This window comes from Massilia sp. TWR1-2-2 (assembly GCF_049897565.1).
In the GTDB taxonomy this organism is placed as follows: Bacteria; Pseudomonadota; Gammaproteobacteria; order Burkholderiales; family Burkholderiaceae_D; genus JAFCUW01.
Map to the genome: position 1 here is coordinate 1 of NZ_JAFCWM010000015.1, position 113305 is coordinate 113305.

Here is a 113305-nt window from a genome sequence, read left to right on the forward strand (position 1 = left end):
CAGAACGGACATGGCGAGCAGTAGAATCAAAAATTCACACTGCAGGCCGCGCTTCTAAATTGATGTCAAGTGTTTTTGTGTCTACGTTGAAAATAAACCATCTAACTGCACATTAAATGATAACTTGGGTGGATTGGGATCCATACCGGCGGCATACCCGGTATGGTCCCGGCGGCCTGCATCCCGCAAACGATGCTGCCGTCTGGTTGCGTGTCGCACGCCGGGGCTGGCGGGACCTGGCCTATTATATGCACCGGTGGAATTTGGCTCGGATCGGAGCAGATGCGGTTACCGTCCGGGTCGATGCATGGATCAGGGTCGCCGTTGTTGTTACCGGATGGGTAGTTGCAGTCACCCGCGCATTGACCAGTAGACTCGTTGGGAGTGGATGCTGTGCCGGGGATGGGATCGTAGTCGTTCTCGTTGCCTCCATAGCCGCCGCCCTCGTTGCCGCCCCCGCCAACGCCACCGCCACCGGAGCAGTCCATCCCGCCTTCGTCGTCGTAGGTGCAACTTCCACCACTCCCGCCCGTATCGTCAATGGAGTTGCTGGTCGGACCGACTTTCAGCGAGGTTTGCCAAGGGACTGGCGCATAGGACACCGCCTTTCGGTTGAAATGTGCTACCTGCTTGTTTGTGCGTGTAAGGAAGTCATTGATGGCGTAGCCGATGCGCTTCGGTGCCTGCTTGGTGCTGAGGGATATCTTGAAGGTAAGCAGCGGTTCGCCTTTGGGGCCGGCCATCGCGCCCACCTCGATGTCCTGCATGACGGAGGTTGCGACAATCGGCGCGCACGCCACCATGCGGCGGTTCGGCACGCACAGGCTATAGTAGTTATTGCCCTTCGCGATCCAGCTCGGGCCTTTTGCAACAAGATTGGTCGTCACCATCTTGCTGACCTTGCCCGCTTGAGTCGGCAGCCGCAGCACGAGTATCGGCTGATTGCTCTTGGCGACACCCTTCGAGAGAAGGGGCAGGACGAGCACCCTGCTGCCTTGTGAGGTCTGGGTGGCAAACGCTGGTGCGCACCAACTGGCGCACAGCACGGTCAACCCGGTTAGCACCGGGATCAGAATTTTCATGGCGGCAAGCCTTTCTGGTGCAAGGGGGAATTGTCAAAATGGAACTGGCAAACAGAACAATTCTGCTGCTTGATTAACAAGCGTTCCTTGCGCCTAAACAGGCTCATGTACGTTGGGCGCTCTTTTGGCGCGACCGTTCAATCCCAATGCGTTCAGCGGTGCAGCATGAGGCCATTGAGTCGCGCAAAACGCGCAGTGATGCCACGAAAATTTTCTATCACTATTAGGCCCGCAAACCATTCAGGTCATGCTTTATTGAGCCATCGACCAAGAGAGCCAGAGGGAACCAGAGGGAGCCATGCTGCGAACGCCGCAGGATTCGTCACCGCGAAATGGCGCCCACAAAAACCAACGTCATACTCGCGAAAGCGGGACCATACTGAGTCTGCCTCAGATGGGTCCCGGCTTCGCGAGGATGACGTTTTCAATTTTCGCAGCTTGAAATCAAGAGCGGGTCTGACCTATGGTCAGACCCCAAAAAACGCTTAAGGTTTCGCGTTTTTGACGTACTTTTCGAGCCAGCTGTTCGTCTCGAACAGCATGTGCATGATCGATTCGCGGGCGCGGTAGGCGTGGCTCTCGTTTGGCAGCATCACCAGGCGCGCGGTGCCGCCCATGCCTTTGATCGCCTGGAACATGCGCTCGCTCTGGATCGGGAAGGTGCCCGAGTTGTTATCCTGCTCGCCGTGGATCATCAGCAGCGCGTCCTTGATCTTGTCGGCGTTATTAAACGGCGACATGGTGTGGTACACCTCCTGCGCCTTCCAGAACGGCCGTTCTTCCGACTGGAAGCCGAATGGCGTCAGCGTGCGGTTGTAGGCGCCGCTGCGGGCAATACCGGCGCGGAACAGGCGCGTGTGGGCCAGCAGGTTGCCGGTCATGAAGGCGCCGTAGGAGTGGCCGCCGATGGCGATGCGGTGGCGTTCGGCCACGCCGCGCCGCACCACTTCATTGACTGCTGCTTCGGCGTTGGCGATCAGCTGCGGCAGGTAGGTGTCGTTCGGTTCTTCCGTGCCGGCGCCGACGATCGGCATCGACGGATTATCGAGCACCGCATAGCCCATCGCCAGGAACGCCGCCGGACCCCAGTAGCTGACGGCGTTGAAGCGGTAAGGCGACCCGGTGGTCTGGCTGGCCGCGCTGGCGCTCTTGAACTCGGCCGGGTAGGCCCACATGATCATCGGCAGCGGGCCGTCGCGTTTCGGTTCGTAGTTTGGCGGCAGCAGCAACGTGGCGGTCAGGTCGACGCCGTCGGCGCGCTTGTAGCGGATCTGCTCCTTCTGCACGTCTTTCAGCTGCGGGGTCGGGTGCGCGAAGCGGGTCAACGCGGTCAACTGCGCCGCGGCCGGCTTGGTCAGGTCGCGCACGTAGTAGTTGGCGCGCTCGGTCGGCGACTCGCGGGTGGTCAGCAGGCGCGTGCCGTCGTCGCTCAGGACCGCCGCGACGTTCTCGTAGTACGGCGCGGTGCTCTGGAACAGGCGCTCCTTCTTCTTGGTGACCAGGCTGTAGCGGTCGAGGAACGGGCGATCGCCTTCGTTCGAGGCGCCGGCGCCGTCGAGCAGGATGGTCGAATCGGCGCCGATCAGCAGGCGCGGGTGGCCGGCGGCGTCAGGCTGGGTGACCGGGCGGCCCGGATCGTTGTAGCGGTCTTCGCCGGAATAGGCGAACAGCAGGTCGGGCGCGGTAGCCGGCTGGTCGGGGGCGATGCGCCAGGTCTTGACGGCGCGCGTCTTGTACCAGCGCTCGCTGATCAGCGCCACGTCGCCGCGGCCCCACTGGATGCCGCCGAAGCGCGAGCCAAGCCTGGCCAGCACGGCCGGCTTGTCGGCGAACGGCGCGGCCTGGGTGTAGACGACGTCGCGGATCTCGGCCGTCTTGGCCGGGTCGCCGCCGTCCTGGGCTTCGGCCCACACCAGCGTGGCCGGCGCATCGACGCGCCAGCTGACGGAGCGCACGCCGGACGACACCGCGTCGTTCCCCGGCGGCAGACCTTCTTCGAGTGGCTTGTTGGCCACCAGGTGCACGGCCTTGCCGGTCAGGTCGCGCACATCGACGCGATTGGCGAATGCGGACGCCGGCACGACGTACGAAAACGGACGCTGCATCGCTTGCGACAAAATGTATTTGCCGTTCGGTGAAACGCGCGCGCCGGTGAACAGGTCAGGCGTGCCGACCAGGCGCGTCTTGCCGGCCACGTCGACCAGCGCCAGCTGCACCGTCGCGTAGTGTTCGAACAGTTTGGCGTCTTCTTCGTTTTTCAGCAGGTCCTGGTAGGTGCGCAGCTGGCGCGCGCCGGCGCTTTGGCCGCTGTCCTGCGTGGCCGGGCCAACCGGGATGCCTGTTGCGACCGGCGCCTTGCCCAGCGCCGCAGGCTTGAGCGTGACGAGCATGCCGCTCGAATCGGGCAGCCAGCTAAAGCCCGAGCCGGCGACATACGACAGCGGCTGCGTGGTCAGTCGTTTCGCCACGCGCGTGCTGACATCGACCAGCCACAGTTCGACTTTCGACTCGCCGCCCTTGTCGGCGTAGGCGACATGGGTGAAGGCAAGGTAGCGCTGGTCAGGCGACCAGGCGGTATCGGCCAGTCGCAACGTCTTGGGCAAACCGCTGACCTTCAGTTCGGCCTGGGTGCGGATATCGAGCAGCGACAGGTCGGTGCCGAAGCTGAACCGGCTCGGCGAGTAGGTGCGCGGATTGATGCGCAGGCCTGCCAGCTTCAGTTCCGGCTGCGCCACTTCGACGATCGACGGCAGTGCCGGGGTGCCGATCATGGTCGCCAGGTTACGTTTCGGCGACAGGGTGAGGGTCGGCGAGCGCGGTGCATCGACGATCGCCTGCAGCGGCGCCGGCGGCAGTTGGTACTGGGCGTAGGCCGGCACTGCGGCCATCAGCGACAGGGCGAGCGGAACGAGGGGGAGGCTTTTGCGCATGGGTCTCTCAGTGTGTTTACGCCGTCGATTCGGCGAGTTCATGGATGGTGCATGTTGCGCATTCAGGCGCTGAAAGTCAATCGTCAAAGTGTATGCGTGCCCTCTGGCGCGGCATGCTTGGATTACAATGGCGGCTCGATTGCCGTACCACTCCAAAGCCGCAATCCCTGAATCCACCTGAAGCAGAAGCATGAACCTGACCACCATCGCCCTCCTCGTCCTGACCCCGTTCCTCGTGTGGCGCGTGTACTCCCGGCTGCGCACCATGATGGCGCGCCAGCGCTCGATCCTGTCGCGCCACTGGACCGGCGTCGGCGTGTTCCTGGCAATGGTGCTGGTGCCGGCGTCCGAACTGGTGTCGCGCCCCGAAGGGCTGGCGTGGCTGCTGGCCGGCACCGCCGGCGGCATCGCCTACGGCGTATGGGGATTGCGCCTGACGCGCTTCGAGGACAGCGATGAAGGCTACTACTTCACGCCGAACGCGCGCCTGGGCATCCTGATTGCGATGCTGTTTACCGCGCGGGTGCTGTACATCGGCTTCGAGATCTACGCCAACCAGGGCAGCAACGTGCCGACTGCGCGCTTTACCGACAGCCCGCTGACGATGCTCGTTGTCGGTCTGACCGGCGGCTACTTCGGCACCTACTCGGCCGGCTTGTGGCGCTGGCGCCTGAAGCTGAAAAAAGCCGCCACAAAGTAGTCGTTCGGTGCCAAACTTGTCGCGTGATCGCGACAGATAATCATTCATCCCTGCCCCCTCCCGGCGCGCCGTGCCGCGTGCTGCTGCTCGGCGGTTACGGCTTCTTCGGCAAGCGCCTCGCCGCCCGCCTCGCGCTCGACCCGCTGATCGACCTGACCATCTGCGGGCGCGACCTCGCCGCCGCCGAAGCGCTGTCGGCGTCGCTGAACCGCCAGAGCGGCAGCGCGCGGTTTCATGCACAGCGCATCGACGTACTGGCGCCCGGCCTGGCCGGGCATATCGGCAACAGCGGCGCGGCGGTGGTGGTGCATGCGAGCGGCCCGTTCCAGGGCCAGGGCTATGGCGTGGCCCGCGCATGCATCGAGGCCGGCGCGCACTACATCGACTTGTCCGACGGGCGCGATTTCGTGTGCGGGATCACCACGCTCGACGCCGATGCCCGCGCAGCCGGTGTCTGCGTGATCAGCGGCGCCAGTTCGGTTCCGGCGCTGTCGGGCGCCGTCGCCGACCTGCTGGCGCGCGACTTCACGCAGGTGCACGCGATCGATATCGGCATCAATCCCGGCAACCGCACCGAACGCGGGCTGGCTACAGTAACGGCGATCCTCGGCTACACCGGGGCGGCGATCCCGCACTGGCGCGATGGCCGCTGGCAGCGCGCGTTCGGCTGGCAAGGATTGCGCCGATACGGCTATCCGTCGCCCGTCGGCGTGCGCTGGCTGGCGCAATGCGATGTGCCCGACCTGCAGCTGATGCCGGCACGCTATCCGGGTGTGCGGACCGTCACGTTTCGCGGCGGGACCGAACTGCACTTGCTCCATTTCGGCGCGTGGCTGATGGCCGCCATGCGGCGCGCCGGCCTGGTTCGCGACTGGTCGCGCTACAGCGCGCAATTGAAAGCGGTCAGCGACCTGTTCATCCGCTTTGGCACCGATGCCGGCGCGATGCACGTGGAAGTGACTGGCGTAGCCGACGGCCGGCCGCTGCGGCGCTGCTGGACGCTGGTCGCGCTCGACGGCGACGGCCCGTTTGTTCCGACCTTGGCCAGCGCCGCGCTGGTGGCCAAGCTGGCGCGCGGCGAGCTGGCGTTTCGCGGCGCCACTCCATGCGTGGGACTGCTGACGGTGCACGATTTTCTCGACGCGGCCAAGGGATTGGCCATCACGATGGAGACAACATGATGACGACACCGGCCCAATCGGTCTACCGCCAGGTGCTGGGCGCTGATTTCAATTTGCTGGCGGTGGAACTGCAGCGCTTTCACAGCATGGCCGGCCGGGCCCTGCTGACCGGCAAGTTCAGCGTACAGGGACCGGACAACCATGCCGGCCGCCTGGTGAGCGCGCTGTTCACCCTGCCGAAGGCGGCGTCCGAGGCGCCCTTCAAGTTCGAACTCGATGCGAACGCGCGGCAGGAGACGTGGCGGCGGCACTTTCCGGGCAGGTCGATGGTGTCGCGGATGCACGCCGGACCGGGCATGCTGGTCGAACGCTTCGGACCGATCAGCTTTTACTTCAGGCTGAAGACGAGCGACGGGCAGCTAAGCATGCTGCTGCAGTCGGTCACTGTTTTGGGGGTTCCGTCGCCGCGGTTTCTGATGCCGAAAGTGTCGGCGCGCGAATCCGGCGCCGACGGCAGGCTGCACTTTTCGGTCAGTGCGCACTTGCCGGTGGTGGGGCTGCTGGCCGAATATCGCGGCTATCTGGAGCTGAGTCCGGGGTCTGACCCGATTGGGTCAGACCCCGGTTGCGCTGCCGGCTTGCCAACGCCGTAACATCACGCCGCGGCTGGCGTGACGCGGCGCTGCAGCACGAAGATCGGCTGCGCCCACGGCATGTCCTTTTTCTTCTTGCTGGTGATGAGCGTGAGCTCGGACGGGTCGTAGACGTCGGTGTTGTGCGTCAGCGGCGTCGTCATCAGGTACTGCGCCTCGGTGTTCTTGAGGAACTCGCCGACCAGCTGGATGTTGCGGATGTCGAGGTGGGCGAACGGCTCGTCGATGAAGACGAAGCCGCCGGAGCCGTCTTCGGACTTGAGCAATCCTATCAGCAGCACCAGCGACTTCATGACCTGCTGGCCGCCGGACGCTTCGCCGTCGTTCATCCCGATCTGGTCCTTGCCGTCAAACTTGAAGCGCACGTGCAGGCCAGCCTGCGACAGCTGCACGTCGTCGTTTTCGAGCCGCACTGGATCGGCATGCACGTCGATGCCGGCCAGTTCGCCGAGCTCCTTGATGTTCTTGCTGTACGTCTTGATGGTATAGCGCAGGCGCTCGATGTAGGCGCCGCGCGCATTGCCGGTCGCTTCGATCGCGCGATTGTTCTGGTAGCGCCGTTCGTCGGTCTCGCTCTGGCGGCCTTGCAACTGGTCGTTGAGGCGGTGATGCTGGTCGATGACGGTGGCGTCAAGTTCCCAGTCGTCGCGCGCGAGGCTGTGCTGCAGGGACGACACGCGCAGGTCCACCTGGTGGCTGTTCTGGTGTTCGGCCACCAGCGATGCACGGCGCGCCGGACGGCGCCAGCCTTGCGGCAGGTGGCGCCAGCTGCGGCGCAGTTCCGCCAGGTTCTTCGCGTGCTCGGCGCGCTGCTCGATCTGGCGCTTGTGACCGAGGCGCAGGCCGGCTTCGGCTTCCGACAGGGCCATGCGGGCGTTCTGCCACACGGTGTCGGCGCGGGTGCGCGCGACGGTTGCGGCCTTCGTCAGCCCTTGCAATTCGCCCAGGCGCGAGCCGACTTCGAGGCGCTCGGCCTTGAGCGGCGCGCTGCTGCGCATCGCTTCGTCGAATTCGGCCTGGCGCGCGGTCAGTTCCTTGGCGGCGTCGACGCCGGCGATGCGCGCCTTCAGTGCGCCGACTTCGGCGGCCAGTTTGCTGATCGCCAAGGTCAGCGTGTCTTCCTGCGCTTCCAGCGCCGGCAGCGAGCGTTGCAGCGCTTCGAGGCGGCCGGTGCGGCCGGCCTGGCCGAAGCGGTAGCGCGATGCTTCTACGAACAGCGAGCGACCGCCGCGGCGTTCGCGGTGGTACGCGTCCGGCGTGATCCATTCGTCCGAGGTCAGCTTGGCGCCCGCTTCGACCGAATCGACGCGGTCGATGCGCGCCAGCTGGTCGATCAGCCACGACGGCGCCGGCGCCGAAAAGCGCACCACCGACAACAGGCTGTCGTCCTTGGAGACAGGGGCGGCGACGCACTCGGGCACGATGAAGTGGCGATAGCGCTCCTTCTCGGCCAGCTTGTAGGCGGCGGTGGCGTCCTTGGCGCGCTCGAGCAGCACGACGGAGGCATAGCCACCGAGGACGCCTTCGATCGCGCCCTGCCACTTCGCGTCCGTTACCTCGACGATATCGGACAGCATCGCGTGCGGGATGCCGGCGTCGCGCAGCGCACGGCGCATGCCGCGCACCGCTTCCGGCTCGGGCATCGCGCTCTTGCCCTGCAGCGCCGAGATGGTGGTCTGGTCGCCGGCAATGCGTGCAGACAGCGTGTCGCGCGCCTGCTTCTGCCTGGCCAGTTCGGCTTCCTTGCCTTCGAGCTGCGCGGCCACTTCGGCGATGTCGGCGCCGGAATCGGCGGCCAGTTTTTGCAGGCGTTCCTTTTGTTCGAGCAGGCTGTCGAGGGGTTTGAGCTTGCCGTTGACCTGCGCCAGGCGGGAGGCGAGCACGGTCGCCTCCTGTTCGAGCAGCGTTTCCTGTTCCTGGGCGTCGGTCAGCACGCGCACCTGGTTGGCCAGCGCGTTGCGCTTTTCGATCAGCTGCGAGTCGGCCTGCGCCATCGGTTTGCGGGCGTCGCGCAACTGGCGGCTGACGGCGCCGGCCTTTTCACGCGCTTCATGGTACTCGAGGCTGGGCAGCACTTCCTCGAGCAGGTTGCGGCGTTCCTTGTGCAGGTCTTCCCACTGGTGATAGTTGGCCACGCGCAGGCGCAGTCCTTCGAGGTTGGTGCGCGAGGCCTCCAACTCGGTTTCGAAGCGCTTCAGTTCCGTCTCGGTGTCGCGCTGGTGGCGCTTCGCCTCGTCGTAAGCGTCGAGCACTTCCTTGTCGCCGAATACCTGGAACACCAGGTCGAGCAGCTGGCGCGGCGCGTACTCGCACAGCTTGTCGGTTTCGCCCTGCTCGAGCGCCAGCACTTTCGCCATCGCCGGCGACAGGCCGGCGTTGGCGAGGCGCTTGCGGTAGTTCTCGACGCCGAGCCAGTCGCTCGCCTCGGTCACTTCTTCGATCTGGATGTTCCCGGGGCGCATAAGGTACTGGCGCTTCCAGTCGCCGCCGTTTTTCTGGATCTGGCAAAACAGCGTGACTTCATCGTCGCTGAAAAAGCCGGAGCTGCGAAACGGACGGTTCGACAGCTGGCGACCGACGGTCTTGTTGTCGACGACGGCGCGGATCCACGCGGTCTGCTGGCCGGAGTGGCGCGCGTAGTGCTTGTAGGTGCGGCCCATCGAGCAATCGAGGCCGAACAAGGTGCGCAGCGCGTCGAGCAAGGTGGTCTTGCCCGAACCGTTCTGGCCGGCGATGGTGATGATCTTGGCGTCGAGCGGGATGTTCTTGATGCGCTGCCAGTAATCCCAGTGGACCAGCTCTAGCGATTTGATATGGAACATGGGCTCTCTCAGATTGTGGTGTCGTCGTCGGCGTCGGCTACAGCGTCGGCGAGCGGTTCATCGACCGCGACAGCGTCGACGCTCTTGCGCGGCACGGCGACCGTGATCGGGGCGCGCTTGAAGACGTCGGCCAGGGCGCCGTTGATGATGCGCTCCTTGAGCACGTCGGTGTCCATCATCAGGTCCAGCAGCGGGCCTTCCAGTATCAGATCGCCGCGGCGCTCGATAAATCCGAGCTTCGACAGCGAACCGAGATTCATGTCCATGCGGGTCTTCTTGCCAAGCTTGTCGCCGAAGTCGGACAGCAGCGCGGTGTAGGAGATGCCGATCGAGGTGTCTTCCGCGCGCGGCATCGGCTTGTCCTTGTCGAACATGTCGTCCTGGTCGTCGTCGGCGTTCTGGTGGGTCTCCTGGCGTTCGCGCTTGGGCAGGATGATCTGCGCCCACAGCACCACGAGCAGCGCCACGCCGTCGCGCGTGAGGCCGAAGTTATTGTTCTGCCAGATGTCCTTGGCGCCGAAGACTTTCGGCTCGACGGCGCGGTGCAGCGCCAGCGTGACGTGGTCGGCATAGACGTTATCGAGCATCTTCAGGCCCGACTCGAGCAATCGCTTGTCGACTTCGGCGCGAAACAGTTCATCGGACAGCACGCGCTTGACCATCTTGTCGTCGCGGCGCAAGGTCTGGTGGGTCAGCAGGCGGGCAATCAGGATCTGGGAATCGTCATTCATCGGCCGGGCCGCTTTCGAGGACAAGTGAGAGGGTGGCGACCGACATGGCCGCGACGTGCGGATCGTTCAGCTCGATCATGTCGTCGGTCGGCGCGAAGGTGATCGGCAAGCGCGCCAGCTGCGCGGTGGCGCCCTGCAGGCTCGCTTCGGCGGCGTCGCCGAGCAGCGGCAGCATCGAGGCGCGGTAGGAGGCGATGGCGAAGCTGGCCGGCAGCAGCGAATCCTGGATCGGCACCGACTTCGGGCCGTCGTCGGAAAAGCTGGGGAAGTTACCGAGGTTGGCGAAGTCGGACAGGCGCGCCAGCCAGTCATCGAGTTCGGCCTGCACGGCCGGCGCGTCGTTGACGGTGAGCGGCGCATCCTGGCCGACCGGCAGGCCGGCCAGGCCGACGACGGCGTTGCGTTCGGCCAGCAGCTCGGTTTCGGCGACGTCGATCATCTCGGCGGGGGTGCCGAACAGCGGCACGATCGGGCGGTCGATGGCGCCGCGCGCCAGGCTCGCCAGGTCGTCGTGCGCCAGCAGCCAGCGCTTGACGTCGGTGGTCGACAGGCCGGACTGGCCGAGGTGGACGCGCTGGCGTTCGATCTGGTTGAGGGCGCGCGAGAACATGCCCTGCATGTTCAGCAGCGCGCTCTGGGCGCGGCCGATGGCCTGCGCCGCCTTGTGGGTGGCCGAATCGGCGGCGTCGTCGGCGAGGATGGCGCGCAGGATCTGCGAGCCCTTCTCGACCCAGTCGCAGGCCATGTGCCACTTGGCCTGCGAGGTGCGCAGGCGGAATTCGGAACCGGAGGCGATGGCGTCGCGAAATTCGTCGGTCAGGTCGACCAGGCGCCCGAGCAGGTGCTTGAGCTGGTCGACGGTGACGCCGCCGACCGCCTGGGCGCCGGCCACTTGCGACAGCAGGAAACCCATCTCCGCTTCGTCGTCGGCCTGGCCCATGTTCAGCAGCGTATCGAGCGCCGAGAGCACGTTGCGCGCCATCGGCGTGACGCGGTAGACGGCGGCCTGGGCGTCCCACGCCAGCAGGCCGTGCGAGCGCAGGCGCGTGAGCACGGTTTCCAGGCTTTCGGGGATCAGGTAGGCAAGCTTCTGGTTGATGTCGGCGCGCGAGAACGCCGACGTGGTGGTGTCGGCGGCCAGTTCGCGCAGCACCAGCAGGCGGATCAGCACGCCGTCCTGGCCGCCGTGGAACAGCGCGGTAAACGCCTGCAAGGTCGGCTGGGCGCGCTTGAGGTGGAAGACCTGCTCGATTTCGTCGGCGGAAATGCCGGCATGGAAATGCGACTGCAGCGAACTGGCGTCGTCCTGCCCAAGTGTCAGTGATTCTGCGGCCAGCGCCGCACCTGCGGTTAATTCGATCATTGCGCTCCGGGTACCAGGTTCGACCGCTTGGTGCTGTGCACCAGCTTGCTCGCGGGGCGTCAGTATATCAGCTACGGCAGCGCCGGCTGCCGGAAAAAATGCTGCCAGCAAGCCAAGTCGCACTAACCAGGCCCCGTCATCGTCGCACAGCGACGATGACGTCGACAAGGTTTTGGCAAGTTATTGCTGGAGCGATTGCTGGAGCGTCGGAGCAGGCTACTTCCTTGCGATCTTTTCCAGCGTCTGGTCGACGAATTCGTTTTCGCCGTCGGTAAAGCGCAGGCGCGCCGGATACCACTCGTGCGCCGGCGCCAGCCAGATGTCGAGCGTCTGCTGTTTCGAGTCGGGCGGCGGCAGCTTGACCAGGTGGACCGTTTCGAGCGCGCCGACGCCGGTGCGGATGTTTTCCTTGCCGACTACCTTGAAGGTCCAGGGCTCGGCGTCGCGGCGACCGGCGACGAAAAAGACCCACTGGGAGCCGGGGGTGAATTTCTCCGGCGCGGCGCGCGCCACCGCCACCAGTTGCCAGGTGACGCTGCTGCGGTCCTGCTCGCCACCGATGAGCGGGTAGGTTTCCTTGCCTTCGCTGAACGAGATGCTCTTGCCGGCGCGGTCGAAGGTCGTGGTGGAAGGATCGCGGCGGATGCGTTTTTCGACAAACTTCGCCGGGGCAATGCCGAAACCGTCGATCGCGCCTTCGCTGCGGTTCTCGAGGATGCTGCCGAACAACGCGGCGCGGGTGTCGCCGCTCAGCGTGTATCTGGAGCCGGTCACGCGCCAGCTGATGCTGGCGTCGCCGGAGAGAGAAAACCCCTTCTGGCGCGCCTTGATCGAATAGCTCAGGTCGGCGGATGGCGGCACGTCGACCGGTCGCTTGATGGCGACGTGCTCGGCCGCGCCGGCCAGCGTGACGGCGGCCAGCATGGCGCTTGCGGCGATCAGTTTGAGACTATGCATTTCAGGTTCCTGAATCCGTGAGGACGATCTTGTTGACCGTCTGGGTTGTTACCGCACCGCTCGCTTCAATGTTGCTTATCTGTACAGGCAGCCAGCCGTGCGCGGGCGCCAGCCAGATGTCCAGCCGCGACGCATAGGCGCCGGGCTTGGGCGGGCGCGACAGGCGCCACGCCTGAATCTTGCCGAGCCGCGTGTCGAGCTGCTCCTGGCCGAGCACGACGAAGTGGAACACGCTGGCGTCCTTGTCTTCGGCAACCTGGATGTCGACCCCGGCGGCCAGCTGGCCGCTGTCGGCGCGGGCGATCGCGGCCAGTTGCAGCGGGATGGTCGCCTTGTCCTGGGCGCCGGCGGCCTGGTCGAATGCTTGCTGCGAGGCGGAAAACGTGATGCGGCCGTCGCGGAAATGGGTCGCCGTCCGCGATCGGCCGCGGCGCTTTTCGGTCATCAGCGACGGTGCAAAGCCGGTGTCGCCCAGGCTGCCTTCGCTTTGCAGCGCGACCAGGTTGACGCGCGTGACGACCACGCTGATGCCAGCCTCGACCTTCATGCTGTAGCGGCTGCCCTTGAGCTGCCAGGCCATCTCGGCTTCGCCGCTCCAGCGCGTGCCGTCGGCATCGCGGCGCGCCACATCGAGCAGCATGCGGGCCGACGGCGGCAGGTCGACCCGGTAACGGGGCGGCGGCGGCGGCGCCGGCGTGACCGGCTCGACAGCGGCGGGCTGCTCTACTATTGCCACCACGACAGATGTTACAGCAGATAATATTTGCGCCGCGCCGGCCTGGTCGCCCATCGGCGGCTGGCTGGCCAGCGCGGCGACGTCGACCAGCGCCGCGGGCGCCGGCGCCGGCGATCGCCGGGCGCGCGCCACCGCCTTGGCAGGCGCGGCAGGCGCGGTCGCAGGCGCCGCCTTTGGCGCGGGTGGCGGGCGCGGCGGCGCGGCGATCAGGCGCGCGATAGTTTCCACCGGCGGCGGCTCGTGCGCGCCGGGCGCCAGCATGTACGGCAGGATCCACCACAGCGCCAGCAGGTGCAGCAAGACCGACGCACCGAACAGCGACAGCGCACGCCGATATCGGAAAATAAACGAAGCGAAGGTCATCTGTATAGTTTAACGCGTTCGCAGCGCGTTCCGCTGACAGGCTTGACCGCCGGCCGCGCGCACGACTTTCTTTGAACACGTGTTAGTTATCTGATACGCTAAAGCCTCACTCTAACGGAGACGCACCATGAACCCTCAAATGCCTCAGATGCCCGGTGTCGGCAGCGTGACCGACTCGCTGGACTTCGTCAAGAACCTGTGGGGTAGCATGAGCTTGCCGGGGATGAGCATTCCCGGACTCGGCGCGCCGGCCCTGTCGCTCGATGACCTCGACAAAAAAATTGCCGACCTCAAAGCGGTCGAGTCCTGGCTGAACGTCAATGTGGCCATGCTGCGCGGGACGGTGCAGGCGCTGGAAGTTCAGCGCGGCACGATTGCCGCGCTGAAATCGATGGGCGCTTCGATGGCCGAAGCGATGAAGCAGCCCGGCGCCGACCAGCAATCGGTGATGGCGGCAGCGCCATTCGCATCGGCGTTCTTTGCTCAACCAGCCGCCGCCGCTGCGCCCGAGGTGGCCAAGGCCGCGCCCGCGAGTTCGACGTTCATGCCGGATCCGGCGTTGTGGTGGAATGTGTTGCAGGATCAGTTCAAACAGGCGGTCAACAGCGCGATGCCGGCAGACCCCAACAAGGGAACTTCGGTGGCGCCTCAGCCGGACCCGTCGGCGCCGAACCTGACGCCGGATGAATCCGCGGCGAACGGCGCACAGGGCAAGGCACGCGCGCCGAAGGGCAAGCCGGCGAAGGGCTGACCGGGCGCGCGGTGGCGGGCCGGATCGTCAGGCCAGTCGCAGGATCCGGATCGCGTCGATCAGGCCATCTTCCTGGCGCTTGACGGTGGAAATTGAAATCAGTCCATCATCGGCCATCTGCCGGGCTTGCTCGTGGACGCCCTGGAACGTTTCCACGGTGTCGCCCTTGGCCGCTATCGGACGGATCCATGCAGTGCTGCCAACCTTCATTTTTTCGTAAACTTCCATTGCGATGTCGCGCATGCGTAGTGCCTTTCTGACTGGGCGCGGGGTGAGCCGCAGAGTTTGCAGTTTATCACCAGCGCGCGGTGAGCGAAAATTCGCTTCACGTGGCGAACCGCTGTCGTGTAGAGGAGGTCAACAATAATCGCTGAAATGGCCTCCCCGCGTTCGCGAGGAGTCGGTCCCGCCAATGGCAGGGCCGACGTCTGGCGGTCAAACGCCGGTGTCAGGTCTGACATTAAGACATTCAGGCGTAAATGTCTTAATGTCAGACCTGACACCAGAAATTTGCGCTTACGGTTCGGCGGTAGCGGACGCTTCGTCGGCGATTTCTTCGCCGACGCGCGGCGCCAACCGTGCCAGTTGCTCCATCAGCTGGGCGAAACGCTGCTGGCTTGGCTGGATTTTGTCGACGTGCATCAGCACCTCGGCGGCCTCGGCGCTCAAGGCCTCGTCGTAGCCGAGCTGCTGCATGTGCGACAGCAGGATCTGGGCGGCATTGAACAGGATGCGCAGGTTGTTCGGCAACTGCTCGCGGGCATGGCGCATCCAGCCTACCGCTTCGGGCAACTTGCCGGTCTTCCACAGCAGCACGCCCTGGTTCATCAGGTCGGCGGCATCCTTCTTCGACGAGCGGATCAGCTCGATGCCCTCGGCGCCCATGCGCGCCTTTTCGAAAATCTTCTGCACCTCGTCGAGCAGCAGCGTGTTGTCGTGGTTGTTGCGCGCGACGTAGCACAGCAGCTCGACCGGCGACTCCTTGACGCCGACCGCCAGCAGCAGGGTGGCCATCTCGAGGCAGGTCGGCGTGTCGGGCCGGCCCGCATCGGCGTTGAGCATCTCCTCGAGCTCGTCGCCGGCCTTGCGGGCGCGGCGGAAGTCGCCGCTCTCGTGGTACACCATGCCTTCGGTAATCTTGGCGCGCAACTGAATGTGATCGTCCTCGGCAAACTCGCGCTGCACCGCCAGCAGCAGCTGGAGCGCTTCCTTGACGTCGTTCTTCTGGCCGCACACGCGCGCCAGGCCGAGAAAGGCGTCAGCCGACTTGATGGCCGAATATTCGCCGATGGCGATGCATTTGCGAAACGCCTTCTCGGCCATGCCGACGTTGCCCAGCTTCAGGCACACCTGGCCGAGGCTGCGCTGGCGCGGCACCGAATTGGGCGAGAGGCGGGCGGCGCGCTCGAGGATGCCGCAGGCTTCCTCGGGCTGACCCATCAGCTGGTAGGCGTTCGCCAGCTGGTCGTAGGCGTCGATGTAGTAGCGGTTGTCGGCAATGACGCCCTGGAAGATCTGGCGCGCCTGCTCGTATTCGCCGTTGGCCATGCGGATCTTGGCCAGCCCCGACTTGGCCCACTGGTATTCGCGTTCCTGCATGACCTGCTCGTAGGACTCGCGCGCCTTGTCCGGCTCGCCGCTCTTGAGCATCAGCGACGCCTTCATGCGCAGCAGTTCGATGCGGTGCACCTTGTCGACGGCAATCTGGGCGTCGCACAGCTTGGCTGCGCGCAGGTAGTCCTTCTCGGCATAGGCCAGGTCGATCATCTTGAAGACCTGCTTCTTGTGCCACACGCGGTTCAGGCGGGTCAGCAGCACGCCCTCGGTGATCGGCTTGATCAGGTAGGCGTCAGGCTGGTGCTCGGCGGCGCCCATCACCGACTCGACGCTTTTCTCGGCCGACACCATCATCCACACGCTGCTCGGCATCAGCAGGTTGCGCAGGCGCACCTCTTCCAGCACCTGCTGGCCGTTCTTGCCTTCGCCGAGGTTGTAATCGCACAGCACCACGTCGTAGCGGATGCGCGCCAGCAGCGCCATCGCTTCGCCGCCGCTGGAGGCCTGGTCGATGTTCTTGGCGCCAAGGTTGCGCAGGCTCTCGCGCAGCAGCTGGCGGATGCCGATGAAGTCGTCGACGACCAGGTAGTTCTTTTCGGCCCAGTCGACGTCGGCGATGTCGGACGCCCCGCTGGACTCGAACGGCGAACGCGCGCTCACGGCAAGGTCAGCACAAAGCAGCCGCCGCCGTAGGCGCCGCCGTTTTCGAGCCGCACGGCGCCGCAGCGGTCGCGGTGCTTGTGCATTTTCGCCACTTCGCTCGAGAAATACAGGCCGAGGCCGCTGCTGTTGGTCAGGAAGTTCACGCCCGAGCTGACCCCGCTCATCGCCGACACGCCCGCTTCGAGCATGGCGTCCGGATAGCCGGGACCGTTGTCTTCGACGCGCATTTCGAGGCAGCCGTCGACCACGGCGACCGACAGGCCGATGGTGTCGGTGGTGTAGTTGATGGCGTTGTTGATGGCGTGGCCCAGCACGCCAATGATCAGGTCTTCGTCAAAGTGCCAGATCAGCTCGGGATCGAAGTCGGTGTGCAGGTCGATGCCGCGCGACTTGAGCAGCACGCGTTCGGACGAGACGACCTGTTCGACCAGGTGGCCGATGCCGAGCGGCTGCATGTCGAACGGATACTCTGGTTTGCCCACCTGCTTGTACAGCGCCAGCAGCTGCATCAGGTTGTCGTTGAGGCGCTTGGTCTGGTACAGCATGTGCGCCATCTGCGGATAGGCCGGCCCGATCGCCGGCGTGGCGTCATGCAGCAGCGATTCCAGCGTGCCCGACAGCACGCTGATCGAATTTTTCATATCGTGCGCGGTCGAGGCGAGGAACAGGAACAACTCGTTCGAGCCAGGCGTTTCGTCAATCGTCAAGGAACCTCCAGCGGCGTAAATATTGCCGTACGACAATTATACCCGGGTTCTAGTTGGGGACTTGACGAATAGCCCCGTCAACGGATGGCTGTTGTATTCCGTGTCAGTGCGCACGGCGGCGACCGCGCAGCCGGAAGCGTCCCGGGTCAAGCGCGGCAACCAGGCCAGATTCGACCGGCAGCGGCTCGCCTTCAAGGCTGGCGGCCAGCAGTTCGGCCGCCAGCGGCGCCCAGGTCAGCCCGCGCGAAGCGTAGCCGAGCAACGCGTACAGGCCGGCCTGGCGCGGCAGTTCGCGCAGCCGGTCGGCGCCCAGCACGCACGCCGGATCGGGCAGCGCGCCGACCAGCGGCAGCCGGTCCGGCGCCACCGACCGAAAGCCGACCCGGCCGCGCAGCGGCGCGCCTGCGCCGATCGCCGGGTCGTTCAGCATCGAGCGCAGCCTGGCCAGGTTCTGCTGCTGGCTGCTGGCGCGCAGGTGCGGGTCGAAGTCGTCGTCGTAGGTGGCGCCGACGCTGCGCACGCCGCCGGCAGCGGGCGTGACGTAGGCCTCGCGGCACAGCACCAGGCCAAGTTCGGCCAGCGCCGTCTCCGGGGTCTGACCCCGCGGGGTCTGACCCCGGTTGTCTTCAGCCAGGTGCGTCACCTGGCCGCGCACCCGTGCCAGCGGCAGGAATGCCGACTGCGCCAGCTCGGCGGCGCCGGCGCCGTTGGCGAGGATGACGGTGCTCGCCTGGGCGATGGCGGCGCCGCCGGCGTCGAGCACGCGCCATTCGCCGCCGGCGCGCTCGATGGTGACGCTGCCGGCGCCGAACAGCCGGCGCAGGCGCGGCCCGCAGGCGTCCAGCATGGCCTGGCAGGCGCTGGCCGGCCGGATCCAGCCGCCTTGCGGAAACAGCCAGGCGCCGTGAGGCGCCAGATCGCCGAAGCGCGCGGCGGCGGTGTCCTTGTCGAACCACTGCGCATAGTGCGGCGGCAGGCGGCGCGCGTCGGCAATGGCCTGCTGCAGTTGCGCGTGGGCGGCATCTTTGGCCACATGCAGCACGCCGCGGCCGGCGCCTTCAATGACGCGGTCGACGCCGCCGAGCTTTTGCCAGTAGTCGAGCGCGAACAGGAAAGCTGCGCGCGACAGGCGCGAGGCGATGTTGTCGTCCTTCGACAGCAGCGGCATGGTGATGCCGGCCAGGTTGCCCGACGCTTCCATCGCCGCCTGCGGGTGCCGCTCGACCAGCGTGACGTGCCAGCCGCGCGCGCACAGGCGTTCGCAGGCGGCGGCGCCAGCGAGTCCGGCGCCGATGACGATGGCGCGCCGTTCGGGTGCGGCCGGGCGCGGCGCGATCGGCTTGCGGGTTGCAAAGCGCGCGCCCTGCCCTTCTTCGTCGAATACCCAGCCGGCGGCCGCCAGCGCCGCTTGCTGGCCGGCGGACAAACCGCCTGCATGGAGCATCGCATCGGCTGCCAGCAGCCGCGCCAGCGAGCGCGCGGAGCCGGCGTCTTCGATGCTGTGCAGACGGACCGCGTCGATGCGCGCCGACAGCTGGGCCAGCGCCGCATCGAGCGGGGCGTGCAGCAGGTCGAGCGTGACGGCGGCATCGCTTTGCAGCACGCGTTGAATGCCGGGCAGTTCGCCGCCGCCGATCGCGATCACGTGCAGGCGCGCGGGCCGCTGCGGATCGGCGCGCCATTGCGCGATCCATTGCGCGAAGCTGTCGGGATCCCACCGCGAATCGAAGATGACGAATCGCTCGCGCCCGCGCCAGTGCGGCCCGAAGTCCATCGGGTCAGCGCACCGCGCGCTTGAAGCAGGTCTCGTCGTGGTCGTCGACCATGCCGATGCCCTGCATGTAGGCATACACGATGGTCGAGCCGACGAACTTGAAGCCGCGTTTTAACAAGTCCTTCGAGATGCGGTCGGACAGCTCGGTCTTGGCCGGCCGCGCGCCGCTCGGCCAGTGGTTGACGATCGGCGCGTTATCGACAAACGCCCACAGGTACCGGTCGAGCGTGAGGCCTTCGTCGCGCAGGCGCAGGCAGGCCTGGGCGTTGGTGATCGCCGCCGCCACCTTCAGGCGGTTGCGCACGATGCCAGCATCGGCCAGCAGCGCGGCGACCTTGGCGGCGTCGTAGCGGGCGATGATGCCGGCGTCCCAGCCATCGAAGGCGGCGCGGTAGTTGGCGCGCTTGTTGAGGATCGTCTCCCAGCTCAGGCCAGCCTGCGCGCCTTCCAGGTTCAGCATCTCGAACAGGGTGTTCTCGTCGTGGCACGGCACGCCCCACTCGTGGTCGTGGTAGTCGAGGTAACGGGGATTGGCCATATTGGCCCAGCTGCAGCGGGTCTGGTTCATGCGGTGAAGTATACATCGCGGTAAGATAGTGAGCATCACATCGACGGCACTGACCATGTACTCACCTTCCCATTTCGCAGAAACCCGGACCGACACGCTGCACGCGCTGATCGAGGCGCATCCGCTCGGCACCTTGGTGATGCATGCGGCGGACGGCCTGGTGGCCGACCATATCCCGTTCGAGATCGGCGCGCCGACCGCTGCTGCGCCGCACGGCACGCTGCGCGCCCACGTCGCGCGCGCCAATCCGCTGTGGCGGCAGGCAGGCGCCGGCGCGCTGGTGGTGTTCCAGGGTCCGTCGGCATATGTCTCGCCGTCGCTGTACCAGGAGAAGCCGGCCAGCGGCAAGGTGGTGCCGACTTGGAATTATGCAGTGGTGCAGGCGCACGGCGTGCTGCGCGCGATCGAGGATCGGGCATGGATTCTGGCGCTGCTCGAGCGCCTGACGGCGCGCCACGAAACGCCGCGCGCGGCGCCGTGGGCGGTGGCCGACGCGCCGCCGGACTACATCGACAGCCTGCTCAAAGCGATTGTCGGCATCGAGATCCCGCTCGACCGGCTCGACGGAAAATGGAAGCTGAGCCAGAACCGCCCGCCGGCCGACCGCGTTGCGGTGGCGGCCGACTGCGCCGCGCTGGCGCCGTTGATGGCGCAACTGCCGTAGCCTACGAAGTGACCTTGCCGGCCGCCAGGCCGAGGCGGCGCTTCTTGGGACCGGCCGGCAGCACCGGATGCTGCAAGCTGGTGACGAGCGTGACTTCGCCGTCGGCCAGCGCCTGGTCGAGGTGCTGCATCAGGCGCGCGAACAGGCCCTCGCCGCGCGTGCTGTCGGTGCCGTACACCGCGGCCCACGCATTGCGCCCGGAGCGCTTGGCCAGGTACAGCCCCTGGTCGGCCAGCTCCACCACTTCCGACCAGCTAAGCAGGCGCGGCTCGCTCGGCAGGAAAGGGAAGCAGGCAAAGCCGATCGAACATGTCTTTGACAGGCGGGTGCCGTCGGGCAGCACGAACTCGCGGTCGGCCACGGCCAGGCGGATCCGTTCGGCTACCGCCTTGGCGTCGTCGCGGTTGGTGGCGCGCGCCAGCACGAGGAATTCCTCGCCGCCCCAGCGAATTAAATAGTCGGACTCGCGGAACACTTCGCGCAGCCGCTCCTGCATCTGCACCAGCACCGCGTCGCCGCCGGCGTGGCCGTGGCGGTCGTTGACATCCTTGAAGTGGTCGAGGTCGACCATGAAGAACACCAGGTCCTTGTCCGACACGACATCGCGCTCGGCCTGGCGCAGCGGTTCGTCGTGGCGGCGCAGGCTCATGGCGACGTCGGCATCGACGTGCTGCAGGAAGAAGCGACGGTTGCGCAGGCCGGTCAGCTGGTCGGTCAGGCTCACTTCCTCGAGCGCCTGGTAGGCCTGTTCGAGTTCGAGGTTTTTTTCCAGCAGCTGGTCCTGGGTGGCGCTGAGCGTGCGCAGCGTGGCGGCCACTTGGCGGTAAGCGTTGGCGTTGTCGAGGGCGATGGCGCCGTAGGCGCACAAGGTGCGGAAAATGAGCCGATCGCGCTCGCCGTAGGCGTTGGGCTGGCGCGATTGCACCGTCATCGCACCGAGCACGCGGTCGCCCACCTGCAGTGGCGCGAACAGCTGGGAGAGGGTCGGCTCGGTGCCCGGGATCAGGAACGGCGCGCACGACTGGGGATCGGTGTCGACCATGATTTCGCGCCGTTCGCGCACGCAGCGGGCCGAATTGGCGTTCGGGTCGGACAGCGCCACGCAGATCGGCGGAAGTTGCTTGCCGGCCTCGATGCCGAAAGCGCAGCGCATGGCGACACCGTCGGCGTCGATCAGGAATACCGAAAAATGGATGGCGTCGAGCAGGCCGTGAACGTGGCGGTCGAGCGCGCGGAACACGGCGGCGGCGGCGAGGTGGGTGGTGATCTCCTGGCCGATTGCCGACAGGTGCTCGAGCGTGGCGCTGATCTGCTGCAGCGCCTCGGCGCGGCGCGCTTCGGCGGCGGCCAGCTGCCGATGGTGCTCGCCTTCGGCCTGGGCGCGCTCAATCTGGTAATGCACGCGCATCGCAATGGCGCGGTTGGTCGCATCGGTGCCGTGGGTGGTTTCGCGCGCGGCGCCGGCCCGCATCGCCGCCTCGTAGGCGGCGGCGTAGTCGCCGGCGCCGGCGTATTCGCGGGCGACGGCGTCGAGCAGCGCGGCCGGCACGGTGTAGCCGTCGATGGTGGCGGCGACCGCGAGCGCCTGCTGCAGGTAGTGCAGCGCGGCGCTGGGCGCGTCGAGCGGCGCCGGCGCCGTCGCCGGCAGCGCGTGGCGCGCGTGGATTTCGGCCAGCACGCGCAGCGCGGCGATGTGGTTGTAGGCGTCGCGGTGTTGGCGCGCCAGCGCCAGCGAGGATGCGGCCATGGCCAGCGCTTCCTGCGGGCGGCCCAGGCGCGACAGCGCATCGGCCTGGCCACGCCGCGCGGCGCAGTGGAAGTCGGCCTGGCACAGCGCCTGGCCGCGCACTTCGAGGCGGGCAAAGCTGTCGAGGGCGGCGGCGTAGTCGCCGCAGTCGATGGCCAGGTCGCCCTGGTATTCGAGGGCGACGGCGTAGGCGCGCGAGCTGGCCAGAGGCGCGAGCGCGTCGAGCGCTTCATGCAGCAGCTGCTGGGCGGCGTCGCGCTGGCCGAGCTGGCGCAGCGTTTCGGCAGTCTGCATCAGCGCCAGCCCTTCGCTCATCGGCCAGCCGCCCGGTCGCGCCAGGTCGAGCCCGCGCTGCATCCACTCGAGCGCGGCGTTGTGGGCGTTCAGGCTGGTGAAGCCGTTGCCGATATTGGTGGCGAGGTTGACCGCGCGGCGCACCTGGCCGGTGGCGAGCGCGGTTTCGAAGCTGCCCATCATCAGGCTGATGGCGCGGCCGAAATCGCTGGCCTGGAAGGCGCTGATGCCGAGGTAGTCGTCGATCCAGCCGCGCGCGGCCGGGTGGACGCCGGGCGCGTTGCGGTCGAAGCGCTGGCCCCAGCGTAGTTCGGCGGTGTGGACGTCGCGAAACACGGCGAACAGCGCGGCGGCGGCGTCGCAGATGTCGACCCGCACGGCGCAGCCGGCGCGGCGCGCAGAGTCGGCCGCCAGCGCCATTGCCGTGTCGCTGTCGGCCAGGTTGCCGCCGTCGACGTCGATCCAGGCGCGCAGCCAGTTGCCGTCGGCGCAGCCGGCCCAGTCGGCGCATTGTTCGAACGTGTGCAGGGCGGCGGCGGCGAGCGCGCGCGCGCCGTCAAGGTCGCCGGCGAGCCAGAGCGCTTCGGCGCGCACCAGTGTCAGGCGCGCTTCGAGCGGGGCGCGCTCGGCTTCGGGCAGCGCGCCGGCAAGCAGCGCCGCTTCGTCGGCCAAAAGCTGGGCGCGCGCCGGGGCGCGCTGGCGCAGGTGCCAGGCGACGTTGACCAGCGGCGCCAGGCGCGCCGATCCCTGCAAGGGCGCCAGCTGCGCCTCGCACGTCGCCAGTTCCTCGTCCAGTACCAACATTTGAAGCAATGTAGTCCCCGTTCAAACACCTGTCGCGACCGGAAATAATGATGCCACGATGCATCATTATTTCACAGATTTGCGTATCTGTAAGCAAATCCGTAAGCTTTCGCGCGAGCCAACAACGCCGCTGTGGCGGCGTATAGGACAGCGCCGCGGCGGGTGCGACCGGCATCAGGAAATAGGCTGCCGGGGCGCGGCCTTTCCCTGCCGGATGCGCCGGGAGGCGGCTTACGACGTGCTCGCGCCCGCGGCGGCCGGCGCCTTGCCCTTGGTATCGGCGGCCTTGCCCGGTTTCATTTGCTGGGCCGCCTTCAGGCGCTGCTCGACGGTTGGCTGGATGCGCGTCACCAGCGCCTTGACGTCCGGGTCCTTGGCCTTTTTATGGGCGGTGTTGAGCATGCCGTGCATCTTTTTGTGGTCGTCGACCCCGGCCTGGCGCATGTACGCCTTGTCGAACGCGTCGCCGGACAGCGCGCCGAGCTTGTCGGCCATGGCCTGGTGCTGCTTGTCGAGCGCGCTCGGCAAGGTCACCGCCTTGGTGCTGGCGAGCTGCTGGATCTCGGTCAGCGCCTTGGTGTGGTCGTCGATCATCTGCCTGGCGTACGTCTTGACCTGGTCGTTCTGGCTCTTGCTGTCGGCCAGCTTGGCAATTTCAATTTCCGCCATGTTGCCGGCGGCCATATCCATCAGGATTTTCTGGTCGGCCTTGCCGAGCGCAGCGCCGGTGCTGGCGGCAGCGCCGCCGGTTGCCGCCGGCATCTGGCCGGCGGCGGGCGCGGTCTGGGCGCCGACAGTCGCCGCGCCCAGCATGGCGGAGGCGGCCGCAATGCTCAGCAAGGTTTTCAGTACTGGGTTCATTCGCATGTCGTTCTCCTGGAAAAGGTTGAAATGTCGTCACAAGATCAAGAACGTCCTACTCCACCTCCATTAACGTCCTCCTCGCGAAAGCGGATGACGCTAATTTTTTGCGGTGCTGTTCTATCGCTGCAATTGCTGCATATCGCGGCAGGACGGATCCGCACCTCGGGCCAGTTTAGCGGTCATGAACAAGGCCGAGCGCCCGCTAGCCGCGCGGCAAAACCGGCAACGCGACAGCCCGGCGAATTTGATACACCTCAACGGAAATCCAGGGGCGCGCCGGCACACTGAGTAATGCCCATCCGCGATGCACTGACCAAGGTGAAGCAACATTGGCTGGCCGCGGCGCTGGCCGTGGCAGCGCTGCTGGGCGCCGTGTACGCGGCGCGCGCGCTGCTGTTCGGCGCCGAGCTGAACGTGTATCCGGTGGAGCGGCGCGAGCTGCTGCAAACGGTGGTGGCGAGCGGGCGCGTCGAAACGCCGCTGCGCATCGACATCGGCAGCCAGGTCACCGGCGCCGGCGCCGCGATTCCCGTGGCCGAGGGACAGGCGGTGAAGGCGGGCCAGGTGCTGATCGAACTCGACCATGGCGAGGCGGCCGCGGCGGTCGAACAGGCGCGCGCCGCGGTCGGCCAGGCCAATGCGCGGCTGCAGCAGGTGCGCGACGTCGGCCTGCCGGTGGCGCAGCAGGCGCAGCGCCAGGCGGAAGCGAACCTCGCCGCCTTGCGGCGCCAGTTCGCCCGCAGCAAGGAGCTGTTCGCGCGCGGCTTTGTCGGCCAGGCGGCGCTCGACGAAGCCGAGCGCAACCTGAAGGTGGCCGACAGCGACGCGGCCAGCGCGCGCTTCCAGGCGCGAAGCATGCGCGTGTTCCTGCTGCAAGGCGCGGTGGTCGGGCTGCTCGGTTCGCTGTCGGGCGCGGCGCTGGCGGCGCTGCTGTCGGCCGGCTGGCGCCTGATCGCGCGCAGCCCGGACGGCACGCCGCTGTTTCCGGTCGATATCAGCGCCAAGCTGTACCTGCTGGCGGCGCTGCTGGCGACCTTGACCGGGCTGGTCGCGGCCGTCACGCCGGCCACGCGCGCGGCGCGCATGCTGCCGGTGGAGGCAATCCGTGGCTGACGACGTGCTGCGCCTCGAAGGCATCACCAAGACTTACGGCGCCGGCACGCCGGCCGCGACAGAGGTATTGCACGGCATCGACGTGCGTCTGGCGCGCGGCGAGTTCGTCGCCCTGATCGGGCCGTCCGGCTCGGGCAAGATCACGCTGCTGAACATCATCGGCCTGCTCGAGCGCCCCAGCGGCGGCGTGCTGCGCATCGACGGGCGCGACAGCGCCACCCTCGACGACAACGCGCTGACCCGCCTGCGCGGGCGCAGCATCGGCTTCATGATCCAGTACCACTACCTGATTTCGGCATTCACGGCGCTGGAAAACGTGATGATGCCGGAACTGCTGGCGCGCGGCAGCCCGGACCGGGCGATGCGCGAGCATGCGCTGGCGCTGCTCGGCCAGGTCGGGTTGGCGCAGTGGCGCGACCACATGGCCAGCAACCTGTCGGGCGGGCAGCAGCAGCGCGTGGCGATCGCGCGCACACTGGCGCTCGAGCCGCCGCTGGTGCTGGCGGACGAGCCGACCGGCAACCTCGACACGCAGTCGGCCGACAGCGTGTTCGACCTGATGCGCCACGTCAGCGCCGACAGGCGCACGACGTTCCTGTTCGTCACCCACAACACGGCGCTGGCGCAGCGCTGCGACCGGCTCGTCGAACTGGTCGACGGCCGGATTGTGTCTAACGGCTAGTAGCGCGGCGTCGGCGTCGGCGCCACCGACGACGACGGCCCGCCCGACAGCGCCTGCTTCAGCGTCTGCGAATGCGGGTTGCTGTATTTGCCGGCCAGCACATCGGCGACGGCGACGTCCTGGCGGTAGTAGGCGCCGGTCAGTTTCTCGCTGTAGCGAATGTCGCTGACGCCAACCGACACCAGGCTGCCGTACAGGCCCTTGGTGCCGGACCACACGACGACGTCGCCGTCGCCGAGCGAGCCCTGGGCGATCTTCGACCAGTTGACCAAGGTCAGGCCGGCGCCGGCATTGAGCGAGAACTGGTTCTTTTGCATGAACCGGTTGACCGCTTTCTCGTTGTTGAGAACGAGCGCGATGGCGCCCGCCTCGGCGCCGACCTGGGCGCCGGCGCTGATGCCGCCGATGTTATAGAACGCCGGGTCGCTCCATTGGCCATCGGCGCGCTTCATCAGCAGCACGCCGGTGCCGCCGCTGGCGCCGACGCCGAGCGCCGCGCGGCCATGGCGCGGCACCAGGAACACGCCCTTGGCCTGCTGCAGCAACTCGCGCATGCGCGGCTCCTGCAGCATCTTTTGCACCTCGTCGTTCGCTTCGGCGACGTGGCGGATGGCAGCCGACTCCTGGCGCGTGTCGACGGTGGCAGCGGCCGGTGCATCGCCGGCGCGGCGCTCGGTGGTGGCCTGGGCGCCGGCCAGGCCGCTGGCCGCCAGCAGTACCAGCGCGCAGGCTGTCCTCAGCAAGCGCGCATCATCAGTTCTTGTTTCCATGGTTGTCTCCTTGAAGTAAATGACGCAGCGGTCCGGACGGGCTCGGCGCCTCCTTCGAACCGGCGTCGCGGCCCCAGGCACGCACCCGGATCGACAACGCCAGCAGCAGCACGCCGATGACGATTGCACACAGCCCGACCAGCCAGACCAGCGCGCGCGCGCCGGCGCCGAGCGGATACATGAAGACGACGACGCCGAAGAGGACCCTCCCATACTTTGGACCGCGTGCGGTCAAATAAGGTCAGGTCATTTAGCGTGCCGGCCGCCGGCGGCGATCCGAGCATCTCGAAAGCCGAGTTGGCTCGGGCGGTGAGCATTGATACTGCATTTCTAACTCGGCCGACCAAGATTCCGGTGTCCAAGTTGTCTGCTTCGGATAACTAGCCGACGTTGACAGCAAAGAATCGACGCCGGAACCCGGCGGACGAACGGAAGATAAATCGACAATTGCTGTTGCGGTTAGCCGGCCGCCATCCGTTCAAGTGCGCTCGCTGCGTCGAGAAGGCCTCCGAGGATTTTGTCAGCGACCTTTTCCGAAAATCCAACGGGAAGGCTGGCGCGGACCTTGTCCACGACCACAGGCGTGCGGGCAATGAAGTCCTGCAGCAGCGGCTCGGCGCTGTCGCCGTAGCCGACCTTCTTCGCAGTGCTATTGAAGTGTCGCCGCATGATGCTGCGTGCCAGGTAGTGCCGGTTCTTCCCAAGCAGGGACAACGCCAGCTCGATGTCCTGGTCTGCCCACTGGTTCGGCCCAGCGCCAATCACGGGATAGGCTGACATCACGTCATAGATGGGCGTCAGCTTGAAACGGCCCTCGCCGGCGAGCAGTTGGATGCTGAAGTTTTTGGCGTGGCCATCCGGTGCGCGCAACATCCAAAACAGCAGTTGCGAGGCCATGAGCGTGCGCATGTCGGTGGCAGCTCGCTGCGATTGCTGCAAGAGGGTAAACATCTGCTGCAAGCCTGGGCCCCCTTCATTTTCGTATTTCACCAGCGGTGAGCTTCCGGTTGCCTGGCAGAAGTCCTCTTGGACAAGCCGGAATAGTTGCTTGCCGTTGGCCGACAGAGTACGGTCGAAACGCTCGACGACGAGCACCCGTTGCGAGCCGAAAGTCGCAATCTCTGCATTCGCCGTCGGCAGTCCGTACTCCTTGAACAGCCGCAGGCATAACCACTCGTTATCGACCGACGTCGAGAAATCGGCCTTGCGGCCACCGACCATCCCGATCGGCAGCTTGAAGATGTGCGTGGTCGGCGTAGCACCGCGCGGCTTCATCCATTTACCATCCCACCACAAGAAGGCGTCCTTTTCTTGCGCGCCGGCCAGCGAAATCCGGAAGTCGTCGTCAGGGTCCTTTGGGGCGCCGTACCGATCTGGATTAACCACTTCAAGCAAGTGCCGCTCAATGGCGTCCTCGTCTACAGCTATGCCGTCAACCTCGGCAAGTCCTTCCGGTTCCACGCCTTCGGCCAGCAGCTGCAAAGCGCCCACACAGTCCCGGCCAACGGCCGAAAGAAGGTCAACTGCTTCGATCGAACCAGTCTTGAAGCGCGCTGCCACACGTTTGCGGATGATGTCGCTGTCCGGCAGCAGGCCCTCGAAGTAGTGCGAGACACTGGCTCCCTTAAGCGGCTCATTGCGTATATTGAACGGCAGCGACAGCGAGATCGGCCGCCCAAATTTGGATTCGCGCCAGGCGATGTCGTACTGCAGCTCTGAGTCCCCATTGGCGTTGACCGTCCAGCGACCAACGTAATCGCCATTGGCCCAGAGATGCAATGTTTGGCTGTGCGAGCGGCGACCCATGCTTACCACTCCGCCGAGCTGCTTGCCAACGCAGTATCTCGCTCGCCCAGGCGAAGATCGAGCTCGAGTGCCGAGCACCAGCTGAGCAGCTGCTTGACGCTGATTTCGTCGGGATGTTTCTCCAGGTACGAAATGCGATTCTGGCTCAAGCCGACGCGATTCGCTACCGCCGTCTGCGTAAGCTTATGGCGTTTGCGGGTCGATACAAGCAGCTGGCCGAGTTGCGGCGCGGTGAGGAGAAGGTGGGATGTGGGTGCGAAGGACATAACAATGTATCCGTAATACAGATAAAGCCATATTATCTGAATACCGGATAAAGTCAATATAACCTGATAGCAGCTAAAACCTGTATAGCCGAAAATCGGATAGAAGTCAGCCCTGTCACGCAAGGTGCACTGGCCCAGTTGCGCGACTATTTTTTAACGATGGCCGCGCGTGGGCGCCGCAACGACCTGGCGTGGCGCTCAGCCTGGCCGAGGATCCGCAAGATGTTCCCGCTCCACATTTTGGCGAGGTCTGCGTCCGAATAGCCGGCCGCCTTGAGTGCCGCCGTAACGCGCGGCAAGGCCGACACTTCCTCGAGGCCGGCCATGCCGCCGCCGCCGTCGAAGTCGGCGCCGAAGCAGACGTGGTCCACGCCGGCCACTTCGATGGTGTGCAGCAGGCCGGCCATGTACTGGTCGAAGGTGCTTTTCCACATCGGCGACGTCGCGTTCAGCGCATGCCAGCTGGCACTCAGTGCGGACTGCTCCGCCGCGCTCAGGTCCGACACATGCTCCAGCTTGGCGAACAGCGCCTCGCGCTCGGGCGTCATCTGGATGTCGCTGAGGTAGATGGCCGAATAGCACATCGCGCCACCGGCGGCTGCCAGCTTGCGAATACGCGCATCGTCCAGGTTGCGCGGATGGTTGAACTGCGCGCGCGAGACCGTGTGCGACAGCAGCAGCGGCGTCTTCGACAGTTCGATCATCTGCTCGAGCGCCGTATCGGACGCGTGGCTGCCGTCGATCACCATGCCGAGCCGGTTCATTTCTGCGACCCAGTCGCGACCCAGCGGACTGAGGCCGTTCCAGCGCGGCGTGTCGGTCGACGAGTCGGCGAACTGGTTGTTCTTGGTATGCACCGGGCCGGCCAGGCGCACGCCCAGGCGCTGGAATTCGGCCAGCGGCGCGATGCTCTCACCGAAGGGATAGCTGTTCTCGATGCTCTTGAAGGCGATCAGGCGGCCGCCCTTGTCAATCGCTCTCGCGTCGGCCGCGCGGCGCGCCAGGCGCACCCGGCCGCGCGACTGCGCGACCATCGAATCGATCATCGCCGAGCGCTTCAATGCCCATGCGCGCGCGGCGGAGTAGCCCTCAGGCGTGAGCGGACCTTGCGGCGTGAAGATCGAGAAGAAGCCGCCGTCGAGATTGCCGTCGGCCATGCGCGGGATGTCGACCTGCGCGATTTCGGCGGTCGGATCGTGGCGGTCGCCAAAACTCCAGTCCTCGCGAGCGAAGTGGACCGTGGAGTCGATATGGGTGTCGAGCGTCAGCAAGCGCTTGTGCAACGGATCAACCGGCGTCACTGGGCCAGCCGCGGCATGCGCGCCGCCACCGAGCACGGCGAGCAGCGCCACCGCTGTCAGCCGGCGCTTCATTTCACCGCCTTGACCGGGGTGAACGACAGGTCGTGGTAGTCCCAGCTGAAGTCGGCAACCGGCGAGGCCGCCTTCATCGTGACGTTGGCGACATTGCCGTCCTTGTCCAGCGCGAACGTGACATACGCCGGTTCCAGCGACTTGTCGTCGAAGCGGGTGATGTAGGTGTCGTACTGCCAGTGCTCGAGCCGGCCGCCCATGCGCGGCGCGGATTTGAAGTCGATCGTCAGCCCGGCCGGCGTGGCGCCGACTTCGATGTTGCCGTACCACGGGTCGGCATAGGTGCCGGCCATCTGCGCGGCCGGAACGGAAGGGCCGACCTTGGCCGGATTGGCCTGCGCCGCCTTGACCGCCTTCAGCGCCTGGTTGATCTGGTTACTCTTGAAGGCCATGTATTTCGCCGGCCAGTCTTCCTTCGGCAGGCCGAGGTAGTGGTCGAGCAGCTCGTTCATCAGGCCGCGCACGAGCACGCCGTCTTCGCTGTTGATGGTGATGGCGAAGCCGACCTTCTTTTCGGGCAGCAGCACCACTGCGGTCTGGAAGCCGAACACGGCGCCGCCGTGCCAGATGATGCGCGCGGCGCGGTAGTCGGTGACATCCCAGCCCAGGCCATAGGTGGAGAACTGGGCCTGCGACAGTTTCAGGTCGGCCGGCACGACGGCGACCGGCTTGAGCATCGACGGCTTCCACATTTCCGCATGGGCCTGTGCGCTGAACACCTGCTTGCCGGGCGCCAGGCTGCCGGCGCCGAGCTGGACCTGCAGCCACTTGGCCAGGTCGTTGGCGCTGCTGGCTACGCCGCCGGCCGGCGCAGCATTGCGCCCGAGGTCGTCACGCTCGGCGAGCCGTTCCTGGTCGCCGGCCCCGCGAAAGCCGCCATTCATGCGCGCGTGCGGGTAGGCGCGGTCCTCGACGGCGAAGTTGCGCTCGTTGTCGGTCGTCGACAGCGTCATGCCGGCCGGCTGCAGCAAGTGCTTCTGCATGTAGTCTTCCCAGCGCAGGCCGCTGATCGCTTCGATGATCTGGCCGGCCACGACGTAGCCGTAATTGGAGTAGGCAAACGTGCTGCGGAAGGTGCTCTTCGGCTTCAGGTAGCGCATGCGCCGTACCGTTTCGGCGCGCGTCAGGTTGGTGCGCGGAACGAACAGCAGGTCGCCGGCGCCGTAGCCCAGGCCGCTGCGGTGGGTCAGCAAGTCGCGCACCGTCATCTCGCGCGTAACCCACGGGTCGTACATCTGGAAGCTCGGCAAGTGATCGATGACCTTGTCGTCCCAGCCGAGCTTGCCGGCGTCGACCAGGGTGGCCAGCGCCGCCGCCGTCATCGCCTTCGACGTCGAGCCGATCGAAAACAGTGTGTCGGCGTCGACCAGTGCTGGCGCGCCGAGCTGGCGCACGCCATAGCCGCGCGCCAGCGTCGTCTTGCCGTCTTCGACGATGGCGATTGCCAGGCCGGGCACGCCGATCGATTTGCGCAGCGCCTCGACGCGCGCATCGAAGCCGGCCGGCGGCGCGGCGCACGCGGCGGCGGCGGCCAGCGCCAGGGGAAACAACAGCAGCGACAATTTGTTCATATCCACTCCAAAAGGTTCAAGGCGTACAGGCGTCGAGCAGGCGCTCGAATTGCGCACCGGGTCGCATCGGGTCGGCCACCGGCAAGCCGAGCCGCTGCTGCAGCGCGGCCATCTCGGCCTCGGCCGCGGCGGTCGTCAGTGCCGAGCTGTTGAGTGCGACGCCGACGCAACGGATGTCCGGATTGGTGACCCGTCCCAGCGCCACCGTGTGCGCGATCACCGCCTCGATCGACGGCAACGCGCAGTCGGGATAACCGAGCAGGTGCGTGCGGCTCGGATCGTGGCAGACGACGAAGGTATCGGGCTGGCTGCCGTGCAGCAGGCCGAGCGATACGCCGGCATAGGCAGGATGGAACAGCGAACCCTGCCCTTCGATGACGTCGAGGTGATCGGCCGGCGCCGCCGGGCTGAGCAACTCGGCGGCGCCGGCGACGAAGTCGGACACCACCGCGTCGATCGGCATGCCGCTGCCGGCGATCATGATCCCGGTCTGGCCGGTGGCGCGAAAGTCGGCGTCGATGCCGCGCGCGCGCAGCCCCCTGGCAATTGCCAGCGCCGTGTATTTCTTGCCGAGCGCGCAGTCGGTGCCGACGGTGAGCAATCGCCGCCCCGCCCTGCGCTGGCCGCTGGCGATCGGAATGTTCGGCGGCGGCGTGCGGATGTCGATCAGCCGGCGCCCGTGCCGCTCGGCGACGGCGCGCACGTCGGCCACATCGGCGAGCCTGTCGTGCATGCCGGAGATGATGTCGAGCCCTGCCTCGAGCGCCTCGACCAGGCACGGCACCCAGCTGGGCGGAATCAGGCCGCCCGGCGCGGCGACGCCGATCACCATGGCGCCGGCGCCGTGCTCGCGCGCCTGGCGCGCACTCATGCGCGGCAGCCCGGTCGTCACGGTCGCCGCCGGCAGGGCCAGCTCGCCGACACAACGGTCGCCGGCCCAGTCGCGCAGGCCGAAGGCGGTCTTGGCGTAGCCATGCTCGGTCGTGTCGCCCAGGAACAGCAGGTACTGCACCGGCGCGTTGTCGGAAGTCGATCGATGCACCGCTTAGAACTCCTTGGTCATCGACAGGCCGATCGTGCGCGGTGCGACCAGGCCGGTCATCATCGCGCCGTTCGGATACAGCGGCCCGCCGTTGGCGGTGATGCCGGAGGTCGACGTCTTGGCGTCGCTGTTGCCGACGTTCTTGACGTACGCGTCGACCGACCAGCTGCCCATGTCGAGGCCGGCGTGCAGGTCGACCACGCTGTAGGCCGGCAGTTCGCGCTGGCGGCCGTTGGCGGTGCGGAAGGCGTTGTCGAACGCGCCGGACTGCTCGGACAGGTGGCGCACCGAGCCGCCCACGTAGGCAGCGGCGTTGCCGACCGGCCAGCGGTAATCGGCGTTGATGCCGACGCTGATCTTTGGCGAGAACGGCAGTTTGTCGCCGGCGACGCCGCCGACGATCGGGCTGGTGGTGCCGTCGAGGCGGGCATTGCTGTAGGCGCCGTTGGCCGACAGGCGCAGGCCGCGCACCGGCACTGCGGTGACGGTAAATTCGACGCCGTCGCTGGTGGCGCCGACGCCGTTGATGTTGACGCCGAAGTTGTTGACCACGGCGAACAACTGGATGTTCTTCCACTTGATGTGGAAGGCCGCCGCCTCGAAGCCGAACATGCCGTCCGGCGTCGTCATCTTGTAGCCGAGCTCGGAACTGACAACGGTGTCGGCCTCGTAGGTTGCCGGCGTCGAGGCCGGCGCGTTTGGCGGCAGCACGTTCGGGCCGCCCGGACGGTAGCCCTTGGCCACGCGCGCATACACCGCGCTGTTCTGGTCGAGCTTGAACTTCGGCGCCACCGAATACGTCAGCACGCTTTCGGACGAGCTGGCCTTGTTGTTGGTGGCGCCCACCAGCGCGCCGCTGCCGACCTGGTTGGCCTCCTGCTCGTTCTTGCTGTAACGGGCGCCAAGGTCAATCTCGTAGCGCTCGCCAAAATGAACAGTCGCGTTGCCGAAGCCTGCCAGCTCGCGGTACTTCGAGCTCAGGTCGATCAGGGCCAGGTTCGGAATGGTTGTCAGCAACGTCAGCGTGCCTGGCGTGACCGGCACATATGCCTGGTGGATCAGGCCCTTTTCGTTGGTGTAGAAGGCGCCCACCAGCCAGTCGACCGTGCCGGGCGTGTTCGACGCCAGGCGCACTTCCTGGGTGACTTTGTTCAGGTTGGTGTTCTGGCCGAGGTACAGCTCGTTGGTGGCGCCGAACACCGACTTGATCAGCGCGCTGAGGTTGACGGTGGCGTCGTCGCGCAGGCTTTGATCCTGGCGCGCCATGCTGGTCGACGAGGTCAGGTTGGCCGCGCCCAGGTCCCAGCTGGCGGTGGCGTTGTAGACGCGGTAATCGACATTGCGAAATGCCGGCACGAACTGCGACTGGGTCGGCCGGCCGAACTTGGTTTCCAGCGTGGTCGGATCGCTTTCCACCGCGCTTGGGGCGTCGGTCTCGATATTTTGCGCGATGGCCGACAGGCGCAGCGAGAAGGTGCTGCCCGGCTTGATCATCAGCGAGGCGCGGGCGCTGGTATTTTTCGACTTGTTGATGTCGTTCTGCACGTCCGAACCGGCGGTGCCGATCGAGTCGATGTAGCCAGGGGTCTTGTTGAACGAGCCGGAAGCGCGGAACGCCACCGTGTCGCTGATCGGCGCATTGACCATGAGGTTGGCCTTGTGCCCTTTTTCGCCGCCGTCGACCGACGACACGCCGACGCGCGCGCGGACCTGGAACTTGTCCATGCGCGGCTCGTTGGTGACGAACTTGAGCAGGCCGCCGAGCGAGCTGGCGCCGTACAGCGCGCCTTGCGGGCCGCGCAGCACTTCGATGCGCGACATGTCGAAGGTGTCGAAGTCGCCGGCCAGCACCGCGCCGTTGACCAGGCCGCTGCTCGAGCCGAACGGCGTTTCATCGACGTAGACGGCGACGGTGGAGGCGACGCCGTTGGTGTTAATGCCGCGCAGCACAATGCGGCCCGCGCCCTGGGTGCCCTGCACCAGCTGCATGCCCGGCACCAGCTTGAGGTAATCGGCAAACCCGGTGGCCTGCACTTGCTCGAGCTGCGCGCCGGACACGACCGACATCGACTGCGCCACGTCGACCGTCGACTGGGTGCGTTTTTGCGCGGTGACGATGACCTTCTCGATGGTATCGGGGATGACCTCGTCGGCCGCGTAAGCGGACGATATGGCCAGCGCCAGGGCGGTGAGCAGCAACTTGTTCGACATCTTTTGCATGTTTATTGTCTCCTGAATGGTCTTATTGTTTTGGAAAATCGCCATGGTTGCGCCACGTTTTGGCGCGATCAGGCTAGTCGTTGTCCTGATCAGGACATATTAATCCTATTTGGAAACTTGTCAATCGACTTAGACGGCTGCAGCCGCGCGTGATCGATTTGTTCCGTTTGTCCGTTGAGTAGCCACAACATCGCGCCCGCGACGCCCGCCAGCGCGGCCAGCAGCACGAAGAACACGGAGTGCGACATGTGGCTCCACAGGCTGCCGACCAGGCCGGCGCTCAGGTTGCCGCTGAAGGTCATCAGGAACCACACGCCGACGGTGGTCGCGCCCAGGTGCAGCGGCGCCAGCCGCGCCAGCAGACCGAGCCCGGTCGGCAGGATGAACAGTTCGCCGACCGTGTAGACGACCAGGAAGACGGCCAGCCACATCCAGTTCGTCATGCCGCCGCCGGCAATTGCCGCCAGGCCGGCCAGCAGCAGATACGCGCCGGCCACGATCATGGCGCCGAGCGCCATGCGCCGCGCCGGCGGCTGGTCGTGCCCTGCCCTTGCGCGGCGGCTCCAGTACGCCAGCAGTGCCGGGGTCATCAGCATCACGAACAAGGGATTGAGCGACTGGAACCAGGTCACCGGAATGACGAATCCGCCCGCGCGGCGGTCGACGCTGGTGTCGGCCCACAGGGCGACGGTGTTGCCGATCTGCTCGTACGCGGAGCGGAACACGGTCACGGCCAGGCCGATGCCGATCAGCACCAGGATGGTCTGGCGGTCGAAGCCGCGTTTTTCCGCGCCGGCGGCGGTGGTGGAGCGCAGCGGCCTGGGCGGCTCGGCCGGAATGTGGCGCTGCCCGACCAGGTAGATCACGAGGCCGGCCAGCATGCCGATGCCCGCCAGGCCAAAACCGTAGTGCCAGCCGTACAGTTCGCCGATGGTGCCGCAGATCAAGGGCGCGAGGAAGCCGCCGATGTTGACCCCGACGTAGTAGACGTTGAAGGCCCAGCCGCGGCGCGGGTCGTCGCGGCGATACAGGTCGCCGACCTGGCTTGGCAGCGTCGGCAGGAACAGGCCGTTGCCGAGCGCAATGGTGGCCAGCGCCAGGTAGAACATCGGCTCGAACGCCATCATGAAGTGGCCGGCGGCCATGACGCTGGCGCCGATGATGATCGCGCGCCGCTTGCCAAGGTAGCGGTCGGCAATCATGCCGCCGAGGATAGGGGTGAAATAGGCGCAGGCGGTGTAGATGCCGTAGATGAAGGACGCGTTGCCCTGCGCCAGCATCAGCTGCTTGGTCATGTAGTAGATCAGCATCGCGCGCATGCCGTAGTACGAGAACTGCTCCCACATGTTGGTCAGGAACAGGATCGTCAGGCCGCGCGGATGGCCGAACCAGCCGCGCTCGGCGCTGGTGGTGCCGGCGCCGGTCATGCCGCCGCCATCGCCATGCCGGTGCCCCACACGGCGGGACCGGACCAGACGTTGCCGTCGACGTAGTCGACCGACGGCGTATGGTCGTTGGCGAGGAAGGTCGGGCCGTCCAGGTCGACGATGTCGCATTGCTGGCCGAGCACGAAACCGGGCCCCATCGCCAGGCTCGAGCCGCCCATGTTGCCGACCATGACGGCGAGGCCGAGGCGGCGCGCTTCGGCCGCCATCAGCAAGCCTTCGGTCAGCCCGCCGCACTTGTCGAGCTTGATATTGACGACGTCGAAGCGGCCCACCGCACCGGCCACATCGGCCAGGGTCAGCAGGCTTTCGTCGCCGGCAATCGGAATGGCCGAGCGGTAGCCTTCCAGCGCCGCCTCGTCGCCGCGCTTGAGCGGCTGCTCGAGCAAGGCGACGTTCTGCGCGGTGAGGCCGGCTATCAGCACATCGAGTTCGCCGCTGGCAAAGCCCTGGTTGCCGTCGACGCCGAGCCAGACATCGGTGCGCGCCGCGCGGATCGCGCGCACGCGGGCCAGGTCGAGCGCGAGGTCGCCGGTCAGCTTGATCTTGATGGCGCGCGCCTGCGCGCAGCGGCGCGCCGCCTCGGCCATGACGTCCGGTTCGTCGGCGCCCAGGGTGAAGGTGGTGCGCAAGGGCTTGGGCGGGCGCTGGCCGGCCAGTTGCCACACCGGTACGCCGGCGCGCGCCGCTTCCAGGTCCCACAGCGCGCAATCGACCGCGTTGCGGGCGCCGCCGGCCGGCATCAGAACGCGCAGATCTTCGCGGCCGATTCCAGCCTCGATGGAGGCGCGCGCGGTGTCCAGCGCGGCGAGCATGTGCGGCACGTCGTCGCCCAGGTAGTAGACGCCGCCGGCTTCGCCACGCCCCTGGAACTGGCCGTCGCCGATCGTCACGACCAGCGTGTCGAAATGCTCGAACAGGTAGCCGGAAATGCGGAACGGCTTGGCCAGGCGCAGCTTGGCGTTGGCCACCTCGACAGTGAAGCGTCCCATCAGTAGTTCACCTGCATGGCGAGCAGGCCGAAGCGCGCCGCGGCGTAAAACACCACGATGCTCGACGCCAGCAGCAGCACGCTCCAGATCTTGCGGGCGACGCTGCGCTTTTCGCTCCAGGTCCATTTCATGTTCCAGACGGCGGCCAGGATGGCGGCGGAGAACACGACGATGCCGGCGATCTGCAACAGCCACAGCAGCGGATCGAACATGCTGGTCGCGTTCTTCAGGTCGCCCAACATCAGGGTGACCGCAGTGATCCAGCCGCCCAGCACCAGCAAGGTGAGGCCGGCGCCGATCTGCGACGCCCGATAGGCGCGCTTCGCTTCGCCGTTGAGCGGCATCGCCACCTTGTACTTGCGGCGGGCGAACCAGCCGAACGGCATCGTCAGGAAGGTCAGCGACAGCACGACGAGGCCGCCGATCAGGGCCGGCTTGAGCCAGGCTCCTGAAATGCCGGCTGGAACGCGGTCGAACATCATGAACGGCGACATGAAATCCATGCTCCAGCGCACCGGCTTGCCGTCGACGACCTGGGCGGCGAGGCGGTCGTGGCCGGCCTTGTCGCGCCAGACGAACGGGGCGATCTCCATCCACTCGCGTGGCCGGCCATTCGCGCCCACGAGGGCCGGCACCACGAGCTCGCCGTTGGCGTTGGCCGCGACCTGGGTCTGGCCGAGCAGGCCGAGTGCGGCGAAGAAGCTCGAATCGGAACGGCGGCTGTTGTACCAGTTGCCGCTCATCAAGCGCACGCGCTCGGCGGAGGCCTTGGCGTCGGCCAGCGCGCTTGGCGTACTCGCTTCAGGGAAATAGCGGTCGGAGAAATCCTGGAACATGCGCATGCGCAGCGTATTCGCCGCGCCTGCCTTGCCGCCACTGTTGAAGGAGACATAAAAACCGGCGCCTTCCTTCATGAACAAGTGCAGCGAGGTGTGGAAAGCGACCGTGTCGCCGAGGTGGCCGATCACCTTGCGGCCGTTGATGTTAGTTTCGAAGAAGCCGAGTTCCATCCGGTTCAGCGGGCCGACCACCGACCTCGGGTTGACCGAACTGAGCGGCGTGTCGAACATGGCGTTGGCGGTTGCCTCCGACATGATGCGCTTGCCATCGAGTTCGCCCAGCTGCAAGTTGGCGATCATGTAGCGGCCCATGTCGTTGCCGGTCGACGACATCGAGCCGGCCGGCGCCGGGCCGACGATCTCGAAGCCGCCATCGGGCTTGCCGGCCTTGTAGCCGACCGACATGTGCGGCGCCATCGCCGCGGGCAGCGGCTGGCGGAACGTCGTGTTCTTCATGCCGAGCGGGATGAACACGTGGCGCTCGACGTAGTCATCGAATTTTTCGCCGGAGACGCGCTCGACGATGTAGCCGGCCAGCGCGGTGGCGTAGTTCGAGTAGGCCGGGGTCGTGCCGGCGTCGTAGATGCGGTTCGGCACCCATGCCTTCAGCGAGTCGCCCAGCGACTGCAGCTTGCTGGCGTCGTAGAAGATGATGTTCTTTGCCTGTTCCTCGAAGCCTGCCGTGTGCGTCATGATCTGGCGCAAAGTGACGGGCACGCCGTTACGGGCAGGAATCTTGAAGTCGAGGTAGGTGTTGATGTCGGTGTCGAGGTCGAGCTTTTTCTGCTCGACTTGCTGCATCACCGCGGTCCAGGTCACCAGCTTGGACACCGAGCCTGGGCGGAACAGCGTGCGGTCCGGATCGACCGGCTTGTTGTTGGCGATGTCGGCGTATCCGAAGCCGCGCGAAGTGACGATCTTGCCATCCTTGACGACCGTGACGACGGCGCCGGGGATGTCGGTCGACTGCAGGGCGAAGGGCATGTAGCCGTCGAGCCAGGCGTCGAGGTCGGCCTTGTTGAGCGCCTGTCCGGCCCCGGTAACATGCGCGGCGGCGGCGGCGGCGGGCGCCGCCGTGGCTGGCGCCGCAGCGGCCGCAAGACTTGCGGCGGGTGCGGCCGCGAAGCCGACGTTGCCGGCCAGGCAGAAGGCGCCCACCATCAGTATGGTGCTTATTTTCATTTCTTCCCTCGTCTCTAAGGTGTATTTGCTAGAATGCTCAATGCAAATTCAGAGTATTTTTCTCCAGTCCGGATACTATTGTCCTAATCAGAGAATTTGTCAACAAATAGGAAAATTGATTTTATGGCTACCGATGCCCCCACGCTGGGCGCTTTAATCCGCAGCCTGCGCAGCCGGCATGGCTGGACGCTGAAAGAGATGAGCGAAAAAAGCGGTATCCCTGTCTCGACGCTGTCGAAGGTCGAGCATGACCGCCTGACGCTGACCTACGACAAGCTGTACCAGCTGAGCCGTCGCCTGGGCATGCGCATGTCAGAGCTGTTTGCCGAATTGAGCGATGAAGGCAGCGCCCCCGTCACGGCGCGCCGCAGCCTCGGCCACCGCCAGCAGGCGGTCCATTTCGAAACGCCGAATTATGACTACCAGTTCCTGTGCGCCGAGTTGCGCCGCAAGCGGATGATTCCGGTCATTGCGCGGATTCGCGCGACCACGTTCAAGCAGTTCGGCGAGCTGGTGCATCACTCGGGCGAAGAGTTCACGTATGTGCTGAAGGGGCGCGTTGTCATGCACACCGAGTTCTACGATCCGGTCGTGCTTAATGAAGGCGAGTCGATCTATTTCGATTCGAGCATGGGACACGCTTACCTGACGGCGGAGGGATGCGAGGAAGCGGAAGTGCTGACGTTGATGTCCAGTGCGGACGAAGAGCAGATGGAGTCGCTGATCTCGCTGCACGCCGAGCATATCGGCAGCACGCCGGCGCCGGCTGAAGCCGGGACGGTGGAAGCGAAAGCGCCGGCGCGCAAGCGCGCGAAGTAGATTATTTCCGGGTCAGGTCTTGGCGCGCCGCGCGGCCTGCACGGCCGGCGTATCGCCCAGCGGCAGCAGCGCTACCCCGCGCGCCAGCGTGCGCACCAGGATCGCTTCGCCGAAGCGCAAGCCGCGTCCGCGCAACTGCGGCAGCGAGCGCACCCTCGGAAAACCCGAACACGGCGGTCGCCTGCACCCAGTCCAGCAGGCGCGGATCGTTCGCGTGGTAGGCCACTCCTTCTGGCGTGCTGCCCTCGACGTGGCCGTGCATGCGCACCACGCGCTCGATGAGCTTTTCGGCCGCCGAGCGGCGTCCGTACACAGTCATCATCGCGGCAAATCCGGTTCGCCGCAACCGCAATCCCGGATCGCGTTCGACGTTCCTGTGGTCCCGGACGCCCGAGCGCACCGACGGTTCGGCCAGTGCGAGCAGCACCGCGGCGACGCCGCCGATGAACAGCGCGACCGGGTTGGCGAAGATGCGCCAGGAGACGCCGCCTGGTAGCGCCAGCGACGGCTCGCCGGCCGGCTGGCTGAAGTCGAATGCCATGCCGGGCGGTGGGCGCATCAGTTCTTGTATCGCAGCGAGCATCAGCTTCGGGTCAATTCACGCTGGCGACGACCACGTCATGCGAATTTCGAGAAGTCCGGCTTGCGCTTTTCGAAGAACGCGGTGAACGCTTCCTTCGCTTCGGGCGCCTGCAGCATGGCGCTGAACAGGTCGATCTCGGCGACCAGCGCGGCTTCGATCTGCTCCGCGCGCGGACGCTTCATCAGCGCCTTGGTAGCGCGGATCGAGGCGGCCGGCAGCGCCACCAGCTTGGCGGCCTGGCGCGTGGCGAACGGGATCAGTTCATCGAGCGGCAGCACTTTCGACACCATCCCCATCTGGAACGCTTCCTGCGCCATGAACGCTTCGCCGAGCAGCAGCTTTTCGGCCGCGCGCGGGTAGCCGGCGATCGCCGGGAACAGCAGGCTGGAAGCAAATTCAGGGCACAGGCCGAGCTGCACGAACGGCATGCTCAGCTTGGCGTTGTCGGCCACGTAGACCAGGTCGCAGTGCATCAGCAGCGTGGTGCCGATGCCAATCGCGGCGCCCGACACGGCGGCGATCACCGGCTTGGTGCTGCCCGACAGCGCACGCATGAACTGGTACACGGGGCGCGACGCGTCGGGCTTGCCGCCGGCGGGTGCGTTCTTCAGGAAGTCTTCCAGATCGTTACCGGCGGTGAAAATCTCCGGCTTGCCGGTGATCAGGATCGCGCGCACGGCGGCATCGTGCTCGCCGTCGATCAGGGCGTCGGCCATGGTCTGGTACATCGCGCCGGTGATCGCGTTCTTGCGCTCCGGGCGGTTGAATTCGATCGTCAGGATGCCGTCGGTCTTGCTGGTTAGGATGTCCATTGCCTGCCTTGTGAGTGTTGAAAGAAGCCTGGTTGTGTGGCAGGAACCGTTGCGCCGATTTGCCGCAGCCTTACATGCGCTCGAAGATGCCGGCGGCGCCCATGCCGGTACCGACGCACATCGTCACCATGCCGTACTTGAGGTTATTGCGGCGCAGCGCGTGCACCACGGTGGCGGCGCGGATTGCACCGGTGGCGCCGAGCGGGTGGCCGAGCGCGATCGCGCCGCCCATCGGGTTGACCTTGGACGGATCGAGACCGAGGTCACCGATGACCGCCAGCGCCTGCGCGGCGAACGCTTCGTTCAGCTCGATCCAGTCCAGCTGGTCCTGGGTGATGCCGGCAGCAAGGCAAGCGGCAGGAATCGCCAGCTTCGGGCCGATGCCCATGATCTCGGGCGGCACGCCCTTGACCGCGAAGGACGAGAACTTCGCCAGCGGGGTCAGGTTGTGCTCGCGCAGGATTTTTTCGCTGACGACCAGCAGCGCGCCGGCGCCGTCGGACATCTGCGAGCTGTTGGCGGCGGTGACCGAGCCCTTGGCCGCAAACACCGGCTTGAGTTTGCCGAGCGACTCCATGGTCGAATCGGCGCGCGCGCCTTCATCGGTGTCGACGGTGCGGGTGGCAACGTCAATCTGGCCGCTGGCCAGGTTCGGCGTGCGCGTGATGATCTCGACCGCGGTGGTCTCGTCCTTGAAATAGCCGGCCTGCTGGGCGGCGATGGCGCGGCGGTGCGACTCGACCGAGAACGCATCCTGCTGCTCGCGCGAGACCTTCCACTGCTTGGCCACGTTCTCCGCGGTCAGGCCCATGCCGTATGCCATGCCGACGTTTTCGTCGGTGAACATGTTCATGTTCATCGATGGGTGGTGACCCATCATCGGCACCATCGACATCGACTCGACGCCGCCGGCGATCATGACGTCAGCCTGGCCGACGCGGATGCGGTCGGCCGCCATCGCCAGCGCCGTGATGCCGGACGCGCAGTAGCGGTTGACGGTGACGCCGCCGACGGTCTTCGGCAGGCCGGCCAGCAGCACCGACATGCGGGCGATGTTGAAGCCCTGCTCGGCTTCCGGGAACGAGCAGCCGATGATGGCGTCGTCGATCAGCGCCGGGTCGAGCCCCGGCGCCTGCGCCAGCGCCGACTGGATCACGCGCACCAGCAGGTCGTCCGGACGGGTGGTGCGGAACATGCCGCGCGGCGCCTTGCCGATCGGGGTGCGGGTGGCGGAGACGATGTATGCGTCTTGAAGTTGTTTGCTCATTTTATTCTCTCAATCAAATGCGTCAGTTGCGGACCGGCTTACCGGTTTGCATCATGCCCATGATTCGTTCCTGGGATTTCGGATTGTTCAGCAGTTCGAGGAACGCCTTGCACTCCATGTCGAGGAACCACTGTTCGCTGACCTGGCTGCCCTGGTCGACGTCGCCGCCGGTCACGATCTCGGCGATCATGTCGCCCAGCTTGTAGTCGTGCGCGGAGATGAAGCCGCCATCACGCATGTTGACCAGCTGCGCGCGGATCGTCGCCCAGCCATAGCGGCCGGTGACGGCGACGAGCTTTTGCAGCGGCGGGCGGTAGCCGGCGTCGAACATCGCGCGCGCTTCGATTTTCGCCACGTGCAGCAGCTCGTAGGCGTTGAAGACGATGACGTCGTCTTCCTTGAGGTAGCCCATCGCCTTCGCTTCAAGCGCCGATTTCGACACGTTGGCCATGGCTGCGTTGGTGAAGCCGGTCTTCAGGAAGTGCAGGATGTCGCTGCCCTTCGCTTCGCCCGCAGCGCGCGCCGCCGCTTCCTTCAGGCCGCCGCCGGCGGGAATGAGGCCGACGCCAACTTCGACCAGGCCGATGTACGACTCGATCGAGGCGACGCGCCTGGACGCGTGCAGCGCCATTTCGCAGCCGCCGCCAAGCGCCAGGCCCGCGACCGCGGCCACCACCGGCACGCTCGAATACTTCATCGCCATGAAGGTGTTCTGCAGCAGCTTGATGCCAGGCTCCATCGCCTTGGCGCCGCCCTGCATGAACAGCGGCAGCGCAGCCTGCAGGTCGGCGCCGGCGGAGAAGGCGCCGCCTTCGGCCGCGTCGGCGTTCCAGATGACCAGGCCCTTGAAGTTCTTTTCGGCTTCAGCCTGCGCCATTTTCAGGCCGTTGATGACGCCTTCGCCGATGACGTGCATCTTGGTCTTGAGCGAGATGACCAGCACCTCGTCGTCCATGTGCCAGATGCGCACCGACTCGTCTTCGTGGAAGGTGGTGCCGGCGGTCTTGCCGTCGATAGCGCCACTGCCCACTACCGGGGCGCGGAACGGCTGGCGCTTGTACACGGCCAGTTCGGATTGCGGCACGAAGGCGTTCTTCGATGCGGAATACGAACCTTCAGGCGTATGCACCCCGCCTTTCTCAAGCACGACGCCGCTGGTGACCCACTCCGGCAGCGGCGTGTTGGTCAGCGCCTTGCCTTGGGCGATGTCTTCGCCGATCCAGGTGGCGATCTGCTGCCAGCCGGCCGCCTGCCACGTTTCGAACGGGCCGACGTTCCAGCCGAAGCCCCAGCGCATCGCGAAGTCGATATCGCGCGCGTTGTCGGCGATCGAACCGAGATGCACGGCGATGTAGTGGAAGGCGTCGCGGAAGATCGCCCACAGGAACTGCGCCTGCGGGTTGGTCGATTCGCGCAGCGCCTTGAATTTCTTGACCGGGTCCTTTTCCTTCAGGATGCGGGCGACGATGTCGGCAGCCTTGCCGCCGCCGGCGACGTATTCGCCGGTGGCGAAATCAAGGCGCAAGATATCCTTGCCGACCTTCTTGTAGAAGCCCGCGCCAGTCTTCGATCCCAGCGCGCCGCCGGCGACCAGCTTGGCCAGCACGTCAGGCGTTTTGTACAGCGCGAAGAACGGATCGTCGGACAGCGTGTCCTGCATCGTCTTGATCACATGGCCCATCGTGTCCAGGCCCACCACGTCGGCGGTACGGAAGGTGCCCGACTTGGCGCGGCCAAGCTTGGCGCCGGTCAGGTCGTCGACGACGTCGACCGACAAGCCGAATTTTTCGGCTTCGTGGATGGTGGCCAGCATGCCGAAGATACCGACGCGGTTGGCGATGAAGTTTGGCGTGTCCTTGGCGCGCACGACGCCTTTGCCGAGCGTCGTCGTCAGGAAGCCTTCGAGCTGATCGACGATGGCCGGGCTGGTCGACGCGGTCGGGATGATCTCGACCAGGTGCATGTAGCGCGGCGGGTTGAAGAAGTGGACGCCGCAGAAGCGCGCCTTCAGTTCGGCATCGAAGCCGTCGGCCAGCGTGGTGATCGACAGGCCCGAGGTGTTGGAAGCGAAGATGGCGTTCGGTGCGATGTGCGGCGCGACCTTCTTGTACAGGTCGTGCTTCCAATCCATGCGCTCGGCGATCGCTTCGATGATCAGGTCGCAGCCGGCCAGCAGCTCGAGGTTGTCGTCGTAGTTGGCGACCTGGATCAGCGATGCGTCGTCCTTGTTGCCAAGCGGCGCAGGGCTGAGCTTTTTCAGGTTCTCGATCGCGCGCAGCACGACGCCGTTCTTGCTACCTTCCTTTGCCGGCAGGTCGAACAGCACCACCGGCACTTTCGCGTTGATGCAGTGCGCGGCGATCTGCGCGCCCATCACACCGGCGCCGAGTACGGCGACTTTCTTGACGATGAAATTGGTCATGTTGGGTCTCTCTCTTTGCTTAGAACAAATCGGCGTCGAGCGCCAGCAGGTTGGCCGAGCCGGAACGAGCCTGGCGGATCAGCATCGCGGTTTCCGGGTACAGGCGCGCAAAGTAGAAGCGCGCCGTGGCCAGCTTGGCCTTGTAGAAGGTGTCGCCCGAGTCTTCCTTGGCCAGCGCGATCTTCGCCATCTGGGCGAAGAAGTACGAGTAGACCATGTGGCCGACCACGCGCAGGTAAGGCACCGCGGCGGCGCCGACTTCGTCCGGGTTCTGGAACGCCTTCATGCCGATTTCCATGGTCAGCTTGGTGACCTTGTCGCCCAGGTCGCCCAGCGGCGTGACGAATTCCGACATCGCTTCGTCGGTGCCGTTCTCTTCGACGAACGCCTTGATCTTCTCGCCGAACTTGCGCAGCTTGGCGCCGTTGTCCATCAGGATCTTGCGGCCCAGGAGGTCGAGCGACTGGATCGTGTTGGTGCCTTCGTAGATCATGTTGATGCGGGCGTCGCGCACGTACTGCTCCATGCCCCATTCGGCGATGTAGCCGTGGCCGCCGTAGACCTGCATCGCTTCGGAGGTGGCGATCCAGGCGTTGTCGGTGATGAAGGCCTTGATCACTGGCGTCAGCAGCGCCACTTCGTCGGCGGCGTCCTTGCGTACTTGTTCGTCCGGGTGGTGCAGTTCGCGGTCGATCTGCAGCGCGACGTACGACGAGAAGGCGCGCGCGCCTTCGGCGTAGGCTTTGGCGGTGAGCAGCATGCGGCGCACGTCCGGGTGCACGATGATCGGGTCGGCCGCTTTTTCCGGCGCCTTCACGCCCGACAGGCTGCGCATCTGGATGCGGTCCTTTGCGTACACCAGCGCGTTCTGGTACGCCACTTCGGTCAGGCCGAGCGACTGCATGCCAACGCCGAGGCGGGCCGCGTTCATGAACACGAACATGGCGTTGAGGCCCTTGTTCGGCTCACCGATGATCCAGCCGCGCGCGCCGTCGAGGTTCATCTGGCAGGTCGAGTTACCGTGAATGCCCATCTTTTCTTCGATGGCGCCGCAGGTGATCGGATTGCGCTCGCCGACGCTGCCGTCGGCGTTCGGCAGGAACTTCGGTACCAGGAACAGCGAGATGCCTTTCGAGCCTTCCGGCGCGTCCGGCACGCGGGCCAGCACCAGGTGGATGATGTTGTCGGCCATGTCGTGCTCGCCGGCGGAGATGAAGATCTTCGAGCCGGTGATCAGCCACGAGCCGTCGGCCTGCGGCAGCGCCTTCGAGCGCAGCATGCCAAGGTCGGTGCCGCAGTGCGCTTCGGTCAGGCACATGGTGCCGGTCCATTCGCCCGACACCAGCTTCGGCAGGTAGGCCGCCTTCATCTCAGCGGTGCCGTGTTCCTTCAGGCACTCGTAGGCGCCGTGCGACAGGCCCGGGTACATCGACCAGGCCTGGTTGGACGAATTGAGCATTTCGTAGAACGAGTTATTGAGCACGATCGGCAGGCCCTGGCCGCCGTATTCCGGGTCGCACGCCAGCGCTGCCCAGCCGCCGTCGACGTACTGCTTGTAGGCGTCCTTGAAGCCCTTCGGCGTGGTGACAGATTTGGTGGCGGCGTCGTAATGGCAGCCTTCGCGGTCGCCCGAGTGGTTCAGCGGGAACAGCACCGACTGGGTAAATTTGGCCCCCTCTTCCAGCACCTGGTTGATGATGTCGGCGTCGACGTCTTCAAACTTCGGCATCGCCTTCAACTCTTCGGAGACGTTGAGGAATTCATGCAGCAAAAATTGCATGTCCCGGATTGGCGCGACGTATTGACCCATGGTGGTTCTCCTGACGAGGTATTAGTGTTTTGATTCGGTGGCGTGGCGGGCGAATGCCCGGGTCAGCCGACTTGATTCTTTTGCGGATTCTGGTGATGCTCGATCAGGCGGTCAAACGCGACATGGGCCCGGTCGATGCTGCCTCGCATGCGCAGAAAGCGCGCGTCGTGATGCAAGGCGAGGATCATGCCGTACATCTCGTAGACCAGCTGGTCGGCGTCGGTGTCGCTCTTGAGGTCACCGACCCCGATTGCCTGCTGTACACAGCGCAGCAGCGCCCCCTGCCACGCTTGCACCATCGACACGAGTTCTTCGCGGATCGGGCCGGCGCGGTCGTCGTACTCCACGGCGCCGCTGATATAGATGCAGCCGGAGGCAATTTCAACACTGACGCGCTTGACCCAGCGCGCGTACATCGATTTCAGGCGCGCGATGCCGCGCGGTTCTTGCACGCTCGGGAAAAATACTTCCTGCTCGAAACGCTGATGGTACAGCTTGAGCACTTCGAGCTGCAGGTCTTCGCGCGAACCGAAGTGCGCGAACACGCCTGACTTGCTCATGTTCATCTTGTCAGCGAGCAGGCCGATGGTCAGGCCCTCGAGGCCATCCCGGCTGGCCAGGTCGAGCGCCACGTCGAGGATCGCCGCCCGGGTCAGTTCGCCCTTGCGCATGAATTTGACTGAAGTGTTGATAGGTGTATCCAATGTAGTTGACGGCAGTTCGCCCGCGGCGAAATAAATCCGAACGCTCGTACTATTATCCAGCAGAGGGCAAATGTCAAACAGGAACTTAGAGTTTGGGGTCTATTTGGCCAGACCCCAGAGCCGACCCCGGATTCAAACCTTACTCGCTGGCCTTCGACAGGGCGCGGCGGTCGTGCTTGGTCGGGCGACCCTTGATGGTAGTGCCGGGCTCGCGGTACAGCTTGCGCCCTTCGGCCTCGTTGGCGCGCCTGGTGACGCTGTCCTCGGTCTCGGCGTACAGCAGGCGCGCCACGGGTGCCGCGCCGCGCTTGTCGGAAATGCCGAGCACCGTCACTTCCCAGCTCTCGGCGCCATTGTCGATCGACAACACGTCGTCGAGCTTGACGGCGCGCGCCGGCTTGATGCGTTCGCCACCAAGGCGCACTTTGCCGTTGTCGACGGCGTCGGTCGCCAGCGAGCGGGTCTTGAAGAAGCGCGCCGCCCACAGCCATTTGTCGATTCGTACGTTATCCATCGTGGTGTCAGTCAGGCATAGCCAATGGTGAAAATACGCATGGTAACGCGATACAGGAAATACGCCGTTTCGTAGCCGAAGCGCTTGAGGCGGCCGACGTGCTTGAAATGGTCGCGGTGGATCTCGACGCCGTCGGCGATCCCGCGTTCGATGTGCTGACGCATGCTGCGCGCGAAGGCGGCATCCTTGACGACGACGTTCGCTTCCTGGTTGAGGAACAGCGACAGGCCGTCGCAATTGCTCGAGCCCACAGTCGACCAGTCGTCGTCGACCACCGCCACCTTGGCGTGCAGCTGGGTCTTGCGGTACTCGACGACCTTGATGCCGCAATCGAGCAGTTTTGGATAGAACGAGTGGGCGACCATGTCCTGCAGCTTGAATTCGCCGACGCCGATCAGCAGCGTGACCTGCACGCCGCGCTTGGCCGCCTGCGCCAACGCCTCGCGGAACTTGCGCCCGGGTGCAAAATACGGGTTTGCCAGCAGCACGCTGGTGCGCGCGCGGCCCAGCGCCAGCAGGTAGGCGCGCTGGATCGTGCGGCGGTTGCGCCAGTTGTCGCGCACCACGAAGCCGGCCTGCATCGGCCCATCGCCGCCGGTGCGCGGCGCCGCCTTCAGTTCGCGCAGCAAGTCGATCCGCTTGATCAGGCCGAGATGGCCCACGCGCGCCCACTGGGCCTGCGCCTCGCGGTGAATCTGCGCGACCAGGGGCCCTTCGACCTGCACCGCGAAGTCCCAGCGCGGCGCCGGCAGTTTTTTGCCCGGATCGTAGTCGCACATCCAGTCGTCGTTGACGTTGATGCCGCCGACGAAGGCGACGGCGCGGTCGACGACGGCGATCTTGCGGTGGGTGCGGGTGACGCCGCGCTTGAACCAGGGATTGAAGACGCGATAGCGCACGCCGGCGGCGGCAAAGGCGACGCCCAGGCGCGCGGCCTGCTGATGGCCGGTGCCGAACCAGTCGGTGACCACGCGCACCCGCACGCCGCGCTGGGCGGCACGCATCAGCGCCGTCTCGACTTCGATGCCGGTGTCGTCACGGGCGAAGATGTAGGTCTCGAAGTGGATTTCCTGCTGCGCCGCGTCGATCGCCGCGATCAGGGCCGGGAAGAAGGCGGTGCCGCTTTCGAGCAGGGTGACGTTGTTGTTGCCGATATAGTTGACCGAGCGCATAGGCGGATCGCAGGCGCGCGTCAGGCCAGCTTGAGGCTGGCAACGATGGGCGCGTGATCGGACAGTTTGGCCCATAACGTGCCGTGCAGGACCTGGGCGCTGTCGACCTTGAAGCCGCGCACGTAAATGCGGTCGAGGCGGAACCACGGCAAGGCGGCCGGAAAGGTGCGGGCCGGGCGCACCGGCTGGACGCCGCCGACCAGGTTGCGGACCTTGCTGCCGATGCCGGTGCCGGAACCGAGCTCGTCGAACACTTCGACCACGCCAAGCTTGTCGCGCAGCTTGGCGCTGAGCGTGTTGCGCCAGTCGTTGAAGTCGCCGGCGATGATGACCGGCTCGCCATCGGGCGCCGACGCCATCACCGCGTCGATCAGCGCCTGGGTCTGGCGGCCGCGGCCCGATTCGAACAGGCCGAGGTGGACCACGTAGCAATGCACATTCACGTCGGCCGTTTTGAGCACGCAGTGCAGGATGCCGCGCTGCTCATAGGCGTGGTCGGAGACGTCGTGATTGCGCGTGTCGGCAATCGGAAAGCGGCTCAGCAGGGCGTTGCCGTGGTGGCCGTGGTCGTACACCGCGTTCATGCCGTAGGCCGAATGGTGCGACTCGCCGGCGAAAAACTCGTGCTGGGCCGCTTCCGGCCAGTGGCGGTGGCCGCGGCTTTCCTCGCCGAACTTGGCGAAGTGCTTCTCGTGCTTGCCCTGCACTTCCTGCAGGAACACGACGTCCGCTTCGAACAGGCCGATCGCCTTCTTCAGCGCGAGCACGCGCGGGTTGCTGCCAAAGGACGAGACGCCCTTGTGGATGTTATAGGTGGCTACGCGGATCTTCATGGGAACATTCTAACCGGTCGGGCGATGTTTTTTTTACAAGCAACGTCTATCGTGCGCGGCCGTCGGTCCCATTGGCGACGGCCGGTAAGTCAACATACTACTCTTCCACTGCAAAGCGGTACTCCCCGTCCGGCAACATCAGCTTCGGCGCGGGCTTGCCGGCTTCGACGAGCACGACGTCGGCGGGCACCGCATCGGCCGGTTCGCCGGCGCGGTAGGCCAGCACGGCGCGCCGGCCGGACACCGGCAGCAATTCGGGCGGGAGCGCGCGTGGCCGCCGGCCGGCCAGCGTCGCCAGCCACTCGGGCCGGCCGTTCTGGTCGTGGAAGGCGTAGCGCGGGAACACCACCTGCATGTCGACCCTGCCCTTCTGGTCGAGCAGGACGGCGTAGCTGCCGTCCTTCGCCTTCAGCACGAAGGGCGCGGTGGCGGTCGTCCTGGCCAGCGCGCGCGCATACAAGGGGTTGTCGTCGGCCGGGTCGGGATGGGCGTAAAAGCGGTTCTGGTCGACGTGCAGCATGTCGAGCCCCGTCATGCGGCGCAGGTGCTCGCCCATCATCACCAGGTCGGTGCCCGACGGGAGTGTCGCGCTGCCCTTGTCGAGGTGCCCGTAGCCGACGTGGATCAGCACTTTGGCATTTTTGTCGTTGGCGAAGATGCGCTCGACCAGATTGCTGGCCTGGAGGGTTTCGCGCGCGACGATGCGCTGCTCGGGTGTCAGGGCGGCATCGGAGCCGAGCGACTCGTAGGCAACCAGCTGCCAGCCGTCGGCAATCGCTTCGGCGATCCAGCCGCCGAACACCGGATCGCGCGTGTAATAGCCGCCTTTCTGGCGCGCGTAGCCTTCGGAAAAAGCCTTCGGGTGCAGGGCGTCGAACGTTTCGCAGGCCAGGTAGGTGCAGCCGATCTTTCGCAATTCGCGCGCCAGGCGCTGCGAGAAGGCCCGATGCATCGGCACGTTGTGGCCCTCGTTGATCAGCACCACGCGGCGGGTGCGGGCCTGCTCGACGATCGCCTGCAGCGCGTCTTCGACACTGGCCTCGTCGACAATGGTCGCCTCGGCGGGATTGGCGACGGGACGGGTGGAGCGGGTGCGATCCTTGGCGTCGTAGGCGGCGATCGCACCGGCGGTGTCGCCGGCGAAAGCGCGCTCCATTCCCAGCGTTTCCAGCGCCGGGATGAACGGGCGCAGGGCGGCGTTTTTTTCCGGGCTGCGCGTGGTGTCCCAGGCACTGGCCGGCAGCGCGGCGATGCGCGCTTCGGCATCCTTCAGGCGGCTGATATAGGTCTCGGAGCGCTGCGCTGCCGCCGGCTGTGACGCTACTGCCAGCACCACCGCCGCGGCGCTGAACAAGAATCTGCGTGAATGCATGATGCCTCCTGGAATGAACTCGGGGAAGCTTAGGGCAATATTACAAATTAGGCAATGCGAGAATAATGCTAGCGATCGACGTGGTGCGGCAGCTGCAGGATCGCTTCGGCGTTCGACGACGAGAAGCAGCGGTCCGCGGCGTCGATGTAGGGCAGCCAGATGTGGTGCAGGTGCTCGCGCGGACTGAGGGTAATGGCGACGTCGCGCGGCACGCAGACGCTGAAGACATGTTCGGTATTGTGGGTGACGCCGGGGGCGTAGCGGTGGCGCCAGACCGGGTAGATTTCGTAGATGTTCGACAGGTGCCAGTCGCGCAGCACGATGCCGGCGCCGTCGGCGACGATGCCGGTTTCCTCGAACAGCTCGCGCGTGGCGGTGTCGATCAAGGGTTCGTCGGGTGCGTCGAGCGAGCCGGTGACCGATTGCCAGAATCCGGGCCGGTCGGCGCGCTCGATGAGCAGCACCTCCATGGCGGGAGTGTGGATGACGACCAGGACGGATTCGGGGATTTTGTGGGGCACGTTGGAACGGCGGCTAGATTTTCACGGGTTAGCGAGGGCTGGGGTCAGGTCTGACATTCGACCATTTAAAAATCCAAATGTCCGAATATCAGACCTGACCCCAACCGATCGTTGTCTGCGGCCTTCAAAAAAAAGCCAGGCTGATTCTCGCACAGTGTGCGAAAAAAAGCCCGGCCGCCGATTTTCCTACCAGTCGATGTTAAGCGACTTTCGGCTCCGCGTTGCGCAGGCGGATGTGCAGCTCTTTGAGCTGCTTCTCGTCGACTTCGGACGGCGCGTTGGTCAGCAGGCACTGGGCGCGCTGGGTTTTCGGGAACGCGATGACGTCGCGGATCGAGTCCGAGCCGGTCATCATCGTCACGATCCGGTCGAGGCCGAACGCCAGGCCGCCGTGCGGAGGCGCGCCGTACTGCAGCGCGTCGAGCAGGAAGCCGAACTTGAGCTGGGCTTCTTCGGCGTCGATCTTCAGCGCGCGGAACACCTTGCTCTGGACTTCTTCGCGGTGGATACGGATCGAACCGCCGCCCAGTTCCCAGCCGTTCAGCACCATGTCGTAGGCCTTCGAGATGCAGGCGCCCGGATCGGTTTCCAGCATGTCTTCGTGGCCGTCTTTCGGCGCCGTGAACGGGTGGTGCGTGGCGTTCCAGCGGCCCGACTCCTCGTCATGCTCGAACATCGGGAAGTCGATCACCCACAATGGCTTCCAGACGTCGTCGAACAGGCCGGCGTTCTTGCCGAAGTCCGAGTGGCCGATCTTCACGCGCAGCGCGCCGATGGCGTCGTTGACGACCTTGGCCTTGTCGGCGCCGAAGAAAATCAGGTCGCCGTCCTGCGCGCCGGTCTGGGCGATGATCTTGGCGAGCGCTTCGTCGTGCAGGTTCTTGACGATCGGCGACTGCAGGCCGTCACGGCCCTTGGCTGCCTCGTTGACCTTGATGTAGGCCAGGCCCTTGGCGCCGTAGATGCCGACGAACTGGGTGTACGCATCGATTTCGGAACGTGGCATGTTGCCGCCCTGCGGCACGCGCAGGCCGACCACGCGGCCACCGACCGAATTGGCGACGCCGGCGAAGACCTTGAAGTCGACGTCCTTCATCACTTCGGTCAGGTCGGTAAATTCCATCTTCACGCGCATGTCCGGCTTGTCGGAGCCGTACAGGCCCATCGCAGTGTAATAGTCCATCACCGGGAACGGGTTCGGCAGGTCGATGTCGAGCGTGTTCTTGAAGACGACGCGGATCATGTCCTCGAACAGGTCGCGGATCTCCTGCTCGGTCAGGAACGACGTCTCGCAGTCGATCTGGGTGAATTCAGGCTGGCGATCGGCGCGCAGGTCTTCGTCGCGGAAGCACTTGGTGATCTGGTAGTAGCGGTCGAAGTTAGCCACCATCAGCAGCTGCTTGAACAGCTGCGGCGACTGCGGCAGCGCGAAGAACTTGCCGGCGTTGACGCGCGACGGCACCAGGTAGTCGCGCGCGCCTTCGGGTGTGGACTTGGTCAGCATCGGCGTTTCGATGTCGATGAAGCCGAGCGCGTCGAGGTACTTGCGCACTTCCATCGTCACCTTGTAACGCAGGCGCAGGTTGTTCTGCATCTGCGGGCGGCGCAGGTCGAGCACGCGGTGGGTCAGGCGGGTGGTCTCGGACAGGTTGTCGTCATCCAGCTGGAACGGCACCGCGACGGAGGCGTTGAGCACTTCGACGTTCGTTGCGGTGATCTCGATCTTGCCCGACTTGAGGTTGCTGTTGACGGTGCCTTCGAGGCGGTTGGTGACCACGCCGGTGATGCGCAGGCAGTACTCGTTGCGGACCGCTTCGGACGCCTTGAAGACGTCGGCGTTATCCGGATGGCAGACGATCTGCACCAGGCCTTCGCGGTCGCGCAGGTCGATGAAGATGACGCCGCCGTGGTCGCGGCGGCGATGCACCCAGCCGCACAGGCTGACGGATTGGCCCAGCAATTCTTCAGTGACAAGGCCGCAATAGTGAGTACGCATGGTGGACATGTTATTTTCGATCCAGGTTGGTTGATTCAGTGGGCGCCGATGCGGGCGCCGATGGTGTTGTCGGCAAATATTCGGGGGCGACGACGCCCATCGAGACGATGTACTTGAGGGCGGCGTCGACCGTCATGTCGAGTTCGATGACCTGGCTGCGCTCCATCATCAGGAAAAAGCCCGACGTCGGGTTCGGCGTGGTCGGCACGTAGATGCTGACGAAGTCGCCCACCAGGTGGTTCTTGACGTCGCCGCCGGGCGTGCCGGTCAGAAAGCCGATGGTCCAGGAATTGGCGTGCGGATACGGCAGCAGCACGGCCTTGCGAAACGCGTTGCCGGACGACGAGAACAGCGTGTCGGACACTTGCTTGACGCTGCCGTACAGCGAGCTGACGACAGGAATCCGGTGCAGCAGGCGTTCCCACAGCCTGACGACGTAGTTGCCGACCAGGTTGTTGGTCAGCACGCCGGTCAGGAACACGATGGCGATCGTCAGGATGGTGCCAAGGCCGGGAATGTCGAAGCCGACCAAGGTGTGCGGCTGCCAGCGCTCGGGCACGATCAACAGCGACTGGTCCATTGTGCTGATCACCAGGTTCAGGACCCAGGCCGTGATGGCGAACGGGACCAGAATCAGCAATCCGGTAATGAAATATTTACGCATTGAGCTCTCGGGTTAATGTCGGCAGGAACCGGCGGCGCCGGCGTCCTTGCCGCTTCAGGTGGTGCTGCCGCCGGATGGCTTGGCGGGGGCCGCAGCCGGGGTGGCGGCCGGAGCCGCCGCGGCTGGCGCGGACGCCGCCGGCGCCGCAGCGCTGCCATCGGCGGGCGCGCTGGCAACGCCGGTGGACGGCTTGGCGCCTCCGCGGAAATCGGTGGCGTACCAGCCGGTTCCCTTGAGCTGGAAGCCGGCGGCGGTCAGTTGCTTCTTAAAACTTGGCTTGCCGCACGACAGGCAGACTGTCAGAACGGGGTCGGACATCTTCTGCAACACATCCTTGGCAAAACCGCATTCATCGCAGCGGTAGGCGTAAATCGGCATCGAGGGCTCCGCAAAAATCGTCAAAACCCTGAATTATAAAGCTTTTAAGCCTCCGCATTGCCCGTAAATAGAGAAAGGCGGCCGACCGCGGGCCGGCGCGTCCGGCCGGTCTTGTCGGCCAGTGTTGTTTTTAGCGCGACAAATCGGAAATTACCTTGCCTAGGGCCAACAATAATGATTAAATAGCATCTATCAACGCATGCCGTTGAAGGTAGGCGATTCGATGGCCACCTCAAGAAACAGAAACCTGCGCGTTCATTCGCCGCACGGCATACAAGAAGATGCAATTTAAGGAGCCCGCGCAAGCGGGCTTTTTTTCGCGCTGCGCTTTCTGACAGTCGAACGGTGCGGGAACTTTGCGTATATTGGGCTTAGGCAATGCCAATCTATTAACGGGATCAACCATGTTCAAGCTATCGCCTTGTCTTACCGCGCTGCTGCTCAGCCTTGGCGCGAATGCCGCCACCAACCTGGCGCCGGCGTGCGTGACCAAACAGGGCAAAGTGGACGAGAAAGGGTTCGTCGCCATCGGCGGCATCGAGCAGTGGATTACCGTCACGGGCGACAGTTGCGCCAATCCCGTCATCCTGGTCATTCATGGCGGGCCCGGCAATCCACTCAGTCCATTTGCCGACCAGCTGTTCGGCCCGTGAAGCAAGGATTTTACGGTGGTGCAATGGGACCAGCGCGGCGCCGGCATGACGTACGGGCGCAGCACGCCGTCGGCCGATTCGAGGCTCAGCATCGAGCAGATGCGCGACGACGGCGTTGAGGTTGCGCGCTACCTTGCAGCGCGGTTCGGCAAGCAGAAAGTCATCCTGTGGGGCAGCTCGTGGGGTTCGATCCTGGGGGTGCACATGGCCAAGGCGCATCCGGAACTGTTTCATGCCTACCTGGGCACGGCGCAACTGGTGAACGAGCGGGAGAACGGTGCTGCCAGCTACGCCAAACTGATGGGGCTGGCGCGCGCGGCGGACGACAAGGCGTCGCTGGCGGTGCTCGAAGGCGTCGGCGCGCCGCCGTGGACCGACCCGCGTTCCTTCGGCAAGGTGCGCCGGGTCAGCCGCATCTACGAGGCGAAGGTGTCGACGCCCGCGCCGGCAGGCTGGTGGACGATGGCGGCCGAATACACCACGCCGAAAGCGCAGGCCGACTACGAGGCCGGCGAGGATTATTCGTTCATCAATTTCGTCGGCATGAAGGGTGACGGGATGCTGTCGCAGCTGGACTTGCCGAAGCTGGGAACCGACTTTGCGATACCGATGTTCTTTGTCGAGGGCGCACATGACCTGGTGGCGCCGCCCGAGCTGGCGCAACGTTACTACGAGAGCATCAAGGCGCCACAAAAGGGGCTGGTGTTGCTCGAGCGCGTAGGCCACGATCCGAATCAGGACATGATGGACGCGCAGTACAAGTTGCTCAAGGAACGCATCCTGCCGCTAAGCCAGTAAAAAGCCGGGGTCAGGTCTGACATTCGGACATTTCAAAAACGAAATGTCCGAATGTCAGACCTGACCCCGGCGTTGCCAGACCATCCAGCGTTCCTTGCCGGCGAAGACGGCGATGGAATCCGTCACTTCGGCGTCGTCGATGCATTCGAAGGCAGGCAGCAGCAGCGCGTCGAGCGCGGCGCGTTCGATGCCGAACGGCGGGCCTTTCGGCGCGTCGTCGAAAAAGAAGAAGCCGGCCAGGCGCGTGCCAGGGGCCAGCAGCTCGGCCCAGCGCGCCGCCGCGCGCGGCCACATGGCGCGCGGCAAGGCGCACAGGAAGGCGCGCTCGTAGACCAGCTCGAGCGGCGTGGCCGGCTCGTAGGCGAAGAAATCGGCCTCGACCACGCGATCGGCCCACCGGCCCAGCCCGGCTTGCGCCGTCGCCACCGCCGCCGGCGAAAAGTCGATCGCCGTCGCATCCCACCCGTGCTCGGCCAGGTAGGCCAGCTCGTAGGCGGCGCCGCAGCCCGGAATCAAGGTGGCCAGCGCCCTGCCCTCGCCGGCGACGAAGTCGCACAGCGCCTGCGGCACGCCGCCGCGGTCCCACGGCGTGAAGCCGCGCTCGAAGCGCTCGTCCCAGAAGGCCGGCGTGTTCGGGTCGCGGCTGGCAAAGTCGGCCATGTCAGACCACCGGCTGGAAATGCAGGTACAGCTGGATGGCCGCCAGGCCGATCCCCAGCGCGGCCGCAAAGTACACGACGAAGCCGAGCATGCGGTTGGTGCGGCGCTGCTCGAGCACGAGCAACTTGAGCAGCTCGGTGTCGCCGCGGTTCGACCGCGAGTTTTCCAGTGCTCGGTGCACCAGGCGCGGCAGCTGCGGGATGATGTGGGCGTAGCGCGGCGCCTCGTCCTTCATGCGGTCCCACATGCCGCGCACGCCGACCTGGTCGCCCATCCAGCGCTCCAGGTACGGCTTGGCGGTCTTCCACAAGTCGAGGTTCGGGTCGAGCTGGCGCCCCAGGCCTTCGATGTTGAGCAGCGTCTTTTGCAGCAGCACCAGCTGCGGCTGCACTTCGACGTTGAAGCGGCGCGACGTCTGGAACAGGCGCAGCAGGATCTGGCCGAACGAGATGTCCTTTAACGGCCGGTCGAAGATCGGCTCGCAGCACGCGCGCACGGCCGATTCGAGCTCGTCGACGCGGGTGTCGGCCGGCGCCCAGCCCGATTCGATGTGCGCTTCGGCCACGCGCTTGTAGTCGCGGCGGAAGAAGGCGAGGAAGTTTTGCGACAGGTAATCCTTGTCGAAATCGTTGAGCGTGCCGACGATGCCGAAGTCGAGCGCGATGTAGCGGCCGAACGTGGCCGGCGCCACCGACACGAGGATGTTCCCGGGGTGCATGTCGGCGTGGAAGAAACCGTCGCGGAACACCTGGGTGAAGAAGATCTCGACGCCGTCGCTGGAGAGTTTTTTCAGGTCGATGCCCTCGGCGGCGAGGCGCTCGATCTGCGAGACTGGAATGCCGTGCATGCGCTCCATCACGATGACGCTGCTGGAACAGTAGTCCCAGTACATTTCCGGCACCATCAGCAAGGTCGAGTTGGCGAAATTGCGGCGCAGCTGGCTGGCGTTGGCCGCCTCGCGCATCAGGTCGAGCTCGTCGTGCAGGTACTTGTCGAATTCGCCGACCACTTCGCGCGGCTTGAGGCGCTTGCCCTCGGCCCACAGGCGCTCGATCCAGCCGGCGGCAATGTGCATCAGGGCGACGTCTTCGTCGATCGACTTCTTCATGCCGGGACGCAGCACCTTGACGGCAACTTCCTTGCCGTTTTTCAGCACCGCGAAATGGACCTGGGCGATCGAGGCGGACGCCACCGGATCGCGCTCGAAGCTGGCGAACAGCTGGTCGGGGTGGGCGCCGAGCGAGCGGGTGATCTGGGCGATTGCGAGGTCCGAATCGAACGGCGGCACGCGGTCCTGCAGCATGGCGAGGTCGTCGGCCATGTCGGGCGGCATCAGGTCGCGCCGGGTCGACAGCACCTGGCCGAACTTGACGAAGATCGGGCCGAGCTCTTCGAGCGCCAGGCGCAGGCGCACGCCGCGCGGGGCGGAAATGTCGCGCCAGAAAATGACGGTGTCGATCAGCTTGGCGGTACGCGGCACTTTGAGGCCGGAGATGGCAATTTCGTCGAGGCCGTACTTGGTGGCGACCCGAAGGATCTTCAGCAGGCGCAGGAATTTCAATATCATTAAATATCCAGGTTTTGTTGCCCGCTGTTGCGGGTCGTCGTTGTGTCGAGCAGGGCGCTGCGCGGCGCCAGCTTCTGTTCCAGTTTGGCCAGCCGCTTGGCGGCGCGCTCGACGTCGTCGCGCAGGCGCGTGATGTCGGCGGCGTGTTCTTCCAGCATCGCCGGGCGCACCAGCACCGGCTGCTCTTCGGCGAAGTATTCGGCCAGGTTTTCGGTCAGCTTGCGGTGCGTCGACAGCGCGGCGGCGAACAGGCCGCGGGCGCCGCCGACGATGCGCGTGGCGGCGATCGACCCGGTGAAACGTTCCAGGTCGTGCTCGGCTTCCCAGCGCAAACCCTTGCTCAGTTGCGAGATGCTGTTGGCAAACTCGGCGTCGCCTTCGATCTTGACGTAGGAGAAGGCGCGGTCGCGGTTCTGGGCGATCAGCGGCAGGTCGGCCAGCTTCATGCGGATCGTCACGTTGGGCGCCTGGTCGGCGCCGGCCGCCGCCAGCATGCCGTCGCGCGTGACGAGCATGCGCACGGCCAGGCTGCCGGCGTCGATCAGCGCCACCTTGCCGGCGTGCAGGGCGAGCGCATCCCTGGCCCAGGCTTCCTGCGCCAGCAGATGGTTGATCGCCGCGACGGCGGGCGCAGCTAAGCTGCGGGGAAATATCGATGGACGCGCAGGTGACATGGATGGCCGCTTTACAAAAGAAAACCGCCCGGGATGAGGCGGGCGGTCTTGATCTTACCAGTTTGCCGACGGGAATCCCGGCACCTTAGACACTTTGCCGAAAAAATTACGCCAACTGCTGGATCCCCGCCAGCACCCAGCCGGTGCTGCCGTTGACCGGCTTCGACATGTTCCATACCTCGGCCAGCGGCTCCGGCTGGGCGTCCGGCGCCGACTTGATCTGGCCGGTGAACTTGACGCTGGCGACGTATTCGTCGCTGATCGTCTCGATGCCGAGCAGTTCGGCGTCGATCTTGACGACGTCGGTGAAGTCGGCGCTGGGGCCGCGTTCCTGGATCTGCATCTTCAGTTCGGCAAACACTTCCGGCGTGGTGAACTCGCGCAGGTCGTTGACGTCGGCCTTGTCCCAGGCCGCCTGCATGCGGATGAACGACAGCTTGGCCTGGCGCAGGAACGCATCGGCGTCGAAGTCGGACGGCACGCCCCACTGCGCCGCCGGCGCCGGCTGGCCGTAACCGCCGGCTGCCGGCTGCTGGGCCGGCTGGTACGGCGCCTTTTGCAGCAGGCCAGAACCGATTTCCGGCGTGTTGCCGGCCGCCGAAGACTGGAAGCTCGAGGTCGTCGGCGCTGCCGTCTTGCGGCGGAACATGCGATAGATGAAGTACACGGCGCCGGCCAGCAGGGCGATCATCAAGATCGAGCTGATGGCGCTGGCCAGGCCTGCGCCCAGGCCGAGATGCGAGAACAGGGCGCCAAGGCCGAGGCCGAGCAAGGCGCCGCCGAGGATGCCTTTCCATGGCATCGATGGCTTCGGCACGGCGGCCGGCGCGCCCGCGGCGGCCGGAGCCGGCGCCTGGCGCTGGGCCTGGGTCGGCGCAGGGGCGGCCTGCTGGCGCGTCACGTTCTGCGACTGGCGTCCGATCGAGCGTCCGCCGCCGAGCGGCTTGGCAGCCACTTCGGCAACCATCGCCATGGCGGTCACGGCGATCATCATGCTGGCTAAGAATTTTTTCATCGTCATCATCCTAAAATTTGATCCCGGTGTGGAGAGCGGCCACGCCTGCCGTCAGGTTGTAATAGTCGACCCGTTCCAGTCCTGCGTCCTGCATCATCGTCTTCAGCGTTTCCTGGTCCGGATGCATGCGGATCGATTCGGCCAGGTAACGGTAGCTGTCCGCGTCGCCGGCAATCTTCTGGCCCAGCCACGGCAGTACCGAGAACGAATACACATCGTACGGCTTTTGCAGCGCCGTTGCCACTTTGGAGAACTCCAGCACCAGCAACTTGCCGCCCGGCTTGAGCACACGGCGCATTTCCGCCAGCGCCAGGTCCTTGTGGGTCATGTTGCGCAGGCCGAAGGCAACGCTGACGCGGTCAAAGTAATTGTCGGGGAACGGCAATTTTTCCGCATCACACAGTAATGTTGGGGTGACTAGACCGTTATTCAATAGGCGGTCGCGGCCGACGCGCAGCATCGACTCGTTGATGTCGGTGAGCCAGACTTCGCCGCCGGGGCCGGCCTGTTTGGCGAATGCCTTGGACAAATCGCCCGTGCCGCCGGCGATGTCGAGCACCTTGAAGCCGGGGCGCACGCCGGCCTTGGCGATGGTAAACGTCTTCCAGACGCGGTGCAGGCCGGCCGACATGAGGTCGTTCATCACGTCGTACTTCGACGCCACCGAGTGGAAAACCTTGGCGACTTCGTGGACTTTGTCGTCCTCGGAGACGGTCTTGTAGCCGAAATGAGTGGTATTGGTCATTGTATGCAGCCTGATAAGTTGGCTCCATTATACCTTTACCGAAAAAGCGCTCCGGGTGCTGATGCGAAGCGAATTAACGCGACTGTTTCGTGCGGAAGGCGGCCAGGTGGCCAAGCGGAGGCCAACGCTCCGATGCGACGCCGGCTCGGCTCGCAGCGGCCCTGGCCTCCGGGCAGTGATGTATTTAGCTGGACTGTCGCGGGCGATTTCCGCCGGATTGACCTGTCGATCCGCAGTTCCATTCGTCCGCTTGAGTTACTTCAAGCCGCATTGGCCCGCGGCGGCGAAAGATGGAGCGATGCCCGCTCACCGACACGTGGCGGATTTCGACGGTATTGCCTGGAGAACTGGAGCGCGCCATGCTGAAGCGAACGCAATATTTCTGGCCGCTTCTTGCGGCGGTATTTGCCGTGCTGCTGCTCGGGCACGTTGCCTGGAGCTCCGCCTCCTCGCGACCGGCACTACCGGACAAGAACGGCAAGTCGATCATGCATACGGACCTGCACCTTGCCAGGCACGCGCTTAACGCCCTGCAAAATGGCAGAGAAACCTTTCGCTACGATACCTTCGGTGACGAAGCTTTCTGGGGCGACACCATCAAGCTGCATCAAGCGATCCAGGGAGCGCGCTTCGGCGGTGTCGGCCCGGGCGTCAGCCCGAACGCAGCCTTGGCGGTCGGACTGAAAGTCGACGCCGACGCCCTGCCGCCGGCGCTTCGCGACGATTTGAAAAACGGCCGGGTCGATCTGAACGACCCGGCCAACACCCTGGCGCTGCTGAGGGCGAATGCGGTGGTGGGCGTGACGGGCATATTTTCCGGAGCGAGGTTGCGTTCGATCGGCATCCAGTGCGCCCTGTGCCACTCCACCGTCGACAACTCTGTGGCGCGCGGAATCGGCCGGCGGCTCGACGGCTGGGCCAACCGTGATTTGAACATCGGTGCGATCATCAATCTGGCGCCGGACCTGAGCGCTTTCGCCAGGGTGCTGGGCACCAACGAAGCCACGGTGCGCACGGTGCTCGCCGCTTGGGGACCCGGCAAATTCGACGCCGAACTGATATTGGATGGCAAGGGATTTCGGCCGGATGGAAAAACGGCAGCGACGCTGATCCCGCCGGCATTCGGTTTGGCAGGCGTCAACCTGCACACGTGGACGGGCTGGGGTTCGGTCAGCCACTGGAACGCGTTCGTCGCCAACCTCGAAATGCATGGACAGGGAACGTTTTATGATCCGCGCCTGAACGACGCGGCGCAGTTCCCCGTCGCCGCCCGCAATGGGTTTGGCAACGTCCGCAACAGCCCCGACCTGATCAGCGCCAAACTACCCGACCTGCATTTCTATCAACTGGCAATTCCCGCGCCGAAGGCGCCGGACGGCAGCTTCGACCAGACGGCGGCGTTGCGCGGCAAGCAACTGTTCGACAACAAGGCGAAGTGCGCGTCCTGCCATGTGCCGCCGACGTTCACCGAGCCGGGCTGGAACATGCATACTGCGCAGGAAATCGGCATCGACGATTTCCAGGCCAACCGCGCCCCCGACAAGCGATATCGGACGGCGCCGTTGAAAGGACTGTGGACGCATACCACGGGCGGCTTTTATCACGACGGGCGCTTTACGACGCTACGCGATGTCGTCAACCATTACGACGCTCATCTCGACTTGAACCTTACTGAGCAAGAGAGGGTCGACCTTGTCGAATACCTCAAGTCGTTGTAGTGCAGTAATTAGGTCAGTGGCTGTGGCCGCAGCTCGGCGCCCTGGTCGGCGCGCCCGGGATTGACGCGCCCGGTTGGCGGCCGGCGTCGGCCGGGAAGCCGGCATCGGCCAGGCGCTGCAGGTAATCCTGCCACAGCGCCGCCTGCTCGCTGCCGAGCTTGTACAGGTAGTCGAACGTGTACAGCCCGGTGTCGTGGCCATCGGAAAACGTTGGCTTGACGGCGTAGTTGCCGACCGGCTCTAGCGCCTTGATGTTGACGTCGCGCTTGCCAAGCTGCAGCACTTCCTGGCCGACACCGTGCCCGCGCACCTCGGCCGACGGCGAATACACACGCAGGTATTCGAACGGCAGCGAGAACGACACGCCGTCGTCGAACGTCATGTCGAGCACGCGGGACTTCTGGCGTACCGCCAGTTCGGTCGGGATCTTGGTCATTTATTCACTCATCCGGCGGACGATCTCCGCATTTAATTTAGGCAACAGGGCGCGCCGCGCCGCCAGCACGGGCTCGTCCGTCGTGCGCAGCACAGCCTCGCTCCACACAGGATTCGGGAAATGCGCATCGCCGGCGTAGCGGGGAATCACGTGCCAGTGCAAATGGGGCGTCATGTTGCCAAGGCTGGCCAGGTTGATCTTGTCCGGCACCATCACGCTGCGCATTGCCTGCTCGACGTTGCAGACGGCGTCCATCAATGCCATCCGGTCATCCGGCGCCAGGTCGCTCATTTCCTTGACGTGATCGTTCCACACCACCCGGCAGAAACCCGGATAGGCGGCATCGTCGACCGGAATCACCGACAGCTGGTCGGTGCGAAAGATTGGCTCAACTTTCAGGTCGCACAGGTCGCATTGGTGTGCCGCATCAGTCATACCAGTACCCTTTCGATGCCGCCATTGTTGGCGCGCGCCACGTATTCTGGCAGCCAGTTCTCGCCCAGCAAGTGCTTGGCGATCTCGATGACGATGTAGTCGGCCGTGGTGCCGGAGTCGTCGTTGTAGCGCGACAGGCCCTGCAGGCACGACGGGCAGCTGGTGAGGATCTTGACCTCGCCGGTAAAGCCGTCGGCGCGCAGCTTGTCGGCACCCGTCTCCATCTCTTCTTGCTTGCGGAAGCGCACTTGCGTGGCGATGTCGGGGCGCGAAATGCCGAAGGTGCCGGACTCGCCGCAGCAGCGGTCGTTCTTTTCGATCTTGACGTTGTCGACGGTCGATACCAGCGCGTTGATGGTCTTGCCCGAATCCTGCAGCTTCATCGGGTTGTGGCACGGCTCGTGGTACATGTAGCGGGTGCCGTTGACGCCCTCGAGCTTGACGCCCTTCTCCAGCAGGTATTCGTGGATGTCCATGATGCGGCAGCCAGGGAAGATCTTGTCGAACTCGTAGGTGGCGAGCTGGTCGTAGCAGGTGCCGCACGACACCAGCACCGTCTTGATGTCGAGATAATTGAGCGTATTGGCCATGCGGTGGAACAGCACGCGGTTGTCCGTCATCATCTTGTCGGCCTTGTCGTACTGGCCGGCGCCGCGCTGCGGATAGCCGCAGCACAGGTAGCCGGGCGGCAGCACGGTCTGCACGCCGACTTCCCACAGCATCGCCTGGGTCGCCAGGCCCACTTGCGAGAACAGGCGCTCAGAGCCGCAGCCAGGGAAATAGAACACCGCCTCTGTATCGGCGTTGGTCAGCTTCGGGTTGCGGATGATCGGGATCACCTTGTCGTCCTCGATGTCGAGCAGCGCGCGCGCCGTCTTCTTCGGCAGGTTGCCCGGCATCTTCTTGTTGATGAAGTGGATCACCTGCTCGCGCACCGGTGGCTTGCCGGTGGTCGGCGGCGGCGCCTTGGCCTGCTTCTTGGCAAACTTCTTCAGCAAGGTGTTGCCCAGCCGCTGGGCCTTGAAGCCGACCCCGACCATCGCCGCGCGGGTGGCGTTGATCGTCGTCGGATCGGTGGCGTTGAGGAAGAACATCGCCGCCGCGTTGGCCGGCTTGAAGCTCTTCTTGTCCATCTTGCGCAGCAGGTTGCGCATGTTCATCGAGACGTCGCCGAAGTCGATGTTGACCGGGCACGGCGTGACGCACTTGTGGCACACGGTGCAATGGTCGGCGACGTCCTCGAACTCTTCCCAGTGCTTGATCGACACGCCGCGGCGGGTCTGCTCTTCGTACAGGAAGGCTTCGATCAGCGCCGACGTGGCGAGGATCTTGTCGCGCGGCGAGTACAGCAGGTTGGCGCGCGGCACGTGGGTCGTGCACACCGGCTTGCATTTGCCGCAGCGCAGGCAATCCTTGATGCTGTTGGCGATCTCGCCGATATCGCTTTGCTGCATGATCAGCGATTCGTGGCCCATCAGGCCGAACGACGGCGTGTACGCGTTGCGCAAGTCGGCGCCGACACCGTCGAGGTTGAGCAGCTTGCCCTTGTTGAAGCGCCCTTCCGGATCGATGCGCAACTTGTAGTCACGAAATTCGCTGATCTCGTCTTCGGTCAGGAACTCGAGCTTGGTAATGCCGATGCCGTGTTCGCCGGAAATGACGCCGTCGAGCGAGCGCGCCAGCTTCATGATGCGCCCGACCGCCTGGTGCGCGTCCTGCAGCATGGCGTAGTCGTCCGAATTGACCGGCAGGTTGGTGTGCACGTTGCCGTCGCCGGCGTGCATGTGCAGCGCGACGAACACGCGCGAACGCAGCACTTTTGCGTGGATCGCGGTCAGTTCGTCAAGAATGAGCTTGAACGCGGCGCCGTTGAAGATCTGGCGCATCTGCGCGCGGATTTCGTGCTTCCACGAGATGCGCACGGTGCGGTCCTGCACCACGTCGAAGACGGTGGCGTCGGGCTGCTCGGCCAGGCGCGCCTCGAAGGCGGTGTCGAGATACTGCAGGCCGAGCCGGTAGAGCTGGTCGCGCGATTCGGCCAGCGGGCGGTCGAGGCCGGCCAGCACCCAGCGCCAGCGCGCCTCCGATTCGGCCAGCACGGCGTCGGCCTGCGGCACGCGGTCGCCCAGCATTTCGGCGGCGCCGATCGACTCGCCGCTGGCGTCGTCGCTTTTACCCACAGGTAAATTTCCAGCCGCGAAAAAGCTGCGCAGTTGTTCGACCAGCTGCAACTTGTTCTTGATCGACAGCTCGATGTTGATGCGCTCGATGCCGTCGGTATATTCGCCCATCCGGTTCAGCGGAATGACGACGTCTTCGTTGATCTTGAAGGCGTTGGTGTGCTTGGCGATGGCGGCAGTGCGGGCGCGATCGAGCCAGAACTTCTTGCGCGCCTCGGCGCTGACGGCCACGAAGCCTTCGCCGACGCGGGTGTTGGCGATGCGCACCACTTCGGACGCAGCTTGCGCCACGGCGTTCTCGTCGTCGCCGACGATGTCGCCGAACAGCGCCATCTTCGGCAGCACGGCGCGCTTCGACTTGGTGGCGTAGCCGACCGCGCGCAGGTAGCGCTCGTCGAGGTGTTCGAGGCCGGCCAGGCGCACGGTGGCGAACTGGGCGCCGCCGTTGGCCGGCAGACCGTCGAGGTAATCCTTGATTTCGACGATCGATGGAATGGCGTCGCGCGCCTGGCCGAAAAATTCGAGGCAGACGGTGCGGGCAAACTTCGGCATCTTGTGCAGGATCCAGCGCGCCGACGTGATGAGGCCGTCGCAGCCTTCCTTCTGGATGCCGGGCAGGCCGGACAGGAACTTGTCGGTGACGTCCTTGCCGAGGCCTTCCTTGCGGAACTTGCGCCCCTCGATGGTCAGCGTTTCGGTCTTGAACGGCGCGTCCTTCGATTCGCCGCGCACGTTCGGGTGCGTCCACTCGAGCTTGAAGGTGGCCACCGGCGCGTCGTGAATCTTCGACAGGTTGTGGTCCATGCGCGTCACTTCGAGCCAGTCGCCGTTCGGGTCGACCATCTTCCACGACGCCAGGTTGTCGAGCGCGGTGCCCCACAGCACCGCCTTCTTGCCGCCGGCATTCATGGCGATGTTGCCGCCGATGCAGGACGCTTCGGCCGAGGTCGGGTCGACGGCGAACACGAAGCCGGCCTTGTCGGCGGCGTCCGAGACGCGCTTGGTGACCACGCCGGCGCCCGAATAGATGGTCGCATATTCGCGATCGACGCCAGGCAGCGTGGTCATCTCGACCTGTCCGAGGTCGATCAGTTTTTCGGTGTTGATGACGGCCGACATCGGCGTAAGCGGAATGGCGCCGCCGGTATAGCCGGTGCCGCCGCCGCGCGGGATGATGGTCAGCCCGAGTTCGATGCAGCCCTTGACCAGGCCCGCCATCTCGTCTTCGGTGTCGGGCGTGAGGACGACGAACGGGTATTCGACGCGCCAGTCGGTGGCGTCGGTCACGTGCGAGACGCGCTTGATGCCGTCGAAGCGGATGTTGTGCTTGTCGGTGTAGCGGCCCAGCACCTTGAAAGTGCGCTTGCGCAGGTCGTAGGTGTCGCGGAACTCCAGGCCGAAATCGTCGACCGCCTTGCGGGCCGCGGCCAGCAGCAGTTCGACGTTGGCGCTGCGCGTACGCGCCACGTCCGGATCGGTATCGTCGGCGCCGTCGATGGCCAGGCGGCGCTTGTCGACCTCGGCAAGCCGATGGTGCAGCGCGTCGATCAGTTCCTGGCGCCGCTTCGGGTTGTCGAGCATGTCGTCTTGCAGGTAGGGATTGCGCCGCACCACCCAGATGTCGCCCAGCACTTCGTACAGCATGCGCGCCGAGCGGCCGGTCTGGCGCGAACCGCGCAGGCTGTCGAGCAGCTGCCACGACGATTCGCCGAGCAGGCGAATGACGATTTCACGGTCCGAAAACGACGTGTAGTTGTACGGAATTTCGCGCAAACGCGTGGCGGCGGGACCGTTCGGCGTTTCGGACAGCAATGCCTGGAGATGTGCGGGAGCGTTCATGTATGCGTAGCCTATCTTGGCTGGACCCTGAGAAAGTCCATTCTAGCGTATTGCGCTGCACAACGCAGGAGAGCGCCGGCAAAGCAAAGGACATCCAGAACAGTCGAGACCGTTTAAAATTTCGAAAGTTGCCAGTTGAGTCAACGGTTGCGGGAATTGCTTGCGTTTTTCCGTTCAATTATTCGGCAAAGTCCCTGCGCCACGCACGCCGCCCGCTGCCGCAGCCGCTTCAGCCGACCAGGTGCGCCAGCTGCTTCCAGAAACCGTCGGGGACGTACAGCAGCAGTGTCGTCATCGTCACATAGCGGGCGAACTTGCCGACCATCATGTAGCCGACGCTGGACCAGAACGGCATGTGCAGCCAGCCGGCCATCGTGCACAGCGGGTCGCCGATGCCCGGCATCCATGACAGCAGCATCGTCCTGGGGCCGTAGCGCGCCAGCCAGGCGAACCAGCGGGTCTCGCGTTCCTTGGCGAAAGCGACCTTGGCGCGGTAGCCGAGGAAATAGTCGAAGGCGCCGCCGAGCGTGTTGCCGACGGTAGCGACCAGGATGGCCGGCCAGAACATCGCTTCGTTGGCCTTGACGACGGCGAACACGGCCGGCTCGGAGCCGAGCGGCACCAGGGTAGCGGAAACGAAGCTGATGATGAATACAGAAGTCAGTCCGACCGCCGGGGCGGCGAGAGTCTTGAGCAGCCAGACAACTACGGATTCGATCATCGAGGCACTTTGAGGGCAGAGGGAGTCGTCTATTATAATGACGAAAACTTCTTGCCCCGTCACGATACGCCGAGCTCGCCACCCGCGCGCCGCAATCGTACTGCCCGCCTCGGTCATCCGCCGACGAGAACAGTCCGCCGCATCGTCCAGCACATTGCCGAATTTCGGCCCCGAATTTACTTGTCCGCAGACCATGACTATCGACTATCTCAAAAAAATCCTGACCTCGCGCGTGTATGACGTTGCCAGCGAAACGCCGCTGGAACTGGCGCCGCTGCTGTCGCAGCGCTTCGACAACCGCATCTATTTCAAGCGCGAAGACATGCAAAGCGTGTTCAGCTTCAAGCTGCGCGGCGCGTACAACAAGATGGCCAATCTGTCCGATGGCCAGCGCAAGCGCGGCGTGATCTGCGCCTCGGCCGGCAACCACGCGCAGGGCGTGGCGCTGTCGGCGGCCAAGCTCGGCTGCCGCGCGCTGGTGGTGATGCCGACCACCACGCCGCAGCTGAAGATCGACGCGGTGCGCGAGCGCGGCGGCGCCAGCGTCGAAGTGGTGCTGCACGGCGAGTCCTACACCGACGCCTACAACCACGCGCTGACGCTCGAGAAGGAACAGAAGCTGACCTTCGTGCACCCGTTCGACGATCCGGACGTGATCGCCGGCCAGGGCACGATCGGCATGGAAATTTTGCGCCAGCATTCGCGCCCCATCCACGCCATCTTCGTCGCCATCGGCGGCGGCGGGCTGATCGCCGGCATCGGCGCCTACGTCAAGGCGATCCGGCCCGACATCAAGATCATCGGCGTGCAGACCAACGATTCGGACGCGATGGCGCGCAGCCTGAAAGCCGGCGTGCGCGTGACCTTGGCGGACGTCGGCCTGTTCTCGGACGGCACCGCGGTGCGCCTGGTGGGCGAAGAAACGTTCCGCTTGGCCAAGGAAGTGGTCGATGAGATCATCATCGTCGACACCGACGCCATCTGCGCTGCCATCAAGGACGTGTTCCAGGATACGCGCAGCATTCTCGAGCCGGCCGGCGCGCTGGCGGTGGCCGGCGCCAAGGCGTATGTCGAGCGGGCCGCGCTGTCGCGTAATCCCGTGCGCAACGAAAGCCTGGTGGCGATCGCCTGCGGCGCCAACATGAATTTCGACCGGCTGCGCTTTGTTGCCGAGCGCGCCGAACTGGGCGAATCGCGCGAGGCGGTGTTCGCGGTGACGATTCCCGAGCAGCGCGGCAGCTTCAAGCGCTTCTGCCAGCTGGTGGGCCCGCGCAACGTGACCGAATTCAATTACCGCGTCAGCGACGAGCGCGAGGCGCACGTTTTCGTCGGCATCCAGATCGCCAGCCGCAGCGAGTCAGGCGTGCTGGCGCGCTCGTTCGAGGAGCATGACTTCCGCACCCTCGACCTGACGCACGACGAGCTGGCCAAGCTGCACATCCGCCACCTGGTCGGCGGCAAGAGCGCGCTGGCGCATGACGAGCTGCTGTATCGTTTCGAATTTCCGGAACGGCCAGGCGCGCTGATGCGCTTTCTCGACAGCATGGCGCCGAACTGGAATATTTCGCTGTTCCACTATCGTAACCAAGGTGGCGATGTGGGCCGCATCCTCGTCGGGCTGCAGGTGCCGGCCGAGGAAATGGGCGGCTTTCGCGAGTTCCTCACCACGCTCGGTTACCGGCACTGGGACGAGAGTTCGAATCCCGTGTACAAGCTGTTCCTGGGCTAGGTGACAGTAGGGGTCTGACCCGTTTTTTCTTTTAGGGTCTGACCCCGGTTGTGTTGGCGCTAGCAACTCCGGGGTCTGACCCCGAATTCGGGACTCGGCGTCCCCGTCAGACCCCTGCGGCTGGCCCGCTTCCTTTTTGAAATATACGATGACTACTACTGCTGACCAATCGCCGCTGGGCAAACCTTCCGCTTACCAGACGCACTATGCGCCGGAACTGCTGTTTCCGATTCCGCGCCAGGGCAAGCGCGACGAGCTGCAGCTGACCGGCACCCTGCCGTTCTTCGGCGTCGATATCTGGAATGCCTACGAGGTTTCGTGGCTGAACATGCGCGGCAAGCCGCAGGTGGCGATCGCCACCATCACGGCGCCGGCCGATTCGCCTAACATCGTCGAGTCGAAGTCTTTCAAGCTGTACCTCAATTCGTTTAACCAGACCCGGCTGGCCAATGAGGAAGCGCTGCTGGCGCTGCTGCGCGAGGACCTGGCGACCGGCTTCGGCGCGCCCGTGCAGGTGGCACTGACGTTGCCGGAGAACTTCTCGACGCTGAAGATGGGCGAACTCGACGGTGTGCTGCTGGACCGGCTCGACCTGGAAGTGGACCAGTATTCGCCGGCGCCATCGCGGCTGTCGGCGAATCACCACGAGGCGCCGGTCGACGAGAAGCTGGTGTCGCACCTGCTCAAGTCGAACTGCCTGGTCACGGGACAGCCGGACTGGGCCAGCGTGCAGATCCATTACGTCGGCCCGCAGATCGACCAGGAAGGCCTGCTGCGCTACCTGATCGGTTTTCGCGAGCACAACGAGTTCCACGAGCAGTGTGTCGAGCGTATCTTTGTCGACATCATGCGCGAATGCCGGCCGCAAAAACTGGCCGTCTACGCCCGGTACACCCGTCGCGGCGGGCTCGACATCAACCCGTGGCGCACCAACTTTACCAGTGGCCGTCCACCCAACTTGCGTAACGCCCGTCAGTAAGGGTTTGATTCAACTCAACGAGTTAACGGACGACTATTGACGCTATTACCACGCCCGAATAGCGTGAAGACTGCCTGCAGGTCGCATCACGCAACCGTGCCGGGTAAAGAATTCGAATTACACGGCGCAAAAACAGGCCTATAATTCTGGCTCGCAAGCACCTTTGTGCACTGCACCATTGATTCTGTTATGACTAATCTCAGCAAAATATTATCACTTGAGAACGTGCTGCTGGATCTGGAAGTTTCCAGCAAGAAGCGCGCATTCGAACAGGCCGGCCTGATTTTCGAGAACAACTGCGGCATCGCCCGCTCGACGGTCTCGGACAATCTGTTCGCGCGTGAACGGCTCGGCTCGACCGGACTGGGCCATGGCGTTGCCGTGCCGCACGGCCGCATCAAGGGCAGCAAGAGCCTGAAGGCGCCGCTGGCCGCTTTCGTGCGCCTGGCCGAACCGATCCCGTTCGAGTCGCCCGACGGACAGCCGGTCAATTTGCTGTTTTTCCTGCTCATCCCCGACCACGTCACGCAGCAGCACCTCGAGATCCTGTCCGAGATCGCCGAAATGTTTTCCGACGAGGCATTCCGCACCGCGCTGACGACCGATCCCGACCCGAAGTCGGTGCACGCGCGCATCATCAATTGGCAACCTAGCCTGCAAGCGTTGAGTTAAACTTCCCGGTGCCGGGCGCTGGCCGCCCTCCACTTTTCAGAAGACCCGTTCATGCTGCAAACACCGCTGACGATTCAACGGCTGTACGACGACAATCGCGAAAGCCTGCAGCTTGGCTGGTTCGCCGGCTTCCCCGGCGGCGAACGGCTCATTTCCGGCGACGTGGCCTCGGCCGCCGACCAGGTCGGCCACCTGAACCTGATCCACCCCGGCCGCATCCAGGTGTTCGGCCACCAGGAAATCAACTATTACCACCGACTCAAATCGAGTTCGCGCACCCACGTCATCGGCGAACTGATCGCCGGCGGGCCGCCGGCGCTGGTCATCGCCCAGGGCCTCGACACGCCACCCGACATCCTCGCCATCTGCGACGAGCAGAACATCCCGCTGTTTTCAACGCCGCTGCCGGCCGCCCAGGTGATCGACTACCTGCGCGTCTACCTGTCGAAAAAACTGGCGCAACGGATCATCATGCATGGCGTGTTCATGGACGTGCTGGGGGTTGGCGTGCTCATTACCGGCGACTCCGGACTCGGCAAGAGCGAGCTGGGCCTCGAGCTGATTTCGCGCAGCCACGGCCTGGTGGCGGACGATGCGGTGGAGTTTTCGCGCATCGCGCCGAACATGATCGAGGGGCGCTGCCCTGCTCTGCTGCAGAACCTGCTGGAAGTGCGCGGCCTGGGGCTGCTCGACATCAAGGCGATTTTCGGCGAGACCGCGGTGCGCCGCAAGATGCGCCTGAAGCTGATCGTGCACCTGGTGCGGCGCAGTGCACTGGAGGAAGAAGTCGAGCGGCTGCCGTTCCTGTTTCCGACCGAGGATGTGCTGGGGCTGCCGGTACGCAAGGTTGTCATTCCCGTGGCGGCCGGTCGCAACATCGCGGTTCTTCTGGAGGCTGCGGTGCGCAACACCATCTTGCAGCTGCGCGGGATTGATACGTTGCAGGAGTTTATGGAACGCCAGCGCCAAGCAATGTCGGGCGACTAGGCTGTCTCCTATTTCTCTCGCGTGGTAGCGGTTCCCGCCTGCGCGGGAACGACGGTCTTGGGGCATGCGGCAATAGAAGACGTCGTGCTCGCCATTGGCGAACCCGGCTTCCCGCGCAGGCGCGAACCCATGCTGAGCAAGCCCTCCCGCCACAACACGCGCCCGTTGCGGTATCATCAACTCCATGCGCATCGTAATCATCACTGGTATTTCCGGCTCGGGTAAATCCGTCGCCCTCAACGTCCTCGAAGACGGCGGCTACTATTGCGTCGACAACCTGCCGCCGGCCCTGCTGCCGGACCTGGTCCGCACCATTGCCGACGAAGGCACCGAAAGCCTGGCCGTCGCCGTCGACGCGCGCAGTTCGGCCTCGCTGGTCGATCTGCCGGCCAACATCAACGACCTGAAAAAGGCCGGCCATGATGTCAAGGTGATGTTCCTGACCTCGAATACCCACTCGCTGGTGGCGCGGTTCTCGGAAACGCGCCGCAGCCATCCGCTGTCGCACCAGCTGCGCCCGGACGAAAATCCTGCTTCGCGCCGCACGCTGATCGAATGCATCCTTGAAGAGCGCGAACGGCTGTCGGCCATCGAGCAGCTCGGACACGTGATCGACACGTCCGACCTGTCGGCCAACAAGCTGCGCGCGTGGATCAAGGAACTGGTGGCGGTCGAACGCGCGCCGCTGACGCTGTTCTTCGAGTCGTTCGCCTTCAAGCTCGGCGTGCCGCTCGACGCCGACTTCGTGTTCGATGTGCGCGCGCTGCCGAACCCCTACTACGACCTGACCTTGCGCCCGCTCACCGGCATGGACACGCCGGTGATCGCCTTCCTCGACGCGCAGCCAAGCGCGACCGAACTGCTGGAAGACATCCGCGCGTTCATCGAGAAATGGCTGCCGTCGTTTAAAACCGATAACCGCAGCTACCTGACGGTGGCCCTCGGCTGCACCGGCGGCCAGCATCGTTCGGTGTACATGGCCGAACGGCTGGCAGCTTACTTCAGCCCGACCGAACGGGTCGTGCTGCGCCACCGCGAACAATCCTGATTGCCTAGCCTTGCAGCTCGCGCAGTGGATGCGCGCGATCGGGCCAGGGCGACGCAAAAAACTGTGCCACCATTTCGTCGGTCACTTCGCTCAAGGCCGGCGGATTCCACTTCGGCGCATTGTCCTTGTCGATCACCAGCGCGCGCACGCCTTCGAGCACTTCGCCGTGCTCGAAATTGCGCCGCACGAGGATGCGCTCGAGGCGCAGGCAGCCGGCCAGTTCCATCGTCGCGCCGCGGCGCAACAGCTCGAACGTGACGCGCATCAGCAGTGGCGAACGCTTGCCCATCGCCGCCAGCGTCTTTTGCGCAAACTCGCCCGGGTCGGACGCCAGCGAATCCATGATCGCCTGCACGCCTGGCGCGCCGAAGTGGCGGTCGATGGTGGTGCGCTCGGTTTCCAGCATGGCGGCGCCGGCGGCGAACGGCGCGGCGAAGGCGACCAGCGCTTCGCGCAGCTGCGCGCCAGGCGTCGATTCAATCAACTGCGCCAGCGCCGGCATCTGCGCCTGCGGCACGAAGGTGTCGGCCAGGCCCGCGTACAGCGCGTCTGCGGCGCGGATGGTCAAGCCGGTCAGCCCAAGGTAGTAGCCCAGCCTGCCCGGTGCGCGCGACAGGAAATAGCTGCCGCCGACATCCGGGAACAAGCCGATGTTTACTTCGGGCATCGCCATCTTGGTGCCGTCGGTAACCACGCGCAGGCCGCGCGGACCCGCTTCAGCGATGCCGAGGCCGCCGCCCATGACGACGCCGTCCATCAACGCGACGTACGGTTTCGGGTAGTGATAGATCAAATGGTTGAGGCGATATTCCTCGGTGAAAAAGTCTTCCAGCGAAGCGCTGCCGCCGGTGGTCGGCGCGCTGCCGACGTCGTAGAAGAAACGGATGTCGCCGCCGGCGCACAAGGCTTTTTCGGAGGTGCTGCGAAGCACGACAGCGTCGACCTGCGGATCGTCGCGCCAGGCCAGCAGCGCGTCGGTCAGCGCGCGCACCATGTCGAGCGACAGCGAATTGAGCGAACGGGGACGGTCGAGCGTGATGACGCCGGTGCCGTTGGCAACATGGGTTTTGACGAAGTCGGTCATGGTGTGCTTGTCGATGTTAAAGCTGCATTCTAGCGCACGCCAGCACCTCATCCGTGCAGGGTGAAATCGAATTGAAAAGGGCGCCGTGAAGGCGCCCTCGCTTGCTCGATCGGCCGGCTTACGCAGCGGCGATGATCTCTTCCTCAGGCAGGTGCTTGATGGCCTTGTGGCCATGTTCCTGCAGCTGGGATTTGTACTTCATGACCTGGCGATCGAGCTTGTCGATCAGTGTGTCGATCGCCGCGTACAGGTCGTGCGACATGCTGGCGACATTGACCGTCTTGCCCGGCAACCGCAGATTGACTTCGGCTTTTTGCCGCTTTTCTTTTTCAGTAAGATTGTCAACTGTGAGGATCACGGCAATGTCGATGACTTGATCGAAATGTCGCTTCACTCGCTCCAGTTTGGTTTGTACGTAATCGCGGATGGCTGGTGTCACTTCAAGATGATGTCCACTGATTGTGAGATTCATACACACTCCTTTGATGATGTCGCTTCCTGTTCATGCGTCATAAGCGCAGAGGAACATCGTAAAAACTTTACAGACTTTTCCTGAGAGTTACAGGTGGGATCTTCAGCGCTTCGCGGTACTTGGCGACTGTGCGCCGCGCAATGACCATTCCCTGTTCCCCCAGCATGTCTGCAATCTTACTGTCTGATAGTGGGTTTTTAGGGTCTTCTGCTCCTGTCAGTTGCACGATGAGTGCCCGTATCGCCGTCGAGGATGCTTCTCCTCCTGCTTCAGTGGCGACGTGGCTACCAAAAAAATATTTCAACTCAAACATTCCATGCGGTGTCAGCATGTATTTCTGAGTTGTGACCCGAGAAATAGTACTCTCGTGTAAACCCAGTGTATCAGCAATTTCACGCAGCACAAGGGGGCGCATGGCAACTGCGCCGTGGGAAAAGAAATTGCGTTGGCGCTCAACAATAGCTTGCGCCACGCGCAGGATCGTATCGAAGCGCTGGCGCATATTCTTGATCAACCACTTGGCTTCCTGCAACTGCGCGCCCATCTGCCCTTCGCCCTTGCCCTGCTTGAGCAAGTTGGCGTACATGCTGTTGACGCGCAGCCGCGGCATCACGTCGTGGTTCAATGTCACCGTCCAGCCGCTCTTGGATTTGCGCACGATGACGTCCGGCACCACGTAGTCTGACGCACCTGAACCGAACGCGGCGCCCGGGTGAGGATTGCACTGGCGAATCACGCACTGCGCCTCACGCAGGTCCTCGTCGTCGCAGTCGAGCGATTTTTTCAGCTTGTTGAATTCGCGCTGGGCAAACCACGTCAGGTGGTCCGTGACAATCTTCAGCGCCATGCGCCGCGTGACCATCGGTACGCCCGGCATGCGGCGGATCTGCAGCGCCAGGCATTCGGACGCGTTGCGCGCGCCGACGCCGACCGGATCAAAACTTTGCAGCAGCGACAGCGCCGTCTTCAGTTCATCGAGATCGAGTTCGAGTTCGGGCGGCATGCGCTCGAAGATCTCTTCGAGCGACTCGGTCAGGTAGCCGTTGTCGTCGAGCGCGTCGACCATCAGTTCGACCAGCGCGCGGTCGCGCACTTCCAGCACGGCCAGGCGCATCTGCTCCATCAGGTGGTCGCGCAGGGTCACCGCGGACGCTTCGAGCTGCGGGCGCGAGTCCTCGTCGTCGGGCGCCTTGTTGCGGGCGGACTCGCCCCAGTCGTCGCTGTCGGCGCCGCTTTCGGCCGGCGCGCTGTCGACGTCGCCGCCCTCGCCTTCCGCCGCTGGCGCATCGGCCGGCGGCGCATCCTGCGCGCCTGGCTCGGGCGCAGCTTCACCGGGCGCGGCGCTCGAGCCGATGGCGCCGTCGGCGAGCAGCCGCACCGAGTTGTCCAGCGGGTCGTCGAGCCGCTCGAGCAGCGGATTGTCCGACAGCAGATGCTCGAGTTCCTGGTGCAGTTCAAGCGTGGACAACTGCAGCAGGCGTATCGACTGCTGCAGTTGCGGCGTGAGCGCCAGGTGTTGCGAGGTCCGTAGCTGGAGTGACTGTTTCATCGCTACATCCGGAAGTGTTCACCGAGGTAGACGCGCCGCACCGATTCGTCTGCAATGATGTCGTCGGGGCGGCCCGACGCAAGCACCGCGCCCTGGTTGATGATGTAGGCGCGGTCGCAGATGCCGAGCGTCTCGCGCACGTTGTGGTCGGTGATCAGCACGCCGATGCCGCGCTCCTTGAGGAAGCGCACGATGCGCTGGATCTCGATGACCGCGATCGGGTCGACGCCGGCGAACGGCTCGTCGAGCAGCACGAAGCGCGGATTGGTGGCGAGCGCGCGCGCGATCTCGACCCGGCGCCGTTCGCCGCCCGACAGCGACAGCGCCTGGTTCTCGCGCAGCTTCTCGATCTGCAGGTCGGCCAGCAGCGTGTCGAGGCGCTGGTTGATCTGCGCCTTGGTCAGCGCCTTGCCATCGACCTTCTGCAGTTCGAGCACCGCGCGGATATTGTCTTCCACCGTCAGCTTGCGAAACACCGACGCTTCCTGCGGCAGGTACGACAGGCCGAGCGAGGCGCGGCGGTGAATCGGCATGCTCGAGATGTCGACGCCGCTGATGTCGATCGAGCCGGCGTCCGACGGCACCAGGCCGACGATCATGTAGAACGAGGTAGTCTTGCCGGCGCCGTTGGGTCCGAGCAGTCCGACCACTTCGCCGCACTCGACCTGCAGCGAGACGTCGCGCACCACCAGGCGCTTGCCGTAGCTCTTTTGCAGGCCGCGTACGATCAGGGTACTGCCGCAGCTTTGTTCCATTATTGTTTTCCTGGGGCCGGAGCCGCCGGAGCGGGCGACCTGCGCGAGTCGATGATCCACTCGACGCGGCCGCCACCGGTCTTGCTCTCGCCCGTAGCGGTATTGGTCGTGGTGACAACTTCCTTGCGGCTGTCATACGAAATGAACGCGCCTTCAGAGCTGCCGGTTACCCGCGTGCCCTCCAGGTTGCGGACCTTCGCCCTGCCCTTGAGCTTGACCACATCGGTCTTGTCGTCGTATTCGATGCGTTCGGCCTCGCCCTCGATCCACAAATCGGGGCCGCCGTCCTTTTTCTGGCGGAATGTGGCCAGTCCACCCGGCGCCGCTTGCAGCGTCACGAACTGATAGCCTTGCGGGTCGATCGCGGCGGTCAGTTTGGCTGCCTTCATGATCAAGGTGCCGCGCGTGAGCACCACATTGCCTTCGGCGGTGCCACCCTCGTTGACGGTGTTAGCCATGATGGATTCGGCGTTCACCTTGATCGGCTTGAGCGCATCGGCGCGCTCGGCCAGAGCTGAAACGCACGCAGCCAAACAAGCGACACTCACCAAAATTTTTTTCATATTTATTCCCATATTTTTCTAGACTTCCGTCTCAACGCGCGCGCGGCGGCAGCGTTAATTCACCCTTGCTCTGCACATCGACCTGGCCTGTGGCGTTATTGGCTTTCATGCCGACACCGGACACCGTGCTGGCGCCCACTACCATCTGAAATGGCTGCTTCGTCTGCATCCGCTCTTCGTCGGGGAACACGGTCAGCGCGGACGTTTGCAGGTGCAGCGCCTGCGTGGCGCCTTGCGGCGGGCGCTGGATATCGACGGAGCCGACCAGGTCGACGATGTTGTTGGTCTGGTCGATGTGCGCTTCTTTCGCCGTCATCGTCATCGGCGGTTGCTTCGATCCCATGTTGCGCACCACCGGCATGTCGACGTGCAGCGAGTCGTCGCTCGGGCGGTGGGTCAGCTTTTCGCCGGCGATGATGTAGGCCGGCTTGCCGCCCGGCGTCATGCGCACGAAGCTGAACTTGTCGACGATGTAGTCAGGCTCGGTCTTGAGGCCCTCGCCAGGTGTCACCAGCTCGTTGCGGGTGATGACCTGCACCAGCCAGAAGGAGCCCAGCGCCAGCACCACGCCGCCGATCATCAGGGAGCCCATTCGCCAGCGGTGAGCGGTACGCTTGTGCATGGTGCCCATCGATCAGGCGAAATACGGCGCCAGCGCCGTATCGTAGTTGCCCTGCGCGCGCATCACCAGGTCGCACACTTCGCGCACGGCGCCGCGGCCGCCGCCGGCGCGAGTGACGTAATGGGCGCGGTGCTGCACTTCCGGGTGCCCGGTCGACACCGTCACGGCGAAACCGACGTTGCGCAGCAGCGGCAGGTCGATCACGTCGTCGCCGATGTAGCCGCATTGTTCGGCGCTGGCGCCGGTGGCCTCGAGCAGCGCGGCGAATGCGATGCGCTTGTCGTGCGTGCCCTGGTAGACGTGCATGATCTTCAGGTCGGCCGCGCGGCGCACCACCACCGGCGACTTGCGCGCGCTGATGATGGCCACGGCCACGCCGGTTTTCTGCAGCAGTTCGATGCCCAGGCCGTCGAGCACATTGAAGGTCTTGGTCACTTCGCCGTCGGCGCCGTAAGTCAGGCTGCCGTCGGTGAGCACGCCGTCGACGTCGAGGATCAGGATCTTGATGGCGGCGGCGCGGCGCAGGTGGTCCGGTTGCGGGTTGAGTGCGGTGTCCATCAGATCACTTTCGCGCGCGTCAGGTCGTGGATGTGCAGCGCGCCGACCAGCTTGTCGTCGGCGTCGACCACCAGCATCTGGTTGATGCGGAATTCTTCCATGATGGCGACGGCGTCGACCGCCAGCTGCTGCGGGTGGATGCGGCGCGGGTCGGCGTGCATGACGTCGCGGATGACGACCTTGGTGAAGTCCTGGACGCGCTCGATCATGCGGCGCAAATCGCCGTCGGTGAACACGCCGACCGGGCGCCCTTCGGCGTCGACGATGGCGGTCATGCCCATGCCCTTCTGCGTGATCTCGAGCAGCGCCGCGGTCAGCGTGGCGTCGGCGGTCACCTTCGGCACAGCGTCGCCGCTGCGCATGACGTCGTACACGTGGGTCAGCAGGCGGCGGCCAAGCGCGCCGCCCGGATGCGAGCGGGCGAAGTCCTCTTCCTTGAAGCCGCGCGCGTCGAGCAGCGCGACGGCCAGCGCGTCGCCCAGCGCCAGCGTGACGGTGGTGCTGGCGGTCGGCGCCAGGTTCATCGGACAGGCTTCCTTGGCCACCGAGACGTCAAGGTGGACGTCGGCCAGCAGCGCCAGGCTGGAGCCGGGCTTGCCGGTCATGGCGATCAGCGGCGCGCCCATGCGCTTGACGATCGGCAGGATCGACATCAGTTCGGCCGTCTCGCCCGAGTTCGAAATGGCGATGAAGGCGTCTTGCGGAGTGACCATGCCAAGGTCGCCGTGGGCCGCTTCGGCGGGGTGGACGAACATGGCCGGCGTGCCGGTCGAGGCCAGCGTGGCGGCGATCTTGCGCGCGATGTGGCCCGACTTGCCGATGCCCGACACCACCACGCGGCCGCTGCAAGCGAGCAGCAGCGCGACGGCGTGGCCGACGCTGTCGTCGGTGGCCAGGCGCTGGTGGACGGCGCGGATCGCGTCGGCTTCGATTTCGAGCGTCTCGCGGGCGAGCAGCATGGAGCGCCGGATCAGGTTTTCGTCAAAAGCTTTCAGCATTGTTTTTTCATGGGTTACACTCGTACCGGAAGTATAAACGAATTGGGAAAGCAAAAAACTTGCCAGACAAAGTTAAACACATTTTCCCTACCACCGCAGGCGACGGCGCATGGTTTCAGGACTAGAACTCACATTGCTGCTGCTCGGCTGCGCCGTGCTCGGCGTAGTGGCCTTCCGCATGCTGCACCTGCCGCCGATGCTGGGCTACCTGGCCGTCGGCATCCTGATCGGGCCGCACGCGATGGGGATCGCCGAGAACGACGCCACCACGCATGCGCTGGCCGAATTTGGCGTCGTGTTCCTGATGTTCTCGATCGGCCTGGAGTTTTCGCTGTCGCAGCTGATGGCGATGCGGCGCATCGTGTTCGGGCTCGGGATGGCGCAGGTGGTGTTTACCATCGTCGCGACGATGGCGTTCGGCTGGATCATCGGCGCGGTGCTGCCGCCGTCGGTGCAGATCGGCTGGCAGGCAACGTTCGCGCTGGGCGGCGCGCTGGCGATGTCGTCGACGGCGATCGTGTCGAAGATGCTGACCGAGCGGCTCGAACTGGAAAGCCCGCACGGGCGCAAGATTATCGGCATCTTGCTGTTCCAGGATCTGGCGGTGGTGCCGCTGCTGATCCTCATTCCCGCGCTCGGAAAAAATCCCGAGGAACTGGCCGTCACGCTGGGTTGGGCCGCGGTGAAGGCGGTGATCGTGCTGGTGCTGCTGCTGTTCCTCGGCCAGAAGCTGATGCGCAAGTGGTTCACGCTGGTGGTCAAGCGCCGCTCGCAGGAGCTGTTCATGCTCAACCTGCTGTTGATCACGCTGGGCGCGGCGTGGATCACCGAAAAGGCCGGGCTGTCGATGGCGCTGGGCGCGTTCGTCGCCGGCATGCTGATCTCCGAGACCCAGTACAAGCACCAGGTGGAAGAGGACATCAAGCCGTTTCGCGACGTGCTGCTGGGGCTTTTCTTCATCACCGTCGGCATGCTGCTCAATATCCGTCTGGTGATGGACAACTGGTGGATCGTGCTGATCCTGCTGGCAGGTCCCGTGCTGCTCAAGTTTGCGCTGATCGCGCTGCTGGCCAAGCTGTTCGGCGCCTCCGACGGCGTCGCCATGCGCACCGGCCTGGCGCTGGCGCAGGCGGGCGAATTCGGCTTCGTGCTGCTGAACCTGACAGCCGGCGCGCAGCTGATGGATCCATTCATCATCCAGCTGGTGCTCGCGTCGATGGTGCTGTCGATGCTGGTGGCGCCGTTCATCATCGCCAAGTCCGACCAGATCGTGATGAAGATCGCCACCAACGAATGGATGATGCAGTCGCTGCAGCTGACGCAGATCGCCAGCCGCACGATGGCGATGCAAAAGCACGTAATCGTGGCCGGTTTCGGGCGCAGCGGGCAAAGCCTGGCGACGCTGCTCAGTGAAGAGAAGGTGGCCTACCAGGCGCTCGACCTCGATCCGGAGCGCGTGCATGAGGCGCAGGCGGCCGGCGCGAATGTCGCGTACGGCGACGCGGCGCGGCGCGAGAGCCTGGTCGCCGCCGGCATCTACCGCGCCAGCGCGATGGTGATCACGTATGCCGACACGCAGTCGGCGCTGAAGGTGCTGATGCTGGTGCACGAGATGGCGCCGACGTTGCCGGTGATCGTGCGCAGCCACGACGACACTGACCTCGATCTGCTGAAAAAGGCCGGTGCGGCCGAGGTGGTTCCGGAAGCGCTCGAGGGCAGCCTGATGCTCGCTTCGCACGCGCTGGTGATGATGGGGGTGCCGCTGCGGCGCGTGGTGCACCGCGTGCAGAGCGCGCGCGACGAGCGCTATGCATCGCTGCGCGGCTACTTCCATGGCGCCAGCGACGCGGCCGACGATCCCGAGCACCTGTACGTGCGGCTCCACTCGGTGATCCTGCGCGACGACGCCGGCTCGGTCGGCCGGCACATCGAGCAGCTCGAGCTCGACGAGGTAGGCGCCGAAGTGACGATGATCCGGCGCGGCAAGGAGCGGCTCGAAGTGACGCCGCACACGGTGCTGGCGGCAGGCGACGTGGTGGTGCTGCGCGGCTCCGGCGAGGCCGTCACGCGCGCCGAAGGCCGCCTGCTGCAATAATTCCAACACCGGGGTCAGACCTAGGTCTGACCCCGGTGTTGGAGGTTTAGTCGGAGGTGACGACCTGGTTGCGGCCGTTTTCCTTAGCCTGGTAGAGCGCGCTGTCGGCCTTCGCCACCAGCTGCTGCGCCACGCCTTCGATCGCGTGGTCGCGCTCGAAATCGTCGAGCGTGGCAACGCCGATCGACACGGAGATCGGCAACTGATCGCCCGTCGATAAATGGAATGGCGCGTCGGCAATGCTGGCGCGGATGCGCTGGGCAACCATCGTGGCGCTGTCGAGGTCGGCGTCGATCAACAGCACGACGAATTCTTCGCCGCCAAAGCGGCCCAGCGCGTCCGACAGGCGCAACTCGGCCTTGATGCGGGTCGCCACTTCACGCAGCACTTCATCGCCGCCGGGATGCCCGAAGGTGTCGTTGACGGCCTTGAAGTGGTCGAGGTCGATGTACAGGCAGGAAATGCGGTAGGCCTGGCGCCGCGCCCGGCCAATTTCTTCCAGCAGGCGGCGGTCGATGTAGCGGCGGTTGTAGACGCCGGTCAGCGAATCGGTCAGGCCGATGTACTTGAGCATCTCGTTGCTGATGACGTTTTCCAGGCAGATCGCAATGATCGACGCCATGTGCTCGATGAAGTCAGTGCCCAGCGCCGGCGTGAAGCGGGTCGGGTCGAGGCTGCCCAGGTTGAGGCTGCCGATGATGCGCTTGTTGCGGATCAGCGGCACCAGTGCGACGCTTTGCAGGCCCGCCGGCGGCTGCGGGAACATGGCCTGGTGCACCGTCGGCACGTACGGACCCAGCAGCGGCTTGGACGGCGCCGTCAGCAGCGGACTGCGCGACGGCACAAAGCCGAGCACGCTGTAGTGGTTGACGAACACCAGCTGCGGGAAGGCGCTGAAGTCGACGCCGAGCTTGTCCATCACGGTGTGGATGTCCTGCTCCGGATCGACGAGGCACAGGGTGACGATGTCGAGGTCGGAAATGACCGGCAGCGAGCGGAAGATCGTGCCGATCAATTCGGGAAAGCTGCCGGCGCCGACTATCTCGAGGTCAAACGCCTGATGCCGGCACATGATGGTGTGGTTGCGCTCGGCCTGCTCCATCAGGTATGCCATGCGCGCGCGCAGGGCGTCGTTATCGGCTTGCAATTCGCGCGGCGAGGCGCCCTGCTCGTACATAGGATTTTCCTGGCTCAGTCATTTTCGTGGCACGTTTTCGTGCGGCAACCTGCACCTTACGCCATCTTACCAAACTTGGAAACGAAAAGGATGCGGGCTTTCCCCTGCCAGCTTGTCAAAATGCCAGCTCGGCGTCAACTTGCTGCCCGACCAGCAGGTGCCGGCCGGCGCCGGCGCTGACGATGCAGTGCATGCCAAAGCAGACCGCGCCGTCGAGCTGCGGCTTGCGCCGGTAGGCCTGCAGGATGTCGAGCGGATCGGCGCCCGGCACGCCGGTGGCCTGGTCGACCGACGGGATCGGGCAGCGCGGGCACGGCTTGAGCGCCTTCAGGCGCACGCCGCCGAGCTCGAAGGTGTCGGCATAGTCTTCCTCGAACGGGCCAAGCCCGTCGATGACCAGGTTCGGACGGAAGCGGTCCATCGGCAGCGCAGCCCGGCCGACGGCGACCAGCTTGTCGTTGAGGTCGGCCAGCGAGGCGGCGCCGATCACCAGAACCGGATAACCGTCGGCAAAGCGGGTCGGCGCGGCGACGCCGCCGGTCCAGCGCGTGCTGGTCAGGCGCCGGGCGCCGGCGGGAAAGCGTACGAGCCGGCACCGTGCGCCGATTGCCTGCGAGAACCAGTTGGCGGCAGCGTCGCCGCAATCTTCGGCCACCAGCGTGTCGTCCCACAGTCGCACTTCCCGGCTGGCGCCGCCAGTGCCGGCCTGGCGGACGGCGACGGCGAGCGTCGCTTGACCGGGCGCGCCCAGTACCAGCACGCCGTCGCGCAAGCGCGGCGTCACCAGCGCCATGCGCGGATGTTCGCGCTGCGTCAGAAATTGTCCGTCATCGGTCACGACCATCCATTCGCGGTCGGCGACGCCGTCGACTTCAAGGCCGGCCTCGGTCAGCTGCGCGTGCGGAACCGACATCCCGGCACACGATTTGACGGGGTAAAAAATAATCTCCGACAGCGTAATCATTGTTGAGCCGCTTTCGTTGGGTTCAGCGGCCTAAGGCGCGCTGCGTTCGCGCTTTAGCCGCTCGTCGAGGCGCTTGGCGGCGTCGGCCGCGTAAGCCTTGCAGCCGCCTGGCGCGACGAACGGATTGCGCTGCGCCGTACGGCCGGCGGCCTTGGCGAAGGTGTCGGAAAAGCTTGGGTGCGCGCTCAGCACAACGTCGCACTCGAGCGCTGCCACCTTGGCGATGCTGACAGCAAACGAGCCGGAAATGTCGGGCGTCTTGCCACCCTTGCCGGTGAAGTAGAAGTCGTCGCTCGACACCGGGTTCAGGCTGTCGGCGTACACCACGTCAACGCAGCGCTGAGCGTCGCACGAGTTCCACGACCAGCTGGTCGCGCCCGGCGTGTGGCCAGGCGTCAGGTGCGCGGTGATGGCCAGCGGGCCGACCTTGAGGACTTCGCCGTCGCGCACCACCCGCACCTTGCGCACCTTCGGGGCACGGGTCGTCGAAGCGCGTTCATACTGCGGATCGTCGACGACGTTGGCGCCGCTTTGCAGCCCCAGCGCACTCGATGCGCTGGCCGCCACGACGGCGCCGCTGGCACGCTGCAGCGCGGCGATGGCGCCGGCATGGTCCCAGTGCGCATGCGAGTTGACGATCAGCGTGACGTCCTTGATGGAAAAACCCAGCTCCTTGATGCTGGCCTCGATCATCGCGGCCGACTGCGGCAGCGCGCCGTCGACCAGGATATGCCCGTGCGGACCGGTGATCAGCACCACCGACAGGCCGTCGACGCCAACGTACCAGGTATTGCCAACCACGTTGAACGGCTTGACCGGCTTGTTCCAGGCCGCGCAGTTGTCGCAGTTGATGGCGCCGTCCTTGCCCTGGGCGGCGCCGGCCGTTGCAATCAGCAAAGCCAGCAGGAGCTTCGTCGATATCGTCATGGATGTTTTCTTTTAAAAAAACCCCATCATCACGAAGATGCATGGGGTTCTTGTTGCACGCCTTACATGCGGCGGTAAGCGGGTGGAGCTTAGACGTTGAACAGGAAATTGAGCACGTCGCCGTCCTTGACGACGTATTCCTTGCCCTCGGCGCGCATCTTGCCCGCTTCCTTGGCGCCGGCTTCGCCCTTGTAGGCGATGAAGTCGTCGTAGGCGATGGTCTGCGCGCGGATGAAGCCGCGTTCGAAGTCGGTGTGGATGACGCCGGCCGCCTGCGGCGCGGTGTCGCCGACGTGGATGGTCCAGGCGCGCACTTCCTTGACGCCGGCGGTGAAGTAGGTCTGCAGGCCGAGCAGCTCGTAGGCGGCGCGGATCAGGCGGTCCAGGCCCGGCTCCTGCATGCCCATGTCGCTCAGGAAGGCGCCCTTGTCCTCATCGTCGAGGTCGGCGATTTCCGACTCGATCGAGGCGCAGATGGCGACGATCGGCGCGTTCTGCGCCTTGGCGTACGCGGTCAGCTGGTCGAGCAGCGGATTGTTGGTAAAACCGGTGTCGGAGACGTTGGCAACGAACATCGCCGGCTTGGCGGTGATCAGGCACAGCGTCTTGATCAGCGCCATGTCGTCGGCATCGAGGCCCAGCGTGCGCACTGGCTTGCCCTGGTCCAGGTGCGGCATCAGTCGTTCGCACAGCGCGACCAGCTTGGCGGCATCCTTGTCGCCCGAGCGCGCCTTCTTGTTTTCGCGGTGGATCGCCTTTTCGACGGCGGCCATGTCGGCCAGCGCCAGCTCGGTCTGGATCACTTCGATGTCGTCGAGCGGGCTGATCTTGCCGGCGACGTGGATCACGTTGTCGTCTTCGAAGCAGCGCACCACGTTGACGATGGCGTCAGTCTCGCGGATGTGCGACAGGAACTGGTTGCCCAGGCCCTCGCCCTTCGAGGCGCCCGCCACCAGGCCGGCGATGTCGACGAACTCGACGATGGCGTTGACCATGCGCTCAGGCTTGACGATCGCGGCCAGCGCGTCCATGCGCGGATCCGGCACCTCGACGACGCCGACGTTCGGCTCGATGGTGCAGAACGGATAGTTCTCGGCCGGGATGCCGGCCTTGGTCAGCGCATTGAAAAGGGTGGACTTGCCGACGTTAGGCAGGCCGACGATGCCGCATTGGAGACTCATGGGAAGACTTTCTAATTCGATGGACGAGGGGCGCGCAGGCGCGGCGTTCCCCAAAACCCATCATTGTACCCCTGGATGGCGCTATCTGCCGCAAAAATGACCATGGCCGCCCTGCCTTGTCGGCGGTCAGATCGGCCGAATTTGCGCCAGATCCGGCCGGGCGGCGAACGCGGCGAACTCGTCGCGCAGGCGCTGCCCTTCGGCGATCGCCTGGCGCCAGTTGCGGGTCCGCTCGTCATGGTCGAGGCCGTAGTCGGTGAAATCCTTGCGGTCGGGCAGTTTGCCGCGCGGCAGGCTGCGCAGGAACTGCCTGGTGGGCGCGACGATGATGACGTTGTCGAGCCAGCCGCGGCGCGGCCCGCGGGCGGCGCGCCGCCATGGCATCGCCTTGTCGAGCCAGCCGGGCACGACGTGCTCGCTGAAGTGCGGATAAAGCACCAGCTCGCCCTCCTTGCGCGAGTACGGCAGCGCCAGGTGGTAGTCGATGATGCCGCCGTCCCAGTAGTGACCAGGCGGCGCGCCGGCCAGGCCACGCACCGGCTGCATCACCAGCGGCAGGCTGCCCGACGCCAGCAATGCGCTGGCCAGGTTGTCGGCCGACAGCGGCGCGAAGTGGGTGGTGAAGCCGTCGAAGCGTTCGCGCAGCCAGGCCGAGCCGTCGCGGGCGTCGCCCATCACCACTCTTTCGAGCATGCCGGCGAGGCGCTCGCGCGACGCGAGGTTGCGCAGCGCGGCAGTGGCAAAGCCGCGCAGTTCGGCGGGCCTGCCTTGCGGCGCGGCCAGTGCGCCGAGGCCGCGCACGGTCAGCAGACTCAGGCGGTGGTGCGGATGGTTCAGGATGTCGTGCTCGTGGCCGCCGACGAAGTCGCTGAGCAACTGCTGGCAGACGCTGTCGATTTCCTGCTGGCTTGGCTTGGCAGTGTAGCGCTGGCCGCAGTACAGCTCGCCCAGCCGGGCGAATGCGGCGACCGGGTCGGCGTGGCATGCGGCGGCCATGCGCCAGGCGCCGATCGACGAGCCAATGAGCGTGCGCTCGCGCGGCGCGGCCGGCAACCAGTCGCCGAACAAATATTGGTCTAGCGCCTGGAAGATCAAGCCTTTCGGTCCGCCGGCGGCGGCCGGGACGACGCCGATATCGGCCGCGCGCAAGCCGTGCGAACGCAGTCGCTCGATGGCAATCGGCCCGGCGTGAAAACTAAGAGAACTCATCGCGTAATTATCGCAGTAAGGCGAAACTTAGAACTTTCAGTTCATCATCCCCAAGGCGGGGTCAGTGCCGACAATCGGACACGGCCTCTTCAGTAAAGGAGAACGAGCGCTGAGCTTGTGTCCGATTGTCGGCACTGACCCCGGGGGTTGTTCGACCCCGGGGGTTGTCCGCGGGTTGTAACTCAGGGAGTGTGCAGCTGCATCGTCGCCGCATCGAACTTGCCTTCAAACAGCAGCGGCAGCACGCGCAGGCTCTTCTCGATCGCTTCCTCGATCAGCACCTGCTCTTCCTTGCGCGGCCGGTGCAGCACGTAATCGGCCACTTGCTGCTGCGAATTGATGGTGCGCGGATGGCCGATGCCCAGGCGCAGGCGCCAGTAATCCTGCGTGCCGAGCGCGGCGGTGATGTCCTTGATGCCGTTGTGGCCGCCGGCGCCGCCGCCCTTCTTCAGCCGCGGCACGCCGGGCGCAAGGTCGAGTTCGTCGTGGACGACCAGCACTTCACTTGGCTCGATCTTGTAAAAGCGCGCCAGCTGGCCGACCGACAGGCCGGAACGGTTCATGAACGTCAGCGGCTCGAGCAGCCACAGCTCGTTGCCGCCGACCACGGTCTTGGCGACCATGCCGTTAAAGCGCGCTTCGCGCTGCAGGCGGCAGCCTGGCAGGCTGTTGGCGAGGTTGTCGACCAGCCAGAAGCCGGCGTTGTGGCGGGTCTGTTCGTATTCGGGGCCGGGATTGCCGAGGCCGACGATGAGGCGTATGGACATAATGAGCGAGCCAGGGGAAAACGTGATTATCCGGGAAATTGCACAGAAAAAAACCCGCCGGGCACGAGCCGGGCGGGTTTTTTTGACCTGCGGCGAAAGAATTACTTCTTTGGCTTGGCAGTAGCGGCCTTGGCGGCTGCGTCAGCTTCGGAAGCGGCTGCGGCAGCAGCGCTCTCGAGCGCGTCAGCGGCAACGTGGCCAGCTGGCACGGCAGCGGTAGCGACGGTCAGGTTCGAACCGTGGGTGATCGCGGTCACGCCTTTAGGCAAGGTCAGGTCAGCGACGTGGATCGAATGGCCGACGTCGATGCTGGCCAGGTCGACTTCGATGAACTCAGGCAGGTCGCCCGGCAGGCAGCTGATTTCCAGCTCGGCCAGCACGTGCGAAACGATGGCGCCGTGCAACTTGACCGCTGGCGAGACGTCGGCGTTGACGAAGTGCAAGGTCACCTTGGTGTGGACTTTGCTCTTGGCATCGACGCGCTGGAAGTCAGCGTGCATGACCAGTTGCTTGTATGCGTGCATCTGGAAGTCGCGCAGCATGACTGCCTGGGTGGCGCCGTCGATTTCGAGGTCGAGGATCGAACCGTGGAAGGCTTCTTTCTTCAGCGCGTGGTACAGCGCGTTGCCGTCCAGCGAGATCATGACCGGGGCTTCGGTGCCACCGTAGATGATGCCAGGCGTCTGGCCGGAAGTGCGCAGGCGGCGGCTCGCTCCGGACCCCTGCAACGTGCGATTGAATGCGATAACTTTCATGTGTTGCTCCAAAAAGTGCGAGGCTTGATTGCCCCGCGGTGTGAAGGCCCCCGCGACCAGGGGTCTTCCGAATCGGGTGCAAACGCACCCGAGAAAAAGGTAAAAAACTGCAAATTCTGAAAACGCCAACGGCGCACCGGCTGGTTTGCCAGTGCGCCGCGGGATGCAGCGTGAACAGCGCGCTGCGAATTAATCGATAAACAGCGACATCACCGAGTCGCCCTTGCTGATGCGCTTGAACGTCTCGGCCAGCAGCGGCGCGCACGTCAGTTGGCGAATCTTGCTGCAGCTGACGGCAGCGGCCGACAGCGGAATGGTGTCGGTGACGACCAGTTCGTCGAGCGGCGAGGCGGCAATGCGCTCGATCGCCGGGCCCGACAGCACCGGGTGGGTACAGTACGCCACTACTTTCTTGGCGCCGCGCTCCTTGAGCACTTCGGCCGCCTTGGTCAGGGTGCCGGCGGTGTCGACCATGTCGTCCATGATGACGCAATTGCGGCCTTCGACTTCGCCGATGATGTTCATCACTTCAGACACGTTCGCCTTCGGGCGGCGCTTGTCGATGATGGCCAGGTCGCAACCGAGGCGCTTGGCCAGCGCGCGGGCGCGCACCACGCCGCCGACGTCGGGCGAGACGACCAGCAGGTCGTCGTAATTCTTTTTCTGCAGGTCGCCCAGCAGGATCGGCGACGCGTAAATATTGTCGACCGGGATATCGAAGAAGCCCTGGATCTGGTCAGCGTGCAAGTCCATGATCAGGACGCGCTCGACGCCGGCTTCTTCGAGCATGTTGGCAACGACCTTGGCCGAGATGGCCACGCGCGCCGAACGCGGACGGCGGTCCTGGCGGGCATAACCGAAATACGGGATGGCGGCGGTGATGCGGCCGGCCGACGCGCGTTTCAGGGCGTCGACCATCAGGATCAGTTCCATCAGGTTGTCGTTGGTCGGGTTGCAGGTCGACTGCAGCACGAAGACGTCTTTACCGCGGACATTCTCGTTGATTTCGACCATGACTTCGCCGTCCGAAAACTTCGACACGTTTGCCTTGCCAAGCGGGATGCCGAGATTTTTTGCGACTCCTTCTGCCAGCGCCGGGTTAGCGTTGCCGGTAAAAACCATCAGGTTTTCGTAAGCCATGGGAGTCCCAAAGAGAAGCGTTGATTCTTGAAAGACGCCAGTCGATCGTGCTGGACTGACGCTATGCTAAAGATGACTCGCGAGAGCGAATTCATCGGATTCACCGGCTGGACGCTGACATCGCATCGACAGGCAGTAAAACGAATGGCAGGGGAACAAGGATTCGAACCTTGGTATGCTGGAATCAAAATCCAGTGCCTTAACCAGCTTGGCGATTCCCCTACGCAACTGACTACTTGCCGTTACATTTAACGTATTTTACAGTCAAACTTAACGCCAAGCCAAATTCTATTCTATAACTCCATCAACTTGCAACCGCCCTGGCATCGGGTGCAGCGCCAGCGATTTCGCCTTCCACGCCACCCACTTGCTGGGCACCGCGGCAAGCGCCGCATCGGCGCCGGCTTCATCGGCAAAGGCGCAAAACACGCACGCTCCCGAGCCGGTCATCCTGGCGTGGCCGTAACTGCCGAGCCATTCAACCGCTTCTGCTACCGGCGGGAACAACTGCGTCGCTACTGCCTGCAAGTCGTTTTTGCCAAACCCCAACTGATCTTGCTGACTCATCAGGTGCCTGGAAAAGTCCGCTATTCTGACGGGTTTCGTGTCTCGTGTCAAATCCCTGGCGCAAAAAATCGCCGCGGTCGGCACGGCAACACCCGGCTCGATCACCACGTACCAGCAATCGGCCGTATCGACCGGCTGCAAGCGCTCGCCGACTCCCTCGGCAAAGGCGTTCTGGCCGAAGATGAAAAACGGGATGTCGGCGCCAAGCGGCAGGCCCAGCGCCATCAGCTCGTCGCGCGTCAGGCCGGCCTGCCACAGATAGTTGGCGGCCATCAGCGCGGTGGCCGCGTCCGACGAGCCGCCGCCCAAGCCGCCGCCCATCGGCAGTCGCTTGTCGATGGCCACGTCGATGCCCGGCGCCGGCCGGCCGTGGCGGCGCGCGTACTCGGCCTGCAGCAGGCGCAGCGCGCGCACCACCAGGTCGTGCTCGGCCGGCACGCCGGGCAGGTCGGTGGTGCGGTGCACCTGGCCGTCGTCGCGCAGGTCGAAGTGCAGCGTGTCGCCATGGTCGACCAGCTGGAACACCGTTTGCAGCAGGTGGTAGCCGTCGTCACGGCGGCCGTTGACGTGCAAGAACAGGTTGAGCTTTGCCGGCGCGGGGCAATCGTGCAGCGAACGTGACGGCACCGCTCAGCCTTGCGGATCGATGAAGATGCGGATCGCCAGTTCGTCGGCGCTGGCGGCGGCGATGCGTTCGGCGTCGATACGCTTGGGCTGCGGGCGCGCCGCCTTGTCGTCCTGCCACGACACGAAGCGCAGGCGCCAGCCGTCGTTGGTGGTGACGGTGTTGTTGGCCGGCGTGGCGACAAAGCGCTTGCCGTCGGCGCCGGTGGCGTAGCCCTGCAGCCAGTCGCGCAGGCCCGAGACCGGCAGCGACCAGCCGAGCGTTTGCGCCGTCAGCGTGTCGATGTCCTTGGCCACGCGCGGCACCTTGTCGGACTGCACCAGGGTGGCCGATTGCGGGGTGATGCTGATGGTGGCGATGGTGGCCATCGGCGACGACAAGGTGACGTCGATGCGGCCGGGCTTTTGCGACCAGTTGAAGTTACCGGTGAGCGACTCCGGATTGCCGTCCTTGCGGTACTTGACCGACAGCTTGCCGGCGGCGTCGAAGGCATCGCGGTAGGCGCTGTCCTGCTGCTGGGCCGGCGCCGTGCGGGTGGCGGTGGGGACACTGGCGCAAGCGGCCAGCAGTGCGGCGGACAGGGCCGCGGCAAACAGTTTCATTGGAGGCATGTCGTCTCTTTTTTATAGGCGCTGTTGCAGGCGCGCCAGCGTGTTTTTGAGGGTGTCGTTCTTCGGATCCTTGGCGCGCGCTTCGCGCCACAGTTTCAGCGCATCGGGCTTTTTGCCTTTGTGCCACAGCACTTCGCCCAGGTGCACGGCGATCTCGGGGTCGCTGCGCAAGGCGTAGGCGGCGCGCAGCTGCTTTTCGGCTTCGTCGAGGTTGCCCAGGCGGTACTGCACCCAGCCCATGCTGTCCATGATGAACGGGTCGCCCGGCGCCAGCTTCAGCGCCTTGTCGATCAGCGAGAGCGCTTCGGGCAGGCGGATGTTGCGCTCGGCCAGCGAGTAGCCCAGCGCGTTGTAGGCATGGTGGTTGTCGGGCGCCTGCACCATCACTTCGCGCAGCGTCTTTTCCATCACGTCGACGCGGCCGGTTTTTTCGGCCAGCAAGGCAAAATCGTACAGCAGGTCGGGATTGGCGGGGAACTTGGCGACGCCGGCCTGCATCAGCGCGTAGGCCTGTTCCTGCTGGCCGGCGTCGCGCAGGATCTGCCCTTCGGCCAGCACCAGCTGCGCCTGCTCGGACGGCTGCGCCGCGTCGACGCCGGCCAGCAGCTGGCGCGCGCCGGCGGTGTCGCCCTGCTTGCCGATCAGCTGGGCGCGCTTGAGCTGGGCGTTGAACCAGGCGCCGCGCTCGCCGTCGCCGACCTTTTCCAGCCAGCGCATGGCGCCCTTCAGGTCGCCACGCTCTTCAGCCAGCTGCGACAGCAGCACATACACTTTCGAGCCGTCGCGCTCGTTGTCGGGGCTGGCCGCCAGCACGTCGGCGAAGCGGACGAAATATTTTTCGCCGCCGGCCTGGTCGCCCAGCTGCAGCGACAGGATGCCCAGCGCATACAGCGTGTTCAGGTCGTCCGGCTGGTCTTTCAGCAGCAGCAGAAATTCCTTGCGCGCCAGGTCGAACTGCTTGCGGTTGATCAGCAGGCGGGCGTGCGCGGCGCGCACTTCGCTCGCCTTCGGGTTGGCGGCCAGGAACTGCGCCAGCAAGGCGCCCATCGCCGCTTCGTTCTCGGTGACCTGGGCCAATGTCAGTACCGCCAATTCAGAGTCGGGCTTGAGCGCCAGCGCCGCGCGCGCTTCCTTCAGCGCCAGCGCGGTGGCACCGCGCGCCTGCGCCGACTGCGCCAGCACGACGTGCGCTTCGAGCGTGCCGGCGTACGGCGCGGCGAGCCGTTCGAGCATCGCCGCACCGGCGGCCTTGTCCTTGGCGCGCACCAGCAGCTGCTGCGCCTGAAACAGCCCCACGCCGCGATCGGCCGGCGCGGCATCGGCCAGCCGCTTGCGCAGGATCGGCTCGGCTTCGGCCAGGTCGCCGGACAGGATCATGAAAGCGAGGTGGTACTGGGCCGCCTGTTCGGAAGCGGGCGCCAGTTCGCGCCACAGGCGAATTGCCGCCAGCGTCTGCTCGGGCTGGCGCGCCGACTGCGCCATTTCGCCGGCGCGCTGGGCCAGGCGCGGATCGCGCGTTTGTTGCGCCGCCGCCATCAAGGTCACGTAAGGCGCTTGCCAGTTGCCGCTGCGAAATTCGATCTCCGACTTCATCAGCACGTACAGCAACTCTTTGGTCAGGGCGACATTGGGCAGCTTGTCGCCGGCGACCGCGGCCCCGGCCGGCAGCTCTGCCGGCGCCTGGGCCAGCGCGCTCGGCGCGCACACGGCAACCAGGCCGGCGAAGGTTACAATGACGAAAGCGTTTTTCAAGGCAATTCCAAGATGACACGAATGATTTCAGATTCTACGCCCAACCCTTCCGCCGCGTGCGTACCGGCGTTCGGCCTGTCCAGAAAATTGCAAAACCGACATGCCGGAACTGCCTGAAGTCGAAGTCACGCGCCTCGGCGTCGCGCCCCATCTCGAAGGGCGGCTGGTCGACAGCGTGCTGCTGCGCCGCGACGGCCTGCGCTGGCCGTTCCCGCCGGCCTTGCCGGCGCTGCTGGCCGGCAAGCGCATCGTGTCGGTGGGCCGGCGCGGCAAGTACCTGCTGATCCATTTCGCCCACGGCACCCTGATCATCCACCTCGGCATGTCGGGCCATCTGCGCGTGCTGCCGCCTGGCACCGAACTGAAGAAGCACGACCATTTCGACCTGGTGGTCGGCAGCGGCGCCGCCATGCAGGTGCTGCGCCTGCACGATCCGCGTCGCTTCGGCGCGGTGCTGTGGCATCCGACCGACGACGGCGAACTCGACTCGCACCTGCTGCTGCGCGGCCTCGGCGTCGAACCGCTGGAAGACGGCTTTTCGGGCGAACTGCTGTTTCGCGCCAGCCGCAAGCGCAGCGCGCCGGTCAAGCAGTTCCTGCTAGCCGGCGACGTGGTGGTCGGCGTGGGCAATATCTACGCCTGCGAAAGCCTGTTTAGGGCTGGCATCAATCCGAAAACGGCGGCCGGGCGCATCGCGCGTGGCCGCTATGACAGACTGGCCGTCGCGATCCGCGAAATCCTGGCCGAAGCCATCGTCCAGGGCGGCAGCACGCTGCGCGATTTTATTGCCGTAAATGGACGATCCGGCTATTTCCAACAGACGTATTTCGTCTATGATCGTGAAGGAGTGCCGTGCCGCAACTGTGGCGTCCCGGTCCGCCGCATCGTCCAGGGGCAGCGGTCGACGTTTTACTGCGTCAATTGCCAGAAATAGGCGCTCGAAAAACAACACAACCCGCAGGGAACAAGATGGTGCACGATTTTCAACATTACGGCGCATGGCGCGAAGGCGTGGTCGCCGCGCTGGCCAGTTACCAGATGTGGGTCAACGCCGCCGAGCTGACCGACGCCGCCACCGAGCAGCGCATCGCGCGCGCGCTGGCCCGCCTCGCCGACGACAAGCTGTCGATTGCCTTCGTCGCTGAATTTTCGCGCGGCAAGTCCGAGCTGATCAACGCGATCTTCTTCGCCGACTACGGCCAGCGCATCCTGCCGTCGGCGGCCGGGCGCACCACCATGTGCCCGACCGAACTGATGTACGACCCGGCCTGGCCGGCGTCGCTGCGCCTGCTGCCGATCGAAACGCGCGCCGGCCAGCTCTCGACCAGTGACTACCGCGACGACGCCGCCGCCTGGACCGTGCTGCCGCTGGCGCTCGACGCCGGCGACGCCATGCACGAGACGTTCAAGCAGGTCAGCATGACCAAGCGGGTGCCGGTGGCCGAAGCGGCCAGCTACGGCCTGTACGACGACACCGATCCGGATGTGGCCAACACCGTCGACGCCGACGGCACGGTCGAAATTTCGCTGTGGCGCCACGCCATCATCAACTTCCCTCACCCGCTGCTCAAGCAGGGCCTGGTGATCCTCGACACGCCCGGCCTGAACGCCATCGGCACCGAGCCGGAACTGACGCTGAACCTGCTCCCGAACGCGCACGCGGTGCTGTTCATCCTGGCCGCCGAAACCGGCGTGACCAAGAGCGACATCGAAGTGTGGCGCACCCACATCGGCGCCGGCTCGGGCCGCATCGTGGTGCTCAACAAGATCGACGCGATGTGGGACGAGCTCAAGACCGAGGCTGAGAACGACGCCGAGATCGACCGCCAGCAGGCCAGCGTGGCGCAGCTGCTCGCGCTCGAGCCGAGCCAGGTGTATCCGGTGTCGGCGCAAAAGGCGCTGGTGGGCAAAATCAACGGCGACATGGCCCTGCTCGAAAAGAGCCGCCTCGGCCAGCTCGAAGCGGCGCTGTTCAACGAGCTCATTCCGGCCAAGCAGGACATCATCCGCAAGCAGCTGTCGGACGACTTGGCGCAGCTGGTGGGCGCGCAGCACGCGATGCTCAATGCGCGCATCCGCGACATCGTCGAGCAACTGCAGGAACTGAAAAGCCTGCGCGGCAAAAACCAGAGCGTGGTGGCGCACATGATGCGCCGCATCGACATCGAGAAAAAAGAGTTCGACGCCAGCCTGACGGCGCTGGCAGGCACCCGCTCGGTGTTCGCGCGGCTGTCGACCGGCCTGTATTCGTCGCTCGGCATGGACACCGTGCAGGGCGAGATCGACAGCGTGCGCGAGGCCATGCAGGCCAGCCGCTTCACCACCCGCATGCGCGGCCCGGTCAAGGTGTTCTTCGACCAGATCCGCAGCCACCTGGCCGAGTCCGACGTCAAGATCGCCGAGATCGGCGAAATGATGGAGACGATGTACCGCAAGTTCTCCACCGAGCACGGCCTGTCGCTGTCGCTGCCGATGCTGTTCTCGCTCGGAAAATACCGCATGGAGATCGACGCCATCGAGTCGATCTACCAGAAGCAGTTCGGCACCACCACGCTGCTGATGAGCAGCCGCGGCGCGCTGATGGACCGCTTCTTCGACTCGATCGCCTCGCGCATCCGGCGCAATTTCAAGGCCGCCAACGCCGACGTCGAAGCATGGCTGAAGGTGATCATGGCGCCGCTCGAAGCCGAGATCCGCAAACACAAGGAACAGCTCAAGCACCGGCTGGTGTCGACCCAGCGCATCCACGAAGCGACCGACAGCCTGGAACAGAAGATCGACGCCGTTGCCGCCACCCAGGGCGACCTGGAGCGGGTCAAGGCGCAGCTGAACCAGCTCGCCAGCGGCGTGTCGGCCGCGCTGCAATCGCAACGGGCGGCACTGGCCGCGGCCGCGTGAGGCGACTGACCGAATTCGACCAGCTGGCCGATCCGACGTTTTCGGCCGCCGTCATCGATTGGCAGCGGCAGCACGGCCGCCACGCGCTGCCGTGGCAGAACACGACCGACGCTTACCGCATCTGGCTGTCCGAGATCATGCTGCAGCAGACGCAGGTAGCGGCCGTGCTGACGTATTACGCGCGCTTTCTCGAGCGCTTCCCGACCCTCCACTCGCTGGCCGAGGCCCCATCGGAAGACGTGATGGCGCTGTGGAGCGGCCTCGGTTACTACACCCGCGCGCGCAACCTGCATGCGTGCGCCAGGCGCGTGGTGGCCGAATACGGCGGCGTGTTCCCGAGCGATCCGGCGCAGCTGGCCGATTTGCCGGGCATCGGCCGCTCGACCGCGGCGGCCATTTCGGCGTTCTCCAGCGGCACCCGCGCCGCTATCCTCGACGGCAACGTCAAGCGCGTGTTCGCGCGCGTGTTCGGCATCGACCAGTACCCCGGCATCAAGCCGGTGGAAGACGCGCTGTGGCGGCGCGCCGAGGCGCTGCTGCCGCACGCCGGCATCGAGCGCTACACGCAAGGGCTGATGGACCTGGGCGCGACCCTGTGCATGCGCTCCAGTCCCGATTGCGCGCGCTGCCCGCTGCAGCCGCGCTGCGTGGCGTTTGCCACCGGCCGCACCGCCGAACTGCCGGTGCGCAAACCGAAGAAGACCAATCCGGAGAAGCGCGCGGCGATGCTGGTGGTGATCGATCGCGGCCAGGTGCTGCTCGAGCAGCGCGCCGACAGCGGCATCTGGGGCGGCCTGCTGTCGCTGCCCGAGGTCGATGGGCACGCCGCGTTCGACGCCGCGATGCCCGATGCGCTGGCCGCCGCAGGCCGCTTCGGCGCCGTCGAGGAAGTGCAGGCATTGCTGCCGCTGGTGCACGTGTTCACGCACTACAAGCTGCACATCCATCCGCACCGGATCGTGCTGGAACAGCGCGCCGGGGCCGAAGCCGGCTACGTGTGGTGGGATTTGAACGATATCGGCAATGCGCCCTTGCCGGCGCCGGTGAAAAAGCTGCTGCTGCAGCTGGCGGCGCCATCACTGTTCACAGCAGGGGTCTGACCGCAAAAGAAGAAACGGGTCAGACCCCTGCTGTTACAGCTCGTCGATCGAGAAGATGCGGCGGTGCTCGCGGATCGCGTAGCGGTCGGTCATGCCGGCGATGTAGTCCGCTATCTTGCGCGCCTGCTTGTCCGCGTCGACCTGGTAGTCCGGCGGCAGCAGCACCGGATCCTTCATGAACGCGTCGAACAAATCGTTGACGATGCGGCTGGCCTTTACGCGCATGCGGTTGACCTGGTAGTGCCGGTACAGGTTGGCGTGCAGGAAGCGCTTGAGCTCCGTGGTGTCGGCCTTCATCCGGTCGGAGAAACGGATCAGCGGCGCATTGGCGCGCACGTCGTCGACGCTGGCCGGCGCCGCGTCGGCAATCAGCGCGGCCGACGTAGCCACCACGTCGGCCGTCATCACGGTGATCATGCGGCGCGACGTCTCGTACAGCGCGCGCCGTCCGGCCAGGCCGGGAAACTCGGCTTCCACCGCGTGGCGGTGGCGGGCGAACAGGTCGACCTGCTCCATCTGCGCCATCGTGATCAGGCCCGAACGCAGCCCGTCGTCGATGTCGTGGTTATTGTAGGCGATTTCGTCGGCCAGGTTGGTCAGCTGCGCTTCCAGGCTTGGCTGGGTGCGTTCGAGGAAGCGCTTGCCAAGGTCACCGAGCAGGCGCGCATTGGCCGCCGAGCAGTGCTTGAGGATGCCCTCGCGCGTTTCGAACATCAAATTGAGGCCATCGAAGGCGCCGTAGTGCTCTTCGAGCGAATCGACCACGCGCAGGCTTTGCAGGTTGTGCTCGAAGCCGCCGTGCTCGCGCATGCATTCGTTGAGCACGTCCTGGCCGACATGGCCGAACGGCGTGTGCCCGAGGTCGTGCGCCAGCGAGATCGCTTCGACCAGGTCTTCATTCAGGCGCAGGCTGCGCGCCAGCGTGCGGCCGATCTGCGCCACTTCGATCGAGTGCGTCAGGCGCGTGCGAAACAGGTCGCCTTCGTGGTTGAGGAACACCTGCGTCTTGTATTCGAGCCGGCGAAACGCGGTCGAGTGGATAATGCGGTCGCGGTCGCGCTGGAACTCACTGCGCGAGCCGGCCGGCGCTTCGGCGAAGATGCGCCCGCGGCCGAGCGCGGAGTGGGCGGCGTATTGGGCGAGCCGGTCGTCGAAGTCCATGTCAGGCGGTGCAGGCGGCGATGGTGGCGAGCAGCTGCTCGCGCGGGGCGCCGCCGATGCTCGGGCTGCCCAGTGGCTTCATCAGAATGAACTTGATGGTGCCGCCCTCGTTTTTCTTGTCCACTTCCATCAGCTCGAGCCAGCGTTCGGCGCCGAGATCGGGCGCCACCGTCGGCAGGCCGGCGGCCGCGACCAGCGCGCGCATGCGCGCCACCGTGGCCTGGTCGACCATGCCGAGCCGGCACGACAGGTCGGCCGCCATCACCATGCCGCAGCCGACCGCTTCGCCGTGCAGCCAACTGCCGTAGCCCAGGCCCGCTTCGATCGCATGGCCGAAAGTGTGGCCGAAATTGAGAATGGCGCGCAGGCCGCCTTCGCGCTCGTCCTGGCGCACCACGTCGGACTTGATCTCGCACGAGCGCGCGATCGCATGCGCCAGGCAGGCCTGGTCGCGCGCCATCAGCAGGCCGATGTTCTGTTCGATCCAGCTAAAAAAAGCGGCGTCGATGATGGCGCCGTGCTTGATCACTTCGGCGAGGCCGGCCGACAGTTCGCGCGCCGGCAGCGTCGCCAGCGTGGCGGTATCGGCCAGCACTGCGCGCGGCTGGTAGAAGGCGCCGATCATGTTCTTGCCGAGCGGGTGGTTGATGCCGGTCTTGCCGCCGACCGAGGAGTCGACCTGCGCGAGCAAGGTGGTCGGCAACTGCACGAACGGCACGCCGCGCATGTAGCTAGCCGCCGCGTAGCCGGTCAGGTCGCCGATCACGCCGCCCCCTAACGCCACCAGCGTGGTCTTGCGGTCGCACTTGTTGGCCAGCAGCGCGTCGAACACCTGCATCAGCGAGGCCTGGGTCTTGTACTGCTCGCCGTCGGGCAGGATGATCTCGATGACGTCGCGGCCGGCCGCGCGCAGCGGCGCGGCGACGCGCGCCAGGTACAGCGGGGCGACGGTGGTATTGGTGACGATGGCGACCTGGCGGCCCTGGATATGGCGCGCCAGCAGCGCCGGATCCGACAGCAGGTCGGCGCCGATCACGACCGGATAACTGCGCTCGCCGAGCTCGACGGTCAGGGTAATAGAGGACTGCGGGGAGGACTGCGGATTGGTCATCGATGGCGCGGAGGCGGGAGCGTGCCGACGGCGCTTGGCCTCGAGCCCGTCCAACTGCTCCAGAATTGTCTGAACCATCGATTGTACGTTAGGACGCCCGGTGTCGACGACCAGCGCGGCAACTTCGCGATACAGCGGCTCGCGCTGCGCCATCAGTTCCTCGATGCGGCGGCGCGGGTCGGCCGTTTGCAGCAGGGGACGATTCTTGTCGTGCGCGACGCGCACCATGATGCTGTTGACGTTGGCGCGCAAGTAGACGACGGCGCCGCGCGACCGCAGGATCTGGCGGGTGCCGGCGTCGAGGACGGCGCCGCCGCCGGTGGCGAGGACGATGCCGTCTTCATTGCACAGGTCGCGGATGACTTCCGCTTCGCGCCGGCGAAAGCTCTCTTCGCCCTCGATTTCGAAGATCCACGGGATCGAGGCGCCGGTGCGGGCCTCGATCTCGTGGTCGGAGTCGATGAAGCGTTTGCCCAGTTTCCTGGCGAGGATGCGGCCGATTGTTGTCTTGCCCGCCCCCATCAGTCCTACCAAAAAAACGTTCTGCATCGGCCCCTGTCAGTTGGTTAGTTGGTGTCCTCGCAAATCGACGACTTGCCGTACGGACTTACCACGCCAGGGGGTGAAGCGGCCGTACCGTAGTCGAGCGCCAGACCTGGCAACACAGTATACCCCACGTAACTCGCTTCCGAGCCCGCCACCGCACCGCGGATGGTGAAGTCGACGTCGAGCCAGAAGGCGCGGTCGCGCGGGTAGATCATCGAAATGATCGCCGTGCCGCTGGCATCGGTCTTGCCGGTCGACGAAATCGTCATCGGGATGACCGGGTCGAGGCGGCCGTTGCCGTTCTGGTCTTCCGGCTTGCCGTCCTTGCGGAAGCCCAGCACGCCGTCGCTGTTTTCGTCTTCGTTGACGCACGCTTTCGTCACCGTCTGGGCCCATGGCCCGTTTGGCCCTTGCAGAACCCAGATACCCTTCATGTAGTTGCGCGGACGCACTGAACCGGTGACGGCCACGTCGCGCACGGCGTTACCGGCTGCATCGGTGACAAACACGACGTAATCGACCTGGTAGGTGGTCGAGTTCGGCAACACGATGGCGTTGCCGGTACCGGCGCTGATAAACAGCGACTTCTTGCCAACCGTCAATTTTGTCTCGGCGAACTGGGAAGTGACCGGGCTCTGGATGACCGCCCGAATGAGCACGCCGTCGGCGGCGGTGGTGGTGGTGCCGGCGATGTAGCTGATCGTGGCCGAGCCGTCACTGCCGGTGAGCAATGTCGACGGCTGCGACAGCGATCCGCCGCTGGCGTCGGTGACGATCGAGAACGACACGCGGGCGTTCTTGACCGGATTGCCCTGGCTGATCTTGTCCATCACCACTGCGCGCAGCGTGACCTGTTCGGTGGTGCTGCCCGGCAGATTGGCGCCGACCACCGCCGGCGTGCCCTGCAGGCTGATGACGGAAGTCGAGATCAGCGGCGCGACGAACTCGAGCGTGCTTTGCACCGTCGAATTGGTGGCCGTCGAGCTGGCCGACAGCGTGGCGATGCCAGGACCGGTGGCCTTGACATAGACGCGGGCGGCGCCTGCCGTCAGCGTCGTCGCGCTACTCAGCGGCAATGTGCAGTCAACATCCGAGAACACGGCGCCGCGCGAAGTGCTGACGGTGACGGTGCCGCCTTGCGCCACGCCGCTGACGAAGTTGCTCACGTTGACCGCGTAGCACTCGTTGGTGTTGGCGCTGGCCAGTACAACGCCGTTGATGTCGACTGCTGTGATCGAGAAGGCGGCGGTGCTGATGGCGATCGACGCGTTGGCCGATTCGCCCAGAGCGCGCACAGTGACGACGTCGCTGCCGGTGCGGCTGGCGGTGTAGCTGAGCACCAGCTTGCCGGCCGAATCGGTGATGTTGCTGCCGTTCTTGGCCACCAGCGAATTGATCGCGGCGCTGAAGCTGACCGGCGTGTTGGCCAGTGGCGCGTCGGCCGAATCGAACAATGCCACCGTGACGTCGCTGCTGGCGCCGAGGTTGACCGTGTTGCTGGCGTTGACCGTGATGCGGGTGCCGGCGACGTTGACCTTGACGACGACGACCGGGGCGCCGGCGACGTTGCCCGACACCGTGATGACGCGGGTGGTCGGATCGGTGCCGGTGGCCAGGTTGACGCTGGCCACGCCGTTGACATCGGTATTGACCTGCGAGGCGCTCAGCGCACCGGAGTCGGTGGCGAACGTGACGCGGGTGTTCGGCATGACGACATTGTTCGAGTCGAGCACCAGCGCCTTGATCTGCACGGCGGTGCCGGTGGCGCCGGACGAGGCCAGCGTGCCGCTGCTCGACGTCAGCAGCAGCTTCGGCGTGGTCGACGTGGACGTAGTGACGGTGACGGTCTTGGCTGGCGACGTGGCCGAACCGGACGTTGCGGTAATGCTGATCACGCGCGCCGAGGAATCACCCTTGACGTTGAGCTTTTCGGTCACCGTGCCGGTGGCGTCGGCGATCCGGTTGGTATTGGTGACGTTGCCGGAGCTGGCGCTGAAGTCCACTTTGGCGCCGGGAATCGCATTATTGTTGGCGTCCTTGACGATCGCCGTCAGGATCACTTCGGTGCCGTCGGCGCCGGAGGCGGCGATGGTCGACGCGCTGGTGACCAGCGTGACATTCGCCGCGGTCGCCGCGCCCGGCGTGGTGCCGGGGGCGCCAGGCACGGTGCCCGGGCTGCCGCCGCCGCCGCCGCAGGCGGACAGGGCCGCGGCGACCAGGCCTGCCGTGGCGAAGTGGCTAAACGCACGCCAGGAAAATTTGTTCAGATTCGGCAGCATGGGTGCTCCAGAGATTAATTTTTAAGAAAATGCAAATTTATTGGGTCGGGACGCTGTCGGCGACGATCTTCGGCGTCAGAAACACCAGCAGTTCGGTCTTCGACGTTTCGCGGCCGGTCGTCTTGAACAGGTGGCCCAGCACCGGCAGGTCGCCCAGCAGCGGCACCTTGGTGTCGGTGGTGCGTTCCTGCTGCTGGTAAATGCCGCCGAGCACCACGGTGCCGCCGTTTTCGACCCGCACCTTGGTCTTGACGTGCTGGTTGTTGATGGCGAAACCGGCCGGCGTGATGTCGCCTTTCGAATCCTTGTTCACTTCCACTTCCAGCACGACGTTGCCGTCCGGCGTGATCTGCGGCGTCACTTCCATCCGCAAATTGGCCTTCTTGAACGTGATCGACGTCGCGCCGCTGCTGGTGGCGACCTGGTATGGCAGCTCGATACCCTGCTCGATGATGGCGACCATCTTGTCTTCGGTCAGGATGCGCGGGCTGGAGATGATCTTGCCCTTGCCATCGGCTTCCAGCGCCGACAGCTCCAGGTTCAGGAAGCGGTTCGCCGCTGCCGAAAACAGGCTGAAGGCAATCGTCGCCGGCGGAATCGTGCCGATCGCGGCGGCCGGCAGGTTGAGGAACTGGGTATTGTTGAACGAATCGGAGCCGGCGGGAATCTGGCCGGTGGCCTGGCCGACGCCGTTGATGTTGCCCGTCAGCGCCAGGCGGTTGTTGCCGTTGACCTGGTAACCGGAATCGCCGCCGCGCAAGGTGCGCATGTCGGAAAAGCCCAGCTTGGCGCCGAGGTTGCGGCTGAAGCTGTCGCTGGCCTCGACCAGGCGCGCCTCGATCAGCACCTGCTTGGACGCGACGTCGGTCTTCTGGATCAGGCGGCGGATGTCTTCGATCTTCGATGCCAGGTCGGTCACGAACAGCTGGTTGGTGCGCGCATCGATGATGGCGCTGCCGCGCTTGGACAGCACGCGGTTGCGGCTGTCTGCGCCGCCGTCGAGGCCGAACACGGTGCGGAACGACTCGGCCTTCTGGTAGTTGAGCTGGAAGATTTCCGAGCGCAGCGGCTCGAGGTCGGCGATCTGGGCGCGCTGTTCGAGCTCGAGCTTTTCCTTGGTCAGCAATTCTTCCTTCGGCGCGATCCACAGCACGGTGCCGTTCTTGCGCATGTCGAGGCCCTTGGCCTGCAGCACCACGTCGAGCGCCTGGTCCCACGGTACTTCTTTCAGGCGCAACGTCAGGTTGCCGGTTACCGAATCGCTGGTGATGATGTTCAGGCCGGAGATGTCGGCAATGGCTTGCAGCGCGGCGCGCACTTCGACGTTCTGGAAGTTGAACGACAGCTTTTCGCCGCGGTAGCCCTGGGTGCCCTGCGTCAGGCGGTTCGGGTCTTCCTTGATCGGCTTGACGTCGATCACGAGCTGGGTGTCGCTTTGGTAGACGGTCTGTTCCCACAGGCCGCGCGCTTCGATCGTCATGCGCGCGTTGTCGCCTTGCGGCACGGTCGTGATCAAGGCCACCGGGGTGCCGAAGTCGGTCACGTCGAGCCGGCGGCGCAGGCTCGGCGGCAGGCCGGTCTTCATGAAGTCGACCACGACGGTGTTGCCGACCTGGCGCACGTCGACGGCGACCTGGCTGTTCGGCAGGTCGACGACGATGCGCCCTTCGCCGTTGGCGCCCTTGCGGAAATCGAGGTCGCGCAAGGTCTGGCGGCCGACCGGGCGCGCGTCCGCTGCCTGCACTGGAATGCCGGCGCTGTTGACCGCTTGGGCGACGCCGCCGGAGCCTTCGATGGTGACGATGACGGACTTGCCGTCAATTGCGGCGGCGTAGTTCAGCGCGCGCTTGAGATTGAGCACGAGGCGGGTGCGCTCGCCCGCCTGCACCACGTTGATCGCGCGCAGGTCGCCGAGGTTGACGTCCTGCGAATTTTTGCCGGTGCTGTTGACCGTGGCGCCGAAGTCGAGCGCAATGCGGGTCGGATTGGTGATCGAAAAACCGATCGGCAACTTGGTCGGCGCCTGCTTCATGGCGATGTTGACCACCACGTTCGAGCCTTGCTGGTTGGCCGTGATCGATTCGATCGCGTTGTCCTGGGCCATCGCCACGCTGCTCATCAAGGACAGCATCAGGATTGCGCCGAGGCGTGCCACCGGGCCCATCAGGCCGGCGGCGCCGTTCATTTTGAATGCGATCATTTCTTGGTCTCCTTGCTTTCCTGCAATTCCAGCTTCGACAGTCGCTCGACCCACTCGCCGCCGGCATCCTGAACCACTTCCTTGATATTGACTGCGCCTTCGCTCACGCCGGTGACGAGCCCGTAGTTCTGGCCGATGCGCTGGCCGGCCTTGACCTGGTGCACCGCGCGGTCGATCTGCAGCAGCGCGTACGTGGTGCCGGCCTTCTGGATCACGCCGACCATGGTGAAGGTGTCGAGCGGATAGCTCTCGAGCAGCTCCTTGCGGCGGTCCATGTCAGGCTGGTACTTCGCGTCCGACTTTTCGGCGGCGCGGGCCAGTTCGGCCAGCAGCTTGTTGGGGCTGTACGGGTCGATCGCGTCCTGCGCCGCGTAGGCGAACGGGATGAACGTTTTCGGCTCGGCGATCGGCACCACCGACACCTTGGTGTCCTTCTTGACCTGCGCCATCCAGTCCTGCACTTCCTTGACGTCGCTGGCGCTGCAACCGGCCAGCAGCAACGCCGCCGTCAAAGTGGCAACCGTGCGGATCATCGTCATTTGGCGGCTCCCTTGGCCAGCTTGGCCTTGACGGCGCGCGCCTTGCGCTGCGCGCTGGCTTCTTCCGGATCGAGGTAGCGGAACGTCTTGGCGACGGCGTCGAGCGTGAGCACGCCGTCCTTGCCGGCCGTCAGCGCCATGTTATTGAGGGTGACGATACGCTGCAGGTTGGCCATGTCGGCGGCGAACGCGCCGATGTCGTGGTAGCTGCCGTTGACGCGGATGTCGATCGCCTGCTCGGCGTAGTAATCGCGCACCACCACCTGGCCCGGGCGGAACAGGTCGAACTGCAGGCCGCGGCCAAGGCCCGCCTGGTTGATGTCCGACAACAGCGCCGCCATCTCGGCCTTGCTCGGCAACTGCTTTTGCAGCCGCTCGACGTACTGGTCGACCTGCACCCGCTGCACTTGCAGCGCGTCGAGGTTGATCGCCTGCGCCATCTTGATCTTGTATTCCTCGCGCAGGCGCTGTTCGTCCTGCGCCAGCCGGTCCTGGTCTTCGAACTGGGTGCTCCAGTAGCCAAAGTAGCCGAGGGCGACGACGCCGGCCATCACGCCGATGGCGCACAGCACCCGCGGCGCCAGCGGCCACAGGCCGGGATGGCGGCCGGCCAGGCCCTGGAACTGGGCCGACAGCTGCGCGCCGATTTCTTTCAGATTAATGTCCATGAAGTATCCGATCGGCGCTTAAGGGGTGACGCCGGCGGCGACCACGGTGACTATCGGCTGGCCCGGCTTCGGCACGCCCTTGACGGCGTCCTTGTCGCGCGGGCGCTTGATGCCGACCACCAGGGTGAATTCGACGACCTTCTTGCCGGTCTTGCTTTGCGTCAGCGCCACCGCCTTCACTTCGGTCAGTTCCGGCTTTTCCAGCCACGGCGAGGCGCCGGCCAGGTTGCGCAGCATTTCGGCGACCCGCTCCTGCGACTGCGCGTAGCCGGTCAGCGACACGCGCTGGCCGTCCTGCTTGAACGACTTCAGGTAGACCCCGGTCGGCGTCTGCTTGACCAGCTCGTCGAGCAGGTAGACTGGCTGGTTGCGGTCGCCCTGCAGATCTTCGACCGCCTGCTGGCGCGCCTTCAGCGCTTCGATTTCCTGCTTGAGCGTGGCGATCGCGACAATTTTCTTGTCGAGTTCGGCGTTGGCGTTGCTCAGCACCAGGTTGCGCTCGTTCTGGATCGAGATGCGCGATGCGTTGTAGCCGCCGACGACCAGCACCACGGCCACGCCGAGGATGCCGCCGAGCGCCATCAGGGCGACGAACGCGGTTTTTTTCTGTTTGCGTTTTTCTTCGCGGTGCGGAAGAAGGTTAATTCTGATCATCAGCCAAATCTCCTCAGCGCCAGGCCGCAGGCAACCAGGTAGGCCGGCGCTTCGGCGCGCAGCTGCGATTCGCGCACGCCGGGCCCGAGCTGCATGCCCTTGAACGGCGACACGATGGCGCTGGAAATCTTGGTGCGGCTGGCAACGATATCGAGCAGGCCGGGAATCAGCGCGCAGCCGCCGGCCAGGTACAGTTGGTCGACGCGGGTGTACGGCGTCGACGTGTAGAAAAACTGGATCGCGCGCGTCACTTCCAGCGCGGCGTTCTCGAGGAACGGTCCGAGCAGGTCGGCCTGGTAATTTTCCGGCAGGTCGCCGGCCTTCTTCTTGTTCTCGGCTTCTTCGAACGACAGGCCGTAGGCGCGCACGATGTCCTGCGTCAGCTGGTTGCCGCCGAACGGCTGCTCGCGCTCGTAGATGGTGTTGCCGCCTTCCATCACCGAAATGTGGGTGACCTGGGCGCCGATCTGGAACAGCGCGACGATCTGGTCCTGGCCGCCGGAAATGCGGTCGGCGACGCGTTCGAGCGCGGCGCGCGCGGCGTACGATTCGATGTCCATCACCACCGCCGTCAGGCCGGCCGCTTCGGCAATTGCCACGCGGTCCTCGACTTTTTCCTTGCGCGCCGCCGCCAGCATGACGTCCATGTCGTCGGGCGAATTGGCGGCCACGCCGAGCACGTCGAAATCGAGACTGACTTCGTCGAGCGCGAACGGGATGTACTGGCTCGCTTCGGATTCGACCTGCACCTCGAGCTGGTCTTCCGACAGGCCGGCCGGCAAGATGATCTTCTTGGTGATCACCGACGCCGGCGGCATGCCCAGCGCGACGAGCTTGACGCGGGTGCCGCTCTTTTTCCACACGCGGCGCACCGCGTCGGCGACCTGCTCCATGTTTTCGATGTTGCCGTCGACCACGGCGCCGCGCGGCAGCGGCTCGGAAGCGTAGCGCTCGACCCGCAGCACATCTTTGCCGGCGTCTGCCAGCTCGACCAGGCGAACGCCGGACGTGCTGATATCCAGGCCCAGCAAAGGGGGACTGGACTGTCCAAACAAGGAACCGAGATTGACCATACCGAGCGTGCTCCTCAACTACAACATCATTGCTAACGCTGCGAAAGTTTCCTGCAAGAACGAAAACTGACGTCGTACTAACAGGGAATTTGTTATAAAACCGCCATTTAGATCAGTAACATGAGGCAATACATTAAATCGTAGCAACAAGGCTTAGCCCATGTAAAGGTATTTCTGCATACCAACTTTATTGAGTTGGGCGGATAAACGACACTCTGTAAACCCTTTGCCATCTTAGTTGTCGGCTCGCTCACACCGCCTTAAAACGGGGTGTTCGACGTTGCCGCAGGCAAATTGTCGGCATGCTCGCGCCCGCCTTGAGCGGCTTGCGCAAAGGTCGCGGTGCACCGTGTACTCTAGGCCTGCCTTATAATTAGCCGCATCAATATAGCGAAAGATTCGACCCGCATGAGTTCCTCCCCTAAGGATGCCAAGAAGTCCCCTTCCCCAGCCGGCGGCGCGCGCAAGGCCACGCCCAAGCGGATTGCCCTGATCACCGTCGGCGTGCTGGCCGGTACCGCACTGGCCGGCGTACTGGTAGTCGTGTTCGCGCTGGCGATGGCGTATCCGAACCTGCCGGCGCTCGACTCGCTGACCGACTACCGGCCGAAGATGCCGCTGCGGATCTTTTCCGCCGACGGCGTGCTGATCGGCGAGTTCGGCGAAGAGCGGCGCAACCTGGTGCGCATCAACGAGATCCCCGACGTAATGAAAAAGGCCGTGCTGGCGATCGAGGATGACCGCTTCTACCAGCACAGCGGGGTCGACTACACCGGCATCCTGCGCGCGGCGGTGCACAACGCCACCGGCGGCGCGCGCCAGGGCGCCTCCACCATCACCCAGCAGGTGGCGCGCAATTTCTTCCTGTCGAGCGAGCAGACCTTCAAGCGCAAGGCGTACGAGGTGCTGCTGGCGTGGAAGATCGAAAAGAACCTCAGCAAGGACCAGATCCTCGAGGTCTACATGAACCAGATTTACCTGGGCCAGCGCGCGTACGGCTTCTCGTCGGCCGCGCAGATCTACTTTGGCAAGAGCATCAAGGACATCACCGTGGCCGAGGCGGCGATGCTGGCCGGCCTGCCGAAGGCGCCGTCGGCCTACAACCCGGTGGTCAACCCGAAGCGCGCCCGCACGCGCCAGCAATACATCCTGCAGCGCATGCACATGCTCGGCTACATCACGCCGGCCCAGTTCGAAGTCGCCAAGGCCGAGCAGCTGCGCATCAAGACCGACAGCGCCGAATTCGGCGTGCATGCCGAGTACGTCGCCGAGATGGCGCGCCAGCTGGTCTATGAGCAGTTCAAGGAAGAAACCTACACGCGCGGCCTGAACGTATTTACCACCGTCACCAAGGCGGACCAGGATGCGGCCTACCTGGCGCTGCGGCGCGGCGTGATGGATTACGAGAAGCGCCATCCGTACCGCGGTCCGGAAGCCTACATCGACATCCCGTCGCGGAAGGAAGACGCCGACGAGGCGATCGAAACCGAGCTGGCCGAGCATCCCGACAGCGACGACATCATCGCCGCGATGGTACTCAGCGCCACCCCGACCGGCATTACCGCCGTCACCGCGTCCGGCGAAGAGCTCAAGATCAGCGGCGCCGGGCTCGGCTTTGCGCAGTCGTGGCTGTCCGAAAAAGCGGCGCCGAACCGGCGCGTGCGGCGCGGCGCGGTGATCCGCGTGACGCAGGAAGGCGGCGCGACCTGGAGCATCACGCAGATGCCGCTGATCGAATCGGCGTTCGTCGCCGCCGACACCACCGACGGCGCGATCCGCGCGCTCGTCGGCGGCTTCGACTACAACCGCAACAAGTTCAACCACGTGACGCAGGCGTGGCGCCAGCCCGGTTCGTCGTTCAAGCCGTTCATCTATTCGGCGTCGCTCGAGCGCGGCCTGTCGCCGGCGACCGTCATCAATGACGCGCCAATCAGTTTCGATGCCGGCCAGACCGGCGGCCAGGCGTGGGAGCCGAAGAACTACGACGGCAAGTACGACGGGCCGATGACGATGCGCAAGGGCCTGACGAAGTCGAAGAACATGGTGTCGATCCGCATCCTGCACAAGATCGGCGCCAAGTACGGCCAGGAATACACCAGCCGCTTCGGCTTCGATGCCGACAAGAACCCGCCGTACCTGACGCTGGCGCTTGGCGCCGGCGCCACCACGCCGCTGCAGATGGCCGGCGCCTACGCGGTGTTTGCCAACGGCGGCTATCGCGTCAGCCCTTACCTGATCTCGAAGGTCACCGACGCCGATGGCAAGGTGCTGTCGCAGGCGGTGCCGGACCGCGCCGGCGTCGAAGCGAACCGCGTGATCGACGCGCGCAACGCCTTCCTGGTCGACAGCATGCTGAAAGACGTGGTGCGCTTCGGCACCGCCACCAAGGCGCTGTCGCTGAAGCGCCCCGACATTTCCGGCAAGACCGGCACCACCAACGATTCGATCGACGCCTGGTTCGCCGGCTACCAGTCGAAACTGGTGGCGATCGCGTGGATCGGCTACGACCAGCCGAAAAACCTGGGCAACAAGGAAACCGGCGGCGGGCTGGCATTGCCGATCTGGATCGGCTACATGCAAAAGGCGCTGAAGAATATTCCGGTCGAAGAACGTGAGGTGCCGGCCGGGCTGGTGCACGTTGGCGACGAGTACTACTACGCCGAGAATCCGCCGGGCACCGGCGTGCAGAGCCTCGACGTCGGCACGCGCGGCACGCCGGCCGAGGAAAAGCAGAAGGACGCGGTCAAGAACGAGCTGTTCTAACTGTCGGGAACGCCAGTTTTTATTTACAGCGTGATTTGCGCGCCGCCCTGGGCGCTGGCCAGCTGCGACAGCGCGGCGAACAGCTCGGAGCCGTCGCGCGTGTTGATCCAGTCGGCGCCAACCCGCTTGAAGTGGAAGCCGCCCGACTTGGCCGCCACCCACAGCTCCTGCATCGGCGCCTGGCTGTTGACGATGATCTTGCTGCCGTTGTCGATGAATTCGATTTCAAGCACATTGCCGCTGCGCTTGCATTCGACGTCGATCACGTCCTCGTCGTTGAGGCGGTCGAGTGTCGACTCGATCGTCGTCAGGGTCGATTCGGCCAGGTCCAGAAATTCTGTTTCGCTCATCATGCTACACTCCAATGTCTTAATCCAACCGTGATTCTAATCGTGAAGTCATCTCTTGCGCTCATCATCGGCATTGCAGCCCTCCTGGCCGGTTGCGGCCAGACCGGGCCGCTGTACATGCCAACGCCGCCCGCCAAGCCGGCCGCGCCATTGGCCGCACCTGCGATTCCCGTGAGCCCACCTTCTTCCCTACCGTCCGAGCAACGCTAAACCATGTCGCATTTCCCCTATCAAGACGGCGTCATGCACGCCGAAGGTATTCCCCTGCCCGCCATCGCCGAACAATTCGGCACGCCGACGTACGTCTATTCGAAGGTGGCTCTGCTGGAAAACTTCGACTCCTACGCCAACGCTTGCAGCGGGCGCGACGCGCTGGTGTGCTACGCGACGAAGGCCAACTCGAACCTGGCGATCCTCGACATCCTGGCGCGCCGCGGCGCCGGCTTCGACATCGTCTCGGGCGGCGAACTGCTGCGCGTGCTGGCCGCCGGCGGCGACCCGGCCAAGGTGATTTTTTCCGGCGTGGGCAAATCGGTCGCCGAGATGCGCCTGGCGCTGTCGCACGACATCCTGTGCTTTAACGTCGAGTCGATTCCGGAACTGCACCGCCTCAACGACGTCGCCGCCGAGATGGGCAAGACGGCGCGCGTGTCGCTGCGCGTAAACCCGAACGTCGACGCCAAGACCCACCCCTACATCGCCACCGGCCTGAAAGCGAACAAGTTCGGCGTCGCCTTCGACGATGCGCTGGCGACCTACCGTACCGCCGCCAGCCTGCCGCACCTGTTCGTTGCCGGCATCGACTGCCACATCGGCTCGCAGCTGCTCGACGACGCGCCGCTGCTCGAAGCGCTCGACAAGCTGATCGAACTGATCGACACGCTCGGCCACGAAGGCATCGTGCTGCACCACCTCGACATCGGCGGCGGCCTGGGCATCAACTACGGCGAAGTGGGCGAAGCGGCGCCGGTGCCGGTGGCCGACTACCTCGGCCGCCTGTTCGAGAAAATTGACGCCTGGCGCGCCGCGCGCTACGACGGCGCGCCGATCAAGGTCATCTTCGAGCCGGGCCGCTCGATCGTCGGCAACGTCGGCGTGCTGCTGACCACGATCGAATACCTGAAACCCGGCGCGACGAAGAATTTCTGCGTCGTCGATGCGGCCATGAACGACCTGATGCGCCCGGCGCTGTACCAGGCGTGGATGGGCGTGCAGTCGGTCACCCCGCGCGAAGGTGAAGCGGCCAACTACGACGTCGTCGGACCGGTGTGCGAGTCGGGCGACTGGCTGGCGCACGACCGCGTGTTGTCGGCCCACGCCGGCGACCTGCTGGCCATCATGAGCGCCGGCGCCTACGGCATGACGATGTCTTCGAACTACAACACGCGCGGCCGCGCCGCCGAGATCATGGTCGACGGCGACCAGGTGCACGTCGTGCGCCAGCGCGAAAACCCGGCCGACCTGTTCGCCCTCGAGTCGCTGATCAAGTAACTGCGTCATACGCCGCGCCGCGCGGCCGTTGCCAACGGCGCGCGCGGCGCCGGCTTCGCCAGTTTCCAGTACATCCTCAATCCCAGCAGCACCGCGACGATGGCGCCGAAAATGATCGGCTCCTGAAAGTCGTTCTTGCCTGCCTTCATCCACCAAAAATGCAAGATGCCCAGTGGCGCGATCAGGTAGATCAGCCGGTGCAGCCATTGCCAGCGCTTGCCGCCGA

100 protein-coding genes and 1 tRNA gene (1 of these 101 cut by a window edge) are annotated in these 113305 nt (G+C 65.1%); 23 read left to right on the forward strand and 78 right to left on the reverse strand.

Features of this window, described 5'->3' with window-relative positions:
• Positions 1–101 precede the first annotated feature (101 nt).
• Together ACP7DD_RS15425 and ACP7DD_RS15430 are read right to left on the reverse strand one after the other, a co-directional pair.
• Positions 102–1082, reverse strand: a complete 981-nt coding sequence (locus ACP7DD_RS15425; RefSeq protein ID WP_426175711.1) for a hypothetical protein — start codon at positions 1080–1082, stop codon at positions 102–104.
• A gap of 485 nt (positions 1083–1567) precedes the next feature.
• Entirely contained in the window at positions 1568–4012 is a 2445-nt protein-coding gene (locus ACP7DD_RS15430) for a prolyl oligopeptidase family serine peptidase (protein WP_426175712.1), read from the reverse strand.
• Between the two features lie 190 nt (positions 4013–4202).
• Here ACP7DD_RS15430 and ACP7DD_RS15435 point away from each other — a divergent pair, with 190 nt between their 5' ends.
• From ACP7DD_RS15435 to ACP7DD_RS15445, 3 genes are read left to right on the forward strand one after another with little or no spacing between them, the layout of a single operon-like run.
• A complete protein-coding gene (locus tag ACP7DD_RS15435; protein WP_426175713.1) occupies positions 4203–4712 on the forward strand; it encodes a hypothetical protein in 510 nt (169 codons plus the stop codon).
• A gap of 50 nt (positions 4713–4762) precedes the next feature.
• Positions 4763–5893: a saccharopine dehydrogenase family protein gene (locus ACP7DD_RS15440; protein WP_426175841.1), complete on the forward strand. Its 1131-nt coding sequence runs from the start codon at positions 4763–4765 to the stop codon at positions 5891–5893.
• Positions 5890–6486 (forward strand): DUF4166 domain-containing protein, encoded by a 597-nt coding sequence (locus ACP7DD_RS15445; protein WP_426175714.1) that lies wholly within the window; start codon positions 5890–5892, stop codon positions 6484–6486. The genes ACP7DD_RS15440 and ACP7DD_RS15445 overlap by 4 nt, the downstream gene beginning before the upstream one ends.
• Positions 6487–6488: 2 nt before the next feature.
• On the opposite strand, the gene ACP7DD_RS15450 is transcribed toward ACP7DD_RS15445, so the two are convergent.
• The 5 genes from ACP7DD_RS15450 to ACP7DD_RS15470 form a co-directional block, all read right to left on the reverse strand.
• The gene (locus ACP7DD_RS15450) at positions 6489–9308 is read right to left on the reverse strand and encodes an ATP-binding protein (protein WP_426175715.1); all 2820 of its coding nucleotides are present in this window, start codon (positions 9306–9308) and stop codon (positions 6489–6491) included.
• An 8-nt stretch (positions 9309–9316) separates the two neighbouring features.
• On the reverse strand, positions 9317–10039 hold the full coding sequence (locus tag ACP7DD_RS15455; protein WP_426175716.1) for a hypothetical protein: 723 nt from the start codon (positions 10037–10039) through the stop codon (positions 9317–9319).
• Entirely contained in the window at positions 10032–11402 is a 1371-nt protein-coding gene (locus ACP7DD_RS15460) for a hypothetical protein (RefSeq protein ID WP_426175717.1), read from the reverse strand. The genes ACP7DD_RS15455 and ACP7DD_RS15460 overlap by 8 nt, the downstream gene beginning before the upstream one ends.
• Before the next feature lie 216 nt (positions 11403–11618).
• Positions 11619–12359: a DUF3108 domain-containing protein gene (locus tag ACP7DD_RS15465; RefSeq protein ID WP_426175718.1), complete on the reverse strand. Its 741-nt coding sequence runs from the start codon at positions 12357–12359 to the stop codon at positions 11619–11621.
• Position 12360: 1 nt separating this feature from the next.
• Positions 12361–13458 (reverse strand): DUF3108 domain-containing protein, encoded by a 1098-nt coding sequence (locus tag ACP7DD_RS15470; protein ID WP_426175719.1) that lies wholly within the window; start codon positions 13456–13458, stop codon positions 12361–12363.
• 127 nt (positions 13459–13585) lie between these two features.
• Here ACP7DD_RS15470 and ACP7DD_RS15475 point away from each other — a divergent pair, with 127 nt between their 5' ends.
• Positions 13586–14209: a PhaM family polyhydroxyalkanoate granule multifunctional regulatory protein gene (locus ACP7DD_RS15475; protein WP_426175720.1), complete on the forward strand. Its 624-nt coding sequence runs from the start codon at positions 13586–13588 to the stop codon at positions 14207–14209.
• Positions 14210–14236: 27 nt separating this feature from the next.
• Here the strand turns inward: ACP7DD_RS15475 and ACP7DD_RS15480 are convergent, their stop codons facing one another.
• The 5 genes from ACP7DD_RS15480 to ACP7DD_RS15500 form a co-directional block, all read right to left on the reverse strand.
• Positions 14237–14452, reverse strand: coding sequence for a hypothetical protein (locus ACP7DD_RS15480; RefSeq protein WP_426175721.1), 216 nt, complete (start codon positions 14450–14452; stop codon positions 14237–14239).
• Positions 14453–14725: 273 nt separating this feature from the next.
• Entirely contained in the window at positions 14726–16426 is a 1701-nt protein-coding gene (locus tag ACP7DD_RS15485; RefSeq protein WP_426175722.1) for a tetratricopeptide repeat protein, read from the reverse strand.
• Entirely contained in the window at positions 16423–17070 is a 648-nt protein-coding gene (locus ACP7DD_RS15490) for a sensor histidine kinase (protein ID WP_426175842.1), read from the reverse strand. Before ACP7DD_RS15490 ends, ACP7DD_RS15485 begins: the two co-directional genes overlap by 4 nt.
• Positions 17071–17239: 169 nt before the next feature.
• Positions 17240–18910, reverse strand: coding sequence for an FAD-dependent 5-carboxymethylaminomethyl-2-thiouridine(34) oxidoreductase MnmC (mnmC, locus tag ACP7DD_RS15495; RefSeq protein ID WP_426175723.1), 1671 nt, complete (start codon positions 18908–18910; stop codon positions 17240–17242).
• 4 nt (positions 18911–18914) lie between these two features.
• Complete coding sequence (locus ACP7DD_RS15500) at positions 18915–19478, reverse strand: DNA-3-methyladenine glycosylase I (RefSeq protein ID WP_426175724.1); 564 nt, start codon at positions 19476–19478, stop codon at positions 18915–18917.
• 55 nt (positions 19479–19533) lie between these two features.
• Between ACP7DD_RS15500 and ACP7DD_RS15505 the strand changes: the two genes are divergently transcribed.
• Positions 19534–20142, forward strand: coding sequence for an FMN-binding negative transcriptional regulator (locus ACP7DD_RS15505; RefSeq protein ID WP_426175725.1), 609 nt, complete (start codon positions 19534–19536; stop codon positions 20140–20142).
• Between the two features lies 1 nt (position 20143).
• On the opposite strand, the gene ACP7DD_RS15510 is transcribed toward ACP7DD_RS15505, so the two are convergent.
• Positions 20144–22987 carry a diguanylate cyclase gene (locus ACP7DD_RS15510; RefSeq protein WP_426175726.1) on the reverse strand — a complete coding sequence of 948 codons (2844 nt, stop codon included), beginning with the start codon at positions 22985–22987 and terminating at the stop codon, positions 20144–20146.
• A 231-nt stretch (positions 22988–23218) separates the two neighbouring features.
• Positions 23219–23854, reverse strand: coding sequence for a DUF4142 domain-containing protein (locus ACP7DD_RS15515; RefSeq protein WP_426175727.1), 636 nt, complete (start codon positions 23852–23854; stop codon positions 23219–23221).
• 288 nt (positions 23855–24142) lie between these two features.
• Here ACP7DD_RS15515 and ACP7DD_RS15520 point away from each other — a divergent pair, with 288 nt between their 5' ends.
• Both ACP7DD_RS15520 and ACP7DD_RS15525 read left to right on the forward strand, forming a co-directional pair.
• Positions 24143–24964: a biotin/lipoyl-binding protein gene (locus ACP7DD_RS15520; RefSeq protein ID WP_426175728.1), complete on the forward strand. Its 822-nt coding sequence runs from the start codon at positions 24143–24145 to the stop codon at positions 24962–24964.
• Positions 24957–25646 (forward strand): ABC transporter ATP-binding protein, encoded by a 690-nt coding sequence (locus ACP7DD_RS15525; RefSeq protein ID WP_426175729.1) that lies wholly within the window; start codon positions 24957–24959, stop codon positions 25644–25646. Before ACP7DD_RS15520 ends, ACP7DD_RS15525 begins: the two co-directional genes overlap by 8 nt.
• On the opposite strand, the gene ACP7DD_RS15530 is transcribed toward ACP7DD_RS15525, so the two are convergent.
• From ACP7DD_RS15530 to ACP7DD_RS15580, 11 genes are all read right to left on the reverse strand, one after another.
• Positions 25643–26416: a lipid-binding SYLF domain-containing protein gene (locus ACP7DD_RS15530; RefSeq protein WP_426175730.1), complete on the reverse strand. Its 774-nt coding sequence runs from the start codon at positions 26414–26416 to the stop codon at positions 25643–25645. The two genes, ACP7DD_RS15525 and ACP7DD_RS15530, sit on opposite strands and share 4 nt — an antisense overlap.
• On the reverse strand, positions 26400–26597 hold the full coding sequence (locus ACP7DD_RS15535) for a hypothetical protein (RefSeq protein ID WP_426175731.1): 198 nt from the start codon (positions 26595–26597) through the stop codon (positions 26400–26402). The genes ACP7DD_RS15530 and ACP7DD_RS15535 overlap by 17 nt, the downstream gene beginning before the upstream one ends.
• Before the next feature lie 278 nt (positions 26598–26875).
• On the reverse strand, positions 26876–28222 hold the full coding sequence (locus ACP7DD_RS15540; protein ID WP_426175732.1) for a type II toxin-antitoxin system HipA family toxin: 1347 nt from the start codon (positions 28220–28222) through the stop codon (positions 26876–26878).
• 2 nt (positions 28223–28224) lie between these two features.
• Positions 28225–28488, reverse strand: coding sequence for a helix-turn-helix domain-containing protein (locus ACP7DD_RS15545; protein ID WP_426175733.1), 264 nt, complete (start codon positions 28486–28488; stop codon positions 28225–28227).
• Positions 28489–28634: 146 nt separating this feature from the next.
• Positions 28635–29861: a dipeptidase gene (locus ACP7DD_RS15550; RefSeq protein WP_426175734.1), complete on the reverse strand. Its 1227-nt coding sequence runs from the start codon at positions 29859–29861 to the stop codon at positions 28635–28637.
• Complete coding sequence (locus tag ACP7DD_RS15555) at positions 29858–31432, reverse strand: serine hydrolase (protein ID WP_426175735.1); 1575 nt, start codon at positions 31430–31432, stop codon at positions 29858–29860. Before ACP7DD_RS15555 ends, ACP7DD_RS15550 begins: the two co-directional genes overlap by 4 nt.
• 16 nt (positions 31433–31448) lie before the next feature.
• Positions 31449–32474: a DUF1611 domain-containing protein gene (locus ACP7DD_RS15560; RefSeq protein WP_426175736.1), complete on the reverse strand. Its 1026-nt coding sequence runs from the start codon at positions 32472–32474 to the stop codon at positions 31449–31451.
• A gap of 3 nt (positions 32475–32477) precedes the next feature.
• Positions 32478–34694 carry a TonB-dependent receptor gene (locus ACP7DD_RS15565; protein ID WP_426175737.1) on the reverse strand — a complete coding sequence of 739 codons (2217 nt, stop codon included), beginning with the start codon at positions 34692–34694 and terminating at the stop codon, positions 32478–32480.
• An 89-nt stretch (positions 34695–34783) separates the two neighbouring features.
• Positions 34784–36121 (reverse strand): peptide MFS transporter, encoded by a 1338-nt coding sequence (locus ACP7DD_RS15570; protein ID WP_426175738.1) that lies wholly within the window; start codon positions 36119–36121, stop codon positions 34784–34786.
• Entirely contained in the window at positions 36118–37131 is a 1014-nt protein-coding gene (locus ACP7DD_RS15575) for a dipeptide epimerase (protein ID WP_426175739.1), read from the reverse strand. The genes ACP7DD_RS15570 and ACP7DD_RS15575 overlap by 4 nt, the downstream gene beginning before the upstream one ends.
• Positions 37131–39152 (reverse strand): serine hydrolase domain-containing protein, encoded by a 2022-nt coding sequence (locus ACP7DD_RS15580; protein ID WP_426175740.1) that lies wholly within the window; start codon positions 39150–39152, stop codon positions 37131–37133. The genes ACP7DD_RS15575 and ACP7DD_RS15580 overlap by 1 nt, the downstream gene beginning before the upstream one ends.
• A 123-nt stretch (positions 39153–39275) precedes the next feature.
• Between ACP7DD_RS15580 and ACP7DD_RS15585 the strand changes: the two genes are divergently transcribed.
• Positions 39276–39971: a helix-turn-helix domain-containing protein gene (locus ACP7DD_RS15585; protein ID WP_426175741.1), complete on the forward strand. Its 696-nt coding sequence runs from the start codon at positions 39276–39278 to the stop codon at positions 39969–39971.
• A gap of 1 nt (position 39972) precedes the next feature.
• Here ACP7DD_RS15585 and ACP7DD_RS15590 read toward each other — a convergent pair whose 3' ends face one another.
• The 14 genes from ACP7DD_RS15590 to ACP7DD_RS15655 all read right to left on the reverse strand — a co-directional run bounded on the left by ACP7DD_RS15590 (position 39973) and on the right by ACP7DD_RS15655 (position 55019).
• Complete coding sequence (locus ACP7DD_RS15590; protein ID WP_426175742.1) at positions 39973–40512, reverse strand: oxygenase MpaB family protein; 540 nt, start codon at positions 40510–40512, stop codon at positions 39973–39975.
• Between the two features lie 77 nt (positions 40513–40589).
• Positions 40590–41366: an enoyl-CoA hydratase gene (locus tag ACP7DD_RS15595; RefSeq protein ID WP_426175743.1), complete on the reverse strand. Its 777-nt coding sequence runs from the start codon at positions 41364–41366 to the stop codon at positions 40590–40592.
• Positions 41367–41436: 70 nt separating this feature from the next.
• Positions 41437–42633: an acetyl-CoA C-acyltransferase gene (locus ACP7DD_RS15600; protein WP_426175744.1), complete on the reverse strand. Its 1197-nt coding sequence runs from the start codon at positions 42631–42633 to the stop codon at positions 41437–41439.
• Between the two features lie 22 nt (positions 42634–42655).
• Positions 42656–45055: a 3-hydroxyacyl-CoA dehydrogenase/enoyl-CoA hydratase family protein gene (locus ACP7DD_RS15605; RefSeq protein ID WP_426175745.1), complete on the reverse strand. Its 2400-nt coding sequence runs from the start codon at positions 45053–45055 to the stop codon at positions 42656–42658.
• A 19-nt stretch (positions 45056–45074) separates the two neighbouring features.
• Positions 45075–46865: an acyl-CoA dehydrogenase C-terminal domain-containing protein gene (locus tag ACP7DD_RS15610; protein WP_426175746.1), complete on the reverse strand. Its 1791-nt coding sequence runs from the start codon at positions 46863–46865 to the stop codon at positions 45075–45077.
• 62 nt (positions 46866–46927) lie between these two features.
• Positions 46928–47536: a TetR/AcrR family transcriptional regulator gene (locus tag ACP7DD_RS15615; protein WP_426175747.1), complete on the reverse strand. Its 609-nt coding sequence runs from the start codon at positions 47534–47536 to the stop codon at positions 46928–46930.
• Positions 47537–47708: 172 nt separating this feature from the next.
• Positions 47709–48083 carry an RNA-binding S4 domain-containing protein gene (locus ACP7DD_RS15620; RefSeq protein ID WP_426175748.1) on the reverse strand — a complete coding sequence of 125 codons (375 nt, stop codon included), beginning with the start codon at positions 48081–48083 and terminating at the stop codon, positions 47709–47711.
• An 11-nt stretch (positions 48084–48094) separates the two neighbouring features.
• The gene (gene clsB / locus ACP7DD_RS15625) at positions 48095–49255 is read right to left on the reverse strand and encodes a cardiolipin synthase ClsB (protein ID WP_426175749.1); all 1161 of its coding nucleotides are present in this window, start codon (positions 49253–49255) and stop codon (positions 48095–48097) included.
• Between the two features lie 20 nt (positions 49256–49275).
• Positions 49276–50088 (reverse strand): endonuclease/exonuclease/phosphatase family protein, encoded by an 813-nt coding sequence (locus ACP7DD_RS15630; protein WP_426175750.1) that lies wholly within the window; start codon positions 50086–50088, stop codon positions 49276–49278.
• A gap of 97 nt (positions 50089–50185) precedes the next feature.
• The gene (locus tag ACP7DD_RS15635) at positions 50186–51460 is read right to left on the reverse strand and encodes a hypothetical protein (protein ID WP_426175751.1); all 1275 of its coding nucleotides are present in this window, start codon (positions 51458–51460) and stop codon (positions 50186–50188) included.
• Between the two features lie 68 nt (positions 51461–51528).
• Entirely contained in the window at positions 51529–51981 is a 453-nt protein-coding gene (nudB, locus tag ACP7DD_RS15640) for a dihydroneopterin triphosphate diphosphatase (protein WP_426175752.1), read from the reverse strand.
• A gap of 199 nt (positions 51982–52180) precedes the next feature.
• On the reverse strand, positions 52181–53986 hold the full coding sequence (gene aspS, locus ACP7DD_RS15645; RefSeq protein WP_426175753.1) for an aspartate--tRNA ligase: 1806 nt from the start codon (positions 53984–53986) through the stop codon (positions 52181–52183).
• Between the two features lies 1 nt (position 53987).
• On the reverse strand, positions 53988–54641 hold the full coding sequence (locus ACP7DD_RS15650) for a DUF502 domain-containing protein (protein WP_426175754.1): 654 nt from the start codon (positions 54639–54641) through the stop codon (positions 53988–53990).
• 54 nt (positions 54642–54695) lie between these two features.
• Positions 54696–55019: an FmdB family zinc ribbon protein gene (locus ACP7DD_RS15655; RefSeq protein WP_426175755.1), complete on the reverse strand. Its 324-nt coding sequence runs from the start codon at positions 55017–55019 to the stop codon at positions 54696–54698.
• Positions 55020–55423: 404 nt separating this feature from the next.
• Here ACP7DD_RS15655 and ACP7DD_RS15660 point away from each other — a divergent pair, with 404 nt between their 5' ends.
• Both ACP7DD_RS15660 and ACP7DD_RS15665 read left to right on the forward strand, forming a co-directional pair.
• Positions 55424–55672, forward strand: coding sequence for a hypothetical protein (locus tag ACP7DD_RS15660; RefSeq protein WP_426175756.1), 249 nt, complete (start codon positions 55424–55426; stop codon positions 55670–55672).
• 15 nt (positions 55673–55687) lie between these two features.
• On the forward strand, positions 55688–56470 hold the full coding sequence (locus tag ACP7DD_RS15665) for an alpha/beta fold hydrolase (RefSeq protein ID WP_426175757.1): 783 nt from the start codon (positions 55688–55690) through the stop codon (positions 56468–56470).
• A gap of 54 nt (positions 56471–56524) precedes the next feature.
• Here the strand turns inward: ACP7DD_RS15665 and ACP7DD_RS15670 are convergent, their stop codons facing one another.
• From ACP7DD_RS15670 to ubiE, 5 genes are all read right to left on the reverse strand, one after another.
• On the reverse strand, positions 56525–57130 hold the full coding sequence (locus ACP7DD_RS15670; RefSeq protein WP_426175758.1) for a methyltransferase: 606 nt from the start codon (positions 57128–57130) through the stop codon (positions 56525–56527).
• 1 nt (position 57131) lies between these two features.
• Positions 57132–58697: a ubiquinone biosynthesis regulatory protein kinase UbiB gene (gene ubiB / locus ACP7DD_RS15675; protein ID WP_426175759.1), complete on the reverse strand. Its 1566-nt coding sequence runs from the start codon at positions 58695–58697 to the stop codon at positions 57132–57134.
• Complete coding sequence (locus tag ACP7DD_RS15680) at positions 58697–59371, reverse strand: ubiquinone biosynthesis accessory factor UbiJ (RefSeq protein ID WP_426175760.1); 675 nt, start codon at positions 59369–59371, stop codon at positions 58697–58699. The genes ubiB and ACP7DD_RS15680 overlap by 1 nt, the downstream gene beginning before the upstream one ends.
• A gap of 106 nt (positions 59372–59477) precedes the next feature.
• Entirely contained in the window at positions 59478–60392 is a 915-nt protein-coding gene (locus ACP7DD_RS15685) for a Tim44 domain-containing protein (RefSeq protein WP_426175761.1), read from the reverse strand.
• Between the two features lie 4 nt (positions 60393–60396).
• The gene (gene ubiE / locus ACP7DD_RS15690) at positions 60397–61131 is read right to left on the reverse strand and encodes a bifunctional demethylmenaquinone methyltransferase/2-methoxy-6-polyprenyl-1,4-benzoquinol methylase UbiE (RefSeq protein WP_426175762.1); all 735 of its coding nucleotides are present in this window, start codon (positions 61129–61131) and stop codon (positions 60397–60399) included.
• Between the two features lie 359 nt (positions 61132–61490).
• Here ubiE and ACP7DD_RS15695 point away from each other — a divergent pair, with 359 nt between their 5' ends.
• A complete protein-coding gene (locus ACP7DD_RS15695) occupies positions 61491–62849 on the forward strand; it encodes a c-type cytochrome (RefSeq protein WP_426175763.1) in 1359 nt (452 codons plus the stop codon).
• Between the two features lie 13 nt (positions 62850–62862).
• Here ACP7DD_RS15695 and ACP7DD_RS15700 read toward each other — a convergent pair whose 3' ends face one another.
• The 4 genes from ACP7DD_RS15700 to ACP7DD_RS15715 all read right to left on the reverse strand — a co-directional run bounded on the left by ACP7DD_RS15700 (position 62863) and on the right by ACP7DD_RS15715 (position 68460).
• Positions 62863–63285 carry a gamma-butyrobetaine hydroxylase-like domain-containing protein gene (locus ACP7DD_RS15700; RefSeq protein ID WP_426175764.1) on the reverse strand — a complete coding sequence of 141 codons (423 nt, stop codon included), beginning with the start codon at positions 63283–63285 and terminating at the stop codon, positions 62863–62865.
• A complete protein-coding gene (locus tag ACP7DD_RS15705; protein WP_426175765.1) occupies positions 63286–63720 on the reverse strand; it encodes an HIT family protein in 435 nt (144 codons plus the stop codon).
• Complete coding sequence (locus ACP7DD_RS15710) at positions 63717–67739, reverse strand: DUF3683 domain-containing protein (protein WP_426175766.1); 4023 nt, start codon at positions 67737–67739, stop codon at positions 63717–63719. The genes ACP7DD_RS15705 and ACP7DD_RS15710 overlap by 4 nt, the downstream gene beginning before the upstream one ends.
• A 229-nt stretch (positions 67740–67968) precedes the next feature.
• On the reverse strand, positions 67969–68460 hold the full coding sequence (locus ACP7DD_RS15715; protein WP_426175767.1) for a YqaA family protein: 492 nt from the start codon (positions 68458–68460) through the stop codon (positions 67969–67971).
• Positions 68461–68653: 193 nt separating this feature from the next.
• Between ACP7DD_RS15715 and ilvA the strand changes: the two genes are divergently transcribed.
• The 5 genes from ilvA (at position 68654) to rapZ (ending at position 73875) form a co-directional block, all read left to right on the forward strand.
• A complete protein-coding gene (ilvA, locus tag ACP7DD_RS15720) occupies positions 68654–70189 on the forward strand; it encodes a threonine ammonia-lyase, biosynthetic (RefSeq protein WP_426175768.1) in 1536 nt (511 codons plus the stop codon).
• A 148-nt stretch (positions 70190–70337) separates the two neighbouring features.
• Complete coding sequence (gene queF, locus ACP7DD_RS15725; RefSeq protein WP_426175769.1) at positions 70338–71168, forward strand: NADPH-dependent 7-cyano-7-deazaguanine reductase QueF; 831 nt, start codon at positions 70338–70340, stop codon at positions 71166–71168.
• Positions 71169–71357: 189 nt separating this feature from the next.
• Positions 71358–71840: a PTS sugar transporter subunit IIA gene (locus tag ACP7DD_RS15730; protein ID WP_426175770.1), complete on the forward strand. Its 483-nt coding sequence runs from the start codon at positions 71358–71360 to the stop codon at positions 71838–71840.
• Between the two features lie 51 nt (positions 71841–71891).
• Positions 71892–72827: an HPr(Ser) kinase/phosphatase gene (gene hprK, locus ACP7DD_RS15735; RefSeq protein ID WP_099789763.1), complete on the forward strand. Its 936-nt coding sequence runs from the start codon at positions 71892–71894 to the stop codon at positions 72825–72827.
• A 184-nt stretch (positions 72828–73011) separates the two neighbouring features.
• On the forward strand, positions 73012–73875 hold the full coding sequence (rapZ, locus tag ACP7DD_RS15740) for an RNase adapter RapZ (protein WP_426175771.1): 864 nt from the start codon (positions 73012–73014) through the stop codon (positions 73873–73875).
• Between the two features lie 4 nt (positions 73876–73879).
• Here the strand turns inward: rapZ and ACP7DD_RS15745 are convergent, their stop codons facing one another.
• From ACP7DD_RS15745 to ACP7DD_RS15780, 8 genes are all read right to left on the reverse strand, one after another.
• A complete protein-coding gene (locus ACP7DD_RS15745) occupies positions 73880–74959 on the reverse strand; it encodes an enoyl-CoA hydratase/isomerase family protein (RefSeq protein WP_426175772.1) in 1080 nt (359 codons plus the stop codon).
• Between the two features lie 118 nt (positions 74960–75077).
• Positions 75078–75431: a ribosome hibernation-promoting factor, HPF/YfiA family gene (gene hpf, locus ACP7DD_RS15750; protein ID WP_426175773.1), complete on the reverse strand. Its 354-nt coding sequence runs from the start codon at positions 75429–75431 to the stop codon at positions 75078–75080.
• Between the two features lie 67 nt (positions 75432–75498).
• Entirely contained in the window at positions 75499–76980 is a 1482-nt protein-coding gene (locus ACP7DD_RS15755) for an RNA polymerase factor sigma-54 (RefSeq protein ID WP_426175774.1), read from the reverse strand.
• 2 nt (positions 76981–76982) lie between these two features.
• Positions 76983–77735, reverse strand: a complete 753-nt coding sequence (lptB, locus tag ACP7DD_RS15760; RefSeq protein ID WP_426175775.1) for an LPS export ABC transporter ATP-binding protein — start codon at positions 77733–77735, stop codon at positions 76983–76985.
• Positions 77735–78298 carry a lipopolysaccharide transport periplasmic protein LptA gene (lptA, locus tag ACP7DD_RS15765; protein ID WP_426175776.1) on the reverse strand — a complete coding sequence of 188 codons (564 nt, stop codon included), beginning with the start codon at positions 78296–78298 and terminating at the stop codon, positions 77735–77737. Before lptA ends, lptB begins: the two co-directional genes overlap by 1 nt.
• Positions 78299–78329: 31 nt before the next feature.
• Positions 78330–78920, reverse strand: coding sequence for an LPS export ABC transporter periplasmic protein LptC (gene lptC / locus ACP7DD_RS15770; protein WP_426175777.1), 591 nt, complete (start codon positions 78918–78920; stop codon positions 78330–78332).
• Between the two features lie 12 nt (positions 78921–78932).
• A complete protein-coding gene (locus ACP7DD_RS15775; protein ID WP_426175778.1) occupies positions 78933–79478 on the reverse strand; it encodes a KdsC family phosphatase in 546 nt (181 codons plus the stop codon).
• The gene (locus ACP7DD_RS15780; protein ID WP_426175779.1) at positions 79478–80476 is read right to left on the reverse strand and encodes a KpsF/GutQ family sugar-phosphate isomerase; all 999 of its coding nucleotides are present in this window, start codon (positions 80474–80476) and stop codon (positions 79478–79480) included. The genes ACP7DD_RS15775 and ACP7DD_RS15780 overlap by 1 nt, the downstream gene beginning before the upstream one ends.
• 109 nt (positions 80477–80585) lie before the next feature.
• Here ACP7DD_RS15780 and ACP7DD_RS15785 point away from each other — a divergent pair, with 109 nt between their 5' ends.
• Positions 80586–82571, forward strand: a complete 1986-nt coding sequence (locus ACP7DD_RS15785) for a monovalent cation:proton antiporter-2 (CPA2) family protein (protein ID WP_426175780.1) — start codon at positions 80586–80588, stop codon at positions 82569–82571.
• A gap of 46 nt (positions 82572–82617) precedes the next feature.
• On the opposite strand, the gene ACP7DD_RS15790 is transcribed toward ACP7DD_RS15785, so the two are convergent.
• The 12 genes from ACP7DD_RS15790 to ACP7DD_RS15845 all read right to left on the reverse strand — a co-directional run bounded on the left by ACP7DD_RS15790 (position 82618) and on the right by ACP7DD_RS15845 (position 94246).
• Positions 82618–83748 (reverse strand): DUF484 family protein, encoded by a 1131-nt coding sequence (locus tag ACP7DD_RS15790; RefSeq protein WP_426175781.1) that lies wholly within the window; start codon positions 83746–83748, stop codon positions 82618–82620.
• A 115-nt stretch (positions 83749–83863) separates the two neighbouring features.
• Entirely contained in the window at positions 83864–84712 is an 849-nt protein-coding gene (locus ACP7DD_RS15795; RefSeq protein ID WP_426175782.1) for an MOSC domain-containing protein, read from the reverse strand.
• Between the two features lie 30 nt (positions 84713–84742).
• Positions 84743–85639: a subclass B3 metallo-beta-lactamase gene (gene bla / locus ACP7DD_RS15800; RefSeq protein ID WP_426175783.1), complete on the reverse strand. Its 897-nt coding sequence runs from the start codon at positions 85637–85639 to the stop codon at positions 84743–84745.
• Between the two features lie 89 nt (positions 85640–85728).
• A complete protein-coding gene (gene ychF / locus ACP7DD_RS15805) occupies positions 85729–86820 on the reverse strand; it encodes a redox-regulated ATPase YchF (protein ID WP_426175784.1) in 1092 nt (363 codons plus the stop codon).
• A gap of 126 nt (positions 86821–86946) precedes the next feature.
• A complete protein-coding gene (locus tag ACP7DD_RS15810) occupies positions 86947–88029 on the reverse strand; it encodes a patatin-like phospholipase family protein (RefSeq protein WP_426175785.1) in 1083 nt (360 codons plus the stop codon).
• 182 nt (positions 88030–88211) lie between these two features.
• On the reverse strand, positions 88212–88796 hold the full coding sequence (pth, locus tag ACP7DD_RS15815; protein WP_426175786.1) for an aminoacyl-tRNA hydrolase: 585 nt from the start codon (positions 88794–88796) through the stop codon (positions 88212–88214).
• A gap of 101 nt (positions 88797–88897) precedes the next feature.
• The gene (locus tag ACP7DD_RS15820) at positions 88898–89551 is read right to left on the reverse strand and encodes a 50S ribosomal protein L25/general stress protein Ctc (RefSeq protein ID WP_426175787.1); all 654 of its coding nucleotides are present in this window, start codon (positions 89549–89551) and stop codon (positions 88898–88900) included.
• Positions 89552–89740: 189 nt separating this feature from the next.
• Positions 89741–90691, reverse strand: coding sequence for a ribose-phosphate pyrophosphokinase (locus ACP7DD_RS15825; protein ID WP_426175788.1), 951 nt, complete (start codon positions 90689–90691; stop codon positions 89741–89743).
• 145 nt (positions 90692–90836) lie between these two features.
• Positions 90837–90913 (reverse strand) — tRNA-Gln (locus tag ACP7DD_RS15830).
• A gap of 66 nt (positions 90914–90979) precedes the next feature.
• Positions 90980–91885 carry a 4-(cytidine 5'-diphospho)-2-C-methyl-D-erythritol kinase gene (gene ispE / locus ACP7DD_RS15835; protein WP_426175789.1) on the reverse strand — a complete coding sequence of 302 codons (906 nt, stop codon included), beginning with the start codon at positions 91883–91885 and terminating at the stop codon, positions 90980–90982.
• A 3-nt stretch (positions 91886–91888) separates the two neighbouring features.
• Positions 91889–92494 (reverse strand): outer membrane lipoprotein LolB, encoded by a 606-nt coding sequence (locus ACP7DD_RS15840; RefSeq protein ID WP_426175790.1) that lies wholly within the window; start codon positions 92492–92494, stop codon positions 91889–91891.
• Positions 92495–92506: 12 nt separating this feature from the next.
• On the reverse strand, positions 92507–94246 hold the full coding sequence (locus ACP7DD_RS15845) for a tetratricopeptide repeat protein (protein WP_426175791.1): 1740 nt from the start codon (positions 94244–94246) through the stop codon (positions 92507–92509).
• 100 nt (positions 94247–94346) lie between these two features.
• Here ACP7DD_RS15845 and mutM point away from each other — a divergent pair, with 100 nt between their 5' ends.
• From mutM to mutY, 3 genes are read left to right on the forward strand one after another with little or no spacing between them, the layout of a single operon-like run.
• Entirely contained in the window at positions 94347–95180 is an 834-nt protein-coding gene (mutM, locus tag ACP7DD_RS15850) for a bifunctional DNA-formamidopyrimidine glycosylase/DNA-(apurinic or apyrimidinic site) lyase (protein WP_426175792.1), read from the forward strand.
• 35 nt (positions 95181–95215) lie between these two features.
• Positions 95216–97144 carry a dynamin family protein gene (locus ACP7DD_RS15855; protein ID WP_426175793.1) on the forward strand — a complete coding sequence of 643 codons (1929 nt, stop codon included), beginning with the start codon at positions 95216–95218 and terminating at the stop codon, positions 97142–97144.
• Positions 97141–98244 carry an A/G-specific adenine glycosylase gene (gene mutY / locus ACP7DD_RS15860; protein WP_426175794.1) on the forward strand — a complete coding sequence of 368 codons (1104 nt, stop codon included), beginning with the start codon at positions 97141–97143 and terminating at the stop codon, positions 98242–98244. Before ACP7DD_RS15855 ends, mutY begins: the two co-directional genes overlap by 4 nt.
• Before the next feature lie 33 nt (positions 98245–98277).
• Here the strand turns inward: mutY and ACP7DD_RS15865 are convergent, their stop codons facing one another.
• From ACP7DD_RS15865 to ACP7DD_RS15900, 8 genes are read right to left on the reverse strand one after another with little or no spacing between them, the layout of a single operon-like run.
• Positions 98278–99405 carry a deoxyguanosinetriphosphate triphosphohydrolase gene (locus ACP7DD_RS15865; protein WP_426175795.1) on the reverse strand — a complete coding sequence of 376 codons (1128 nt, stop codon included), beginning with the start codon at positions 99403–99405 and terminating at the stop codon, positions 98278–98280.
• Position 99406: 1 nt separating this feature from the next.
• Positions 99407–101038, reverse strand: a complete 1632-nt coding sequence (gene aroKB, locus ACP7DD_RS15870) for a bifunctional shikimate kinase/3-dehydroquinate synthase AroKB (RefSeq protein ID WP_426175843.1) — start codon at positions 101036–101038, stop codon at positions 99407–99409.
• A 44-nt stretch (positions 101039–101082) separates the two neighbouring features.
• Positions 101083–103341 carry a beta strand repeat-containing protein gene (locus ACP7DD_RS15875; RefSeq protein ID WP_426175796.1) on the reverse strand — a complete coding sequence of 753 codons (2259 nt, stop codon included), beginning with the start codon at positions 103339–103341 and terminating at the stop codon, positions 101083–101085.
• A 37-nt stretch (positions 103342–103378) separates the two neighbouring features.
• Complete coding sequence (gene pilQ, locus ACP7DD_RS15880) at positions 103379–105505, reverse strand: type IV pilus secretin PilQ (RefSeq protein WP_426175844.1); 2127 nt, start codon at positions 105503–105505, stop codon at positions 103379–103381.
• A gap of 32 nt (positions 105506–105537) precedes the next feature.
• A complete protein-coding gene (locus tag ACP7DD_RS15885; protein ID WP_426175797.1) occupies positions 105538–106080 on the reverse strand; it encodes a pilus assembly protein PilP in 543 nt (180 codons plus the stop codon).
• Complete coding sequence (locus ACP7DD_RS15890; protein WP_426175798.1) at positions 106077–106748, reverse strand: type 4a pilus biogenesis protein PilO; 672 nt, start codon at positions 106746–106748, stop codon at positions 106077–106079. Before ACP7DD_RS15890 ends, ACP7DD_RS15885 begins: the two co-directional genes overlap by 4 nt.
• Before the next feature lie 18 nt (positions 106749–106766).
• The gene (locus tag ACP7DD_RS15895; RefSeq protein WP_426175799.1) at positions 106767–107402 is read right to left on the reverse strand and encodes a PilN domain-containing protein; all 636 of its coding nucleotides are present in this window, start codon (positions 107400–107402) and stop codon (positions 106767–106769) included.
• Positions 107402–108475, reverse strand: coding sequence for a pilus assembly protein PilM (locus tag ACP7DD_RS15900; RefSeq protein ID WP_426175800.1), 1074 nt, complete (start codon positions 108473–108475; stop codon positions 107402–107404). Before ACP7DD_RS15900 ends, ACP7DD_RS15895 begins: the two co-directional genes overlap by 1 nt.
• 408 nt (positions 108476–108883) lie before the next feature.
• Here ACP7DD_RS15900 and ACP7DD_RS15905 point away from each other — a divergent pair, with 408 nt between their 5' ends.
• On the forward strand, positions 108884–111238 hold the full coding sequence (locus ACP7DD_RS15905) for a penicillin-binding protein 1A (protein ID WP_426175801.1): 2355 nt from the start codon (positions 108884–108886) through the stop codon (positions 111236–111238).
• 23 nt (positions 111239–111261) lie between these two features.
• Here ACP7DD_RS15905 and cyaY read toward each other — a convergent pair whose 3' ends face one another.
• Entirely contained in the window at positions 111262–111588 is a 327-nt protein-coding gene (gene cyaY / locus ACP7DD_RS15910) for an iron donor protein CyaY (protein ID WP_426175845.1), read from the reverse strand.
• A 42-nt stretch (positions 111589–111630) separates the two neighbouring features.
• Here cyaY and lptM point away from each other — a divergent pair, with 42 nt between their 5' ends.
• The gene (gene lptM, locus ACP7DD_RS15915) at positions 111631–111798 is read left to right on the forward strand and encodes an LPS translocon maturation chaperone LptM (protein WP_426175802.1); all 168 of its coding nucleotides are present in this window, start codon (positions 111631–111633) and stop codon (positions 111796–111798) included.
• Positions 111799–111801: 3 nt separating this feature from the next.
• A complete protein-coding gene (gene lysA, locus ACP7DD_RS15920; protein WP_426175803.1) occupies positions 111802–113079 on the forward strand; it encodes a diaminopimelate decarboxylase in 1278 nt (425 codons plus the stop codon).
• 5 nt (positions 113080–113084) lie between these two features.
• Here lysA and ACP7DD_RS15925 read toward each other — a convergent pair whose 3' ends face one another.
• Positions 113085–113305, reverse strand: partial view of a sulfite oxidase heme-binding subunit YedZ gene (locus tag ACP7DD_RS15925; RefSeq protein WP_426175804.1) — the end only. The gene runs 427 nt beyond the window's last position; only the last 221 of its 648 coding nucleotides appear in the window; the start codon falls outside the window, past its right edge; its stop codon occupies positions 113085–113087.

Excerpts from the sequence above, each read along its gene's own strand:
- ACP7DD_RS15425 (WP_426175711.1), bottom strand. The coding sequence starts at position 1,082 with ATGAAAATTCTGATCCCGGTGCTAACCGGGTTGACCGTGCTGTGCGCC.
- ACP7DD_RS15430 (WP_426175712.1), bottom strand. The coding sequence starts at position 4,012 with ATGCGCAAAAGCCTCCCCCTCGTTCCGCTCGCCCTGTCGCTGATGGCC.
- ACP7DD_RS15435 (WP_426175713.1), top strand. The coding sequence starts at position 4,203 with ATGAACCTGACCACCATCGCCCTCCTCGTCCTGACCCCGTTCCTCGTG.
- ACP7DD_RS15445 (WP_426175714.1), top strand. The coding sequence starts at position 5,890 with ATGATGACGACACCGGCCCAATCGGTCTACCGCCAGGTGCTGGGCGCT.
- ACP7DD_RS15450 (WP_426175715.1), bottom strand. The coding sequence starts at position 9,308 with ATGTTCCATATCAAATCGCTAGAGCTGGTCCACTGGGATTACTGGCAG.
- ACP7DD_RS15455 (WP_426175716.1), bottom strand. The coding sequence starts at position 10,039 with ATGAATGACGATTCCCAGATCCTGATTGCCCGCCTGCTGACCCACCAG.
- ACP7DD_RS15460 (WP_426175717.1), bottom strand. The coding sequence starts at position 11,402 with ATGATCGAATTAACCGCAGGTGCGGCGCTGGCCGCAGAATCACTGACA.
- ACP7DD_RS15465 (WP_426175718.1), bottom strand. The coding sequence starts at position 12,359 with ATGCATAGTCTCAAACTGATCGCCGCAAGCGCCATGCTGGCCGCCGTC.
- ACP7DD_RS15470 (WP_426175719.1), bottom strand. The coding sequence starts at position 13,458 with ATGACCTTCGCTTCGTTTATTTTCCGATATCGGCGTGCGCTGTCGCTG.
- ACP7DD_RS15475 (WP_426175720.1), top strand. The coding sequence starts at position 13,586 with ATGAACCCTCAAATGCCTCAGATGCCCGGTGTCGGCAGCGTGACCGAC.
- ACP7DD_RS15480 (WP_426175721.1), bottom strand. The coding sequence starts at position 14,452 with ATGCGCGACATCGCAATGGAAGTTTACGAAAAAATGAAGGTTGGCAGC.
- ACP7DD_RS15490 (WP_426175842.1), bottom strand. The coding sequence starts at position 17,070 with ATGAAAAATTCGATCAGCGTGCTGTCGGGCACGCTGGAATCGCTGCTG.
- mnmC (WP_426175723.1), bottom strand. The coding sequence starts at position 18,910 with ATGGACTTCGGGCCGCACTGGCGCGGGCGCGAGCGATTCGTCATCTTC.
- ACP7DD_RS15500 (WP_426175724.1), bottom strand. The coding sequence starts at position 19,478 with ATGAACCAGACCCGCTGCAGCTGGGCCAATATGGCCAATCCCCGTTAC.
- ACP7DD_RS15505 (WP_426175725.1), top strand. The coding sequence starts at position 19,534 with ATGTACTCACCTTCCCATTTCGCAGAAACCCGGACCGACACGCTGCAC.
- ACP7DD_RS15510 (WP_426175726.1), bottom strand. The coding sequence starts at position 22,987 with ATGTTGGTACTGGACGAGGAACTGGCGACGTGCGAGGCGCAGCTGGCG.
- ACP7DD_RS15515 (WP_426175727.1), bottom strand. The coding sequence starts at position 23,854 with ATGCGAATGAACCCAGTACTGAAAACCTTGCTGAGCATTGCGGCCGCC.
- ACP7DD_RS15520 (WP_426175728.1), top strand. The coding sequence starts at position 24,143 with ATGCCCATCCGCGATGCACTGACCAAGGTGAAGCAACATTGGCTGGCC.
- ACP7DD_RS15530 (WP_426175730.1), bottom strand. The coding sequence starts at position 26,416 with ATGGAAACAAGAACTGATGATGCGCGCTTGCTGAGGACAGCCTGCGCG.
- ACP7DD_RS15535 (WP_426175731.1), bottom strand. The coding sequence starts at position 26,597 with ATGTATCCGCTCGGCGCCGGCGCGCGCGCGCTGGTCTGGCTGGTCGGG.
- ACP7DD_RS15540 (WP_426175732.1), bottom strand. The coding sequence starts at position 28,222 with ATGGGTCGCCGCTCGCACAGCCAAACATTGCATCTCTGGGCCAATGGC.
- ACP7DD_RS15545 (WP_426175733.1), bottom strand. The coding sequence starts at position 28,488 with ATGTCCTTCGCACCCACATCCCACCTTCTCCTCACCGCGCCGCAACTC.
- ACP7DD_RS15550 (WP_426175734.1), bottom strand. The coding sequence starts at position 29,861 with ATGAAGCGCCGGCTGACAGCGGTGGCGCTGCTCGCCGTGCTCGGTGGC.
- ACP7DD_RS15555 (WP_426175735.1), bottom strand. The coding sequence starts at position 31,432 with ATGAACAAATTGTCGCTGCTGTTGTTTCCCCTGGCGCTGGCCGCCGCC.
- ACP7DD_RS15565 (WP_426175737.1), bottom strand. The coding sequence starts at position 34,694 with ATGCAAAAGATGTCGAACAAGTTGCTGCTCACCGCCCTGGCGCTGGCC.
- ACP7DD_RS15570 (WP_426175738.1), bottom strand. The coding sequence starts at position 36,121 with ATGACCGGCGCCGGCACCACCAGCGCCGAGCGCGGCTGGTTCGGCCAT.
- ACP7DD_RS15575 (WP_426175739.1), bottom strand. The coding sequence starts at position 37,131 with ATGGGACGCTTCACTGTCGAGGTGGCCAACGCCAAGCTGCGCCTGGCC.
- ACP7DD_RS15580 (WP_426175740.1), bottom strand. The coding sequence starts at position 39,152 with ATGAAAATAAGCACCATACTGATGGTGGGCGCCTTCTGCCTGGCCGGC.
- ACP7DD_RS15585 (WP_426175741.1), top strand. The coding sequence starts at position 39,276 with ATGGCTACCGATGCCCCCACGCTGGGCGCTTTAATCCGCAGCCTGCGC.
- ACP7DD_RS15590 (WP_426175742.1), bottom strand. The coding sequence starts at position 40,512 with ATGGCATTCGACTTCAGCCAGCCGGCCGGCGAGCCGTCGCTGGCGCTA.
- ACP7DD_RS15595 (WP_426175743.1), bottom strand. The coding sequence starts at position 41,366 with ATGGACATCCTAACCAGCAAGACCGACGGCATCCTGACGATCGAATTC.
- ACP7DD_RS15600 (WP_426175744.1), bottom strand. The coding sequence starts at position 42,633 with ATGAGCAAACAACTTCAAGACGCATACATCGTCTCCGCCACCCGCACC.
- ACP7DD_RS15605 (WP_426175745.1), bottom strand. The coding sequence starts at position 45,055 with ATGACCAATTTCATCGTCAAGAAAGTCGCCGTACTCGGCGCCGGTGTG.
- ACP7DD_RS15610 (WP_426175746.1), bottom strand. The coding sequence starts at position 46,865 with ATGGGTCAATACGTCGCGCCAATCCGGGACATGCAATTTTTGCTGCAT.
- ACP7DD_RS15615 (WP_426175747.1), bottom strand. The coding sequence starts at position 47,536 with ATGCGCAAGGGCGAACTGACCCGGGCGGCGATCCTCGACGTGGCGCTC.
- ACP7DD_RS15620 (WP_426175748.1), bottom strand. The coding sequence starts at position 48,083 with ATGGATAACGTACGAATCGACAAATGGCTGTGGGCGGCGCGCTTCTTC.
- clsB (WP_426175749.1), bottom strand. The coding sequence starts at position 49,255 with ATGCGCTCGGTCAACTATATCGGCAACAACAACGTCACCCTGCTCGAA.
- ACP7DD_RS15630 (WP_426175750.1), bottom strand. The coding sequence starts at position 50,088 with ATGAAGATCCGCGTAGCCACCTATAACATCCACAAGGGCGTCTCGTCC.
- ACP7DD_RS15635 (WP_426175751.1), bottom strand. The coding sequence starts at position 51,460 with ATGCATTCACGCAGATTCTTGTTCAGCGCCGCGGCGGTGGTGCTGGCA.
- aspS (WP_426175753.1), bottom strand. The coding sequence starts at position 53,986 with ATGTCCACCATGCGTACTCACTATTGCGGCCTTGTCACTGAAGAATTG.
- ACP7DD_RS15650 (WP_426175754.1), bottom strand. The coding sequence starts at position 54,641 with ATGCGTAAATATTTCATTACCGGATTGCTGATTCTGGTCCCGTTCGCC.
- ACP7DD_RS15655 (WP_426175755.1), bottom strand. The coding sequence starts at position 55,019 with ATGCCGATTTACGCCTACCGCTGCGATGAATGCGGTTTTGCCAAGGAT.
- ACP7DD_RS15660 (WP_426175756.1), top strand. The coding sequence starts at position 55,424 with ATGTTCAAGCTATCGCCTTGTCTTACCGCGCTGCTGCTCAGCCTTGGC.
- ACP7DD_RS15670 (WP_426175758.1), bottom strand. The coding sequence starts at position 57,130 with ATGGCCGACTTTGCCAGCCGCGACCCGAACACGCCGGCCTTCTGGGAC.
- ubiB (WP_426175759.1), bottom strand. The coding sequence starts at position 58,697 with ATGATATTGAAATTCCTGCGCCTGCTGAAGATCCTTCGGGTCGCCACC.
- ACP7DD_RS15680 (WP_426175760.1), bottom strand. The coding sequence starts at position 59,371 with ATGTCACCTGCGCGTCCATCGATATTTCCCCGCAGCTTAGCTGCGCCC.
- ACP7DD_RS15685 (WP_426175761.1), bottom strand. The coding sequence starts at position 60,392 with ATGACGATGAAAAAATTCTTAGCCAGCATGATGATCGCCGTGACCGCC.
- ubiE (WP_426175762.1), bottom strand. The coding sequence starts at position 61,131 with ATGACCAATACCACTCATTTCGGCTACAAGACCGTCTCCGAGGACGAC.
- ACP7DD_RS15695 (WP_426175763.1), top strand. The coding sequence starts at position 61,491 with ATGCTGAAGCGAACGCAATATTTCTGGCCGCTTCTTGCGGCGGTATTT.
- ACP7DD_RS15700 (WP_426175764.1), bottom strand. The coding sequence starts at position 63,285 with ATGACCAAGATCCCGACCGAACTGGCGGTACGCCAGAAGTCCCGCGTG.
- ACP7DD_RS15705 (WP_426175765.1), bottom strand. The coding sequence starts at position 63,720 with ATGACTGATGCGGCACACCAATGCGACCTGTGCGACCTGAAAGTTGAG.
- ACP7DD_RS15710 (WP_426175766.1), bottom strand. The coding sequence starts at position 67,739 with ATGAACGCTCCCGCACATCTCCAGGCATTGCTGTCCGAAACGCCGAAC.
- ACP7DD_RS15715 (WP_426175767.1), bottom strand. The coding sequence starts at position 68,460 with ATGATCGAATCCGTAGTTGTCTGGCTGCTCAAGACTCTCGCCGCCCCG.
- ilvA (WP_426175768.1), top strand. The coding sequence starts at position 68,654 with ATGACTATCGACTATCTCAAAAAAATCCTGACCTCGCGCGTGTATGAC.
- queF (WP_426175769.1), top strand. The coding sequence starts at position 70,338 with ATGACTACTACTGCTGACCAATCGCCGCTGGGCAAACCTTCCGCTTAC.
- ACP7DD_RS15730 (WP_426175770.1), top strand. The coding sequence starts at position 71,358 with ATGACTAATCTCAGCAAAATATTATCACTTGAGAACGTGCTGCTGGAT.
- hprK (WP_099789763.1), top strand. The coding sequence starts at position 71,892 with ATGCTGCAAACACCGCTGACGATTCAACGGCTGTACGACGACAATCGC.
- rapZ (WP_426175771.1), top strand. The coding sequence starts at position 73,012 with ATGCGCATCGTAATCATCACTGGTATTTCCGGCTCGGGTAAATCCGTC.
- ACP7DD_RS15745 (WP_426175772.1), bottom strand. The coding sequence starts at position 74,959 with ATGACCGACTTCGTCAAAACCCATGTTGCCAACGGCACCGGCGTCATC.
- hpf (WP_426175773.1), bottom strand. The coding sequence starts at position 75,431 with ATGAATCTCACAATCAGTGGACATCATCTTGAAGTGACACCAGCCATC.
- ACP7DD_RS15755 (WP_426175774.1), bottom strand. The coding sequence starts at position 76,980 with ATGAAACAGTCACTCCAGCTACGGACCTCGCAACACCTGGCGCTCACG.
- lptB (WP_426175775.1), bottom strand. The coding sequence starts at position 77,735 with ATGGAACAAAGCTGCGGCAGTACCCTGATCGTACGCGGCCTGCAAAAG.
- lptA (WP_426175776.1), bottom strand. The coding sequence starts at position 78,298 with ATGAAAAAAATTTTGGTGAGTGTCGCTTGTTTGGCTGCGTGCGTTTCA.
- lptC (WP_426175777.1), bottom strand. The coding sequence starts at position 78,920 with ATGCACAAGCGTACCGCTCACCGCTGGCGAATGGGCTCCCTGATGATC.
- ACP7DD_RS15775 (WP_426175778.1), bottom strand. The coding sequence starts at position 79,478 with ATGGACACCGCACTCAACCCGCAACCGGACCACCTGCGCCGCGCCGCC.
- ACP7DD_RS15780 (WP_426175779.1), bottom strand. The coding sequence starts at position 80,476 with ATGCTGAAAGCTTTTGACGAAAACCTGATCCGGCGCTCCATGCTGCTC.
- ACP7DD_RS15785 (WP_426175780.1), top strand. The coding sequence starts at position 80,586 with ATGGTTTCAGGACTAGAACTCACATTGCTGCTGCTCGGCTGCGCCGTG.
- ACP7DD_RS15790 (WP_426175781.1), bottom strand. The coding sequence starts at position 83,748 with ATGTACGAGCAGGGCGCCTCGCCGCGCGAATTGCAAGCCGATAACGAC.
- ACP7DD_RS15795 (WP_426175782.1), bottom strand. The coding sequence starts at position 84,712 with ATGATTACGCTGTCGGAGATTATTTTTTACCCCGTCAAATCGTGTGCC.
- bla (WP_426175783.1), bottom strand. The coding sequence starts at position 85,639 with ATGACGATATCGACGAAGCTCCTGCTGGCTTTGCTGATTGCAACGGCC.
- ychF (WP_426175784.1), bottom strand. The coding sequence starts at position 86,820 with ATGAGTCTCCAATGCGGCATCGTCGGCCTGCCTAACGTCGGCAAGTCC.
- ACP7DD_RS15810 (WP_426175785.1), bottom strand. The coding sequence starts at position 88,029 with ATGAGTTCTCTTAGTTTTCACGCCGGGCCGATTGCCATCGAGCGACTG.
- pth (WP_426175786.1), bottom strand. The coding sequence starts at position 88,796 with ATGTCCATACGCCTCATCGTCGGCCTCGGCAATCCCGGCCCCGAATAC.
- ACP7DD_RS15820 (WP_426175787.1), bottom strand. The coding sequence starts at position 89,551 with ATGAAAGTTATCGCATTCAATCGCACGTTGCAGGGGTCCGGAGCGAGC.
- ACP7DD_RS15825 (WP_426175788.1), bottom strand. The coding sequence starts at position 90,691 with ATGGCTTACGAAAACCTGATGGTTTTTACCGGCAACGCTAACCCGGCG.
- ACP7DD_RS15840 (WP_426175790.1), bottom strand. The coding sequence starts at position 92,494 with ATGCCTCCAATGAAACTGTTTGCCGCGGCCCTGTCCGCCGCACTGCTG.
- mutM (WP_426175792.1), top strand. The coding sequence starts at position 94,347 with ATGCCGGAACTGCCTGAAGTCGAAGTCACGCGCCTCGGCGTCGCGCCC.
- ACP7DD_RS15855 (WP_426175793.1), top strand. The coding sequence starts at position 95,216 with ATGGTGCACGATTTTCAACATTACGGCGCATGGCGCGAAGGCGTGGTC.
- ACP7DD_RS15865 (WP_426175795.1), bottom strand. The coding sequence starts at position 99,405 with ATGGACTTCGACGACCGGCTCGCCCAATACGCCGCCCACTCCGCGCTC.
- aroKB (WP_426175843.1), bottom strand. The coding sequence starts at position 101,038 with ATGGGGGCGGGCAAGACAACAATCGGCCGCATCCTCGCCAGGAAACTG.
- ACP7DD_RS15875 (WP_426175796.1), bottom strand. The coding sequence starts at position 103,341 with ATGCTGCCGAATCTGAACAAATTTTCCTGGCGTGCGTTTAGCCACTTC.
- pilQ (WP_426175844.1), bottom strand. The coding sequence starts at position 105,505 with ATGGGCCCGGTGGCACGCCTCGGCGCAATCCTGATGCTGTCCTTGATG.
- ACP7DD_RS15885 (WP_426175797.1), bottom strand. The coding sequence starts at position 106,080 with ATGACGATGATCCGCACGGTTGCCACTTTGACGGCGGCGTTGCTGCTG.
- ACP7DD_RS15890 (WP_426175798.1), bottom strand. The coding sequence starts at position 106,748 with ATGGACATTAATCTGAAAGAAATCGGCGCGCAGCTGTCGGCCCAGTTC.
- ACP7DD_RS15895 (WP_426175799.1), bottom strand. The coding sequence starts at position 107,402 with ATGATCAGAATTAACCTTCTTCCGCACCGCGAAGAAAAACGCAAACAG.
- ACP7DD_RS15900 (WP_426175800.1), bottom strand. The coding sequence starts at position 108,475 with ATGGTCAATCTCGGTTCCTTGTTTGGACAGTCCAGTCCCCCTTTGCTG.
- ACP7DD_RS15905 (WP_426175801.1), top strand. The coding sequence starts at position 108,884 with ATGAGTTCCTCCCCTAAGGATGCCAAGAAGTCCCCTTCCCCAGCCGGC.
- cyaY (WP_426175845.1), bottom strand. The coding sequence starts at position 111,588 with ATGAGCGAAACAGAATTTCTGGACCTGGCCGAATCGACCCTGACGACG.
- lysA (WP_426175803.1), top strand. The coding sequence starts at position 111,802 with ATGTCGCATTTCCCCTATCAAGACGGCGTCATGCACGCCGAAGGTATT.